The following is a 111376-nucleotide window of genomic DNA, read 5'->3' as shown; positions in this document are numbered from 1 at the left end:
TCGCATTTCCAGATCAGATCGGGCTTCATGCCGATGATGGAATAGCGCCCGCGCACCTCGCCGCCGGTGACGGATTCGAGGATGAAACTGTCGGTGCGGGCGCCCGCGAGTTTGAGCATGATCGACACCGGCGTGTCGAGATCGGCGGCCACCTTGGCGTAAACCAACTGGTTTTTGCCTTGGGCAAAGCCGGTTTCAAACTCGGAATAGGTCGGAATGAGCGTGGCCATGATCTTCTCTTATTGCATCTGGCTGTGAACGGCGGAGAGCGCCGTCTGGTTGATCGTTACCCCTTCGCGGGCCCGAAGCGCTTTTGTGAAGGCGTCGATCACATCGGTGGCAGCGCCCTGAGCGGCGGAGGTGATATAGCTCTCTGCGATGGTGGTGTTCTCATCGGTGCTTGCGGGCGGCTCGATTGTGTCGATTTTGGCGATGACAACGCGGTTGTCGCCCGGGATCAGCGTGGTGCCACCGGCCTGAAGACCCGGCGCAAAGACCGCATCCATGAAGCCCTCGGGCATGGCCGACAGAAAATCCTGACGCGTGATCGCGGAGAAGGTCTCGGACGGCAGGCCCAGATCGGTGATCAGCTTGCCGGTGGCGACCTCGGTCTCCAACGCTTCGGCGCGCTCGGTCAGGCGCTGTTGCAGCGCGTCGGCTTCCCAATCGGCGGTCACCTGATCACGCACCTCGTCCAGCGGCATCCGTGTCGCGGACACGATCTCGTCGAGGCGCAGCGCGAAAATGCCACCATCGGACAATTCGATGATCTCCGGGTAATCGTCCAAAGTCACCTCAGAGGCGGCCTGTTTGAAGGCGGTGTAGGCGGCAATTCCGCCTTCGCTCGACGGCGTCCAGTCCATCGTGCCAAGTTCCATTTTGGTCTCATTGGCGAGGTCTTCGAGCGTGTAGCCTTCGGCCAGATCGTTGTCGAACTCTTCCAGAAGACCGGAGATCAGACGTGCGGCGGCATCGGTGCCCATCACGGCGGCCAATTCCTCACGCGCCTCTTCAAAGGACACTTCAGACCCCGCCAGAGTGCCGTTGACGCGGTAAAGCGCAGGGCCGAGATCGGACATCACGGGGCCGACGACGCCGGTGCCGTCCAGCGCAAAGACCGCAGGGCCGGCCTCGGACGACAGATCCCCCTCGGAAATATCGCCCATATCGACGTCAATGAGATCGAGCCCACGCGCGGTGACCTCGTCTTCATAGCTCGTCTCGCCTGCCGCGATACGGTCAGCGGCGGCCTGGGCCTCGTCTTCGGAGCCATAGATCAGACGCTCGACCAGACGGCGCTCAGGCTGGATGTAGCTGTCGATGTTCTCGTCATAGAGTTTGCGCAGCGCATCTTCGTCGAGATCGACCTCGTCCATGATCATCGCGGGCGTGAGCCAGGTGTAGGTGATGCGACGGGCCTCGGGCGCGGTGTAGGCGTCGGGGTGGGCGTCATACCAAGCCTGAATGTCGCTGTCAGACGCAATCGGTGCGCCGGTCTCAAGCGCGTCGGCTTCGAGCGTGGCGACAGAGACGGTGCGGCGTTCGCCCAGCCAATCGACCACAACCTGGCCGTAAGAGGGCGGCATGGTTATGCCGGTGGCCAAAGCGCCGGTCAAAAGCGACCGCGCGGCCTCCTTGCGCAGATTGTCCTCAAAGCCCTTGTCGGTCATGTTGTTGCGCGACAAGGCCTGACGATAGGCCTCGGCATCGAACTTTCCGTCGAGGCCTTTGAAGGCGTCGATGTTCAACAACTCGCGGCGCACAGCATCATCGCCCACGGAGAGGCCGACGCGCGCGGTTTCCGCATCCAATGCAGCCTGAGACAAAAGCTGGTCGAGCACCTGTTGCGACAGGCCGAAATCCTGCGCCTGTGCCACGGAAAACGGCTGACCGGTCTGGGCTTCGATGGCGCGCATCTGGTTTTGCAACGCGGAGGCATAGGCATTGGTGGAGACATCTTCATCGCCCACGGAGGCGACACGCGTCACGCCACCGCCAAAATTTGCCGTGCCAAAACCGCCCAAACCGACGATCAGGAGGCCCATCAGGCCCCACACCACCATTTTCGTGCCAGAACCCTTGCTGCTCGCCATGTTTTTAGTCTCCTTCAAGGTTGGGAAACTGTGTAGGGGCAAGCGAAACCGAGGGCAAGGCAGATCAGGGTGCGATTTGGGCCAATCTGGTGAAAAGCTCCGTGATCCCGGCTTGATCGATATTGGCGAATGCGATGCGGAGCTGATGCTCGGCGCGCTTGTCGCCGTCTGGCATGAAGGTCGTGCCCGGCAACAAGAGCACACCGGCCTCGCGCACCAGCCATGGGGCCAGTTCTGATGACGGCATGTCGAACGGATGGCTGACATAGGTAAAAAACGCGCCACAGCCCAAGAGACGCCAGCCTTTGGCCTCCAGCCGCGGGAAACCATCTATAATGGCCTGACGCCGCGACAGAATTTCGGCGCGCTCACCGGCGACCCACGCGCTCAGGTTTTGCAGCCCCCAAAGCGCCGCCTTCTGGCCGATCTGATTGGGACAGATCGACACGGTGTCGAGATACTTCTCCACCTGTTCCAACCGCTCAGCGGAGGCAATCACGGCGCCGACGCGGTGGCCGGTGAGGCGAAAGGCTTTCGAGAAGGAATAGAGATGCACCAGCGTGTCCTGCCAGCCCTTTTGCCGGAACAGGTAATGCGGCACCTCATCGCGACTGTCGAAATCACGATAGGTTTCATCGAGGATCAACATGATGCCGCGATCACGGGCCAGCGCGTAGAATTTCGTCAAAAGCTCCGGCGGATATTCCACGCCACCCGGATTGTTCGGCGTGATCAACACCATGGCGCGGGTGCGTGGGCTGATCAGACGCGCGGCCTCTTCGAGATCGGGCAAAAGATCGTCGCCCGCGACCAAAGGCACGGCGGTGACGCCCGACATATCGCACCACATTTTATGGTTGAAATACCACGGCGCGACCAGAATGACCTCGTCCCCCGGGGCGGCAATCGTGCTCATCACCGAGGTAAACGCCTGATTGCAGCCGGCGGTGATGGCGACCTGATCGGCGGTGATGTCTGAATGATAGGCTGATGACCAATCCTTGGCGATCTGGCTGCGCAACTCCGGCAGGCCCAGAACCGGGCCGTAAAGATGCGCGCTTGTGTCCTCTACGGCCATGCGGGCGATCTCTTGGCGCAGGGGCAGCGGCGGCGCCTCCATCGGCGCGGCTTGGCTCACGTTGATCAAGGGACGTTCGGGCGGAAAGGTGACACCTTCGGCCCATTTACGAGAGGCCACGATAGGGGAGGCAAAGGTGCGGGCCATGGGGGCAGCAAGAGGTGTCAGCATCGGAGATCCTTGGTCTGGAAGTTGCGGTGAGAGTAGGCGGCGGCTGTCGGGGATGCAATCGCCTCTCGCGCAGGGCGCAGGGCGCCTGCAATCGGATGAAAACGCAGGCAAGGCGCTGAAAAAAAAGACATTCACGCTAGCTGTGCGGTTTCGAACAGGCGTCTTCAAGCTTTGTTTACCTCTTTTGTCTCACTCTTGGATGACTTTGAAGAAAAACGCCCCCATCTGCCTCTTCATAAGAGGCGTGTCCGATTTTGAAACGGGGCGTGCGCACGAGGGATAAAAGCAGACATGCTCCGGGGCTCAACCCGGGGACACAACAGGATAAATGAGGTTACAGATATGGCATATGGTTTCGCCGCACCTAACGGATATGACACATTGATTGACGCGCTCCGGGACGCTTTGACGGCGGCGCGCGAGGGCGATCAGGCCCGCGAAGAGGAAATGACGGAGGACATCCGCGATGCCTCTTATGACATGATGCCGCGACAGGCGGGCTATCTGGTGCGCTCGGCCTGTGGTGCGATTGATGCGGCAATGCGTGGGTTCGATCGCGAAAACAGTCTCGCGATTGCCGAACATGCGATTGAAAACGTTCAGGATATGCTCTGGCGCTCGCAAGGCACGGCCTCTGCGGCCTGAACCGTCTTACTTCGGACAGAGCCAGGCCTCGAGATAGCTCTCCAGCCGGCTCTCCAATGCCTGACGGCTGTTGAGCGCGCAGAAATTCAATGCGATGGCCTGAATGAAAAACGCGCTGATGCCTTCGCCAACCAATTCCGGCGCGATGTCGGGGCGGTAGGGAACCTCTTGGGCCCAACGCGCGAAGAGGGCGATCTGCACATCGAATTGTTCCGCGATGGGACCTATGTCCGAAATCGCTGCCGCGCCTGAGTGCCGGACGATCACATCGAAGACATAGCGCTCTGAGGTCATGAAATGGATCAACGGTAAGAGCAGCTCGACCATCGCCGGAATCTCCCTCGGCGTCGGCGCGTCTGCTGTTTCTACGATCAAATCGGCCATACGCGCGCCGATGATTTGCTCCATCAGTGCGTCTTTATCCTTGAAATGCGCGAAAAACGTGCCCTTGGCGACCCCCGCCGCGCGCACCACGTCCTCGACGCGCAGGGCCTCGAAACTTTCTTTTGAAATCAAATCTTTCGCCGCTGTGAGCAGCTTGTCCCGGGTCGCGAACGCGCGTTTCTGGATTGGTTTGGTCATAGCGGGATTTTGCATATTTTATGACCGCGGTCAAATTAAACATTGACCGTGGTCACTTTTGGTCGCTATGAATTTGACCGTGGTCATTTTTATCTGGGGGACCCGATGTCCAAAACACGCATTTACATCCTGAACGGTCATCCGGCCGCGACGTCTTTGTCGAAAACGCTCGCTGAAACCTACACGAAGGCCGCCAAATCCGCAGGGTTCGAGACGCGTTTTCAGCATTTGAACACTCTGAGGTTCGACATGGATTTCGAACGCGCGGGCTACAAAGACGTCAAGCCGCTGGAACCCGATCTCGAAGAGGTCATGGCGAATATCGCGTGGGCGGAGCATGTGGTGATCGTCGCGCCGATGTGGTGGGGGAGCCTGCCTGCCAAGCTTAAGGGGTTGTTTGATCGCGCGTTCTTGCCGGGACGGACATTTGACACCCGAAACCCGAACCGGTTCGGCATGCCCGCGCCGATGCTGACGGGGCGCAGCGCGCGGGTGGTGCTGACGTCAGATACGCCGACATGGTTCCTGTGGCTGGCTTATCGCAATCCGATTGCGTCGACGCTCAAAGGCCATATCTTGGGATTTGTCGGCATCAAACCGGTGCGGCTGACGCAATTCGCGGGCGCCACCGATGCGACGCCCAAAACCGTCACGCGCTGGCTCAAAAAGGTCGAGGCTCTGGGCGCGAAGGGCGCATGAAAAAGGGGCCGCTTGGCCCCTTAGTATGTGTCTTAGTCGCGACCGCGATAGGGTTTGACGTATTGCATCGCCATATCCCATGGAAAGAAAATCCACGTGTCCTGAGACACTTCGGTGATGTAGCTGTCGACTTGCGGCCGGCCTTTCGGCTTGGCGTAGACGGTGGCGAAATGCGCGTTGGGATACATCGAGCGGACCAGCTCAAGCGTCTTGCCGCTGTCCACCAGATCGTCGATCACCAGAATGCCGGTGCCGTCGCCCATCATCTCGTCATTCGGCGCGTTGAGCACCACGGCGTCGCTCTGGCTTTGGTGGTCGTAGGATTTCACCGAAATCGTATCGACCGTGCGGATGTCCAGCTCACGCGCAATGATCATCGCAGGCGCCATGCCGCCGCGGGTGATCGCCACGATGGCACGCCACGCGCCATCATCCGGCCCTTTGCCATCGAGCCGCCACGCCAGCGCCCGGCTGTCGCGGTGAATCTGATCCCAGCTGATGTGAAAGCCTTTTTCATGGGGCAGGCGGTCGGACATCTCTTTTGATCCTTTCAACGAGTTGGGCGGCTTATTGGGTTGCGATCCGGACCCCGAACAGGGCGATCATACCGCCAAGGGCGCGGTCGGTCCAAAGCTTGGCCCGGCCATAGGCTTGTCGTGCTTTTTGCCGTGAAAAAAGCCGCGCGACAATCACATACCACAGTGTTTCGTCAAAAAAGACGAAAAACAACAACAAGCCCTTAACGGCCAAAGAGGTCTCGGGCGGGATCAGCCCGGCAAAGACCGCGCCGAAAAACACCGCAGGCTTCGGGTTCGACAATTGCGTCATGAGGCCGAGGCGAAAGGCATTGGCGAGCGAACGCGGACTGGCGAGCAGTGTGGTTTCGGGCAGCGGATCATGTGCATGGCGGAAGGTCTTATAGCCGATCCAGATCAGGAAGATCCCGCCCGCGATTTTGAAGGCGAGATAGGCGCGGGGGAAAATTTCGAACAGGATCGAGAGGCCAGACATGGCGGCCAGCGCCCAGATCACCGCACCCAATCCAAAGGCCACGGCAAGCTCGAAGGCGGGGCGGAATCCTTCGGAGGCGGCAGTGCGCACGGAGACCACGAAAGAGGGGCCGGGCGACATCGCCGCGACCATGTGGAGGCTCAAAATGGACAGAAAAATCGCGAGGGTCATGTCTCCTCCCAAAGACATCTGTAAACCAAAACGGGAGCCGAAGCCCCCGTTTTCAAGCGTTTGTGGTGCAGATCAGCCCTTGGAGATGTCCGGGGCATCCACGGCCTTCATGCCGACGACATGGTAGCCGGCGTCAACGTGGTGGGTCTCGCCGGTCACGCCCGCGCCCAGATCGGACAGCAGGTAAAGCGCGGAATTGCCCACATCGTCGATGGTCACATTGCGACGCAGCGGCGAGTTGTATTCGTTCCACTTCATGATGTAGCGGAAGTCGCCGATGCCGGAGGCGGCGAGCGTCTTGATCGGACCGGCGGAGATCGAGTTGACGCGAATGCCGTCCTTGCCGAGATCTTCGGCGAGGTAGCGCACGGAGGCCTCCAGAGCGGCCTTGGCGACGCCCATCACATTGTAATGCGGCATCACGCGCTCGGCGCCGTAATAGGTCATGGTCAGCATCGAGCCGCCCTCGGTCATCAGCTTCGCGGCGCGCTGTGCGACTGCGGTGAAGGAGAAGACGGAGATGTCCATGGTCAGGTTGAAGTTGTCGCGGGTGGTGTCAACGTAGCGACCGCGCAGCTCGTTTTTGTCGGAGAAACCGATGGCGTGCACGATAAAGTCGAGCTTGCCCCATTTCGCTTCGATTTCGGCAAAAAGCGCATCCATCGAGGCTTCGTCGGAGACGTCGCATTCCAGAACGAAATCGGACCCCAGACGTTCGGCCAGCGGATCGACCCGTTTCTTAAGCTGTTCACCTTGATAAGAAAAACACAGCTCAGCGCCATGATCGGAGAGCGCTTTGGCAATGCCCCAGGCGATTGATTTGTCGTTGGCAAGGCCCATGATCAGCCCGCGTTTGCCGTCCATCAGTTTCGTCATGGCGTGTCTTGTTCCGCTTATTATTGGATGTTGAAACGTGCTTTAGGGGTTTTGCGCAAAGCGATCAAGTCTGGCCCCGGCAAATTCACGACGTAGGGTCATTTGGCCGCTGCAAACCGCTTGTGCGGACCTGTGACGGCGGGGTGTGCGCGGGGTTTGTCTTGTCGCTCGGGCGCAATAGGACTATCCCGAAAGCAACTAAGAACGCCGCCAGAGGAGAGCCGCCATGGTGTCAGCAGATGTCCCCCGCAAAGGCATTTTCGCCGGAGACGACCCGTTCGAAATTTCGCGACGTTGGTTGACCGAAGCCGAGGCCAAAGAGATCAACGATCCCAACGCCATCGCGATCGCCACGGTGGACCCGGACGGCCTGCCGAATGTGCGGATGGTGCTCTTGAAAGAGATCGCTGACGACGCCTTTGTGTTTTTCACCAACTATGAGAGTGCCAAGGGGCAAGAGATTGAAAGTGCAGGAAAAGCAGCGTTTGTCATGCATTGGAAATCGCTGCGCCGTCAGGTCCGTGTGCGCGGCCTGATTGCTCGTGAAACGCCGGAGGCCTCCGACGCCTATTACAAATCCCGCGCGCTCGGATCGCGTATCGGCGCCTGGGCCAGCCAGCAATCGCGACCGCTCTCGGCGAAGACTGCACTGATGGAAGCCGTGGCCAAAGAGGGCCTCAAACACGGCCCCAATCCGAAACGCCCGCCGTTCTGGGGCGGCTATCGGATCACGCCTTTGGAGATCGAGTTCTGGGCCGATGGTGAGTTCCGTTTGCACGACCGCTTCCGCTGGCGTCGCGAGAGCCCGGACGCGGCGTGGAACATTCTGCGCCTGAATCCTTGAGAGTGTGGTTTACGTAAGGTCAGCTTTGCAACTGATCAAAAAGACAGGGGGAAGGGGGCTTGCACCTTCCGCCCGATTGTCTCAGGTTCAGAGCGGGATGAGGGGTGCGTACCCCCTGTTATGGGCCAGTCGAAATGCGCATTGGCCCTTATTGAGTAAATGAGAGAATGAACGACACAGACTTGGGGAAGGTCGTTTCGGGCCATGTAAAATGGTTCGATCCGACTCGCGGCTTTGGTTTTGTGATCGCCGATGACGGCGGTCCGGATATTTTGTTGCATGCGAATGTTCTGCGTAACTTCGGGCAAAGCTCCGTAGCGGATGCCGCTATGGTGCGGCTCGTGGTGCAAAGCACGGATCGCGGTGTGCAGGCGGTCGAGGTGCTTGAAATTGCACCCCCGGCGCCGGGCACCGGGACGATGCTGGAAGACCTCGAGGAGATCGATGAGGAAAGCCTGTCCTTGCCGCTCGAGCCCGCGCGTGTGAAATGGTTCGACAAGGGCAAAGGCTTTGGTTTCGCCAATGTTTTTGGGCGCCCTGAGGATGTTTTCATCCATATCGAAGTGCTCCGTCGCTCCGGTCTGGCCGATTTGATGCCGGGCGAGGCCGTCGGGCTTCGCGTCATCGACGGGCGTCGGGGCCGGATGGCCGCGCATGTCACCGCCTGGGATGTGGCGCTGCGTGAGGCGCAAGAGGCGGAGGCCTGAGATGCGCCGCCTGTCGCGTGTCCCGAGACTTTTGACCGCGATCTTTTGCGTCGCCGCCATGCCTGCGCTGGCGCAAAACACCTGCCGCATGGATGAGGTTGTGATCTCGGGGCCGAAGACGCAGGCGCGTTTTTCGGTCGAGATTGCCGACGACGCCGGTGAACGGGCGCTTGGGCTGATGAACCGGCCCGAGATGCCGCGCTCGCATGGCATGTTGTTCGTCTATGAAAAGCCGCAGCCGGTGTCGTTTTGGATGGCCAACACCTTGATCCCGCTGGATATGATCTTTGTTGATCAACGTGGCGTGGTGACCCGTGTGCATGACGAGGCCGTGCCTTTGGACCGGACCCCTATTGCCGGGGGCGATGCCGTCTATGCGGTGCTCGAAATCAATGGTGGTCTGGCGCGTGCTTTGGGCATTCGTCCCGGCGATCATCTCCGCCATCCTGCCTTTGGGGCCGAGGCGGCGGATCCCTGTCTCACCGACTGAGACGCAAATAAGTGCTTTTCAACCGCGCGTTTGCACGGTAGGAGAGGCGCACGGTCGGGGCGTGGCGCAGTCTGGTAGCGCACCTGTTTTGGGTACAGGGGGTCGTGAGTTCGAATCTCGCCGCCCCGACCACTTTCTCCACTCAGCATGATGTCTGGCTCCGTGCCCGTCTTACGACGGTTCATTGCCCGCGTCCTGTTCATTGATGATGCCGGACTGACTGTCTCGGAGAGGGATGGCCTCGAGGACACTGTTCTGGTCGATCTGAAACCGGTGCCGCACGGGGCAACTTGTGATTGCGTCATAAAAATGATTCGAGCGTGGCTGCCTTGGTCGCATATATGTGCGATGGCGGTATAAATGCGCCTATTTGGCGGCTAACCCTGCCGGTTTTCAGGGTTTTTCCTGAGAAAACTGGCGTTTTTGAGCCATCATCCGCATCGGTTGGTCCACTAGATGTAGTATGCTGATGAATTGTGCAAACGTGCCACACAGGGGGCAGGTCGAGCGTTTTTTTGTCGCGGTCACTTATCCACATCTGCTTGTGCAAAGTCTTAACGAATTTTGCGAAACCCATAGGAAACAAAGAAAAAAGTATTAACGCGAGGGTCTTCGAATCGTAGGGGGCTGTGGGCAATTTTCGTCAAACGTTTTTTGCGTTTCAAAAGGGTAAATTTTGCGTTGACCACGAGGGCTCAGCCGCTGCACATTGTGGGAGCCGGATGAGGGACACACTACATTTAGTTGTTACTCGACGGCGAGAGACAAGGGTCTCGGGGGACATATCCGCGTAGGGATCGCACCGGCTTTCAGGTCGAAAGGCTTGAAAACAAAGGGTGCGGCCGGGGTGAGAACGGATATGCCACCGAGGATCAGCTTGAGGACCAAAGACGAATCTCTGTCGCATCCGGGGGCTATGGCCGCACCGGGATGACTTAGATTTGTCTGTGAGCCGGGCGTGTTTCTTGCCGAAGAGAAAACACAAGATGTGGAGGAGGTCGACGGGTCGCCGGTGACGGAAATTTGGCGGTAAAGCAAAACAACGCGAGAGTTGAGCAGATGAAAATCGAACGCAAATTCACGACGGCAGGCAAAGACGCATATGCGGAACTGGAGTTCACCAAGACCTCCTCGGAAATCCGCAACCCGGACGGCACGGTGGTGTTTCATCTCGACGATTGCGAAGTGCCCTCGAAGTGGTCGCAGGTCGCCTCCGACGTCATCGCGCAGAAATATTTCCGCAAGGCTGGCGTGCCAGCGGCACTGAAAAAAGTCCGTGAAAAAGGCGTTCCGTCTTTCCTCTGGCGTTCGATCCCCGACGAAGACAAGCTTGCAAAACTGCCCGAAGAGGCGCGGTTTGGTGGGGAAACGTCCGCGAAACAGGTGTTCGACCGTCTCGCAGGCGCCTGGGCCTATTGGGGCTGGAAGGGCGGCTATTTCTCCTCTGAAGACGACGCCAAAGCCTATTACGACGAGATGCGGTTCACGCTTGCGGCCCAGATGGGCGCGCCGAACAGCCCGCAGTGGTTCAACACCGGTCTGCATTGGGCCTACGGCATCGATGGTCCGGGGCAGGGGCATTATTATGTGGATTATCAATCCGGTGAGCTGACGCGCTCGTCTTCGGCCTATGAGCATCCGCAGCCGCACGCCTGTTTCATCCAATCCGTCGCCGACGATCTCGTGTCTGACGGTGGTATCATGGATCTCTGGGTGCGTGAGGCGCGTCTGTTCAAATATGGCTCCGGCACCGGCACCAACTTTTCCTCGCTGCGTGCGGCGAATGAGAGCCTTTCGGGCGGTGGCAAATCCTCTGGGCTTATGGGCTTCCTGAAAATCGGCGACCGGGCGGCGGGCGCGATCAAATCCGGCGGCACCACGCGCCGCGCGGCGAAAATGGTGATCTGCGACATGGATCACCCGGACATCGAAGATTTCATCAACTGGAAGGTGATCGAAGAGCAGAAAGTGGCGTCCATCGTCGCGGGCTCCAAGATGCACGAACGCCAGCTCAATGCGATTTTCGACGCGATTGGCACGTGGGACGGGGCCGAAGCCGATGCTTTCGATCCGTCGAAAAACCCGGCGCTGAAGGCGGCTGTGAAATCCGCAAAACAGGTCGCCATTCCTGAAACCTACGTCAAACGCGTGCTGGATTACGCGAAACAGGGCTATTCCTCGATCGAATTCCCGACCTACGACACGGATTGGGACTCTGAGGCCTATGCGTCGGTCTCCGGCCAGAACTCCAACAACTCCGTGCGGGTCACCGACGCGTTTCTGAAGGCTGTGAAAGACGATGCCGAATGGGAATTGCTGCGCCGCACCGATGCCAAGGTCGCTAAGACCGTGAAAGCCCGCGATCTCTGGGAACAGGTCGGCCATGCCGCTTGGGCCTGTGCCGATCCGGGCATCCAGTTCCACGATACGATCAACGCCTGGCACACCTGCCCGGAAGATGGCGACATTCGCGGCTCGAACCCGTGCTCCGAGTATATGTTCCTCGATGACACGGCCTGTAACCTTGCTTCGATGAACCTGCTGACCTTCTTGCACGACGGCGTGTTCGACGCGGAAAGCTACATGCATGCGACCCGCATCTGGACGCTGACGCTGGAAATCTCCGTGATGATGGCGCAGTTCCCGTCGCAAGAGATCGCGCAACGCTCGTATGACTTCCGCACGCTGGGTCTGGGCTATGCCAACATCGGCGGGCTTTTGATGAACATGGGCTTTGGCTATGACTCTGATGAGGGCCGGGCACTTGCAGGCGCTTTGACCGCGATCATGACCGGCGTGTCCTATGCGACCTCCGCCGAGATTGCGGGCGAATTGGGCGCCTTCAACAAGTTCGAGAAGAACCGCGCGCACATGCTCCGCGTCATTCGCAACCACCGCACCGCCGCCTATGGGAAATCCACCGGCTACGAGGGCCTTGAGGTCAAGCCGGTCGCTTTGGATCACGCCAACTGCCCCGACGCGCATCTGGTGGAACTCGCGAAATCTGCTTGGGATGAGGCGCTGAGCCTCGGCGAGAAAAACGGCTACCGCAACGCGCAGGTTTCCGTGATTGCGCCCACCGGCACCATCGGTCTGGTGATGGATTGCGACACGACGGGGATCGAGCCGGACTTTGCGCTGGTGAAGTTCAAGAAACTCGCGGGCGGTGGCTATTTCAAAATCATCAACCGCTCCGTGCCCGCAGCCCTTGAAAAGCTGGGCTATTCTTCATCCGAGATCGAAGAGATTGTGTCCTACGCCGTGGGTCATGGCACCATCGGCAATGCGCCGGGGATCAACCACACCGCGCTGATCGGCCACGGTTTTGGTCAGGCGCAGATCGACAAGATCGAGGCCGCTCTGCCCTCCGCCTTTGACATCCGCTTTGTGTTCAACCAATGGACCTTGGGCGAAGAGTTCTGCACCAAGACGCTCGGCATTCCGGCGGCGAAACTCAACGACCCAAGCTTCGATTTGCTGCGCAGCCTTGGCTTTACCGCCAAAGACATCGCGGCGGCCAATGATCACGTTTGTGGCACGATGACCCTCGAAGGCGCGCCTTTCCTCAAGGAAGAACATTACAACGTCTTCGATTGCGCCAACGCATGCGGCAAAAAAGGCAAGCGTTATCTGTCGGTCGAGAGCCACATCACCATGATGGCGGCGGCGCAGTCCTTTATCTCCGGCGCGATCTCCAAGACGATCAACATGCCGAATGACGCCACCATCGAGGACTGCCAGGCCGCCTACGAGCTGTCCTGGTCCTTGGGCACCAAAGCCAATGCGCTCTACCGCGACGGCTCGAAACTGTCGCAGCCGTTGGCCACTGCTCTGATCGAGGACGACGAAGAGGCCGAGGAAATTCTGGCTTCCGGCACCGCGCAGGAAAAAGCCGCCGTGCTGGCCGAGAAAATCGTCGAGAAGGTCATCATCAAAGAGGTCGCGCGCGGCCGCGAAAAGATGCCCGATCGTCGCAAAGGCTACACCCAGAAATCCATCGTCGGCGGGCATAAGGTCTACCTGCGCACCGGCGAATACGAAGACGGCTCTCTGGGCGAGATCTTCATCGACATGCACAAAGAGGGCGCCGGTTTCCGGGCGATGATGAACAACTTCGCCATCGCGGTCTCTGTCGGGCTGCAGTATGGCGTGCCTTTGGAAGAGTTCGTCGACGCCTTCACCTTCACCAAATTCGAACCGGCGGGCATGGTGCAGGGCAATGACTCGATCAAAAACGCCACCTCGATCCTCGACTATATCTTCCGCGAGTTGGCCGTCAGCTACCTCGACCGTACCGATCTGGCGCATGTGAAACCGCAGGGCGCGGCCTTTGACGATCTTGATAAGGACGCCGCCGAAGGCGTGTCCAACATCAAGACCCCGTCGGAAAGCGCCTCCGCCAAATCCATCGAGGTGCTGAAACAAATCTCCTCGACCGGCTATCTGCGTAAGCGCCTGCCGCAGGAACTCGTTGTTTTGCAAGGTGGAATGCAGTCGGGCGCCGTGGCGCTGGATGGCTCCATCGATCCGCAAGTCGCGCTTCAGACGCTGGTGCCTGAAACCAAAGCGACCTCTGAGACCGCGCTCTCCACCGGCACCGTGTCGATGACGGCGCGCGATAAGGCAAAGATGCAGGGCTACGAGGGCGAGGCTTGTGGCGAATGCGGCAACTACACGCTGGTGCGCAACGGCACCTGCATGAAATGCAACACCTGCGGCGGCACATCCGGCTGTAGCTGAGGAGCATGAGAATGGAATTGGTTTTCGACATCGCCGGTCAATTGTGCGCGGCAGATCGCGTGACGATGCGCGGCAACACTTTGGAGGCGGAGTTTGACCGCAATGTCGTGGGCGCGCTGGCCGATGCCTATGACGGCAGCCATGCGGTCTCTGTCCTGGGCGTGCCGTCCCTGTCGGTGACCTATTCGGTGCAAACCTACCGCACCGAGGGCGAACACGGATGCCGCGCGACGTTTTCGGTCAACAGCTCTGCGGGGCAGGTGCTGCATTAAAAGAATACGGTTCAGCCCCTCACGGCTGAACCCGCCGCAAGGGCACGAAAAGTGGGAACCGGTTTTCGTTTTTCGCCCTGAGGCAACGATGGGATACGGTTCAGCCCTTCACGGCTGAACTCGCCGCAAGGGCACGAAAAGTGGGAACCGGTTTTCGTTTTTCGCCCTGAGGCAACGATGGGATACGGTTCAGCCCCTCACGGCTGAACCGGGGTGGGGATGCTCTATCGACCATATGCGTCAGGAGCATCCAGAGTGAGGGGTTCTGATCAGAATTCCTTTTCCGGGGCGGATGCGTTCGCCCCTGACGCGGATCAGGCCGCAGGCAAAAAAACTTACCGGGCGGTATCAATGATGAGCCTGATCAGCGAACCTCAGGGGGGCCAGTTTGGTCCCCCTTTTTTCTTGTCTTTGTCGGATTTATGTCGATCTGTCGCGTGAAAGCGCTGTGTCTATCGACCTGTCAAAAGGGCTAGGCCGCAATCAGGGCTTGCCGCAAAGTCGCGCAAAGCCTGGGCCAGTTCGGGGGCCACATCGCGTTGAAGCGGGGCCAAATGGGTGCAGATGCGGACCCCGTTTGCCATGCGTGTTTTGAAAGAAACCATGGTCCCGGCCTCCGGCATGGCAAAAGAGCCAAGCATGGCATCTGCGCCGGACGCGTACACCAAATCGGCGTGGTCACTGCACCAAATCACGGCCTTATGCGTGTCAGGGTTGGACCAAATAACAATTCCATCCATCTGAATACTCTTCTGAATACGCTCAACACTCGACATATCGTCATTCTCTGTGAGCATTCACTTATAACACGAGCAGATATCGAGAAATATTCCGATTTATGTGTCACAACCGAACGCAAGATGACGCTAAACCGCGTCAAATAATAAGAGTTTTCGAGAAGTGAAACAAAACTGTATCAAAAAACGGCTCTAGGGCGCATAATCTCCCTATTCAATTGATGGAAAACCTTTGCAGGGGCCATGATCAGCCATCCTACCGGTTCCATTTTGGGGCGATGGACGATCCGTTTTACTGATCAATTGGAGTATAGAGGACGGGATGTCCGAAAAGACCCGACGTGTTTTGAGGGGGCTCAGAGGAGGGGGGACGCGTGCAGCAAGGAGAATTATCTCCCGCGCAGTTGCGCCATATTTTTGGAACGAATTTGCGGCAGCTCTCGAAACGGGCGGGCTCTATTTCTCAGCTGTGCCGCGATCTCGGCATCAATCGCACCCAGTTCAACCGCTACCTGAAAGGCGAGGCTTTCCCGCGCCCTGATGTGCTTTACAAGATTTGCACGCATTTCGACGTCGATGCGCGCATTTTGTTGGAGCCTTTGGACTGTCTGCGGGATCAGGCAATGAAAGAGCGCACCTCGCGTGTTCTGTCGTCGTTTCTCTTCGACGTCGACGCGCTTAAAATCGCGCCCGAGGCCTTTCCCGCCGGCTGTTACCTGCACCACCGCGTGTCCTATTTCGTGCCCGATCACATCAGCACGACGCTGTTAAAATTCTATTACGACGGCAACGGAAATCTGCGCATTCGGGGCTATATGCCCTATACCTCCGGCGCCCGGATCGGCCTGCCGCGCGCTGCGAAACCCCGCCTGTTTCGTGGGCTTGTGTTTCGTCAGCTGGTGGGCTTTGCCTTCATGGTGACGATGGATCAGGTGCCGCTCATGGTGCTGGGGGGCTTTGAACCCAATTACATCGGCAATCCGAAGTTCTATTTCGGCAGTTCGGTCTCGACGCAGGACGTCATCGCACCGTCGCCGATCCTTTTGGAACGCCTGGAGCCGAGCCTGTCCGCCCTCATCGCCTCGCGACACCAACTCGGCATTCGCGAGCGCAAAATCTACTCGCCTCTGGTGCGCGGTTTTTTCGACAAATTCGCGCCGCTCAGATAAGTCGCAGGGAGACGCAAAAGGGCCCGCGTGGGGCCCTTTGTTTTCGTCTTGGGGACTCGTCTTGGTGGCTTGAGCTCAGACGTGGCTGCCCCGCGCCAGAGCGGCGACACCCGTGCGGGCGGTTTCCACCAGACCCAGAGGCCGCATCAGCTCGGCAAAGGCGTCGATTTTCTCCGACGTGCCGGTCATCTCGAAGACAAAGCTTTCAAGCGTGCTGTCCACCACATTGGCGCGGAAAATCTCCGCCAGACGCAGCGCCTCGATGCGGTTGTTGCCAGTGCCTTCGACCTTAAAGAGCGCCAATTCGCGCTCGATCGAGGGGCCTTCGACGGTCAGATCGTGGACCTCGTGGACGGGTACGATACGGCCGACCTGAGCCTTGATCTGTTCGATCACATCGCGGGTGCCTGTGGTCACCACGGTGATGCGCGACAGATGGCTTTGATGGTTCACTTCGGCGACGGTCAGGCTTTCGATGTTATAGCCACGGCCAGAAAACAACCCGATGACACGGGCCAGAACGCCAGCTTCGTTGTCGACCAGAACGGCCAGCGTGTGTTTTTCGATCACCTCGGCGTGGTAATCGCGAAGGTCATAGGCGGAATGGCTGGTGGAGCCTTGTTGGATACGTAGGGCGGACATGGTTTTCTCCCTCAGGACGCACAGGTCAAAGTGGCGTCGAATGTGTTGATCTCACCGCGTTTCGCAAGCGTGCGCACGGCACAGCCGGAGGCGGTTTCAATGGCGGAGCGGGCGGCCTCTTCGAGTTCGGCGAAGTTGAGGCGACCCGTGTGATAATTGCGCGCGACGGCGGTGTCGCCCGTGATCTCGACCGCAAAGTCGAAGCCACCGGAGGACACTTCGACGGCATCCGGGGACATGCAGCCCGCAAGACCCCAGGTCGCGATCAACGCGACCAGAGCCGTGCGGAGTGCTTTCCCGACCCGTTTCATCAGACCAGCACCGCGCCGTCGGATTTGATCGCACCTTCGACGGAGGCATCGCCCAGAAGCATCTCATTGTGTGCCTTGCCCGAGGGGATCATCGGGAAACAGTTTTCGTGCTTCTCGACGAGGCAGTCAAAGATCACCGGACCGTCGTAGTTGATCATCTCCATGATCGCGTCGTCCAAATCTTTGGGATCAGAGCATTGAATGCCCTTGGCGCCAAAGGCTTCGGCCAATTTTACGAAATCCGGCAGGCTCTCCGACCAGCTCGACGAATAGCGCTCGCCGTGCAGCAGTTGCTGCCACTGACGCACCATGCCGAGGCGTTCGTTGTTCAGGATGAACTGTTTCACCGGCGCGCGGTACTGCATCGCCGTGCCCATTTCTTGCATGTTCATCAGCCACGAGGCCTCACCGGCGACGTTGATCACGAGGCTCTCCGGGTGCGCCAATTGCACGCCGATGGAGGCCGGGAAACCGTAGCCCATGGTGCCCAAGCCCCCGGAGGTCATCCAGCGGTTCGGGTCCTCGAAATTGAGGAACTGCGCCGCCCACATCTGGTGCTGGCCCACTTCGGTGGTGACATAGCGATCCATGCCCTTGGTCAGCGCTTCGAGACGCTCCAACGCATATTGCGGTTTGATCACTGTCTCGGAGGGCTTGTAGGTCAGGCAACGGACGTCGCGCCATTCCTCGATCTGTGTCCACCACGCGGAAGTGTCGGCGGTTTTGCGACCACGCGATTTCCAGACCTTGAGCACATCTTCCAACACATGGCCCACATCGCCGATCACCGGCAGGTCGACGCGGATGATCTTGTTGATCGACGAGGGGTCGATGTCGACATGCACCTTGGTGGAATTCGGCGAGAAGTCCTGAATCCGGCCGGTGATCCGGTCATCGAACCGCGCGCCGATGTTGATCATCAGATCGCAACCATGCATCGCCATATTGGCCTCATAGAGACCATGCATCCCGAGCATCCCGAGCCACGCCTTGCCCGACGCCGGGTAGGCGCCCAGACCCATCAAAGTAGACGTGATCGGGAAACCCGTGGCATCGACCAGCTCGCGCAAGAGTTGCGATGCGCCGGGGCCGGAGTTGATCACACCGCCGCCGGTGTAGAACACCGGGCGCTCGGCCTTTTCGATGAGAGCGACGAGGTTGTTAATGTCCTCGATGGAGGCCTTCACGCGCGGCTGGTAATGGCTCACCTTGGCTTTCGCGGGGGGCGTGTATTCGCCATCGGCGAATTGCACGTCTTTCGGCAGGTCGATCAGCACCGGGCCGGGACGGCCGGAGGTGGCGACATGGAACGCCTGATGAATGGTCTCCGACAGTTTGTCAGTGTCCTTCACCAGCCAGTTGTGTTTGGTGCAGGGCCGGGTGATGCCGATGGTGTCGGCCTCTTGGAACCCGTCCGTACCGATCATGAAAGTCGGCACCTGACCGGAGAAGACCACCAGCGGGATCGAATCCAACAGCGCGTCCGTCAGACCGGTCACCGCATTGGTCGCGCCGGGACCCGAGGTCACCAGAGCCACACCGGGTTTGCCGGTCGAACGCGCATAGCCTTCGGCGGCGTGGATTGCGGCCTGCTCATGGCGCACCAGAACGTGTTTGATGTCGTTCTGCTGGAAAATTTCGTCGTAGACCGGAAGGACAGCGCCCCCCGGGTAGCCAAATACCGTGTCCACACCCTGATCCTTTAGGGCTTGAACCACCATTTTTGCTCCGGTCATCTGACGTGTCATGTTTCTCTCCGTCTCACGCGTCACTTACGTTTTTGGCAATAAAAAAGCCCCCGGTTTCAATCGGGGGCGCATGGGTTCCATTCTGGTTAACCGTCACCGGCCCATGCGCGTTTTCCCTACGACTACAAGAATAATGCCTGACATGGCTTGGGGTCCTTCATTGCGTGCGGCGACATTATGTGCAGCCGCAGCAGGCGTCAACTGCAAAACCGCCGTTTCGTGAATAAAATGTCGTGGGGCGGGGTGCGCGCGAAATAATGTTAAAAGAGCTGACCTATTTCGCCAGCCCGTTTGGGGGCGTTATGGCTGGGCCTTATAGCTGAGCGAGGCGCGCAGATGTGCTGCGCGTCTCTGTGTGGCTGAGGGTTAGCGCGTGGCTTGCATCAGCCTGAGCGTGGCGGCGCCAAAGGCCGATTTCAGAACAGCACCGATCAGGAAGGGCAGGACACCTGCGGTCACGGCTTTTTGCACCCCGATCAAGGTCGAGAGCCAGGCGGCGCCGAGCGACAGGCACAGCACCGTCCCCAAAAGCATGGCTGCAAAGGCTCGGAACGGGCGATGTCCATTCCAGCCGCGTTCGGCCAACCAGCCGACCAGCATGGCGGACATAGGAAAGGCGAAAAGGTAACCGCCGGTGGCGCCAAGGAAGTGCTGAACCCCGGAGGCACCGCCTGCCAGAACCGGCAGACCCGCAGCGCCTTCGATCAGCCAGGTGAGAACCGTGAGGCCGCCAAGCTTCCAACCATAAAGCGCGCCCACAAGCATGATCGCATAGGTTTGCAGGGTGACCGGGACGGGGATCATCGGCACTTCGATATAGGAAGAGGTCGCCAGAAACAGGCTGCCCAAGAAAATCGCGGCAAGCTTGATCGGCAGGGAGCGGCTTTGCAGATCCAGCGGGCTAAAGCGGTCCGGCGTTCGCGTTTGGGTGGTTGGGGTGGCGGTCATGTGGTGGTCCTTTTGTAAATTATAGATTATTTTAAGAATCTATATCTAAAATTCGCCACATTTCGAGATAAAGCACAAGAGATCCCTGCGCGCGAGCCGCACGCAAAGGGGCAATCTGTTGTTTTTGAGGGAAAGAATTCTAACTCAGCGCGCGGCTTGAACGAGGCGCTTGGGCGACCCCGCGGGCTTTTTGCCGCTCCAGCGGATATGGTGCGACAGACGCTGTGCGGCCCCATCGACATCGCCCGCGCGCAGGGCAACCAGAATGGCGCGGTGATCACGGTCGGTGGGGCTTTCCCATTCGGCATGCCAGCCGCGAAACAGGAATCTTGCGCTGGCAATATGCAGTTCGTCGATGCTGCGCAACAGACGCGGCATGCCGCAGGGCGTCAGGATCAAGCGGTGAAAGCGACGGTTTTCCCGTTCCCACGTTGCGACATCGGGGGCGCGATCCCCGGCTTTTGTGGCCTCTTCGGCCTCATCGAGAATGGCTTTGGTCAAATGCGGTGCGGCATGGCGGAGCGCCAGCGCTTCGAGGACTGCGCGCATTTCGGCGATCTCTTGCGCCTCGTCGGGCCCGAGCCGCGTGACCCGGACGCCGCGCCGGGGTTCGCTTTCGACCAGCCCCTGCGCTTCGAGTTGACGGAAGGCTTCGCGCACCGGCACATGGCTGGCGCCGAATTCCTCGGCAATGTGATCTTGACGCAGCCGCTCCCCGGCGTCGATCCGGCCGGAGATGATGCGCTCGGCCAGAGCGCGGGCGATGCGGGTGGCGATAGGTTCGGATTTGGCTGTGCTCATATTTTATAGATAATTCGCAATCGGCCAGCCGTCGAGAGCGGAAAGTGCTGGTGCGTCAGTTTTTCGGCAACCCTGGTGCACATCCCTGTGCGCATCGCGTTGCGCACAGGGGCAGGGGCTATACTTACTCCTGAAGCACAAGCTCCACCCGACGGTTCTTGGCGCGTCCGGCGTCCGTGGCATTGCTCGTGACCGGCGCCACAGGCCCCGCGCCGTAGGGCGTCAGCCGCGCGCGGTCGATGCCATATTGTCCTGCGAGGGCGGCGCTGACCGCCTCGGCGCGCGCCTCGCTCAGATCGCGATTGTAGGCCAGAGCGCCTTGGCTGTCGGTGTGACCCACGACGTAAAAGCGCTTGTCGGTATGGTTGTCGAGATACTCCGCGATGATCTCAAGCGCCGGCGCGGACTCTTCGGTCAGGGTCGCTTTGTCGAAGTCGAAAAACAGCCCGTCGAGCACCACATGGCCGTCTTTTTCCATGTCGTCGGTCAGACCTTCGAGATTGATGCTGATCCGCTCGTCGTTCAACGCCTCTGTCTGGCTGATGTCGAGCACGATGCTGGCCGGGAAGGTCATTGCCGTTTGCTGGGCCACCAGAAGCGAGATGATATAAGTGCCCCCCTCGGCCTCGCCGGTGCCGGACCAGTAGAAATAGGTTTCGTCGTCGCCATGCCGGTTCGGTGCCCCCAGATAGGGGTTTTGACCCTGACGCTGCGGATCGCCGTACCAATAGAGTTGCCGCACAAAGCGATCACCGCATTCGGCGTCGGATTTACAGGTGAACTTCGGCTCGAACCCGGCCTGCTCAAAGGCTTTCTCGAAGTTGCGAAAGATCGCCAGCGCCGAGAGGGACTTTTCCTGCGCGCGGTAGGTCAGGGTGGTCGATGTGCCCTCGAACCGCTCCACCGGCGGGAGGTCTTCGCCCGGCGTGAGCCGCCCGGTGGCGATCATGAATTCCTGATACTCGGAGGTGTGATAGCCGACAATATCGGTGCCGGGCATGCGCGAAATCAACGGGTGGTCATGAGCGTCTTTGACGTCATTTTGTGCCAAAATGGGTTGTGCAAGGCAGAGGCAAAGAGCGGTGGCGAGAGAGAGGGGTTTCAACATGTGGGTCCTTGACGCGTGTGATCGTGAAGCGAAAAATATGTTTGGAAGCATGGCTTTAGGCTTTGCAAAAACGCGCGGACCCTAGGGGCGGGAGGCATGGGCGTCAATGGCCGGGGCGTCAGGATTAAGCAAGATTTTGCGCATGGAAAGTCGGCTGTGCCCGACGTGAGCTGCGATCATCGCGCTTGTGCAAGGCGACGCGGCGCGGCACAGTCCGTTTATGCAGGATAATCAAACACCGCCCGCCCCAGAAATGTCCCCTGATATGCCCCAAAAGTCGCCCCGATCCGCCGCCCCGATCCGCCTTCGGCTCAGGCTGCATTTCGGCGATCTCTTGATGCTTGGGCCGGGCAAGGCCGATCTGTTGGAGGGCATTCGCGACACCGGGTCCATCGCCGCGGCCGGACGTGGCATGTCGATGAGCTACAAACGCGCCTGGTCTCTGGTCGAAGAAATGAACACGGCATTTCGCGCGCCCTTGGTGCACTCAAGCCGTGGCGGTGCCCATGGCGGTGGAGCGTCTTTGACGGAGATGGGGGAGCTGGTGCTGGCGCATTACCGCCACCTTGAAGAGATCACCTTGCAGGCCGGACAAGACGACATCGCCGCGCTTGAGGCGCTTTTGGCGCCGTAGATTTTCGATATTTCCGGTCGGTAATATCGCTTGCCTTTGAGGGCCTGCTTTGCAATATGTTTGTGAAAACATATCGAAAAGACTGGACCTACCATGCTCACACGTTCCTTGACCGCCGTCTGTCTCGCGGCGCTCCTTGCTACGCCCGCCACGCTTTACGCCGATCAGATCACCGTCTTCGCCGCCGCCAGCATGACCAATGCTCTGGGCGAGATCGAAACCGCGTTTGAGGCCGAGACCGGCCATGATCTGGCAATCTCCTACGCGGGCTCCTCGGCGCTCGCGCGGCAGATCCAACAGGGCGCGCCCGCCGACATTTTCATCTCTGCCAATCCCGGCTGGATGGATGCGCTCGAAGAGGACGGTCTTTTGGCCGAAGGCACGCGGCGCGATCTGGTGACCAATGACCTCGTGCTCATCGCAACAGGTGACGCCGAAGCGATGGAGATCGAGGCGCTACCGGAGGCTTTAGGCGACGACCGCCTCGCCATGGCGCTGGTCGATGCGGTGCCTGCGGGCATCTATGGCAAGGCCTCCCTGACGCATCTCGGCCTATGGGACACGCTCGCGCCGCAGGTGGCCCAGGCCGACAACGTCCGTGCCGCACTGGCGCTCGTCGCCTTGGGCGAGGCGCCCTACGGCATCGTCTACGCCACGGATGCCGTCGCCGAAGAGCGCGTGAGCGTCGTAGCCACGTTCCCGGCCGACAGCCACCCGCCCATCGTCTACCCGATGGCCATGATCGCGGACCACAATACAGGTCGCAATACAGAGGCGGCTGCAGAGTTCATGCTCTATCTGGGGGGCGAGACCGCGCGAGAGGCTTTTGCAGCGCAGGGGTTTGGGACGCCTGCGGACAACTGAACGCAACGTCTTGCTTTTAAATGCCTAAATAAGAAAGGGCGCCCCGCTGAGGACGCCCTTTTGTGACATTCAAAGCCGCGTTTCGCTTATTCGAAATGCTCTTCTGCCTCTTCCAAAATCACCCGCCACCAATCGAAGGTGTCGTCCAGAGCGACCCGCGTGATGCCGCCTTTGAAGGCGAAGGAATAGTTGATCTCAAGATCGCCGTCGCTGTCGACAGAGGCTTTTCCGAAGCGGTAGCTGTTGTTGTAATCGTTGATCACAGCCGGGTCGGTGGAATAGTCGTCGCCGTCGAAATAGGCCACGAAGGTGCCGTTGTTGCAGTCGGTGTGGTTGTCGCAGCCGTAGAAATAGAGCGCGTAACGCGTGCCGCTCATGCGACCGCGGAACATCGGGTCGTCTTCGCCATCGGTGTCGGCCTCGACCGAGCCAAAACCGCTCAGCAGCTCTTCGAAGACATCGAGATCGTCAAAGGTCAAAATCTCCGGCTCGGCGGCGGCGGGCAGGGCGGTGAGGCCCAGAACGGCGGCAGTGGCCAGCGGGCGCAAGAAGGTGGTCACGGCATTTTTCGGCGACGACATCGGAAGATCCTTTTTTCGTTTCGGGGCGCCAAAGCCCCGGTAGTCATAATCGCTGGGACTGTGACCCGTGTCGTCCGGAGGCGAAAGGGGTAAAGAAAGAGAAATCTTCCCTGTTGTCAGATTTTTACCGAAAACAACCGCCGGGGCCATGGGGATGGCTCCGACGGTCTTGATTCTGGCGGGGTTCAGGCGGTCAGGATGATCTTCATCGCCTTCTCGCGTGCGGCGTTGCCGAAGATTTCATAGGCCTCCATGATCTCGTCCAGTTTGAGCCGGTGGGTCACAAGCCGCGCCGGATCGACCTTGCCAGACTTCAGCGTTTTCAACAGCATCGGCGTGGTGTTGGTGCTGACCAAGCCCATGGAAATATTGATATTCTTGATCCAGAGCTCTTCGATATGCAGCTCGACGGGTTTGCCATGGACGCCCACATTGGCGATGGAGCCGCCAGCGGAGACGATCTTTTGACAGGTGTCAAAGGTGGCGGGCACGCCGACCGCCTCGATGGCGACATCGACGCCAAGCCCGCCGGTCATTTTCATGATCTCCTCGACCACATCGACCGAACCGACCTCAAGCGTATCTGTGGCGCCGAATTGTTTCGCCAGTTCCAACCGCGCCGGGTCCATGTCGATCATCACGATGCGCCCGGGTGAATAGAATTGCGCGGTCAAAAGCACCGACATGCCCACGGGACCGGCGCCCACGATGGCCACCGTGTCACCCGGTTTGACGCGCCCGTATTGCACGCCGATCTCAAGCCCCGTCGGCATGATGTCGGAGAGCATCACAAGGGCCTCCTCATCGGCGCCTTCGGGGATCGGGTAGAGCGAATTGTCGCCATGCGGGATGCGGACGTACTCGGCCTGTGTTCCGTCGATCAGATGGCCCAAAATCCAGCCGCCGTCATCGCAATGGGCGTAGAGCTGACGCTTGCAATTCGGACATTTGCCACAGGACGTCACGCAAGAAATTAGCACCGGATCGCCCGGTTTGAAATTGGCGACCGCCTCGCCCACGGCCTCGACCACGCCGACACCTTCATGGCCCAGCGTCCGGCCCGGTGTGACGGCGGGCACGTCGCCCTTGAGGATGTGCAAATCCGTGCCGCAGATCGTCGTCTTGGTGACTTTGACGATCACGTCGGTGGGTTTCTCGATGCCGGGTTTGTCTTTCTCGACCCAGTCCTTTTGACCGGGGCCTTGGTATACGAGCGCTTTCATTGCGGGTCTCCTCCTCATGGGGTTGCGTGAGGCGAGGGCAGGGCCTCGCGTCAGGGGAGAGCCTAATCTTCTTGTTTCTTGAGGGTAGACCGCCGCATACCGTTGCCCGATCCAAATCGGAAATGTGCGTTCGATTGCGGAAGGAAAGCGTGCTGCGGTGCGGAGATAGGGTTGTAAGGATATGTGATGTTATATCATATATGGCGTTTGCCGAAATAACGCGTAACGGGTATGCGGACGCTTTGGCATAGCTTTGGTCCAAGTCGGGCATTTGGTGCGGTAAAGTCTACTGTGCGGACGAAGTTGCCGTTATCCACCTATCGGTCGATATGGGCCGCATACGCGAGCGGTTTTGCCAGAAGGCGGGAAGCCGGACTTCGCCGCGCAGACGACCAAAGGCATGCTGTCGCCATTAACTGCGAACACAGACAGCGCAAACTGACAAGGCAGATGTCTAGGAAACCAGGGGCACCTCAGATGCGGTTTATACGCCTCCAATTCGCCGTATAGTAAACTGATGGTGCAAACCCTCTAAGGATGAAAGCTGTGAAAATGGACAGAAAAAAGATTAAGGCTGCAGTCATTGTTTCAATTGTTGGTTGCTTGGCTCTCATAGTGATGACCTTAGTCTCCGTTTTTTTGCACCATTTAGTCGTACGTGGGAGCTTGCCCCTTGAGCTTGACGCCTTTGCTAAAGGCATTGGTGTCATTGCGATGCCGTTTGGCTTTTTAGGTGGCATTGCCTTCATTTATGGCGTCTTTTTGCCTTTAGGGGGAAGGTTTGTGTATCGAAATTTCTTTATTCAATACGAAGCCCACAAACAAAGATGTGCACAGTCGCCTTTGTGGCGTTTTCTACTGAATGCAGACACAAATGGAAATTTGAAAGAGTTATAAATGGATACTAATCGCGAGATTTATAATGGACATTTTCCGCCATTTGAGAAAACTGATTTTGACCCGTTGCGCAGCTATCCGGTAATTGGCCATGCTGCAGAAAGATGCAAATGACAGCCTCGGGGAAGCTACGGATTGCCCCCCCTACCGCCGAAGGGCAGGTTTGGGCCGCGATTACCAGCGCAACCTTTCTGCACCTGCGAAATGGTGCGCTAACGTCATCAAGCAAGAAAGGCTTTTACGGACCTTCGCCTGCGGATCGCATCACTCCCGGTGTCGAACCTCATAAAGCCCTCACCCTCAATGCCGTCCCCGCCGCAAAGTCTGCGCCGGGCTTTCACCGAACCTCTCCCGATAGCGCGCCGTCATCGCGCCCATGTTCACATAGCCGCGCGCTCGCGCGATGGCGGCGACGGTGTCCCCGGGGCGCGCCTGTTTCAACGCGCGGTGCAGGCCGTCGAGCCGTTCCTGAGTCAGGAATTCATGCGGGGTGAGGCCGCGAAACCGCCGAAAGCCTTCGGAGAGGCTGCGGGCGGTGATGCCCAGTTGCGTGGCGATCTCGGCAATCGTCGGCGCGTCTTCGGCGGTGCGGCGCATCAGCCGTTCGGCCTCGCGCACATAATGGGGGGCTGCGGCGCGCGCGCCGGTGTCCAAATTCAGCCCCGCGCTGTCGGCCCAGTTGCGCAGGAGATCGAGGCAGATCATCTCTTCGATCCGCTTTTCCGTCAAAGCATCGCTCACTCGGTCATGGCGCGCGTCAATCAAGCGGGTGGCATAGTCCAGAAGCGACAGCCAGGCCGATTGCCCCGCGCCAAAGATCAGGCGTTTCTTCCAAAGATCGTCCTCCGGCACAAAGCCGTACCACCGCGCGGCGGTCTCCTCCATCAGCTTATGCGGGATCGTCAGGTTGAGTTGTAGGTCATGCCCGTCGGCAAGGTTCCAATAGTCGGTGCGGCTGCAATCGACGACGTAGCTGTCGCCGGGGCGGGTGTCGATGGCGTCATTGCCGCCCAGAGGGTGCCGGACCGAGCCGCGCAGGGTGTTCACGACGATGATATTGCCGCTGTCCGGGTCAAACTCATCGGCCCGCGTCGGCGTGCCGAAACAGAAGCGGCTAAAGGTGATCCGACCGATGCCCAGCATGCGGATCGTGGCATTCGGATCGGTGCCCGCAACCAAGGGCCGGGTCGAGAGCGGCATATAGGCCCGGTGGCAGAAGTCATTCACCACGGACCATTCGCGCGTGCTGTTCAATTTGTCCTGCAATAAAGGCGTGCCTTGCCCGTCCTGCAAAAGTGCGGTTTCCAACATCGCGGGCCCTCCCAGTCCTCGCCATCGGTGTCTTTGTAACTGTGCCCAACTCCTGCCGTTACGGCAAGAGGGCGGGCATGCTGTGAGGAAATGCGTGGTGTCGTTTGAGGATGCGAAGGCCCTATGTGTTTTGCGCACAGGTGACTGATCCTAAAAGGTTTTCATAGGCGAAGATTGGCCCAAATGGCACGGCTTCACAGAGCTGTCATCTCGCGGTCACAGAACTGTTGCGCAGACTTGGCACTTGTCGCGGCGATGGATCGGCCCTTTTGCGGGGCGTACAACAAGAGATTTCAGCAACGCACAAAAGCGATGGAGCTAAAAATGAAAGATCAGGATATCACCGACCTGTCTTGGGATGATTTCGACGAGATGCGCGACCCGCGCCCGGACAACAACGGCTTTGACGCGGTCGTCGAGCGTGCGATTTCGCGCCGTGGGTTCCTGGGCGGCGCTTTGGCCTTTGGCTCCGGCGCTCTGGCCATGGGTGCCGCTGGTCTGATGTCTTCGACCACGGCGGCCCGCGCACAAAGCGCAGGCTTTAACTTCACGCCGATCGGCATTTCGACCGACCACGAGATCCACGTGCCGGAAGGCTACCAGTGGAAAGTCCTCGTCCGTTGGGGGGACGCGCTGTTCTCCGAAGCCGAAGGCGCCTATTCCTCCGAGACCGGCGTTCCGGTTGCGATGTCCGACAAGGTCTTCGGCGAGAACACCGACGGCATGGAGACCTTTGTCGATGGAGGCAAGACGATCCTCGCGATCAACTCCGAATATGTGAACCCGAAAATCAACCTGCCTGCCGCCTCTGAAGGCACGCCGCAGACCGCCGACGAAGTGATGCTTCTGAAGAACATGCAGGGCGTGACCGTGATGGAAGTCGCCGACATGGGCGAAGGCTATGAGGTTGTCGTCGACAGCCCCTACAACCGCCGCATCACCCATGAGACCCAGATGACCATGGACGGCCCGGCGGCTGGCTCCGATCTGGTGAAAACCAATGCCGACCCGGAAGGCATGTCGCCCAAAGGCACGATGAACAACTGTGGGTCCGGCAAGACGCTTTGGGGCACCTATCTGACCTGCGAAGAGAACTTCAACGGCTACTTTGGTGCGACCGGCGAATACACCGAGACCGAAGGCCACACCCGCTACGGCATCGGTGGCGAAGGCCGCTACGCCTACGAGAAATTCGATGCGCGTTACGACCTGAGCCAAGAGCCGAACGAGCCGAACCGTCACGGCTGGGTCACCGAGATCAACCCGCTTGATCCGTCTTCGACCCCGGTGAAACACACCGCTCTGGGTCGCTTCAAACACGAAAACGCCGAGATGGTGCAGGCCGCTGACGGTCGTGTCGTGGTCTATATGGGCGACGACGAGCGCGGCGAATTCATGTATAAATTCGTCTCCAACGGTGTCTACACCGAAGGCGGTTCGACCGAAGGTCTGCTGTCCGACGGGACGCTTTACGTTGCCAAGTTCAACGACGACATGACCGGCGAATGGCTGCCGCTCACGCCCGAAACCACCGGCATGGCGATGGAAGAGATCCTCGTGTTCTCCCGTATGGCTGGTTCCAAAGTGGGCGCGACCACCATGGATCGCCCGGAATGGATCGCCGCCAACCCGCTCAAGGCCGAGGCTTATTGCGCGCTGACCAATAACAAGAACCGTGGTGTGAAACCGAACGCCGGTGGCGATGCGACGCCGGCCTCTGGCCCGAACCCGCGTGACACCAACAACTTCGGCCAAATCGTGCGCTGGCGCCCGGAAAATGAGGATCACGCGGCAGACGCTTTCGCCTGGGATCTCTACGTCATGGCCGGCAACCCGACGGTCTACGACAACGCCTACGGCGGGTCGGAGAACGTCAACGAAGGCAACATGTTCAACTCGCCCGATGGCATGGCCTTCTCGTCCGACGGCTACCTCTGGATCCAGACCGACGGCGACGACAGCAACGAAGGCGAGTTCGAAGGCCAAGGCAACAACCAGATGCTGATCGGCAACACGGAAACCGGCGAAATCGGCCGCTTCCTAACCGCGCCGAACGGCGCTGAGGTCACGGGCCTCACCTGGTCTGCGGATAAGAAAGTCGCTTTTGTGGGCATCCAACACCCGGGCGGCTCCTGGCCGGACGGTGCGGGCAAACCGCGCTCGTCCGTGATTGCCGTGTGGCGTGAAGATGGCGCTCTGATCGGCTAAGCTGATCCCACCTTAGAATTTTATCAGGCACGAAAAGAACAGGGGGTGCGGTGAAAACCGCGCCCCTTATTTTTGTGGATGGGGTAATTGCCATAGTGATAATAAGAGTTTGGGTTGAGTTTTCGGTCAATTCAAGGATGATATATGGAGAAAAAATTAGGAGTATAAATTGGGTATAAAACTTCCCTACCTTACATCACCGGGGTCTGTCTCTAAGGTACTTACAAAAATTATAGAGGCTCGAACTCCGGAGCGGTTCACGCTTGACTTCCTAGGGACTAAGCTTGGTTTTAAAGGCGGAAGCGCAAGGCCGATCATTCCTTTGCTAAAACGCATTGGGTTTCTAACGGATGATGGTGTTCCTACCGAGCGCTACAAACTTTTTAGAAACGAAAGCACTCGTGGAAAAGCAATGGCTGATGCGCTCAAGCAGGGCTATTCAGATGTATTCTCAATTAATGAATATGCTCAGGAACTTGATAGGAAAAAGTTTGGCGACCTCGTAACGCAGGTTACTGGATCTGAGAAAGGAAACTCAGCGGATAATCTCACTGTGTCAACATTCTTCAATTTGAAGGAGTTCGCAGACTTTGATGCTGATGTGATTGATCAAGCCGATGAGGACGAGATTGTTTTGACTATGCCTTCCGAAAATAAAAAAACAAGCAGCCCACCTCCGCTGCATTCACACGAAGAAGCGGATAGTCTTGGCCTTAACTTATCTTATACAATTAACCTCAACCTTCCTGAGACGACCGATGTAAATGTTTACAACGCGATTTTTGAAGCCGTCAGAAAGAACCTGCTTGGGCGAAGCTGATGCATAATCATAATTACCGCTATTTCATGCTTAACAATCTTGCGATTGAGAGCGCCGTCCGTGCAGCGGAGAAGAAGACCGGCTTAGACTTTGGGCATAAGGAACCCGCGCCGAGTGATCAGGATGAGTCTTACTATCCGCAATTCTCCGCACAAGTTCGCGAGGAGGCTGAAAGGATGGCCAGAAACTATGTTCTTTTCTATAGTTTAGAAAACTCTATCCGCGATCTGATTGTCGATGTGCTGTCAGAGAAGCATGGAGAAGATTGGTGGAGTGTGACGGGCGTAGTACCTGATGTCGTTACTAAAAGTGCAGAAGGCAATCAGAAGAAAGAAAGTGGTACTGGTGTCACTGTGCGATCTGACCGTTTAATCGACTATACCAATTTTGGCGAACTCGGCGAAATCATAAAGAGCAACTGGGAAGATTTCGGGAGCATACTTCGTGATAAACGTGCAGTAGAAAGAATTCTTGCCAACCTAAACACTCTCAGGGCCTCCATAGCTCACTGCACTGCTTTGGCGACTGACGAGGAGGTAAGATTGCATCTGTCTTTGCGAGATTGGTTTCGTCAGCAAGCATGATACCTTCCCCTCCGCAATAAACCATCCCCCCCCTCTGCACCTCCGCGCAACATTCGCGCGAAATGTCGCGCTTTCCCCCCTTCAATCTTCCGCAGTCCCTCCCTATGGTGCGCGCGATTTGACGCGGGGGGCTCCCCTCGCGCGCTTTTTGGAGGATAGACCATGGATCGCCGTTCTTTTCTGAAAACTTCCGCGCTGGGGGGCTCCGCCGCTGCCGCCTCGACGCTTGCTGCGCCGATGTATGCGCAGGGCAACCGGACCCTGACCATGGTCTGTTCCTGGCCGCGTGGTCTGGCGGGCGTGTGGGACGCTGTCGAACGCTTTGTCGATGCCGTGAACACCATGTCCGACGGTCAGATCACCATCGAGGCCCGCGCGGCGGGCGAATTGGTCGGCGGCCTAGAGGTCTTTGACGCTGTGACCTCCGGTCAGGCCGACATCTATCACTCCGCCGATTACTATTTTACGGGTCAGCACCCGGCTTTGGCCTTCTTCACCACCTCGCCCTTCGGCATGACCGCACCGGAACTGATGGTGTGGTATTACGGCATGGGCGGTCAGCAGCTTCACCGCAACCTCGGTGAGATCTTTGGCCTGCACACCAACATCGGCGGTCAGACCGGCGCGCAGGGCGGCGGCTGGTATCGCAAGGAAATCACCTCTGTCTCCGACTTCCAAGGCCTCAAACTGCGGATGCCGGGTCTCGGCGGCGAAGTGGTCGGCAAGCTGGGCGCGTCTGTTCAGGTGATGCCGGCGGGCGACATCTATCAGGCGCTGTCCTCCGGCGCGCTCGATGGCACCGAATGGGTCGGCCCGTGGTCGGACGAACGTCTCGGCCTGCAAGAGGTCTGTGACTACTACTACCCGGCTGGCTTCCACGAGCCGGGTTCTGCGCTCACTGTCAACACCAACCTCGAGGTGTTCCAGTCGCTGACCCCTGCGCAACAGCGGATCATCGACACCGCCGCGGCGGAGTGCAACCAGTTCGATTACGCGCTCTTCCTCGCCAACAACGGCCCGGCGCTTCAGCGCCTGATCGCAGGCGGCACGCAGATCAAGCAATTCCCGGATGACGTCTGGGAGGCCTTCGGTCGCGCTTCGAAAGAGGTTCTGGACCAATATATGGACGACGATCTCTTTGTCGAAATTCGCAAATCCGTCGAAGACTCGATGAAAGCTACCTCCCAGTGGATGGGTCAATCCGACAGCTTCTACTCCGAACAGCGGAACCGCGTTCTGGCGATGATTTCCGAATAAGCGACGGATTTGTAAGGCGATTTGAAACGCGCGGGAGGCAGCTTCCGCGCGTTTTTCTATGCCGTCACCTGCGGGTGATTTTGCCCAGCCGGATGAAAAGCGCAGCACGGCCAAGAGGACTCTCGCGCTGCCACGATATGGCCCGAAACGGCCTCGCCCCAAAGCGCCTCTGCGCAAAAGGCCTCGTGCAAAAGGCCTCACACAGATATTTTCTTACCCGTCTTTTTGGGGGGCGTATCTTTTTCGTGGGTCAAATACTTCCGCCGGAGGCACGCGCCTGACAGGCGCACTGGAAGCGCACCGTTTAAAACCGACCTGTGCCCTGCAACACGCCATGCTCCATGGCATAGCGCGTGAGGCCCGCGGTCGAGGAAATCCCCAGCTTTCGTTTGATGTTCTTGCGGTGGGTTTCAACCGTGCGCACGGAAATATCCAGTGCCGCTGCGACTTCCTTGTTCGATTTGCCCTGCGCCAGTTCCAACAGGATGGTCTGTTCGCGTTCGGTCAAAGGTTCGCGCCCGTCGCGGATTTTCGGCCCGATCGCGGCCTGCGCCCCGTTGCAGAGGAACTGCTCGCCGCGCATCACCGCGTCAATCGCCTCTTTCACATCCTCTGTCGGCACGTCTTTCAACACATAGCCCATGGCGCCATGCGACAGAGCTGCGCCGATATATTCCGGGCTGTCATGCATCGAGAGGATCAGGATGCGGGTTTCAGGACGGCGCTCCAACAGCAATTCGGTGGCGGTCAGCCCGCCCATCTGCGGCATGTTCAAATCCAACAAAACCACATCGGGCGCCAGCTCTTCGATCTGATCGACAGCCTCGCGCCCGTTGCACAATGTGCCCACGACCTCGATGTCGTCGAAACTTTCCAACAGCGCGCGAATGCCCTCGGCCACCATCGGGTGGTCGTCCACGATCAGGACACGCGTCGGTTTCTGTGTCATCGGGCATTTCCTATCTCGGAGCGGGGGCGGTTGGAGCCTGCGGGCGGCAGGATATGCTTTAACGGCACTGTGGCGTCAATGGAGGTGCCGGGAGAACGTTGCGTGATCTTTAAAGTGCCGTCCAATTGTTCCATCCGCTCCGCCATATTGCGCAGCCCGATGCCATGCCCCGCCATGCCGCGCGCCGAGACGTCAAAGCCTCGCCCGTTGTCGCAAATCAAAAGCGTTGCCCCGGTGCGGTGGCCCGCGAGTTTGATCGATACTTCGGTGGCGCCCGCGTGGCGTTCGATGTTGGTCAGCGCCTCTTGCGCGATGCGGAACAAAGCGATCCGCGCCTCCTCATCAAGCCGGTTGCGGAACACCACGGTTTCGAGCTCCGTCTTGATCCCGGTGCGCTTCTCGAACTCTTCGGCCAATGCCTGAAGTGCCGGGCCCAGGCCCAAATCGTCCAACACCCCCGGCCGCAGATCGCGCGAAATGCGCCGCACCTCGGTCAAGGCGCCGCCCAGCATATCGAAACTGCGATCCAGACTGGCGGGGGCCTTCGGGTCCCCGGCTTTCAACTGCCGCCGGGCCAGTTCCATCGCGTAGCGCACGCCAACCAAGATCTGGCTGATCCCGTCGTGCAACTCGCGCGCGACGCGTCCGCGCTCTTCTTCTTGCGTGTCGAAAATCCGCTGGGTCAGATCCTTGAGCTTTGCGTCTGCGAGACGGCGTTCGCGGATGGTGATCGTCACCCCGGACATGAACACCAAAAGCACCGCCGCCATGGTGATCGCGCCGATATAGGCGAATGTCCGGTGCACGCGGGTCTGGACTTCGGCGCGGGCGGCGGCCACGGATCTCAGCACATCGTCGATGAACACGCCGGTGCCGATCGCCCATTGCCAGTCCTGCAAGCCGATCACATAGCTGATCATCTGTGCCTCCTCATTGGTGGAGGGTTTCGGCCAGAGAAAGTCGTGATAGCCGCCGCCCTGACGCGCCAGTCGGATCAGCTCATCGACGACAGGCGTACCCTCGCTGTCGGTGAGACCGGCCCAGTTGCGGGTGATCAGATCGGTCTGACGCGGGGCGACGAGATTGGTGCCGTCATACTCATAGACGAAAAAATAGCCCTCCGTGCCATAGGTCATCGCCGCGAGCGTTTGCGTCACCTTGAGCTTGGCCGCTTCGTCGTCGGGGGGCGCGGGGCTATAGTCGGCGGTGATCGAGTTGCGTGCCAGTTGCAGGTAATTCTGTAGCTCCTGACGCTTGGCGGTCAGGATTTGCTCCTCCAGCTCGGCGATCTCGCGGTCGGACATGCTGTTCGACTGGTGCGCCACCACAGCCGCGATGGCCGCGACCGAGAGGATCAGAGGCAGCGTGGCGAGCAGGAACAATTTGCGCGCGTAGGTCAACTCGGGTCGCAGTCGCATCATCGGGGCTGTGTCGGCTTTCGGGGCTTGAAGACTGAGGCGTGTCGGTATTTGACGCTACGAAGGATACCGGAGGCCGAGGCCGCGTCAATCGCAGGATATCTTGCGCAGAGCCTTACTGGTTCAGTAGTAAAGTTGCGATGTTGCCCGCTAACGGAACATAAAAAATGCGGGACTGCGTAGTGTTGGGTATTTCCTCGCGGGATCGTGAGCGGTAACGTTAACCCACGATCTGGTCCGGTTTTGGCCTGTCCTTTGACGTCTGCATGCTGATTTGCCCAAGTATTTCCAAGGGTTCTGTCTCTGCCGACGTCGTGTTCGTGTCGAAAAGCGCAAGATGCAGGAGGCGTCTTCAGCTTTTTAGATCGCGTGAGGGGGGAAGGGGCTGCGGGATCGGTATAAAAAAACCATAGACCATCTTGGGAGGAAATTATCTATGGATCGTCGTTCTTTTCTGAAAACGTCCGCTCTGGGCGGGGCTTCTGCCGCTGCTGCATCCACTTTGGCGGCGCCGATGTATGCACAGGGCAAACGGACCCTGACCATGGTCACCACCTGGCCGCGCGGTCTGGCGGGCGTTTGGGATTCCGTTGAGCGTTTTGCGGCCAATGTCGATGCGCTGACCGATGGCCAGCTGACCATCGACGCGAAAGCCGCGGGCGAGCTTGTCGGCGGGCTGGAAGTGTTTGACGCCGTGACCTCCGGTCAGGCTGATATTTATCACGGCTGCGAATACTACTTCACCGGACAACACCCGGCGCTGGCCTATTTCACCACCGTGCCCTTCGGCATGACCGCGCCTGAGATGATGGTGTGGTACTATTCCATGGGCGGCATGGAGCTTCACCACAAACTGGGCGAAATCTTTGGTCTCAAAGGCTTTATTGCCGGTCAGACCGGCGGTCAGGGCGGCGGTTGGTTCCGCAAGGAAATCGCGTCTCCCTCTGATTTCCAGGGCCTCAAATTCCGCATGCCGGGTCTCGGCGGCGAGACCGTGTCGAAACTCGGCGCCTCCGTGCAGGTGCTTCCGGGTGGCGAGATTTACCAAGCGCTGTCTTCCGGCGCGCTCGACGGCACCGAGTGGATCGGCCCGTGGTCGGATGAGAAACTCGGCCTGCAAGAGGTCTGTGACTTCTACTATCCGGCGGGCTTCCACGAACCGGGCGCGGCGCTCTGTGTGACCACCAACCTCGAGGTCTTCGAAAGCCTGAGCCCGATGCAGCAAAAAGCCATCGAGATTGCCGCGGGCGAGTGCCATCAGCACAACTACGCGCTTTTCGTGGCCAACAACGGCCCGGCTTTGCAGCGCCTGATCCAAGGCGGCACCCAGCTCAAGGAATTCTCCGACGATGTCTGGTCCGCCTTCGGCAATGCCGCCAAAGAGGTGCTCGACGGCTATATGGACGACGAGATTTTCGCGGAAATCCGGACCTCTTATGAGAGCGCAATGGCGCAGACCTCCGCCTGGATCGGTCGCTCCGACGGCAACTACACGCCGCAACGCGACCGCGTCCTGGCGGCTCAGTCCGAGTGATCTTTTTGCAAGATCGGTAAAACACGAAATGCGCGCGGATATCGCGCGCATTTTCGGCCTTAGCAAAGGGGTGTCCGGGGTTGTCGTCCGGGGCGCAGGGGCGTAAAGCAGCGCCACAACAAAATACACGAAAACAACACATTCTGGGAACGGGCCGCTGATCTCGCGGGCCGGGAAGGGGACAGACGAGATGGAAGAACAGACCGGCACGTCTTTCTTCGGGCTCATGGTGGACGCGGTGGTGAGCCTCGTCGTGAACCTCGGGCTCGGGTTCTGGCATATCATCTATGCGCTCACGCATCCGGGGCTTTGGCTCGATTGGTCGAATAAGGAAAGCCTGTTGCGCTTTGTCTATTACGGCGGCTCGAAGGAGCTTTTGTTCGTGTTCTTCGATCTGGTGATCGTGGTCACCGTGATCGGCTTTGTGCATCGGCCCTTCCTTTGGGCGCTGGTGCGCGGGCTTGAGAAAATCGCCAACACCATGGGGCGTGTCGCCGCCTGGGCCGGTCTCTTGATGGTGCTGCAACAGATCATGGTGGTGTTCTTGCAGTCGATCTTCCGTCAGGGCGAGATCACCATTTCGCCCTTTGGTGGCGGCTTTACCCAATCCGTCGGCTGGTTCTCCGAGAGCCTGAAATTCGAGAACGCCCTCGTCGTGGCGCTCTGCGTCTCCTACGCTTTCGTGCAGGGCAGCCACGTGCGCGTGGACCTCGTTTACGCGGGCGTCAAACACCGCACCAAACGCGCGATCGACATGTTCGGCGCGCTGTTTTTCATGCTGCCGGTGGCTTTGCTGACCTGGATGTACGCCTGGTTCTTCCTCTGGCGGCACCTGATCACGCCGAAGGTCTCGGCCTCCGATGCGCTCGACCGCATGCTGATGAAGGCCCGGATCGTGAAGTGGAACGTTGAAACCGTGTCCTTTTCGGCCAACGGGTTCAACGGCTATTTCCTCTTCAAAATCCTGCTGTTGTGCTTCCTCGTGCTGGTGATCCTCCAAGCGCTGGCCTTTTTCTACCGCTCCTTTTTGGAATTCGTCGAAGGCGAAGACAGCGCGGGCAAATATCTCGACAAAGACACGCTCGGCGAAGGTGAAGAAGCCTTTGAAGGCACGCATTAATTCGGGCGAAGGACCAGACACATGCTTTTCGGACTTGATGGCGTAGAAATCGGCCTCATCATCGTATTCCTGTGCCTCTTCGGCGGCATTCTCACCGGCTTTCCCGTGGCCTTCGCCATCGGTGGTGCGGGTCTCATGGCCTTTGGCATCATCGCCGCTTTGGACAGCGCGGGCATCCTCGTGCATGAGGCCATCGACACCGGCTCTCAGGCCTACCGCGACCTTGTGAATTCGGGCATCAACCCCGCCAATATATCGCATTTCAGGTATCCCGACTTGCCGGTCTACCCCGAAGCGCTCTTCCCCGGCGGCTGGGAACAGGCGGTGGATCGCAACCTTTCCTTCATCGTCAACCGGATGAACGAACGCGTCTTCGCGGGCGCCTCCATCGAGACGCTTCTGGCGGTTCTGATGTTCGTGATGATGGGGATCGTGTTGGAACGGTCTAAAATTGCGAACGACCTTTTGACCACCATGGCGCGTGTCTTTGGCCCGCTGCCGGGCGGTCTGGCCGTTTCCGTAGTGATCGTGGGCGCCTTCCTCGCGGCCTCCACCGGCATCGTTGGCGCGACCGTGGTGACCATGGGGCTTTTGTCCCTGCCGACCATGCTGCGCCACGGCTATTCGCCGCAGTTGGCCACCGGTGTGATCGCCGCCTCGGGCACTTTGGGCCAGATCATTCCGCCCTCTATCGTCATCGTGCTTTTGGGCACGCTGGCGGGCGACATCTATTCCGCCGCTCAGGAAGCCCGCGCGCAGGCCGCTGGTTGTACCGATGCGCTGACCTTCCTTGGCGAACCTGCCGTGGTCTCCGTCGGCACGTTGTTCCAGGCTGCGATGTTGCCGGGTGTGTTCCTCGCCGGTCTCTATGCGCTCTATGCCTTCGGCTACGCGATGTTCAACCCGTCGAAAGCCCCGCCCGTGCATCTGGAACACACCCACCACGAAACCATGACCCGTCGTGACGGTTTGTTGTGGATGCTGGCTGTGCCGGTGCTTTTGATCGGCGCTGCGGTCTTCTCCGGCCAGTTCGGTCTTGCCGGGTCTCAGGACATTGTCGTCTCCGAGTTCACCGAAGCGGGCGCGACCGCGAGCCTGCGCACCAATGTCTCCGATCAATGTCAGGCCGCGATGATCGAGCTGCATGGTCAACCCGCATGGGACACCGCCATAGCCGAGCAAACCGCGATCGAAGCCTCTGGCGGCGCGCAGGCCTCTGTTCAGCGCACGCCTGAACAGATCGAAGCGCTCACAATTGAAGCCATCGCCAATGCGCCTCTGCTGGGCTCCGGCCTTCTGACCGTGATGGTGCTTTTGGCGATCACGCTGGCCTTTGGTCGTGGCGTCGCGCCGCTGGCCAACCCGGCGCCGCTGTTGATCGGGGCAGGGGGCATTGCCGCTGTGTTGATCTTGGATGCGCTTCTGGTCGGGCCGATGACCTCATCTGGCACTGCCTTCGTGATCTATCTGATCCCCTTCCTCGCACTGGCCTACGGGATGAAATACGCGGCCCAGCATCTCGCCAAAAACGAGCTGTTCCGCGTCGTCTTCCCGCCCTTGGTGCTGATCGTCGCTGTGCTCGGTTCGATCCTGGGCGGCGTGACCAACCCGACGCCGGCCGCCGGTCTCGGCGCGGGCGGAGCGCTGCTCTTGGCGGCCTACCGCAAGCTCGCCGATCATCACAAAACCAGCAAGATCATCCTCGGCGCCGCTTTTGCCGTCATCGTGATGATCCTGATCGGATCGAATTTCGACCTGCGTCTGGGTCGGGGCGATGTGCCGTTCGAGGATTGGGTCGCCTATATCGTGGCCCTCGGCGCCTATTACTTTGCCATGTTCGGCATTCTCTATGCCTGCTGGGTGCTGTTCTCCGACGGCACATTGGGCATCGTGGTGCGCGAAACGGCCAAGGTCACCTCTATGGTCTTCACCATCCTCATCGGCTCTCAGCTTTTGAACCTCGTGGTGATTTCCTTCGGCGGCGAGCACTATATTCAAAGCTTCCTGCGCAGCTTCGACAATGAATTCACCGTCTTCCTTCTGGTGATGTTGGTGCTGTTCATTCTGGGCTTTGTGCTCGATTTCCTTGAGATCATCTACATCGTCGTGCCCATCGTCGGTCCGGTGATCTACGGTGGCACGATGGACCCGAAATGGGTGACGATCATGATCGCCGTGAACCTCCAGACGTCCTTCCTGACGCCGCCCTTCGGCTTTGCGCTCTTCTACCTGCGCGGTGTTGCGCCGCCGTCGGTCACCACCGGGCACATCTACAAGGGCATCATTCCCTTCGTGCTCATTCAGGTGATCGGGCTCGGTATCCTCTGGACCTTCCCGGATATCGTCACCATCGTGCCGAACCTTCTGGCGAAATAAAGCCTCTCAAAACCCCGCCCCATCGGCGGGGTTTTTCTTTGGCAAAAAAAGAATCTCTTGCGTCAAATGAAATGTCTTATAAAAAGACTAAGGTATTTAGCCATCGCCCCACTGTCGTCTCTTTGAGGAGCCCCCATGTCTTTCCAATCCGCCCGCGCCATCGACCAGATCACTGAAGACGCCGTTGAGGGCGCGCAGCCGGTGGGGAAGCTGTCGCAGTTGAATGAACAGGGCCGGGTGGTCGTCACCCTGTTTCGCAGCTCTGAGGCCATGCGGGGCAAGGGCGATCTGGGCAAGATTTTTTCGCAGATGATGCTGGTGTTCGAGCGCCACGCCCGCCGTCCGCTGGTGAGCCACGGCATGTCCTGCGATTGCTTGGGCGCCGATGAAGCGGTCTTGGCGCAATTCGTCCGCCTCGCCGCGCGCGGCAAACGCGAGGACGCGACGCTCATGTCGATGCTGATGCTGCGCGCCGATATTGCCCCCTTGGCCGTTTCCATGGCCGAACAACTGGGGCTGTTGATCGACGCCACACTCCGGACCGACCCGCGCGCGATGATGGGGACGGTGAAGGTGCATTAAGCCGATCCGGTGATCTCAAAAACAAACGCGGCCAGATCGGCCGCGTTTCTGTTTTAAAACTCCGTCGTCCCCCGTCCCGAGCCCGGCATATTGGGCCCCTGCATGTCCGGCAGATCGATCTTCGCCACCTGCTGAGCGATTGGCTCGCTCTCCAGCGGATGGGTGCCTTGGGCAAATTCTTCGGGGTCTTTCAGGTCGATCCATTGCCCACCCTGATAGACTTCAAGCGCCGAGAACCGCGCCTTGTAGCCCATTTTCGGCGATCCCGGCACCCAATAGCCGAGGTAGACATAGGGCAGACCCGCCTCGCGCGCGATCTCGATGTGGTCGAGGATCACATAGGTGCCAAGGCTGTCCTTGATCAGATCGGGTTTGTAGAAGGAATAGACCATCGACAGCCCATCATCCAACAAATCCGTCAGACAAGTCGCGGCCAGCTCACGCGGGCGGCCAGACTCGCCGGGGATGTAATATTCGATGACGCGGGTGCGGATCGGGGTTTCCTCGATCATCGCGGCGAATTCGAACACATCCATATCGGCCATGCCGCCATCGGCGTGTCGCGTTTCGAGATATTCGCGGAACAGATCATACTGCGCCTCGGTGGCCCAAGGCGAGGTGGCGCCGCGTTTCAGGTATTTGTTCTTGTTGATCGTCCGGCGTTGCGATTTCGAGGGTTTGAAATCCGCAACCCGAATGCGCGCAGAGAGGCACGCGCTGCAATCGGCACAGGTCGGGCGGTAGAGCACATTTTGCGACCGGCGAAACCCCTGTTTCGACAGGCTGTCATTCAACTGATTGGCATTCTCGCCCTGCAAGGAGGTGAACAGCTTTCGCTCCATCCGACCCTCGAGATAGGGGCAGGGCTGAGGGGCCGTCACGTAGAACTGCGGCGCTAAGGGGAGGGAGTGACGCATGGGATGGACTTACGATGAATTCACGAATGACGGGTTAACAGCTTGATCAAAAAGGTAGCAACTCAACCGCCGTTCGCCAAGGGGGACATGTGGAAAAGCCACATGGATGTGACAAAGGGGACCAAACGACCCCCATTTGCCTCAATTTTGAAACTCTTTGGGCGCTATCAGATGCGCTTTAGTAGCTCGACGGGCGGTTGATCGCCGCGGAACCAAGCACCAGATCCGACAGGCCCTGGCCGCGCGCCGTGGTGGCCATCAGGACGACGGCGACGACTTGCAAAATGCCGGTCGAACACCAGACGGTGAAGAGCAGGGTGTGCAAAACCGCCATGCCGAGATCGAAGCGTGCGCCATTGCGATCGCGGAACTCGATGCCCATGAGCCGCATCCCCCAAGTCGCCGATCCGTTGGCGATGGTGATCACGCGGTAGGCGAAATTCACCACGGCGACGAGGAAGGGGAAAAAGAAGATGCCGGTGAAGGCGGTGAACGGCACGATCAGCGCGGCGATGATCACGATCAGGATGAAATCGACCACAAAGGCCAAGGCGCGTTTGGTCGCCACCATGTCGTAAAAGGCGGGCTGGTGGTCGGGGTCGGGCAGGCCCCAATGGGCCTCGTCGCGGCTGTCGGTATATCTGTCGCTATATCTGTCTTCTGGCATCATCATACTCATTGTCCTGTCTCCTATGTGGGCCAGCCCCGCCTGCGTTGCAAGGGGGCTGGCCGGAGGATTGCCTGAGGATTACGCGTCCTCTTTTTTGTCCGAGGTGTCGTCTTCGACGCTGTCCTCGGCGGCACGTTTGGCGCGGTCGTCCATGAATTGGTCGAACTCGGCCTTGTCCTTCGCGGCGCGCAGACGCTCAAGGAAGCTTTCAAACTGATCCTGTTCCTCTTCAAGGCGGCGCAGGGTTTCTTCTTTGTAGGCGTCAAAGGCACTGTTGCCGGAGGACCGCGTCGCGGCATGCGCCGTGCGGAAGCGGTTGCGGGACATGTGGCGGCCACGCGGGCCGAATTCAGAACGGTGTTTGCAAGCGAACATTCTTTTGCTCCAGATCATATAAGCGAGAAGGGCGAAGCCGACGGGCCAGACAAAGACAAAGCCAAGGACCATAGCCGCGACCCAGGCGCCTTTGCCCTTGTCGTCGAGCCAGGCCTCGGCACGGCGAAACCAGCTTTGGCCAGTCCCGTCGGGGGCGTAAGTGGAGGCGACATGGGTCATTTGGGGTTCCCTTTCGAAGAAGTGAGGTTTGTGTTTCGGTTGATGTGAATGCTTTTCACATCACCAAGATGGGAGGGGTGCCCGCGTCACGCAAGGGTTAATGTGAATGTTTTTTACATTATTTTAAAATGCTATTTTTTATCAGTGACTTGAGGCGGTTTTTCTTATGGGGAACGGGAGCTCGAATTTCCCCCGGTTGCGAATCTGCAACGAAAAAAACGCTCTGAAAGTTTTCCCGGCCGGCGGTCTTGATCCCCACGACGTTTCCTCTATTCCTGACCGAACGTTAAAAACTACATATCGTTATCAGGAGTATGAGTATGTCCCGTGCAATCGCACTCGGCTTGGCCGTGACCTTTGTTGCAACCTCAGCCACCGCAGGGTCCTATGAACCCGCCCTCGCAACCCCCGCAGTCATCGCACCGGCGAAAGCTGCCGTCGACACATCCTGGGCCGGGTTTTACGGCGGTGTCTCCGCCAACATGATGAGCGGCGAATTTGACACCGATGCCCCCGTAACGGGTGGTCTGCCGGAAATGGATGACAGCACTGCCGCTGGCCTCTTCGTGGGTTACAACTGGCAGATCAACAACATCGTCTTCGGTGGCGAACTTGACTACATGGCGCTCGATTCTGGCTTTGATGCTTTTGCACCCGGGGTCAAGCAGGAGGCTGTTCTCGAGCTGCGCGGTCGTCTCGGCTACAGCTTCGGAAATATCCTGGCCTATGGTTTTGTCGGCTACGCGCAGTCCGAGATTTCCGGCCCCTCGCAGACCGGCTCGGTGTCTCTCGATGAAGACGGCATGGCCTACGGTCTTGGCGCCGATATGCTGATCCGTGACAATTTCCTCGTCGGTCTCGAATGGTCCCGTCGCGAGCTGACCTATGACGTGATCGGCTCGTCTTACGAAGCAGGTCCGGATGTGGATTCCATCTCCCTGCGTTTGGGTTACAAGTTCTGAGTTTTTTCTGGACCTAAGACAGGTGAACGGCCGCTCGAAAGAGGGGCCGTTTTCTTTTTCGGTCCACGCCTGTGACCTCTCAGACGAGCCGCTGGAGTGTCGGCGCGGCGCATGTCATATTGTGACAACATCTGTGAGGAGGGTGTCCTATGTCCTATGAAACTTCCACCCAAACCGGCACCTGCCGCTGCGGCGCTGTCGAGATTGAGGTATCAAAAGCTCCCGTGATGACCGCCGCCTGCCATTGCACGGGCTGTCAGAAAATGAGCGCCAGCGCCTTTTCCCTGACTGCGATGGTGCCCGCCGAAGGGGTGCGCGTTGCAAAGGGAGAAGTGGTCAAAGGCGGTGCCAAAGGGCCCGATCTCGACCACTATTGCTGTCCGAAGTGCATGACATGGATGTTCACTCGCATCACCGGTTTTGATGCGCTCGTTAATATTCGCCCGACGATGTTCGATCTGACGGACGCGGAGGTGTCGGGCTGGGCCACGCCCTTTATCGAGACCATGGTGGCGAACAAGCTGCCTTGGGCCGACACGCCCGCGTCGCATAAATTCGACGCCATGCCGGAGATGGACAGCTTTCCCGCTTTGCTTGCCGCCTTTGCTCAGCGGACCCTCTGACAGGGACAGGGGCGAGACGTTTCGGGATCAGCCCTCCGCCGCCAATCCCACCAGCTCAAGGCATAGCTTGGTCGCCAGCGCCATATCCTGCACCGAAATCCATTCCAGCGGCCCGTGGATGTTCTGCATCCCCGTGAAAAGGTTCGGCGTCGGCACGCCCATTTCGGTCAGACGCGAGCCATCCGTACCACCCCGGATCGGCACCGACAGAGGCTTGATCCCCAGCTTGCGACAGGCATCGCGGGCCAGATCGACCGGCGTCATGTCCTCCTCCAGCCAATAGCGCATGTTGCGATATTGCGGCGTGATGGTGCAGGTGATCTCCGCGCGCGGCTCGGTCAAAGCCACCGCCTCGCAAACTTTTCGGACGATCTCGCCTTTCTCGGCCAATCCTTCACGTTCGAAATCGCGCAGGATCAGTTTGATCTTCATCTCCGACGAGCCGCCCACCATATCGGTGGCGTGGATAAAGCCCTCTGTGCCGTCCGTGGTCTCAGGCACCATCACGCTCTGCGGCAGGGTCTGGATGATTTTGGACGCGAGGTGAATGGCATTCACCAGCTTGTCCTTGGCGTGTCCCGGGTGGATCGAAACACCTTTGACAATGATCTCTGCACCATCGGCGGAGAAGGTCTCATAGACGATCTCACCCACCTCGCCACCGTCGAAGGTATAGGCGAAATCGGCGGCCAGGTCTTTCGGCAGGGACGCATTCACGCCACGCCCGATCTCCTCGTCGGGGGTAAAGGCGACGCGCAGCGGCGGGTGTTTGATCTCGGGGTTGGTCAAAAGATGTTTGGCCGCCGTCATGATGATCGCCACGCCCGCCTTGTCGTCGCCGCCCAAAAGCGTGGTGCCGGAGGCGGTGATGATGTCATGGCCTTGTTTCTCCGCAAGGTAAGGAAAGTCGGCAGGTGACAGGACCAATTCCGCATTGTCGGGATAGGTGATGTCGCCGCCGTTATAGCCCTTGATCACGCGGGGTTTCACGCCCGTCGCGTTGAACTGCGGCGCTGTGTCGACATGGGCCAGAAGACCGACGGTCGGACCGGAGGCCGTGCCGGGAATGGTGGCCAGAACCGTGCCGTAGTCGGTGATCACGACATCCTCGGCGCCGATCTCTTTCAACTCCGCCTCCAACAGCCGCAGCATGTCATATTGCCGTTCTGTGCTCGGAGAGGTGGGGGAATTCGCATCGCTTTGACTGTCGATCGCGGCATAGCGCATCAGACGGGATTCAAGTTCCTGATCGAAGCGGGTTTTGCTGTCCTGTGGCATCAACTGTCCTTTGTCTTTGCGACCAGAGGGCGCCTCTCGCAGCAAAGAGTCAAGACACGCCCCAAGGACCAGCCCCTGTGCAGGTCCTTTGCGCTTGGGACAGCGGTCGAATGCGCTTGCACTTCGGGTGAAAAATCCGCTCTTTTAAGACAGTTGGAGGAGCCATTATGACGTTTGAATCCCGGATCACTCGAAGCCCGCGCCCCTATGAACCGGAGCGCGGCACCGAAGCCCGCGCGGGTTTGCCGGAACTGACCGGTGCCGTGGCAGAGGTGATCGAAGGCGCGGCCGGATCGGCGCCCTATCTGCATGGTTTGATCCTGAAAGAGACGGACTGGCTGCCCGGCGCGTTGGACGACCCGGAGGCGGCGCTCAAGGCGGAAATTTCTCGCATCGAGGCGTTGCCCTTCGATCAGATCGATGCAGGGCTGCGGCAGGCCAAACGCCGCATCGCACTTTTGTCGGCGCTTTGTGATCTCGGCGGCGTCTGGGGCCTGTTCGAGGTCACCGGTGCACTGTCTCTTCTGGCCGACCGTGCCACCCATGTGGCGATCCGGGCGCATGTGGCGCGCGAGATCACCCGCGGCAAAATCCCCGGCCAAACCGAAGACGACATCGAGAGCTGCGGTGGCATGTTCGCGCTTGCCATGGGCAAACATGGGGCAGGGGAATTGAATTATTCCTCTGACATTGACCTCATCTGTCTCTTTGACGAAAGCCGTTTCGACGGCGTGGATCAGATGGAGGCCCGCGCGGGGTTCATTCGCGCCACGCGCAAGGCGATGGCCTCTTTGTCGGACCTGACCGGCGAGGGCTATGTCTTTCGCACCGACCTGCGCCTGCGCCCCGACCCGTCGGTGACGCCGGTCTGTTTCGCCATGGAAGCCGCTGAGCGCTACTATGAGAGCGTCGGGCGTACATGGGAACGCGCGGCCTATATCAAGGCCCGCACCTGCGCCGGGGACATGGAGGCGGGTGCGCGGTTTCTCAAGGACATGACGCCCTTTGTCTGGCGCAAGCACCTCGATTTCAACGCCATTCGCGAGACCCACGACATGCGGCTGAAAATCCGCGCACACAAAGGACTTAGTGGCGCGCTTTGCCTCGAAGGTCACAACATGAAACTGGGGTATGGCGGCATTCGTGAGATCGAATTTTTCGCCCAGACCCGGCAGTTGATCGCAGGCGGGCGCGATCCCGATTTGCGGCTGCGTGAAACCGTGCCCGCGCTCAAAGTGCTGGCGGAAAAGGGCTGGGTGGAGGCCGAGGTTGCCGCGACTTTGGGCACCGATTACATCGCGCATCGTGAGGTCGAACACCGGCTCCAGATGCTGCGCGATCAACAAACCCACAGCCTGCCGACGGCGCCCGAAGAATTCGACCGCCTGGCCGCGCTCATGGGCACCACTGTGCCCGAGATGCGCGCCGAGATTGCCGAGCGCTGTGAACGCGTCAACGCGCTGACCGAGGATTTCTTTGCCCCAGGCGAGGCAGCCCCCGCGCCGGAGCTTTCGCCTGAAGAGGCCGAGATCACCGCGCGCTGGTCGACCTATCCCTGTCTGCGAACCACGCGGGCGCAGGATATTTTCACCCGCCTCAAACCCGAACTTTTGCGCCGCATCCAAAACCTCGACAAACCCTCCGAGGCGTTGTCGCATCTCGACGGCTTTCTAAAAGGTCTGCCGGCAGGCGTGCAGCTTTTCGCACTCTTTGAGGCCAATCCGCAGCTCATCGACCTGATCCTCGACATCGTCTCCACAGCCCCCCATCTGGCGCGCTACCTGTCGCGCAACGCGAGTGTTCTGGACGCGGTGATCGGCGGCGGGTTCTTTGCGCCTTGGCCGGGACGTGAGGCGCTGACCGAGGAGTTGGCGGATCATCTGGAGGCCGCAGGCGATTATGAGCGCCAGCTCGACGCCTGTCGTCGTTGGGCCAAGGAATGGCATTTCCGCGTTGGCGTCCATCAGCTGCGCGATCTGATCACCGCCGATCAGGCGGGCGCGCAATATTGCGATGTTGCGGCGGCCTGTGTGGCGGCGCTTTACCCGCCGGTGGTGGCGGAATTCGCCCGCAAACATGGCACCCCACCGGGGCGGGGCGCTATGGTTCTGGGCATGGGGTCTCTGGGCGCGGGGCGGCTCACGGCGGCCTCCGATCTCGATATGATCGTGATCTATGATGCGGGCGGTGTGGAGGCCTCGGAGGGGCGTAAGTCCTTGCCGTCGCGGACTTATTACGCGCGGCTCACACAGGCGCTGATCACCGCGATCACCGCCCAGACCGCCGAAGGACGGCTCTATGAGGTCGATATGCGGCTCCGCCCTTCGGGCAAACAGGGGCCTGTGGCGACCTCATTCGAGAGCTTCATGAGCTATCAGATGGGCGAGGCTTGGGTCTGGGAACATCTGGCGCTCACGCGGGGGCATCCGATTGCGGGCGATCCGGATCTGTGCCGCGCGGTGGATGATTTCCGCAGCGATTTGATCGCGGGGCCCAAAGACGAAACCCGCATCCGCCAAGAAACCCGCGACATGCGCGCGCGTCTGGCGACGGCGAAACCCGGCAGCGATTGGGACCCTAAAAACGGCCCCGGTCGGATGATGGACATCGAACTTCTGGCCGAAACCGCCGCGCTTTTGGCGGGCAGCGCGGAGCAGGACATCTATGCGCAACTCGGTGCGGCGCGCGCGACGGAGTGGCTGTCAGGCGATGAATATGCGCTTTTGGTGGAAACCTATCGGCTGATGTGGCGGGTGCAATCGGCGGGCCGGCTGTTGACCGGCGGAAAGCTCGACCCGGAGGCCATTGGTGCGGGCGGGCGCGAATTCCTGCGTCGCTCGAATGGGGCGGTGTCGATGGAGGCCTTGTCCGAAGAGCTGCGCAGTCGGTCGGAGGCCGCCGCCCGCGCGATTGCGGAGATTTTGGAGCGTCCGGTTTCGGGGGGTTGAGCGAGATGGCAGAGACAAATCCCTTTCCCCATGATTTTCCCTCAGTGGATGCCGCCATTGATCCGGGTGGCATGATCCTTGCCGCCTATCGCAAGGCTGACATGGGGATCGATGAGGCGCGGGCGATCTATCTCGACTGGGCGTTCCGGCTTGGGCCGCGCGTCTCGACGGGCACTGCGATCCGGCGGCTCTTGGCGCTCTATGCCTCGCAGGCCGTGCCGGAGCATCCGATGACCCATGTGCTGCGCGAAGGGTTGAAGCGCACGCAGCAGGCCGTGCCACGCGCCTGGGAAGGGTAAAAGACGGCGCGGATAAGCCGGGCTTTGATGAAATCACTCGCATCGCGTCGAATTTTGGGCTGAAAACCGTTTACATTCCCATTCAACTGGGTGGCGCCAGCGAGGCCGATCACGCCGCCTTTGCCCGCGCCATCGAGGAGATGCCGAAACCCATTCTGGCCTATTGCCGGTCGGGCACGCGCTCCGCGACGCTCTGGTCGCATTGGGAACAGGAGATGTCAGAGCATCAGGGTCAGGAGCGCCGGGTCTCTGCGATGAAGGCCGGAGGCTTGACCCCCGGCAATACCTCAATTGAGGGCAAGCGCGCTCTGAATCCGTCGCGCGGGAGTGCGCATCAGAGGCCGCATGAGGGCGAGGTTACCCAAATGCGCCGCCGGGCGTGACGGGGGGCTAAGCTGACTTAGCGGGGCAGGGCCGCCGCCTCGCGGGCCAGCTCCTCGATGGCTTTCCAATCGCCTTTTTCCACCAGATCGGCAGGCGCAACCCAGCTTCCGCCCACGCAAAGTGTGTTGGACAGCGACAGGTAATCATCGGCGTTTTTCAACGACACACCGCCCGTCGGGCAGAATTTCATCTGCGGCAGGGGCGCGCCGATGGCCTTGAGCGCGGGGGCACCGCCATTGGCCTCCGCCGGGAAGAATTTCGCGACCGTATAGCCACGCTCCAGCAGGCGCATGACGTCAGAGGCGGTCGAGGTTCCGGCCAAAAGCGGCAGATCGGCGGCTTCGCAGGCGTCCAAAAGCCGGTCCGTCGCGCCGGGGGAGACGCCAAAGGTCGCGCCCGCCGCGATGGCGTTTTTAACATCCTCGGGCGTCAAAAGCGTACCCGCGCCGACCACGCCGCCCTCGACCTTTGACATCTCGCGGATCACCTCCAAGGCGACCGGCGTGCGCAGCGTGACCTCGAGTGCAGGCAAGCCGCCCGCGACCAATGCCTCGGCCAAGGGACGGGCATGGGCCACGTCTTTCACGACGAGCACAGGGATGACGGGGGCGAGGCCACAGACCTCTGCGGATTTCAGGCTGGCGTCCTGCGGGGTCATGGGGGCTCCTGTCGGCTGTTTGCTGTGTTTACGTGTTAGCGCTAAATTCGTGCGGGGAAAAGCCCCGACATATCAGGTCTTGATGGGCAGCCTCTCAGCCTGAGCGATTTTGTCAAGCCACCCCCGCAGGGCTTGTCGCATGTTTGCGCCCGCTTACATCAGCGCGACACTCTATGCAGCATCACGCACAGAACAAACACCCCCTCCACAACGCTCAGGAGCGCAGATATGACTGCACCGAAGACGACACACCAAACAACGCCGGCTGAAACGCTCTTCCGTCCCTTCACTTATAAAGGTCTCACTCTCAAAAACCGCATCGTCATGGCGCCGATGACCCGGAGCATGACCGACGCGGGCATTCCGGGGCCGGAAAATGCCGCCTATTACGCCCGCCGCGCATCTCATGAGGTCGGGTTGATCCTGTCTGAGGGGACGGTGATCGACCGCCCGGCCTCGCGCAACGATCCGGGCATTCCGTTCTTTCACGGCCCCGAGGCCTTGTCGGGCTGGAACCGGGTGATCGAGGCGGTCCATGCCGAGGGTGGCAAGATGGGGCCGCAGATTTGGCACACTGGTTCGACCCGCGCGGGCAAATGGGAGCCAGAGGCACCGGTGGAGAGCCCCTCTGCTTTGGTTGGTCCCGGTGATCCGCGCGGTGTCGCGATGTCCGAGGCCGACATCGAGGTCGCGATTGCCGCCTATGCCGAGGCGGCTAAAGCGGCGAAAGAACTGGGCTTTGATGTGGCTGAGCTGCACGGCGCGCATGGCTATCTGATCGATCAGTTCTTTTGGGCGGGCACCAACCTGCGCGAGGATCACTGGGGTGGGGCCACCATTGAAGAGCGGTCTCGCTTTGCCGTCGCCGTTGTGAAAGCGGTGCGCGCCGCCGTGGGGCCGGATTTCCCGATTATCCTGCGCCTCAGCCAATGGAAACAACAGGATTACGGCGTGAAACTGGCCGCCGATCCGGCGGAGATGGAGCGTTGGCTTGTGCCTCTGGTCGAGGCCGGTGTCGACATCCTGCACTGTTCGCAACGCCGGTTCTGGGAGCCGGAATTCCCCGAGATCGACGGCGAAGAGGGGCTGAACTTTGCCGGTTGGGCCAAGAAAATCACCGGCGTGCCGACGATTTCCGTGGGGTCCGTGGGGCTGTCCGGGGAATTCCTCGCGGCCTTCGGTGGCGAAAGCTCAAAGGTGACGCCGCTCGACAATCTGGTGAAACGGATGGAGGCGGAGGAGTTCGATCTGATCGCCGTGGGCCGCGCGCTTTTGTCGGATTACGCCTGGGCCGAAAAGGTCAAACGCGGCGCGATGGATGAGCTGAGCGGGTTTAACCCGGCGGCTTTGGCGCAGTTGCTATAAACCCACGTTGTCCTAAGCCTCCCCGGTGCTGATGTCATCGGGGAGGCTTTTCTTTGCCGCAAATTCCTGCGACACACAACCTCTCAGGATAAGGAGATTTATGCGCAGAAAATCAGCACCGCCTTTCATGGCATGACGCGTGACCCACTTCACGAAACACAGTGGGTTGCATGGTTTTCTATGCGCATATGCGCTTTTTCTGAGAGTTTCTCATGACACAGTTTATCACACAGACCGACATCACCCTCCGCCCATTTGAGGCCGGAGACACCATGGCTTTGTCCGACATCTGGCGCAGAGCGTCTGAACAGGCTCATCCGTTTTTCACGTCCTCCCAGCTCGATGAACAACAGGTTCAGGTGGAGCACATCTACCTGCCCAAGGCCGAAACCTGGGTTGCGCTGCGTCGGGCGACGCCGCTTGGCTTTATTGGTCTGTTGCCCGACCCGGAGAGGACAGCGAAGGGCGCCATCATCGGCGGGCTGTTCGTCGCACCCGAGGCGCAGGGGCAGGGCATCGGGCGGTTGCTTGTCGACCATGCGCGCGGGCTGAAACATCACCTGAGCCTTGAGGTCTACGAGACCAATATGGCGGCGCGTGAGTTCTATGCCCGGCTCGGTTTTCACCAAGTCGGGCGGCGGGAGAGGGATGACAATGGTCTGCCTTTCCCGCTTTTGAAACTCGTACTGTAACGCGGGGTCGGGCGTGCGCTCAGAACAGGGAGCACGCCCCTTCGGTCGCGGGACCTGCATTGCGGCGGAAGGTTTCGAACAGCTCGCGGCCCATGCCGACGGTGTTGGCCGTCAGATCGACACTCACCGCCTCGCGCGTATCAAAGCCGTCTTCGAGCACTTCGAGTGTGCCAGTGGTGGCATCGACGCGGACCAGATCGCCGTCTTTGAGTTTTGCAATCGGACCGCCGGTGACGGCCTCCGGCGAGACGTGGATACAGGCGGGCACCTTGCCCGAAGCGCCGGACATGCGCCCGTCGGTCACCAGCGCCACTTTGAGCCCCCGGTCCTGCAACACCGCGAGCGTCGGCGTCAGCGAATGCAGCTCCGGCATGCCATTGGCGCGGGGGCCTTGAAAGCGGACGACGACCACGGTGTCCTCGGTGAACTCGCCCTTTTGAAAGGCGGTTTTGACGTCATGTTGATCGTGAAAAATCCGGGCTTTCGCCTCCACCACATGGTGTTCGGGTTTGACGGCGGAGACCTTCATCACGCCGCGGCCCAGATTGCCCTTGAGTTCCTTGAGGCCGCCCGATTTCTGGAACGGATCGGAAGCAGGGCGGACGATTTTGTCGTTCACCGTCTCATGTTCGGGCTGTTCAAACGTGAGCACACCCTCGCGCAATTTCGGCTCTTTGGTGTAAAGCGACAGGCCCTGACCCGCGACGGTTTTGACGTCTTCGTGCAACAGGCCTGCCGAGAGCAATTCACCCACCAGATAGCCAAGGCCGCCGGCGGCGTGGAAATGGTTCACATCGGCCAGACCGTTGGGGTAGACCTTGGCGAGCAGAGGCACGGCATCGGAAATCTCGGAGAAATCTTCGAGATCCAGAATAATCCCGGCGGCGCGGGCCATGGCAGGGAGGTGCAGCACGAGGTTCGTGGATCCCCCTGTCGCCATCAGCCCGACGATGCCGTTCACAAAGGCTTTCTCATCCAAAATGGCGCCCACGGGTGTGTATTCATTGCCGAATGCGGTGATCTGAAGCGCGCGTTTGGTGGCTTCACGCGTCAAGGCATCGCGCAGCTCTGTGCCCGGATTGACGAAAGACGCGCCGGGCAGGTGCAGCCCCATGATCTCCATCAGCATCTGGTTCGAATTCGCCGTGCCGTAGAAGGTACAGGTGCCTTGGCCGTGATAGGCCTTCATCTCGCTGTCCATCAATTCGCGCCGGGTGATCTCGCCGGTGGCGAATTTCTGGCGGACCTTGGCTTTCTCGTCATTGGTGATGCCCGAGGTCATCGGACCCGCCGGAATAAAGACGGTCGGCACATGGCCATAAGCGGCGGCGGCCATGATCAGCCCCGGCACGATCTTGTCGCAGACGCCCATGTAGAGGGCGGCGTCGAAACAGTTGTGCGACATGCCGATGGAGGCCGACAGCGCGATGGTGTCCCGCGAAAAGAGCGACAATTCCATACCCGTCTGGCCCTGAGTGACGCCGTCACACATGGCGGGAACCCCGCCTGCGACCTGCGCCGTGGCGCCCGACGCGCGGGCAACGTCGCGGACGATCTCAGGGTAGTGCTCATAGGGCTTATGCGCCGAGAGCATGTCGTTATAGGCGGTGATGATGCCGATATTGGGCGCGCGCCCGTCGGCCAGCATCGCTTTGTCATCGCCCATGGCGGCATAGGCGTGGGCCTGATTGCCGCAGGACAGATGCGCGCGCACCGGGCCCTGATCGGCGGCCTCATGGATGCGGGCGAGGTAGGCCTCGCGGGTGGGTTTCGACCGTTCGATGATACGTTGGGTGACGTCTGCGATCTGGGGGGCGATCTGGCTGTTCACGGGTCTGGCCTTTTGCTGGTTTGGCGGTCTGATCTGGGAAAATCTTTTGGAAAAATGACGTTTAAAGTCTGGCATCCTCTCCGCATTTTGTGCGGTGCGCCTGTGAGTATCTGTGTGAGTTAGCGCTAACCTATCCGGTCTCCCCGAAAATGTCCACCTTCGACACTCCAATCCGCGCGAAAGTTCCACTGCTCGGGGCTGATGTCATGCTGCACATGCATGGGGGTTGCTGCAAGCGCATAACGGGTCTTCCGCTTTGGCACTCGTCTGCGTCAGATGTTTTGACCTATATTCAGGTCATCGGGAGGATCAACGCAAACCGGCTTTGTCACGACAGGCCAAAAACAGAATGCGGCACTTAAAGCTGCTCAAAAGCCGACATGACAGGCAGACAACGCAAAGGTGATCCTATGACCAACACGACGATTTACACGACCGAAGGCTTTATCGACATGGCCGCTATTGAAAAAGAAGCTCGCCAAATGCGTGCAGAAGCCATGCGCTCTGTGGTGCGCAACGCTGGCCAATGGCTGCGCGCACGCTTTCACGGCCACCGTGCCGGTGAACTGGCCTGATCAGGCCTGTGATTGAGGTCCGCACCGCCGCGTGCCCTTACGCCACGGCAAGACATTGCGAATGCATGTGAAATCCCGGAAATGTTCCGGGATTTTCGCATTTTGGCCTCATTTGCATGGGATATTAACCATGAATTGAGGGGAAAATCCCCGGAGGCCGTCATGAAAAACATCGCTACAAAAAAGACACTTAAAATCGCAGCAGCCCTTCTGATCGCAGCCGCCACCAGTGCGTGCACGACAGAGACCATTTCCCGCGCCACGCCCTTGGGCGCCACGTTCGGCGGGGCCGCTCCTGTAGATGCGGTGATGATCGCGCCGGACTTTCGTGTGACCAAGGTGAACGTGGTGGTCCCCGGTTCGCTCACCGTCTCGGAAGACAATGGCATTAAGCCGCGTGCGGACATCGTTTGGCGCGAAGATCCCTTTGGCAACCGCTACGAACAGGTCAAAGCGGTGATGGAGGCCGGGCTGACGTCGGGCACCCGCGCACTCAAAGGTCACACGCCGGTCGTGCTCGACGTGCAAATGGTGCGTTTCCACGCGCAAACCGAACGCGTGCGCTATTCCAGCCTGCCGTCGAAACATGAGATCGAATTCCTGCTCACTGTGCGCGACGCCAACACCGGCGCTGTCCTCGTGCCGTCCCATATGGTCAACGCCACTTTCGATGCGCTTGGCGGCAATGCGGCCGTTGCGGCGGATCGCGCGGGCATCACCCAGAAACAGCGGATCGGCGAGCATCTCGCGGGCGTGATCGTTTCCGAACTGTCGAAACCGGTTGCTTTGTAATCCGCATCGCGATCCCTCTTTCTAAGAGGCCAGAACAACGCTAAGAGGGCTCTCATGACAGAGCCCTCTTTTTCTTTTCCGACCATTCGCCTCAAACCCAAAGCCAACGCCCGGGCCATTCGCCACGGCGCGCCTTGGGTCTATGACAACGAGCTGGTCACCGATCGCCGCACAAAATCCCTCGCGCCGGGCACCATCGCCCGGCTCGAAGACAATGAACGCAATTTCCTCGCCCTTGTGGCGGTCAATCCGAACTCGCGCATCTTTGCCCGTGTTTTGGACCGTGCCGAGGAGGCCGAGATCGACACCGAGTGGTTTGCGGCCCGGATCGCCACCGCCTTGGCGCATCGCGATACGCTGTTCGATCAGCCGTTCTACCGTCTGATTCATGCCGAGGCCGATGGCCTGCCGGGCGTGGTGATCGACCGTTTTGGCGACACCTGCGTGGTGCAACCCAACGCCGCCTGGGCCGATGTTCTGATCGAACCTTTGGCTGAGGCGCTGCGTCAGGTCACCGGCATCACCACCGTGGTGATGAACGGCACGGGGCGGGCGCGCGGCCTTGAAGGGCTTGACGAGAAAACCGAAATTCTTTGCGGCGCGGTCGAAGACCTAATCCCCGTGCCGATGAATGGCGCAACCTATATGGCGGACCTGATGGGTGGCCAGAAAACCGGGTTGTTCTATGATCAGCGTCCGAACCATGCTTTCACCCAGCGACTGGTGGCGGGCAAAAAGGTTTTGGACGTGTTTTCTCATGTGGGCGGTTTCGCTTTGGCGTCGCTTGCGGGCGGCGCGGCCTCGGCCTTGTCGGTCGACAGCTCTGCCGCCGCTTTGGAGCTGGCCGAAAAAGGCGCATTGGCCATGAGCAAATCCGACGTCTTCGCAACCCGTAAAGGCGACGCCTTCGATGTGCTGGCCGCGTTGGCGGAGGAAGGCGAAACCTTTGACGTGGTGATCTGCGATCCGCCTGCCTTTGCGCCCTCGAAACCGGCCTTGGAAAAGGGCCTGCGCGCCTATGAGCGCGTCGCCCGGATGGCGGCCCCTCTGGTGCGCGAGGGCGGTTACCTCGGGCTTTGTTCCTGTTCGCATGCCGCCGATCTTGATAGCTTCCGCACCGCCTGCAACCGCGGGATCGGGCGTGGCGTTGGTCATCTCGGCCGCTCGGCGCAGCTCATCCACACGGGCTTTGCAGGCGCCGACCATCCGCTCATGCCGCAGCTCGCGGAAAGCGGCTACCTCAAGGCGTTGTTCTACCGGGTCCTGCCGTGAAAGTTCTGTTAGATGCCTGCGTGCTTTACCCGACGGTGATGCGCGAGGTGCTTTTGGGCGCCGCCAAACGCGGGCTCTATACGCCTTTGTGGTCGGCGCGCATCCTGGAAGAATGGGCGCGCGCCGCGCGCAAACTTGGCCCCCAAGGCGAGGCGCAGGCTCGCGGTGAAGTGGCGCTCACGCGTGCGGCCTTCCCGAAAGCAGAAGTCAAAGAACACAAAGGCTTGGAGGCGCGTCTTTATCTAAAAGACGAGAATGACATTCACGTGCTCTCTGCCGCAATCGCAGGCGGCGCCGAGGCGATTGTCACGATGAATGCGCAGGATTTCCCGCGTCATGTTCTGGCCGAGGAAGGGCTTGAACGTTGGGACCCGGACGGATTTCTCTGGCGGCTCTGGTCGGATCATCCCGAGGCTGTGGCTGAGGTCGTCGAAGAGGTGCGCCAAGAGGCGGAGCGGCTGTCTGGTGAGGTTTGGGATGTGCGGCGTTTGATGAAAAAGGCGCGTCTGCCGAGGCTGGGCAAGGCGCTCAGCTGAGGGCGTGTTTGAGTATTTTAATCACGAAAAAGACGGGTGGTTTTACGACCATTTCGCTTCATTGGCCTCAATCGCTTTGATCCTCTCGTGGGTCTTTGGGTGGCTCATGAGCCAAGCAGGCGTCGAGGCGCCATGCGCGCCGGTCAGCTTGGGTAGTTTTTCAAATAGCGATTTCTGCGGTCCTGTGCCGATCCCGGCCTTGATCAAAAGCGCCGTGGCATAGGCGTCGGCCTCATATTCGTCGGAGCGCGAGAGTTTCGCGGCCAGCATCTGGGTCAACCACATTGCAATATAGCCGCCGATGACGGGGATAAAGCGCGACAGGATCATCGCAAGCGCGGTGCGCAGCGCGTTCTGGCCGGAAAAGTCGATCATCCGGCGTTTTGAATGCCCTAAGGCGACATGGCCCAGCTCATGCGCGATGACGGAGGCCATTTCCGTGTCGGTGATCTGTCCACTGCGGAATTTTTCGTAAAATCCGCGGGTGATGTAGACCTTGCCATCGGGGGCGGCGAGGCCGTTCACCGGGTCGATCTCGTAGAGAAACACCCGCACGCGGGGCAGATCGAGCGCGCGCGCCAGCTGCGCGAACACTTTGGACAGCGCCGGATCGGCCAGCTCGGAGGACTTCGCTTCCAGTTCCCGCACGGTGCGACGGGCGGAAAAATGGTACATCGCGAAGCCCAACAGTAGGGCGAGGAGAATGGGGGTGAATCTCAGCATGTTCTGAATATGGGGGCTGATGCGTGCTGCGCCAAGGCTTAACGGCCGAGGATTTTCATACCGCGATCGAGACCTTCGAGCGTCATCGGCACCATGCGATCCTCAAAAATCTCGCGGATCATGGCGATGGATTGCGTGTAGGTCCAGTGTGTCTCCGGCACCGGATTGAGCCAGAGGTGATCCGGCCAGGTCTCCCTCGCGCGTGTCAGCCAAGTCGCGCCCGCTTCCTCGTTCCAATGCTCGTTGGCGCCGCCGGGAATGGCAATTTCGTAAGGCGACATCGAAGCGTCGCCGACAAAAATCACTTTGTAATCCTTGCCATAGGTGTTCATCACCTCACGGGTCGGGATTTTCTCGCCCCAGCGCCGGATGTTGTCGCGCCACACGCCTTCGTACAGGCAATTGTGAAAATAGTAATATTCGAGGTGCTTGAATTCGCTGCGCGCGGCGGAAAACAGTTCCTCGACCACCTTGATGTGATCGTCCATCGAGCCGCCGACATCGAAGAACATCAGGACTTTCACCGCATTGTGCCGTTCGGGGCGGATTTTGACGTCGAGATAGCCATGCTCGGCGGTGGAGCGGATGGTGCCGTCGAGATCGAGTTCCACATGTGCGCTGGTGCGCGCCCATTTGCGCAGGCGCTTCATCGCCAGTTTGATGTTGCGCGTGCCGATCTCGACCGTGTCATCGAGATTTCGAAATTCTCTTTTGTCCCAGACTTTTACGGCGCGACGGTGACGTGACTCTTTTTGCCCGATCCGCACACCTTCGGGGTTGTAGCCATAGGCGCCGAAGGGCGAGGTGCCGCCGGTGCCGATCCATTTGTTGCCGCCTTGATGCCGGCCTTTCTGCTCTTCGAGCCGCTGTTTGAGCGTCTCCATCAACTTGTCAAAGCCGCCTAGGGCTTCGATCTCGGCCATCTCTTCGGGGGAGAGATGTTTCTCCATCTCCTTGCGCAGCCAGTCCTCTGGCAGGTCGAGCGCATTTAATACCTGGTCTGAGGAAATCTCATCAAGGCCTTGGAAAGACTTTGAAAAGGCGCGGTCAAAGCGGTCGAGGTGACGCTCATCCTTGACCATGGTGACCCGCGCGAGCAGGTAGAAGTCTTCGATGTCATAGGTCGCGAGACCCGCCTGCATCGCCTCCAAAAACGACAGGAACTCCCTCAAGGAGACCGGCACGCCTTCGCGGCGCAATGTCTCGAAGAAGGGCAGGAACATGGTTACACCATACGGTCGAACAGGACGCCGAAGAACAGGCCGATAATGCCGAAGATCAGTGCGTAAACCACCATATATTGTAGCTTGTCGGCGCGGTTGCCGCCGCGTTTGCTGGCCAGTCGCCAGCCCCAGATGCCCCCAAGAAGGGTTAATACCACCCCGATCATGTCTCGCTCCCTCGCGTTTCGGGGTCCGGTGCGCCGTTATTGCGCCAGAGAGGCGATTTCGGCGGCGCGGGTTCGGACCACGTCATCAGAGCCAAAGCCATAGCGTGCCCAGCCCAGACTGTCGAGCCGCACGCTACGGGCTTCGCTGACGCGGCCCAGTTTGTCGAGGGCTTCGGCCTCCGTCATCATGAGAGAAGCGAGGAGGGCGGCGTTTTCGGCGTCGCGGGCCGCCGAGATAGCCTTGGCGGAGATGTCATAGGCGGCCTCATAGCGGCCTTCGGAGAGGGCCAGCGCGGAGAGCTGCATGGCCACATGGGCGGAATGGAAACGGGTTTCCGGACGGGCGTCGTAAATGCGTTTGGCCTCTGTCAGGGCCAGTTGGGCGCTCGCGCGGTCCGTGGCAATCGAAAGGCGCCCCAAAAGGAACCACGAGAACCCGGCACGCGTGTCACTCCAGCCCTCTGAGCGCGCAATGGAGACAGCGGTTTTGGCGGCGTGCAGGCGCGACGTCAGAGAGCCGTCGCCCATCGCGCCCATCGCGGCCTCGGTCCAAGCGCGCGGCGTGATTTGCACAGGCGGCGTGGCCCCCGTGGCGCCAGCGGGATTGATCCGGGCGAGAATACCGGGCAGGGCGCGGGCCACTTCTGCGCGGCTCATGCCGGAGTGCAGCTCGGGCGCATAGGTGGCGCGCAGGATCAGCATGTCGAAAGGCGTCAGAACCGAATGGATGTTGTCGTCATTGTAAACGGAATCCGGCAGGCGATAGAGATCGTTCAGCGGCCCCAGTGCCTGCGCCAGTTCTTCGTGCAGGCAATCGCGGATTTCCTGCGGCGCAGTGTTGGTCGGGATGAAAATCGACAGGCGCTCGCGAGTCGTGACCTGCGTCCAACTCAGCGCTGCGCGGCGGGCATGTTTGAATTCATCCCAGCTGGAGACATTGGGCACGACGATACAGGCGGTGTTGGGGGCGCGACGCGACAGCTCCGCCTGGGTCAGCGTCTCGATGGTGATCGCGGCCGGTTGAGTGGCGGGCACGCGGGTGATCGATATTCCGGCCTCGCGGTCGAGCCGGGCCAGCAATCGCGACAGATCGTGTGTCAAGGAGACAGGCACAGAGTCGCCCGTGACGCGCAGCGTGATCGGGCCTTCGAACCGGGTGAAGCGATCCAGCGTGGCGCCGGTTTCAAGCGCAAAGCTCAAATCTAGAAAATCTCGTGAAATAGAGGTATTAGATCGTGATGTTGGCGTGGATTTACCGTCAGAAAACACCTTCATTGGTGGCAGGTCGAGCATGTCTGAGGCCGCGCGCGCAGAGGCGGGTGCTGCGCTTTGCGGCGGGCTCATGCAGGCGCTCAACACGGTCAGGCTGCACATCAGGGCGGCAAGCGGACGAAGATGGCCCTTGGTTTTCTTGCTTTGCAGAGCGATGGCGTGACGCGTCAACATCCTGACCCTTTTCATCTGTCTCAATCTGGCCTGAGTAACCTGTGAACTGTGGCAATTCTAAGGCAGCGCCCCGAGACCGCCAAGACCTTTCAAGGCGTAAATCAGCCGCGTTGATATTTGATGAAGGGCGTCAAATCCCCGATCCGGTCGTAGAGTTTGCGCGCCGTTTCGTTGAAATGCTGGGTCGTCCAATAGACACTCGGGGTGCCATTTTCATCGGCGACTTTATAGACGCCTTCGATCAGCGCCCGTCCCGCGCCAGTGCCGCGCGCGGCCTCGCTGACGTAGAGGTCCTGCAAATAACAGACGTCTTCGAGGCGCCAGTTGTGGGCATGGAAAATGTAATGCACCAGACCGATCAATTCCCCGTCTTTCTCCGCCACCAAAGCGCCGCGCTCCTTGGCTTCCGGGTCGATTAGGCGCGCGAATGTGGCGTCATAAATCTCCGGGCCCAGCTCGCTTTCGTAAAACGTCAGATAGGCGCGCCAAAGCACGTCCCATTGCGCGCGGTCTTCTGGGGTGAGGGGGCGGATGAGGGGCATGGTTAATCTCCTTGATGTTGATTGTGAGCTACGGCGAAGGGCGCATGTGTGCAAGGTGCGACGGCTCATGATGAAAAACGATTTGCCGATTTCCTGTCCGTTTGCCGTCTGGCGCGCTTAAATTTCAGGCGCGTGGCGGGGGAGGCTGTGACGCTTTGCCCCTCTGCGGGTGATTTCAGAAGACGCGGCAATTCATCAAACTGTTAGATTTGAAAGAGAAGATACGCGAACGACTGCAACGGAGTTCAAGATGACCCAAACCACCCCCAGTGACGCTCATATCAGCGAGGCGGCCTATTTCATTTGGCTCGAAGAGGGTATGCCCGAGGGGCGCGATGAAGCCCATTGGTTGAAAGCGATTGAGGTGCTGAGCCTGCCGGAAGCGGCCCCTGCGAAGGCGCCGCGCAAGCGAGCTGCCCCCAAAGCCGCCACCAAAACTGCCGCTACCAAGAAACCGGCCGCGAAAAAGCCCGCAGCCAAGGCCACCACAGCGGCAAAGAAATCGCGTGCAAAGGCGGCTCCCAAAGCGGAGTAAGTCTAGCGCCTCTGCCCGCGCGCCAGAAACGCCAGACGTTCGAACAGGGCGACGTCCTGTTCGTTCTTCAACAGCGCGCCGTGAAGTTTCGGCAGGGCATTCACCCCATCGCGTTTCAAATCCTCGGGCGACAGGTCTTCGGCCAGCAAAAGCTTGAGCCAGTCCAGCACCTCGGAGGTCGAGGGTTTCTTTTTCAGCCCCTGCGTGTCGCGGATCTCGTAAAATTGCGTGAGCGCCGCGCTCAAAAGTTCCGATTTCAGCCCCGGAAAATGCACCTCGACGATCTGTTTCATCGTCTCCTGGTCGGGGAAGCGAATGTAGTGAAAGAAACAGCGGCGCAGGAAGGCGTCCGGCAGTTCCTTTTCATTGTTCGAGGTGATGATCACCACGGGCCGCTGGCGGGCGGAGACCGTCTCATTGGTCTCGTAGACGTGAAACGCCATCTTATCGAGTTCCTGCAACAGATCGTTGGGAAACTCGATGTCGGCCTTGTCGATCTCGTCGATCAAAAGCACCACCTTCTGATCCGCTTCGAAGGCCTGCCAAAGCTTGCCCTTCTTGATGTAATGGCGCACGTCCTCGACGCGCGGATCACCCAATTGGCTGTCTCTGAGACGCGACACGGCGTCATATTCGTAAAGGCCTTGCTGGGCGCGGGTGGTGGATTTGATGTTCCACTCAATCATCTCAAGCCCCAAAGAGCTTGCGACCTGCCGCGCCAACTCGGTCTTGCCGGTGCCCGGCTCGCCTTTCACCAGCAAAGGCCGCTCAAGCGCGATGGCGGCATTGACCGCGACGGTCAGATCATTCGGGGCGACATAACTGTCAGTGGATGCGAATTTCATCGGGAAATAACCCCTGTTGTTCTGAGATTGAGCGAGATCATAACGCGAGGGGGGAAAGGTGCAATACGACAGAGATTGTGACGTGACATCCCGGATCAAAAGGGGTAAACGAACCCCGAATTGGAGGGCGCCTGATGGCTGACAATACTGAGACTGCGGCCGAAGGCACGACAGAGGTGAGCACGATGAAGGCTGAGGTTTTTCTGGCTGATGATTATCGTCCCGCAGAGGACGAACCGTTTATGAACGAGCGTCAGCTCGAATATTTCCGTCGCAAACTTTTGGCCTGGAGAACGGAGCTTTTGGACGAAAGCCGCCACACCATCGAAGGTCTGCAAGACAGCACCCGTAACATCCCGGACATCACCGACCGTGCGTCTGAGGAAACCGACCGGGCGCTTGAGCTGCGCACCCGGGACCGTCAACGCAAACTGGTGACGAAAATCGACGCCGCGCTGCGCCGGATCGACGAGGGCGAATATGGCTATTGCGAAGTGACCGGGGAGCCGATCTCTCTCAAACGCCTCGATGCGCGCCCGATTGCCACGATGACTCTGGAGGCGCAGGAGCGTCACGAGCGTCGTGAAAAGGTGCACAGGGATGATTGATCCCTCAGGGATCGTGTGACGATTGAGCGCTCTCGCGCTCGGGGGGGATGATTGATCCCTCCGGGATCGTGTAACGACTGAGGCGGGTTCGCCTCGCGGCAATTTGGCCCCGTGAACCTGATGCAGAAATGTGAGAAACACCGGGGGCAACTCTGGTGTTTTTTGTTTGTAAGAACTGCTGGTGAAGGGGAACACATCATGCTGATCGGTCAGGATATTGCGGTTTTGGGCGCCGGTGTGGCCGGTCTCGCGGTGGCGCAGGCACTGGCGCTGCGTGGCGCCTCTGTCACGCTCTATGAACAGGCCCCCGAGATCACCGAAGTGGGTGCGGGTCTCCAGATCAGCCCCAATGGCGCGCGGGTGCTCAAGGCTTTGGGATTGGACGCCCCGTCCCACGCGATGCGCGCCGAAGGTGTGCGGCTGATGGACGGCTATTCCGGTCGCGCGGTGCTGCACCTCGATTTCACCGCCACACGTCCCGATGCCGATTTTCTCCTGATGCACCGCGCCGATTTGATCGGGCTTTTGGAAGAGGGCGTCCGCGCGCTCGACATCGACATTCGCCTGTCTCACACCATCGATAGCATCCATGGCGATGCCGATGGCGTGACTCTGCAGTTTGCCGATGGCGCTGAGGCGCGGCACGCGATTGTGCTGGGCGCAGATGGGCTTCATTCAAAACTCCGTCCGATGCTCAACGGTCCCGCGAAACCGTTTTTCACCGGCCAGACCGCCTGGCGCGCCACGGTGCCGGCGCTTGGGCATGAAGAGCCCGTCGCGATGGTTCATATGGCGGCGGGGCGGCATGTGGTGAGCTATCCTTTGCGGGGTGGTAGCTTGGTAAATATCGTCGCCGTCGAGGAGCGCCCCGATTGGATGGACGAGGGCTGGCACCATGCGGGCGATCCGGCGGAGCTGATGCGCAATTTCGCCAATTTCGGCCCCGGTGTGAAAGGTCTTTTGAGCCGCGTCGAAGAGGTCTCGCGCTGGGGTCTGTTCCGGCACCCGGTTGCGCTGCACTGGCATTCGGAGCGCACGGCTTTGCTGGGCGATGCGGCCCATCCGACCCTGCCGTTTCTGGCGCAGGGGGCCAATATGGCGCTGGAAGATGCCTGGGTCCTGGCGGAGTGTCTCGCGACCCTGCCATTGGACGAGGCGCTGCCTGCCTATCAGGCGCTCCGCCGCCCGCGTGTCACCCGCGTGATCGAGGCCGCGAATGCCAATGCGAAGAACTATCATCTGAAAGGCCCGAAGCGGCTTTTGGGCCATGCTGCGTTGCGGGTGGCCGGGAAAGTCGCACCGAAACAGGCGGTGGAGCGGTTCTCCTGGCTCTATGATTTCGATGTGACCAAAGGCGTTTGAGCGCCTCCGGCGGGAGTATTTTTCGCAGCAAAGGAAACGAAAACGCCGCGCTCTTGAGGGGGCGCGGCGTTTTGAGTGTTGGGGGCTCAGGCCTCTTCCAGCGCTTTCACGATACCGGAAAAATCCGCGGCCTTGAGGGAAGCGCCGCCCACCAGCGCGCCGTCGACGTTGGAGGTGGCGAAAATCTCTGCCGCGTTGCCGGGTTTCACGGAGCCGCCGTACAAAAGCGGAATGCCGTTGGCGCCGTCGCCGTAGCGGGCCACAAGGGTGGCGCGCATGTCGTCATGCACTTCGGCGATCTGTTCAAGGGTGGGGATCTTGCCGGTGCCGATGGCCCAAACGGGTTCATAGGCGATCACCAGTTTGGCAAGGTCCACGGCGTCGGGCAGGGACCCCGAAAGCTGTTTGCGGATCACGGCGAGCGTTTCGCCCGCCTCGCGCTGCGCGAGCGTTTCGCCGACGCAGACCACGGGCGCGAGCCCGGCCATGGTGGCGGCGATGGTTTTCTCGGCGACCATGTGATCGGTCTCCGCGTGATCGGCGCGGCGCTCGGAATGGCCGAGGATGACGTAATCGGCGCCCGCATCCACCAGCATTTCTGCGGAAATGTCACCGGTGTGGGCGCCTGAGGTCTTCATGTGGCAATCCTGACCGCCGACATCGACTTTCGAGCCAAAGAGGGCTGTTGCCATGGGGGCCACGAGCGTGGCGGGCGGACAGAGGAGGATGTCGACTTTCGGCGCGGGGAACATCTCGGCCAGCGCGGTGGCCTCCGCGAGGCTGGCCTTGACGCCGTTCATTTTCCAATTGCCTGCCGCCAGTTTGCGTGCCTTTTGGGCGCTCATGCGGAATCCTCCTTATGCAAATTCCCCTGCATCATTGCAGCCTTACGGGTGCAGTCAAGCGCGGGTTGTCTGAGGAGGCAGGTGGTTGCGCAAAAGGTTGGGTCGGGCTGCTTTTAAAGTGCGTCCAACGCCCGACGCGCCCAAGTGCAGGCCTCTTGCGGATCATCCAACGCGGCGTCGGGCAGGGTCCAGTAGTGCATGCCGCGTCCGTTCTCCATCTCGAACTTCACGCTGCCCTCAGCGGCCAGCGTTTGAGCAAAATCGCCTGCGGCCTTGAGGTAAACCCGACCCTCCGCCGAGAGGATCGCAAAGATTTGTCCGTCGGAATAGATCGACAGCCCACCCATCATTTTGCGATGGCTGAGTCCGCCCAGAGAGCCGAAAAGATCATAGATAAAGGCGATGTCTTCTTTGGAGACCGCCATTATTTACTGGCGAGGCTTTCGTCGAATTTGATCGACTCGCCACAGCCGCATTCATCAACCACATTCGGGTTCTTGAACTTGAACCCGGATTCCAAAAGCGACACCTGATAGTCGATTTCCGTGCCAAACAGGAACATCTGCGCCATGGGGGCGATCATCACGCGCGCACCATCCTGTTCGATCGTCTCGTCCAGAGGGTCGATCTCTGACACGTAGTCCATGGTGTATTCCATGCCCGCACAGCCGCCTTTTTTGACGCCGATGCGCAGACCCATGGAGCCGTCTTTCTCCATCAATTTCGCGATTTGCGTGGCCGCGGCGGGGGTGATGGTCACCGCTTGTTTTCCGGGGATGCCGAACATATGCGCGCTTCCTTTCGCTGTCTTACACTTAACCTAGTCGTTCAGGGCCGAAATTCCAAGCGGGGGAAGCTGTGCGGCGATGAACAGCACCGCCAGCGTCACCGCGATGGCCCATCCGAAAGACGCCAGCGTGCCGATGATCACCCATTCGGCCTTTTTGCCCTCCTGTGCGGCCTCGAACCGCAGCACGGATTTCGCGGCGACCAGAAAGCCGATGCCGCCGGGCATCTGGCCGATCAGCAACAGAAAGATCAACCCGCGCTCCAGAAGACCGATCCAATAGCCGCCCTTGTCGAGGCTCGCGCCGATGGGGTTGGGGCCAAATTGCGCCATGAGCTTGCCGACGGCAAAGCCGCCCGCGCGGGTCGCGTAGATGGCGCCTGCGGTGATGAGCATGGCTTTCGGCAGCCACGTCAAGCTGGCATAGGCACCGGTTTGAAAGAGATCGGGGACCAGAAGCGCTGTGACCACGAGGGTCGCCAGATGCAGCGCCTGATCCGCGAGATGCGGCAGGATCGTATCGGAAAAGGCGCGGGTCTTGATTGTGTCGATCACGATGTGGGCGAGAGCGAGGGCATAGATCGCTGAGGAGGCGACTTGGCCGGTGGTCACCATCGCTGTGAGGATGACCGCGAGGAAATGCAGAAACAGGGTCTCGGGCCGGGATTTTTCCTCGACCATCCAGCCGGGCTGGAAGACATAATCGGCGAGGACATGGGCGAGGAAAAGGGCGGCGAGGGTTTCAGGCATTGGTTACCTCAATTTGATTATGTTCCAATGTCGATAGCGCTTCCAAAATTGCAGGGAAGTTAGCGCCTTCTAGAGACTTTGTTACGGCTTGCCTCGACTTTTGAAGTCGCTGAGAGATTTCTGTGTGTGTAACGCGACCTGTATCTATGAGAGCAAGAAAGATGGTTTCTGCCTGTTTCCATGTCCATCTTCTGGAAATGGCGTCTGCTAGTATGAACGCGGCACCAATGGCATCAAACTCGGCATGAAAAAAATGTGTGAACGTTCTTGATGATTTGCAGATTTCAAGCACATCGCCGGAATTTATAAATGGTTCCCATTGTTCCTTGTTTAAGTTTGGCCCAATTTTCCCCTCGACGCTTCCCTCAGCGATTCCAATATAGCTATCATACTCTTCGCTTATCGCCCGCAGTGCCGCCCGAAAACACAGCGCAGAGCGCAGCGCATATTTCGGCTCGGCCAAGGCCACCTGCCAGCCGTCACCACGGTGGCGCGTGAAGTGGAGGCTTTGGCCGCCCATCCACGCCGCCTGCATCTCGGCGCAGTCTTCCAGCGCCACAAAGGCGCGCTCCACTTTTTCGGGCCCAAGCCCGGTGGAATTGACCAGATCGCCGGTGAGAACGGCTATTTTGCGGGTTTCATCGCTCATGATGCAACCAATATAGGGTGCGAAGATTATTTCGCAACCATTTTAGGGTGCATAATGCATTTCGCACCCAAAATAGGTTGCGCTCAGCTGAACCGTGCCTCTGTCGTTAAAAGTCCCGCCAAGACCTCAAGTGCTGCGCGCACCGGTGGATCATGGCGGGCGTCGTGGTGGCTGACCAGCCATTCGTCATGGCTGAGCGCCTCGATCGCGGGGGAGACCTGCATCAGTCCCATGATCTCGCGCCCGGCAAAGCACGGCAGGATCGCGCGCCCGACACCCGCCACGGCCATGTCGGCGGCGGAGCGGGCGTCAGACGCGGTGGCGATGATCGCGTCTGGGAAGGTGGCGCGCAGCCAGCGTTCCGAGGGCGTGGTCGCTTGCCCCGCGTGCAGCGTGACATAGCCCGAGATGCGCGGATGGGCGGCGTATGCGGCGTAGGTGATCTGCGCCAGTTTGCGCCCGGCGAGCCAGCTTTGTTCAGGGCGACGGTTGCGGATGCCGATATCGGCCTCACGTCGCGCGATGTCGACGTTGGAATTCGAGGCCAAAAGTGCGGGGCGCCAAGGGCTGGCGGGTGTCCAAATCTCCGACAGGTGCCGCGCCACGTAGCGCGTGGTCCAACGCCCGGCGGTGATGCGCACTTCGGGGGCGTGGTCACGGTGCTGAAAGCGGAACAGTCGGGTGGCGGCCTCGCGCAGCGGCTCGGCTTCTTGCAAAAGCATCCGGCCTTCTGCGGTCAGCGTGTAGCCCCGGTTGCCACGTTCGAACAGACGTTTGTTGAGGTTGCGCTCCAGCTCCGCCATCCGCCGCGACAGGGTCGGCAGCGACACGCCGGTCACCTTTTCCGCCCCCGACAGCCCGCCCGCATCGGCCACGGCCAGAAACAGCGCATAGTCGTCGAGCTTTGGCGCGTCTTTCATTTTTGAAAACATCCTTGCGCGGTCGGTTAGTATTTCACACCGATTTCAAGGGCTATTCTGCTCTTGTTTTTCAATATTGCAAGAGGGGGCGTTGTGGTGCCGTTCTTTCCGATCAACCTGCCAAGGATCGATCCGCAGGCCAGAAGCCTCTATCGAGACGAGTGCGACCGCTATGAGGCAGCGTTGCAACGCCTCCGTGCAGAGCGTCCTCCATGGTGGCGCAGGTTGGGGCTTTGGCTCAGACCAGAGGAGGACGCCAAAAAGAAAAGCGGCCCGAAATGAGCCGCTTTCAACATCGTCTATTCAACATCGTCTATGAGGTGATCTTACATAAAGCCAAGCTCAAGCCGGGCTTCGTCCGACATCATCTCCATGCCCCAAGGCGGGTTCCATGTGAGTTCGACATCGACCTGTTTGACACCGGGCAGGGGCTCGATCGCATCGGCCAGCCAGCCGGGCATTTCGCCCGCCACCGGACAGCCCGGAGCGGTCAGGGTCAAAAGCACCAGAACCTCGTTTTCGTCATTGATCTCAATCGTGTAGACGAGGCCAAGATCATAGATGTTCACCGGAATTTCCGGGTCATAGACGGTGCGACAGGCCTCGACGACCGCTTCGTGCAGCGGGTGATCGGTGCTCGACGGTTTGATCAGCGGCGCCCCTTCGACAGGGCCATCCTGGGAGTGTGCTTCTTCGCTCATGCGCGCTTCCTCTATTTCTGAGGGAACATATAAGGAATGCGGCACAAAACGTCCAGTGCCTGACTTATAAACTCAGAGTTCCCCGCCACGACCGCAAAGGCGCAAGGCGTGCGGATTTCTTCGACATATGCCGATCCATCCGCCCGAGGATGCGCGACAGAAAGCGAATTGTGTCCAATACATAGGGTCCTTTGTTGAGCATCACGCAGTCGGCACGCTGTGCCATGGCGGCGTCGGTGGTCTCGGCACGTGTGGCAAGGCCTTGTTTCATCAGGCCTTCGAGCACCTGCGTGGCCCAAACCACCGGCGTATGCGCCGCTTCGCAGAGCCAAAGCACCTCTTCCTGAATTTCGCTCATCCGCTCCAGTCCGATCTCGACCGCCAGATCGCCGCGTGCGATCATCACGGCGGTCTCGGTCAGGGCGCCGGACTGTACGATCAAACGCGGCAGATTGCGCACGGCGAGGCCGGTTTCGATCTTGAGCACCAGAGCCGGGCGCGCGCTGTCAGGGGCTAAGCGTTTGTCCACTTCAGAGATCAAAAGCTGGATGTCTTCGGGCGTCTGGACAAAAGAATAGCCAATCATATCGGCGCGCCCGACCACGAAATCGAGCGCTACGCGGTCTTCTTCGGTCAGCGCCGGAATGTCGATTTCGACAGCGGGCAGGTTAAAGCCTTTCTCGGGCTTGACCTTCACCCCCTCCGGTCCCGCGCGGATGACGCGCAATTTCGCGCCTCTCTTTGTGATTTCAATCACCTCCGCGCCGATCTTGCCATCGTCGATAAAGACCTGCATGCCAGGGGTCAGCCGGTCGATCAGATCGGGATGGCTGAGCGTGGTGGCCACATGTTTGACCTTCGGGCCCGGGGCGTCGCGGCGAATGTCGAGGCGATCGCCGACGAAAACGCGCTGTTTGTTCGGGCCATGAACGGGCCCGGCGACTGGCCCGGTGCGCAGTTTCGGACCCGCGAGATCCATCAGCACCGGCACATACCGCCCGACCTCATCGCCCGCCGCCCGAATGCGGTCGATCATCGCCTGCCAAACCTCCGGCCCGTCATGGGCGCAGTTGATGCGCATGGCGTCGGCGCCCGCCCGGATCATGCCGGGGATGAGATCGGGATCTGTGGCGGCTTCGGTCGGCAGGGTCAGAAGAATGCGCGAGCGGGGCGCACCCGACGCGCCGGTGCCAAAGAGCGTGTCGCGCCGCGCGGCGAGGCGGGCGGGGCCTTCGGTAAAGGCCTTGGGGTCTGGATACTCTTCAGAGACCCTGCCGGACAGCCGGGACAGCGTCGCCATCACCGCATCGAGCGACGCGCGGGCGTGGGGTTCGGCGCGGCCCAAAGTCGAGAGGCCCAGCGCGGCAAGATCGGGCTGAATGGTGCTCAGGTCGGCGTGGCGCAGCGCCAGATAATTGGCCAGATTTTCGGCCGAAGGACGAAAGGCCGGGCGCATTTCGGCACTTTCGGCCCAAGCGGCGGTGATCGCCTCGGCCTCTTCTGTGATTTTCTCGCGCAGGAGGTTGAGTTCAATCGACAGGCGGGTCGGATCGGGGGGCAATGGGCAAAAGGACATGGGCGCACCTGAGCACTTGGGATGCCTTATCCTATCTACCGGATTTGTAACGCTGCCATGGCAGAGATCAAACCCGGCTCAAAATGCCACAGGTCCGCCGCAGAATGGAGGGCCGCAGCGGTTAGTGGTTGCGTTGTGAAAACAAAACCCTAAAGGCTCGATCCGTTCGTGTAAGACTGTGAGAGGTGAGATGTTTCGCGACAGCCAAGCCATTTTCGAATTTCGCGGCCCTTGGGGCGTGCCGGTCCGGATCGGGGCCAGCATTTTTTTGATGTTTCTCCTGTTCGTGTCCACCTCTGGCTCGGGGACGGACATTCTTTATGATCTGGGCTTTGTGGCGATGCTGATCGTTTCGGTGTTTTTGCATGAAATGGGCCATGCCTGGGGGGCTTTGATCCAAAAAATCCCTGTTCGCGGGGTCATGATCCACGGTTTTGGCGGCTATTGCCAACAGGCGCGCACCTCGACGCCACGCGAGAGCGAGTTGATCGTCGCCATGGGGCCGATTGTGACGCTTACGCTCTGGGCGGTCAGCCGTTTGATCGCCAATGCGATGTGGGACGCAGGGCATGAGTATAACACGGTGCTGTGGTTCTTCGAGACCATGGCTTGGCTCAACGGCTATCTGGCGATTTTCAACCTTTTGCCCGTCGCGCCGCTCGATGGGGGCAAGCTGTTCGAGCTGATCCTTCTGCGCTTCATGCGCGGCAAAAACGCGTCGATCGTGACGGGCTATATCGGTCTTGCGGTGCTGGCGCTTTTGATCCCATACCTCGTGTTTGGCATGCATATGTATATTTTCGTGCTGTTTTTCCTGCCCGCCGTGGTGGAAAACTGGAACCGGATGCGCGGGCAGACCTATTGATCTGCCCTGAATGCGTTAGGCTTTTGCGCGGGCTTTGCGCGCAGGCGCCGGGCGCACACGTTTTTCGATGGTGTCGAACAGAGCGCCCGCGAGGTCTTTGCCGGTCGCGGTTTCCGCGCCCTCAAACCCCGGTGAGGAGTTGACCTCCAAGACCTTCGGCCCGTCCTCGGCGCGCAACAGGTCCACGCCCGCCATCCGAAGCCCAAAGGCCTTGGCCGAGCGCAGCGCGGTTTCGCGTTCCGCCTTGGTGATCCGCACGGGGCTTGCGGTGCCGCCCAGATGCAGGTTCGACCGGAAATCGCCGCCCGAGGAGGTGCGCTTGATCGCCGCCACCACCTTGCCGTCGATCACCACACAGCGGATGTCGACACCGGCGGCTTCTTTGACGAAATGCTGGACGAGGAAATTGGCCTTCAGCCCGCGAAAGGCCGAAATCACCGATTGCGCGGCTTTCTTGGTCTCGGCCAAAACGACACCACGGCCTTGGGTCGACTCCAAAAGCTTGACGATCAAAGGCGCCTGACCGGCGAGTGCGATCAGGTTGTCGGTGTCCTTGGGCGAGGAGGCAAAGGCGGTCGTCGGCATGCCGATGCGGTGACGCGCCAGCACCTGGTGCGCCTGCAATTTGTCGCGCGATTTGGTGATGCCCTCTGAGCCGTTGACGCAAAAGGTGCCGATGGTCTCGAACTGGCGGATCACGGCGGTGCCGTAGGAGGTCACGGAGGCACCGATCCGGGGGATCACGGCATCATAACGGGGCAGGCGCTTGCCGTCATAATAGATCTCCGGCGCCATGGCATTGATCGCCATATAGCACCGCGTGGTGTCGATCACTTCGACCACATGGCCACGCGCTTCGCCTTCGTCGATCAGGCGACGGGTGGAGTAATTGTCGGGCTCGCGCGACAGAACCGCGACGCGCAGGGGGCGCGCTGGTGTGGCGGAGCGGATGGCCGTGGTGAAATAGACCGTCTCGTCGCGCTCCGGCTGGCAAAAGCTCTCCGTCGGCTGCACGATCATGTCGTCCTGAATGGCCTGACGCCCCAAGAGCATCCGGTAAGCCATATTGGTGCGGTTCGTGAGTGTGATCTCGATGGGCCAGCTGCGTTCGCCGATCTCGATCTCGGTCGCGATCACATAGCGCAGCTCGGTCTCGCCATTCGACGAGGTCACCTCGCGCCGGTCCACCACATCGGCGGAGCAGGAGATTGTGATGTCCTCACGCCCCGGCACGGGGTTGATATTGAACCGCACCTTGGGCGCGTCCGCCTTGCCGAAAGGTTCGATGTCAAAGGCATGCAGCGCCGAGGTCTTGGCGCCAGTGTCCACCTTGACCTTGAGCGCAGGCAAGCCCAGCGCCGGCAGCGCCGCCCATTCTTCCCAGCCCAGTGCGAAGCCAAAATTCTGGCCAGAAGCCATACCGCCGTTCGTGCCCGTCATATCCGTGCCCGTCCTCTTTTGTCGTCTCTTATGTTGGAGGAAAAGGCGGCGCGAAGAAACGCTTAACTCCGCCTTTGCGCGCCCAATGTCATTGTTGCGTGAGTCTCGCAAGGGGATTTGTGGGTTTTATGACAAGCGGCAAGATGTCTCCCGGTTTCGACCCTCATTTCGCCTCTCTATGTCGCGCAATTGGTTATTTCCTGTCCTCTCCCGGGCGAAGCCGGGAAAACTGCATGTTTCTTGGGCGTTTTGCGCCCTCTGCGTGCGGCGGGCGCGACAGGACACCGAGGTAAAGCTTTCGTTACAGGACGCGCCGCCGCAGGCTTGGGGCAGGGACACAAGACCCGGACAAGACATCGACCCGGGCCATCATTTCAGGGGAAGATAGAATGAGCCAAGAAGAGTTTATGCCACTGGTTTATAAATTGGACGATGTGCCACCGCCGCCCAAGGCCGCGCTGGCCGCGATCCAGCACGTGTTGGCCTCCATCGTCGGCATCGCCACGCCCTCGCTGATCATCGGCGGCGCTTTGGGGTTAGGGGCCTATATCCCCTACCTCATCGCCATGGCGTTTTTCGTCTCAGGCGTCGCGACCTTTATCCAATGTAAAACCATCGGCCCCGTGGGGTCGGGGCTTTTGTCGCTGCAAGGCACGTCTTTTGCCTTCCTCGGCGCTATTCTCGCGGCAGGGTTCGCGGTCAAGGGCCGGGGCGGCAGCGAAGAGGACATTCTGGCGATGATCTTCGGGCTCTGCCTCGTCGGCTCGCTGGTGGAAATCATCCTGTCGCAATTCCTCGACAAGCTGAAACGCATCATCACGCCCACGGTGACGGGCATCGTGATCACCGTCATCGGCTTGTCGCTGATCAAGGCGGGGTTCACCGATTTCGCAGGGGGCGCTATGGCGGGCGAAGATCTCGGCAAGCCGCTTTATCTGTTGCTGGGCACTTTGGTGGTGGCGATCATTCTGGTGATGACCTTCATCGGCAAACCGATGCTGCGTATTTCCGCCATCATGATCGGCCTCATCGTCGGCACCATCGTGGCCAGTTTCTTTGGTCTGGTGAATTTCGGCATGCTCAGCTCGGCGCAGCTTTTTGCCCTGCCGGTGCCGTTCAAATACGGCTTTGATTTCGATTTCGGCCTCTTCATCCCGCTGGCCTTTCTCTACCTCGTCACAGCCATCGAGACCTCGGGCGATTTGACCGCCAATTCGGTGATCTCCGGCGAGCCGGTCGAAGGCCCGCTCTACATGAAGCGCATCAAGGGCGGGGTTCTGGGCGATGGCGTCAATTCGGCGCTGGCCGCCGTGTTCAACACCTTCCCCAACACCACGTTTTCGCAAAACAACGGTGTGATCCAGATGACCGGCGTCGCCTCGCGCCACGTTGGAATGTATATGGGCGGGTTTCTGGTGCTCTTGGGGCTGTTTCCAGTGATCGGCACCTTCTTTTTGATCATCCCGAAACCTGTTCTGGGGGGGGCGACTTTGGTGCTCTTTTCGACCATCGCGGTGGCGGGCATTCGCATCCTGTCGTCCGAGGACATGACCCTGCGCCGGGTCTATATCATGGCGGTGTCCTTTGGTTTGGCGCTTGGCGTGACACTGGTGCCCGACGCGACGCAGAACCTGCCGACCTTTCTGAAACAGGTCTTCGCCGCGCCGATCACCCTCGCGGGGCTTTCGGCGATCATCCTGTCGCTGGCGATCCCCGAAGACGCCAAGGCGACCATCGAAGCGGCGGAGTAATCTCAAAGCCGGGCGCGAAGAGGGGCAGAGGCAAACTCTTGCCCCTTGAGCACCCAGCCCGTTCCGCCTTTCTCGTAGCTCAGGGGCGGGCCGGGCAGAAATCCATCCCCTTCGGTCGCGCTCCAGACCGTCACAGTCAGCGTACCGTCCGGTTTCAGGTCAATCTGATTGAACGTATTGGGTGTACCGCGTGTGCGGGTCGATAGCGCTGTGCCTGCCTGCACAAACAAGACTCCAGGCACCTGCGTAAAGGGCACGGCCTGCGCATTGTGCAAATGACCAGACAGCACAAGATCGGCGCCCGCCGCCGAGAGCGCGGTGAGCGCGGCCTTTGCGCCACGGGTTTTCGGTTTGTCCAAGGTGGGCGGTTGCTGCAACGGGTGGTGCAACACAGCGACGCGCAGGCGCCCGTCATCTTCGCCGAAATGCTCCATCGCGCGGGTGATGTGGCGGGCGGAGAGCTTGCCGCTTTGCCAGGCAAAGGGATTGACGGTGTTGATGCCCACGACGCGCAAATCCGGCGTCTCGAACGTGGGTTCCAGATCGCGAGAAATCGCCCGTTTGTAGCGCGCATAGGGCATGAGCCAGCGCATGAAGAGGTTATAGAGCGGCGTGTCGTGATTGCCGGGGACCGACAGCACAGGGATCTCAGTCGCCTCGATGGCTTCGACAAAGGCCTTGGCTTTCTCGAACTGACCGGGCCGCGCGCGCTGGGTGAAATCGCCGGAAATCACCACTAAGGTTGGCTCTTGCCGCGAAATGGTGCGCAACAATGGCCCCGCCAGCGCCGGGTCGGTGCGGCCGAAATGCAGATCGGAGAGATGGATCAGTCGGGTCATGCGGCGATGTGGTCCTCCGTCGCTTTTGGAGTGAGAATGCGCAGCGGCGCCTCGCTCATCGACAGGCGCAGCGGTGCCGACAGCCGCGCCTTTTCGCCGTCGAAGGCGGTCAAAAACGGTGGCTGCGCCTTGCCTTGATGTTCGATCACCAAGTCATGCGCACGGATGAGGGTAAAATCCTGACGCGGCGGCATTTTACGTGCGGCAAGCGTGACGGCGAGGCGCAACAGGTCCATGCGAGACCGCGCGTGAATGACAAAGGTCGCAAATCCGTCCTCTGAGATGGTCTCTGCGCCATCGAGGCCGAAGACCTCGAGCTGATAGGCCGAGCGCGCGATGAAGACCAAAGGCGTTTTCACCTCATGAGTCGTGCCATCCGCCGTGATCGACAACTTCATCCGGTGCTGGGTCTGCAGAATGGTTTTGATCACCGACCAATAGGCCACAACGCGATGCCGCCCCCAGCGATCATAGATTGCCTCGCGTTTCTTCAAGATCGCGGGGTAGACGCCCAGAGACGCATTGTTGAGAAAGGCGCGGCCATTGACCTGTCCGATGCGAATGTCGTGGGTCTCGCCGTCGCGCAGCTGTGCGGCGGCTTCTTCTGGCACCTCGGAGAGGCCCAGCCCACGGGTGAAATAGTTGAAGGTGCCCATCGGCAGAACCCCCATCGGCACCTCGCGGCCCAGCATGGCATTGGCAATCGCCATGGCCGTCCCGTCGCCGCCCGCAGAAATCACCGCCTCGGCGCCCTCGCTGATTTTATGGTCGATCAGGTCGCTCAGATCGGTGTCGGGGTCGAGCGTGATCACCTCACAACCCTCGCCAAACGCGGCACAAGCCCGTTCAAGCGCCTCCGCGTCTTGGCGGTTGGTGCCGGACTGGCGATTGGCAAGGATGACAGCGCGCATGGGACCTCCAAAGCAACAGATGCACCGTTTAACGCCCGAGGCCCAGAATGGTTGCATCATGGTTGCATCTGGCCTGAAAGCGCGTTTGGCGCTAAAGCCTCCGCCATGACCCAGAACACCACGCCCGAACGATTCTCATTCTCCCTCAACGCCACCGACGGTAAGGCACGCACCGGCGTGATCTCGACGCCGCGGGGCGAGATCCGCACGCCCGCCTTTATGCCGGTGGGGACGGCCGCGACCGTCAAGGCGATGATGCCCGAAAGCGTGCGCGCGACCGGCGCCGACATCCTTTTGGGCAACACCTATCACCTGATGCTGCGCCCGACGGCGGAACGGATCGCGCGGCTTGGGGGCCTGCACAAATTCATGAATTGGGAGCGGCCCATTCTGACGGACAGCGGCGGGTTTCAGGTCATGAGCCTCGCCGATCTGCGCAAGCTGACGGAAAAGGGCGTGACTTTTCGCTCGCATGTCGATGGCTCGAAACATGAGCTGACGCCGGAGCGCTCGATGGAGATCCAAAAGCTCCTCGGCTCCGACATTGTGATGTGTTTCGACGAATGCCCCGCGCTTCCGGCGGATCGCGACCGGATCGCGGAGTCGATGCGCCTGTCGATGCGGTGGGCGGCGCGGTCCAAGGACGCGTTCGGCGACCGTCCGGGGCATGCGCTGTTCGGTATTCAGCAAGGTGGGCTGGAACAGGATTTCCGCGAAGAAAGCGCCGAGGCTTTGAAAGAGATCGGGTTCGATGGCTACGCATTGGGCGGTCTGGCCGTGGGCGAGGGGCAGGAGGCGATGTTCCAAACGCTCGACTTCGCGCCCGATATGTTGCCCACCGACAAGCCGCGTTACCTGATGGGCGTGGGCAAACCGGATGACATCGTCGGCGCCGTGAAACGTGGCATCGACATGATGGATTGCGTGCTGCCCTCGCGCTCGGGTCGCACCGGCCAGGCCTGGACCCGGCGCGGGCAGGTCAACATCAAGAACGCGCGCCACGCCGATGACCCGCGTCCGCTGGATGAACAATGCACCTGTCCGGCGTGTTCGAACTATTCGCGCGCCTATCTGCACCATGTCTTCCGCAGCCACGAGATGATCTCCGGCATGCTTTTGACCTGGCACAACCTGCATTATTTTCAGGAAATCATGCAGGGTATGCGCGACGCGATTGCGGGCGGCACATTTGAGGTCTGGGAAGCTGACTTCCACGCCAAGCGCGCCGAGGGCGATATTGAGCCGATTTGAGGGAATCAACCCTAGGTTGTTTTTGGGGCCTGCGGGGGTGTCCACAGCATCTTGATCACCTGTGATCCGTGTTGTGATCTGTCTTGCGGGAAAAACAGGCAGGAAAACGGTTAAGGATAACCCCTCAATTTTCTTGCGTTTTCTGTAAAACAACGGCTTTTCAACCCATTTTTGCGCATTTTGATGCGAAAAACCCGCGCTTTGGGGGCAATTCTGCCCTTGCGAGAGGCGCAGATGAGGGGCAAACTCGATATCAGCCGCAACTTGACTTGGTTGAAATCCCGGGGACAGGCCCCCAGATATAGTCACCAAGACAGGAAAGAGCCAATGGCTGCCACTTTGGGGCCCGGCTCTTTTGCCAAGATAAGGAATGACAATGCACGAGCAACTCCAATCCTATCCCGTCCTGCCGCTGCGCGACATTGTGGTGTTTCCGCATATGGTCGTGCCGCTCTTTGTGGGACGCGAAAAATCCGTGAAAGCGCTCGAAGAGGTCATGGCGCAGGACAAGCAAATTCTCTTGTCCGCCCAGATCGACCCGGCCGTGGACGACCCGGACACCGACGGCATCTACCGCGTCGGCGTGCTGGCCAATGTGCTGCAACTTCTGAAGCTGCCCGATGGCACCGTCAAAGTGCTGGTCGAGGGCGAGCGCCGGGTGAAATTGACCCGCTTTCTCGACAATGAGAACCATTTCGAGGCCGAGATTTCGCCGCTGGACGAAAGCGAAGGCGATGCGGAAGCCGTGGCGGCGCTCTTGCGCTCCGTGCGCGAAGAATTCGAACATTACGCCAAGGTGAAAAAGAACGTCCCCGAAGAAGCTCTGGTCGCCGTCTCCGAGACGCGCGAACCGGCGAAGCTGGCCGATCTCGTGGCCGGTCATCTGGGCGTTGAGGTCGAACAGAAACAAAAGCTTCTGGAAACGCTGGCGGTTGATGAGCGTCTTGAGGCGGTCTATGGCCTGATGCAGGGCGAAATGTCCGTGTTGCAGGTCGAGAAAAAGATCAAGACCCGCGTCAAATCACAGATGGAGCGCACCCAGCGCGAGTACTATCTGAATGAGCAAATGAAGGCCATTCAGAAGGAGTTGGGCGATGGCGACGATGGGGCCGGCGAGATCGCCGAGCTCGAAGAGAAAATCGCTGCGACCAAACTGTCGAAAGAAGCCGCCGAGAAGGCTGAGGCGGAGCTTAAAAAGCTCAAGAACATGTCGCCGATGTCGGCGGAGGCCACGGTGGTGCGCAACTATCTCGACTGGATGTTGTCGATCCCGTGGGGCACGAAATCGCGTGTGAAAAAGGATCTTGGCCGCGCCGAGGAAATCCTCGATGCCGATCACTACGGGCTTGAGAAAGTCAAGGAGCGCATCGTCGAATATCTCGCGGTGCAGCAGCGTTCGAAAAAGCTGAAAGGCCCGATCATGTGCCTCGTCGGCCCGCCGGGCGTGGGTAAGACCTCTTTGGGCAAATCGGTCGCCAAGGCCACGGGGCGCGAGTTCATTCGCATCTCTCTGGGCGGCGTGCGCGACGAGTCAGAGATCCGCGGTCACCGTCGGACCTATATTGGCTCCATGCCGGGCAAGATCATCCAGGCCTTGAAAAAGGCGAAGACGACGAACCCGCTCATCTTGCTCGATGAGATCGACAAGATGGGGCAGGACTTCCGTGGTGACCCGGCGTCGGCGATGCTCGAAGTGCTTGATCCGGAACAGAATTCCACCTTTGTGGATCACTATATGGAGGTCGAATACGATCTCTCGAACGTGATGTTCCTGACCACGTCGAACAGCTACAACATGCCGGGGCCGCTTCTCGACCGGATGGAGATCATCCCGCTCTCGGGCTACACCGAAGAGGAAAAGGCCGAGATCGCGAAACAGCATTTGCTGCCGAAACAGGTGAAAAACCATGGCCTCAAAGCCAAGGAATTCTCTGTCACGGACGGTGCGATCATGGATGTGATCCGCTACTACACCCGTGAGGCTGGCGTGCGGAATCTGGAGCGTGAATTCGCCAAGATCGCCCGCAAGGCGGTGACGAAGATCATCAAGAAAGAGGTCGACAGCGTGCAGGTCACGCCGGAGAACCTTGAAGATTACCTTGGTGTGAAAAAGTTCCGCTACGGTCTGGCCGAGAAAGAGGATCAGATCGGCGTTGTGACCGGGCTGGCCTATACGTCTGTGGGCGGCGATCTGTTGCAGATCGAGGCGCTGAAACTGCCGGGTAAAGGCCGGATGAAGACCACCGGGAAACTGGGCGATGTGATGAAGGAATCCATCGACGCGGCCAGCTCCTATGTGCGCTCGATTGCGCCCTCGATCGGGGTGAAACCGCCGCTGTTCGATACGATGGACATCCACGTCCACGTGCCCGATGGCGCGACACCGAAGGACGGGCCCTCTGCGGGTCTGGCGATGGTCACCACCATCGTCTCCGTTCTGACGCAAATCCCGGTGCGCAAAGACATCGCCATGACCGGCGAGGTGAGCTTGCGCGGCAATGCAACGGCCATCGGAGGGCTCAAGGAGAAACTCCTCGCGGCGCTGCGGGGCGGGATCAAAACCGTGCTCATCCCGGAGGAAAACGTCAAGGATCTGGCGGACATCCCGGACAACGTTAAAGAGGGGCTGGAGATTATCCCTGTGACCCATGTGTCCGAGGTGCTCAAACACGCGCTTGTGCGTCAGCCTGAGCCGATCGAATGGGACGATGCCGCAGATGAAGCGGCGCGTCTTGCGAAAATTTCTTCGACCGGAGAGGGGCAGGGCGCCGTCGCGCACTGATCCCGATCTGGAAACAATGACTTTGCGAAAGCCGGCCTTCGGGTCGGCTTTTGTCGTTTTGAGATGTATGAATTTTCTTTTTGATGGCTTAGGTTTAAGCATCTTTTCCGACGGCCTGTCTTCGGCGCGCCAAAGATGTATTTGCCCGTTGCGCGCCATGTGGTTCGAGCGCTAAGGTTTCCGTAAGTGCAATAATGTCGACGAGCAAGACAACAAGGACAACTCCTGTGACAACGACCACCAAAAAGACTGCCTCTGCGAAAAAGACCGTGCCAGCAACGACCGAACCCGCCCCGGTCGAGGCGCCCGAAACCACTCTGGTGACCGCCATGAAGAAAAAGGACCTCTTCGCAAAGGTGGTAGAGGCCTCGGGCGTGAAACGCTCTGATGTCAAGAAGGTGGTCGAAGCGACGCTGAAAGAGCTGGGCGATGCGCTCCAGCGCGAGGAGGAACTGAACCTGCCGCCTCTGGGTAAAATGAGCGTGAACCGCGTGCGTGAGGCTTCGGGCGCGCATATCATCGTCGCCAAACTGCGTCGTCCGAAAGCGATGTTGGAAGAGAAGGCCAGCGAAGATATGGCCGCAGAAAACGACAGCGACGACGCGTCCTGACAGACATTCGCGGTCAGAGGAATTTTCTCGGAAAAACCTCTTGCATCGGGATGGGGCAGAGGCTAAACACCGCGCCACGGCGGGTGATTAGCTCAGTGGTAGAGCGCTTCGTTCACATCGAAGATGTCAGGAGTTCAAATCTCTTATCACCCACCATTCTATCCCTTTGTAATTAAAGAAAAGCCTTGCAAATAAGGGCTTATGTCCGTTTCAAGGTTACAACTTCGGTTACAAACGGGATTTAAAAATGGCCGGAAAAGTTCGTCATTTAGTGAATCGGTCGGGGCGTTATCATGCACGGGTGGTTGTGCCGCAACACCTTCGGGGTTTCTTTAATAATAAGTGGGAGCTGCGAACCCCTCTCGGTGGTGACTACCGCCAAGCGCTCAAACTTTTGCCGGGTGCCGTGGCGAACCATCAACGCGAGATCGCGGACGCCGAACGAATGTATACGCAACAGACCGGGCGGAACATCACGCCTGATCCTCGCTACATCCTGACGCCGCAACAGATCGCGCACAGCCACTACACGCAGCGCCTCGCCTTTGATGACGAACTTCGGAATGATCGCCGATATGCAAACGTTGGTATTGATGATGACCTAGTTTCGCGGCTTCGCAATGCGGTTGCTGGACGTGCCGACGATGCAGAGTTGTCGGAATTTGTCGGCTATCAGGTCGAACGGTTCCGGGCGGCTGGCAACCTCGCTGCGGAGATCGGAAGCGATGAATGGCGTGTGATTGCCCGTGCGCTGTGTAGTGCCGAGCTAGAGGCGCTAGAACGGGTTGCAGAGCGCGACGAAGGCGATTTTACCGGCACACCAAGCACACCGATTATTCGAGACGCACAGCCGCCGCAAGACACGCCAGAGCCGGTGAGCATTAAGCGCCTTTGGTCTGATTATGTGGCGATGCGCAAACAGGCCGGTTCAATGAAGGATGGCGGTAAGCGTCTGACCACCGTAATCGAGAACCTTCGCAAGTTCCTTAAACATGACGACGCGGCCAAAATCACCCGTAAGGACGTGATTGCATGGCGTGACGATCTTCTGAAAAGTAAGTCGGCGACAACCGTGAGCACGGTTTACCTGTCAACGGTGCGCTCGCTGTTGCAGTGGGCGTTTGAGAATGAGCGCCTTTCCGAGAATGTCGCGGCGACAGTGAAGCAAAGCAAACAGAAACGGGTTGTGACCCGTGAGAAGGGCTACACCGACACGGAAGCGGTGAAGGTGCTCAAAGTTTCTCGGTCATATAAGCCAAACGAAGACGCATGGGGCAGGGTTCGTGAAAAGCCGCAGCTGGTCGCCGCAAAGCGTTGGGTTCCTATCATCTGTGCTTTCACCGGCGCACGGGTCACAGAGATCACACAGCTTCGGAAAGAGGATGTGCGGCAAGAGGGTGATGTCTGGGTGATCCGTATCACGCCAGAGGCGGGCACTGTGAAGGCTGGCGGCTATCGTGACGTGCCTTTGCACCCTCAGATCGTCCAAGAGGGTTTCCCGGCGTTTGTTGAAGCCTCGGGCAATGGTCCCTTGTTCCACAATGGGACCGATCCGGCGAAGTATTTGCAAAAGGCGGTTCGTATCTCGAACCAGCTTTCAGAATGGCTTCGCGCTGAAAAGCTGACGCCTGATGATCTTGCGCAACCAAACCACGCATGGCGGCACCGGCTGAAAACGCAATGCCGTGAGCTTGGTATCTCTGACCGTGTGGCTGATGCAATTCAGGGCCATGCCGGGAAGACTGCGGGCGACAACTACGGCGACGTGACGCTTGCGACGAAGGTTAACGCGATCAACCAAGTGCCGGCATACGATCTCACCTAAATCTCCTGAAACTTTCTTTCGGGTAGGGATTCACATTGCGCGCCAAATGGGGTATTATGATACCGTTAGTTGGTTCAAGTGTTTTCAGTTCGTGTTTAAAAAGTCTTTTCAGTATTCACTAAGAAGGCGGTGGGCGTTTCGACGTCCGCCGCTTTCCCTATTTTCAACATTACGCCTTCAATCACAGGTCAGACCGTTACGGCAGATACCGCCATGCGCGTTCCCGCCGTGGCCTGTGCTGTCTCTCTGATCGCTGAGACGGTCGGCAGCTTGCCAGCTAAGCTCTATGAGCGCGAGGGCAGGGCGTCTGTCACCGATCACCCCGCGTATAAGCTCATGCACGACGAAGCGAACCCGTGGACGTCTGCGCAGTCCTTGCGCGAGGAATTGACGACCGACGCGCTTCTTTACGGTCGTGGCTTTGCGTTGGTTGTTCGCAATGGCGTGGGCGATTCTGTTGAGCTTCACCGGCTCGAACCGTCCGCCGTGCAGATCGAAACCGACGACTTCGGCGAACCGACTTACATCGTGCAACACTCTGACGGGCCGCGCCGCTACACCTTCACTGACATTCTGCACGTTGAAGCCTTTGGTGGTGTCTCGCCGATCCTTCTCGGTCGTGAAGCTATCGGTCTCGCACTGGCCTTTGAGGCTCATATCGCGCGCCTCTTCGCCAACGGCGGCAAACCCGGCGGCATTATCAAATCCGAGAAAGCCCTCGGTGACGAAGCCAAACGCAATCTGGCGACAAGTTGGACCGCTGCGCATGGTTCCGGCAATTCCGGCGGCACGGCCATTCTTGACGAAGGAATGAGCTATGAGGCGGTGACGATGACGCTCACCGACGCACAGTTCGCCGAGAACCGCCTCGAACAAATCCGCGAAATCGCCCGCGTGTTCCGGGTGCCGCCCACGATGCTTTTCGAGCTGACACGCGGCACATGGTCGAACACCGAAGAAATGGCGCGCCAGTTCCTACAGGTCACACTCAAACCGTGGCTGACCAATTGGGCATGGGCTTATGCGCGCTGTCTCCTGACACCGGAAGAGCGCAGCGAGCTCTATGCAGAGTTCGTGACCGACGATCTCACAACGACCGACACCGCCGCCCGTGCCGCCGCTTACGGTCAATATCGCAGCATGGGTGTTATGACCGCGAACGAAGTGCGGGCAGGGCTGAATTTGCAGCCCCACGCCAACGGCAACGAATTGCAGAACCCTTACACGACAACTGGCGCGGATTCCGCGCCTCAGAAAGAAGACATTTCCAATGAATGAACAGATTACCTACACCGGCTTTTTTGGTGATCGCGACCACGCTTTTTGCCTGACCGATCCCATGCTTGCCGAACTTGAACGGATTACCGGCCTTGGCGTTGGTGCGCTGTATTTCCAGTTCGTGAACGGTGCCTATCCGGCGAACCTTCTCACCGAAGTCATTCGTCTCGGTCTGATCGGTGGCGGTGCTGACCCGGAAGACGCGAAACGTCTCTGTGACGCCTACGCCGCAAACCGTCCGCTGTCCGAGACCTTCCCGCTCGCGTTCGAGATCATGGAAGCCCGTTGGAGCGGTGTGAGCGCCAAAGATGAAGAGACCGAAGCCGCTACCGGCGATCTGGGGGCTTCCCTGAGTGTCGCGGCATGACCGACCGTCTCGAAATCAAGGCCGACCTGAGCGTCACGGACTCGGGCGAGATCACCGGCATTGCGTGGCCGTTCGGCACTGCCGACCGGGTGGGCGACGTGATCGAAAAGGGCGCGTTCTCAGGCCCGAAAACCCTTCCCATGCTCTTTGCCCACGACCAAGCGCAGGTGGTGGGCGTCTGGGACGAAATGACCGAAACCGATGCAGGTTTGACCGTGAAAGGGCGTCTTCTGATCGAAGATGTTGAGCGCGCTCGCGAAGTGCGCGCGATGGTGAAATCGGGTGCGATCTCAGGGCTTTCCATTGGGTTCCTCACAAAAAACGCAAAGCGTGAGGGCAAGGGTCGCAAGATTACCGCGCTTGAGCTTCACGAAATCAGCATTGTTGCCGTTCCGGCTCATCCGGGCGCGCAGATCACCTCTTTAAAATCTTTAAATTTGAACAAGGAAATTTTCATGGAAAACGAAGACATCGAAACCAATGAGCCGGAAGCCAAAGCGGCACCGGCAAACGCTCTGCAAATGGACACCAAAGCTTTCGACCGCGTGAACGCGCGTCTTGATGCTCTGGAAGCCAAGGGCAACCGCCCGACCGGCGCACCGGCAATCGTGAACGGTCAGAAGCCCGAACAGAAAGCGTTCGTTTCTTACCTGCAAGGCAACGAAGCCGAAAAGAAATCGCTGACCATTGCGAACGACAACCCGAACTATGTGCTCGCCCCGGAAGACACGTCTAGCGAGTTCATTCGCAACCTTGTCGAGTTCTCGCCGATCCGTGGCATCGCCGATGTGCGTTCCACTGCGTCCCATACCGTTCTTTTGCCGAAACGGACCTCTGTGACCAACGCCCTCTGGGTGGGGGAAACCGACACCCGCACCGGCAGCGAGCCGACCTTTGATCAAGGCGAGGTCGCAATCAAAGAAATCGCGACTTATGTGGACCTGTCGCTTCAACTCGCCGAAGACAGTGCGAACGTGCTTTCTGAGGTCAATCTCGCCCTGTCCGAAGACTTCGGTCAGAAAGAGGCGCTGTCTTTCGTGAACGGCAGCACCGCTGTTGAACCCTCGGGTTTTATGCAAGACGCCAATATCGTCGCCACCTCGAACGGTAGCGCGACTGTGCTCGATGCTGACGCCCTTATCGCGATGATGTATGCGCTTCCCGCGACCTACCGGAACGCCGGGACGTTTGTCATGAACGGCGCGACCCTCGCCACGATCCGCACCCTGAAAGACGGGAACGGCAATTACCTGTGGCAGCCGTCCTATCAAGCCGGTCAACCTGAGACGATCCTCGGTCGCCCGGTGGTCGAAGCCGTGGACATGCCTGACGTGGCAGACGGTGCGGAACCGATCATCTTCGGTGACTTCAAACGCGGCTACCGCATTTATGACCGCCTGTCGCTTGCTGTCATGGCCGCCCCCTACACGGTGCGCACGTCCGGTCTGATGCGCTACCACGCTCGCCGCCGTGTTGGTGCCGGTGTGGTCCGTCCGACTGCGTTCCGTAAGTTGCTCATGGCTGCATAAGCCATGACGCCGCTCGCTCGCTTGGAAGAGGTCACAGTTCGTCACGGTGGTCATGTCGTGACGCTGAGACCGACCTTGCGGGCGGCGATGACCCTTGAGCGCTTGTATAACGGTTGGTCGGGCTTTCTCCTTCACTTCGACCAATTCCACTTGAGCACGGTGCAAACGCTCATTCGAGCCTCAGCGGTGTCCCACGTTGCCGCTGAGGCTCTTCTGTCTTCTCTGGAAGGCAAACCCCTCAAACAGATCAAAGCGACTCTGGAAGGCCCCTGTGTGGCTCTCCTGAGCATGTTCTTGAACCCGACCGGCGAAGAACAAGGGCAGGGCGCACAGAACCCCAAACAGACAGGTAAAGCGCTCTCATGGTCTGACGCCTATGCAGAACTTTACCAGATCGGGACGGGTTGGCTTGGTTGGACGCCGCAAGACGCTTGGAACGCGACCCCGACCGAGATCGCCGCAGCCTTCACCGGCAAGCTCGCCATGTTGAAAGTCATTCACGGCAGCGCAGAGGAAGAGGCTTCGAAGTCCGCAGCAGATTACACGCCGGAACGCCTGAATGAGATCGAAGAGCTTGGTCACGATCCGGCGTTTGATCGAAACGGGCTGCAAGGTCTGAAAGCGAAGCTCAATGCCTAAGCCGCCGCATGTATGCTCTTGCGGGCGTGTGGTGCCGCATGGCGAGCGCTGTGCGTGTCAGATCGCCCGCACCCGCGCCCGGAACAAGCGCCACGACCAAAGACGCCCTACCGCTGCACAGCGTGGATACAACCATGCTTGGCGCAAAGCCCGCATTGAATTCCTGAATTACCACCCGGTTTGCGCCCGATGTGGGGCGCCCGCGACCGTGGTGGATCACATCATTCCGCACAAGGGCGACGACCGTCTATTCTGGGATAAGAGCAACTGGCAAGCGCTGTGTAAGCCGTGCCACGACCGACAGAAGCAACGGGAAGAGCGCGCCCATGTCTGAGCGCGATCTCTGGACCGCTGTGCTCTTGCTTGCCGTGGAAGACGCCACATTCGGCATTGGTGGCGAGAGTGGTTCCTCACGAAAAACAAAGCTGCGGATGATCGAAGAGACACGCACATTCCTGACGACTGAGAACGAAGACTTACAAATCGTCTGTGATGGTGCTAATCTGGATATGATGCAGGTGATCGAGCACATGCGGAAGCGGATCGCAGAGGCACCGACCGCAGAAGAACTTTTGGACGGTGTGCAGAAGCGAAAGATTGAGTTCAACGCCAGCCAGCGGAAAGAGCAAGAGAAGCGATCAATCCCGACCTATACGCACAACGGCGAAACCCTGACGCTTGCGGAGTGGTCAGAACGCACCGGCCTCAAGGTGAGCACCATTCATGCGCGTCTTGGTCGTGGCTGGCCTTTGGCTAAAGCTCTATCGGTGAGCGTCGAAGAGGCACAGGAAGAGGCGCGCCAAGAGGTGCAAAGTCGAGCTTATCGCGAAGCTCAAAAGAAGACGTGGCGGCGTGGACCGCCAGAATTGACGATTACCCACAATGGCGAGACATTGACCGTTAAAGAATGGTCATGGCGCACAGGTATCAACGCCGCGACGATTAAGACGCGCCTTCGGAAAGGTATGCCGACTGAGAAGGTGCTGACGGTGGGTGATTTGCGAAGTCACTAGAGGCGTGGGACAGATGCGATTATGCCGCGTAGAACGCTTTTCCCGTCAACATCTATGCGGCATACCCCATCCACTCTTTCACCGGGCCGATTTCCTAATTCTCGTAAGATTTGTTCATTTTCTTCTGGCGTGGGTGCTTCGCAGAACGACCATGCTTTTTCTAAGTAGAATGGAACTTCAACTGAGTGTCCGAAATATTTCCTGTCGATAACATCAAGCTCTTGGTTCAACACAATTGCTCTGAAACCGCTCTTGAATTTCATTGAAAATGAGCCTTCGGGAATGTCAGGTCTGGTGTGATAGCCGCGCGAAAAATAGTAGTAGCCGCCGTAGCCAATTGCAGCAAGAAGCAACAGGCCAAGTATCTTTTTCAACATTCTAATTCTCAGTTTTCAAGCTTGTCGAGGTTTGCGTAACAGTGACTATGAAACGGTTCAATTTTCAATGATTTTTGACGCAGCTTTTTTCTTACGAGCGATGCGCTTCCTGTAAGGCTTGTCACGGTCGGAGCAATAAACCTCTATAACTACGGTTCCATCTTCGAAGTGTTCAAAAAGCTGCCCGTTTCGGCGAATAAACCCTTGCCATTGTGTGCCGGGTTCCAACACATATGGGATGGTCGTTGCGCTACCGGGAAAGTCAGGCTTAGGAACAACGTAGTGTTGCCCTCTTTTACGCGTCCAGCGATAGAAGCGGCTCTCGTATTTCACCATTGCTAAGTTTGTGAGCGTTGTGGGTGCTGAACCTCGATTGCGAACGGTAGCAACTACAAATGAATCACTCGAGTTTAAGCCCGCGCCAACTGTGATCATATCTGGCTGAATGCGTAGTGAAATCCTTGGGCCACTTTCAAACCACCGACGAACCTCAAGGGCAAGTGCTCCAGTCGCCACTATCGCAGCATAAACGGCAATCCATTCAGTAGTATCCATTCTGCACGTTCCTCATATGTTCTTTGTCTGTTTCATAGTGGTGGGAGGCGTGAGGGTGCAATAGTTAACAGTGCCGGGATGGTATGCTATTAGGCCGAACGTTAGAGCCAATGGCAGTGGCGGCGTAAGATATCTTCGAGAGTTTCCAGTTTAAATCGGTCTTCTACAAAAAGTCTCTCAATGAGTGGCCCGAGGGAATAGTCTGGAGCTTCAAAGCTCACACCATTCATTAGAAGGAAGTTATTTGCGCACGCGAAACCAGTGCGCTTATTGCCGTCAATGTAACCGTGGCTGGTTGATATTCCGTGCCAGTAATAGGCTGCGACCCTAACTAGGTCACAGCCTTCTTCATAGTAGAGCGCATGTTGTGGCCTACCAATTGCTCCCAGAAGATCATCTAGGCATTTGTATCCGCGAAGTTGTTCGGGTTCGAGAATTTCCTCATGGAAATAATCCACGTCTTCTTGCGTAAGGAAAGTGGTATCCTCTGGGGCTGGCAGAGGCTCAAACCGAAGCATTACTTCAAGTATTCAAGGGTCTCTTTATACCGAGCCTTGGTGCGTGCCATAGCTTCGCGAGCAGACATGCGCTTGCGTGTCACTGGTTTGTCTTCTTTCCGGAAGTCAGTGTTCGCAGCGATCAGCGACGAGAAACATACCGCATTCGCCAGCTCATGCGGAATAGAGCCGTGGAAACGACCGCATTTAGGGCATGTGGGCATATGGAACGACATTGTTTCTCTCGTGATTCATCGGCTGTATAGATAGCACAACGTAAGTTGTTATCCAATGAATAGCAAGAACGCTGCTATTTAAGGCTAACGGTCAATGACTTGTGCCGCATTTCCGCTGTTTCTTATGTTGTGTTTTAGACCTTGTCTACAGGAGGCCGGGGTAGTCCTGAACTTTCCCCTAAGTTAGGGGACCGGCGGGGGGAGGTTCGCACACGATTTGCGCTAAATAACTTTTTGTGAACTGATTAAATTTTTCAGTAATCAAAAAAACAAAAGCCCCGCCGAAGCGGGGCAATGTCTGAAAGTGTAACCGGGTCCCAGTTTTCATTTAACAGCACGAGCCATTAAATCCGGTATCTCTTCGATCTTGCGACCTACTTTACCGCTTTCGCGGTGTGTGAGGCGGGTGTTCTCACCTTACACTTCCAAATTCCAGAGAGTTTCTACTTTAATGTGAAACTAGAGTCAAGTTTTAGCCGGCTTCGTAATCTTCAAAATCCCTTTTTCTCGTTTCTTATCGAGTTCTGATTGAGTGATGAAGTAACTTGAACAGATATGATAATATCCATCTTTTTCGTTTTTCTCAATCGTGAGTGCGATTAGCGCAGCGCTTTGTTCACCTGGGATTCTGCTAACAAATTCGATTTTTCCGGGGTTCTTAAAATCATCGCCAATATAGTGTGGGTTGGATATGATTTGCGATAGGTGAGGTATGATTTTGGGGACATCTTCTGGATGATTTTGTTTCGCGTGCCTTTGCGCTTGAGACGAGAATTTTACCTCACCCGGGTCGATTTCAATTTTTAGGGTTCTATAAATTGCTTCATCGGGTAAAGAGCCGGGGAAAATGTGAAATAACTTGTCTTTTTTCCCATAATACTGCCGACGAATTGTTTGGATTATCGGCTGTATCTAACCGCCATTACTTGTCTTTTCAATCTTCGTTTTTAGTGTTCTCTTATCTGATGATGGTGTTATAATATAACATATACATTTCAAACCGATTGATTTTTCATGTCCGTTACCCCTGTGGCTTTGCTCAAAGCCCATTTGAATCTTGAGCACGATCTCGACGACGATCTGTTGCAGCTCTATCTCAACGCCGCCGAGGCCTATGTGGCTAAATATATCGGCGGTGAAATCCCCGAAATTCCAGAACCGGTGGTGGATGCTGACGGTTTCTTGCTGGTTAAGGCTGACCCTGATCCTGTTCCAGATATTCGGTTGGCTGTGTTGATGCTTGCGGGCTTCTGGTATGAGAACCGCGAAGCTGCACAATCAAGCGGGAAAACCGCTATGGTGCCGTTCGGTGTCCACGATCTCTTGGACAGTCATCGCCGGTGGGTGGTGTGACATGGCAAAAGACCTCAAAGCACAGTCAAAGCGCCTCGCAGCACGTCTTGAAGCTATTCCGTCCGAGATCGTGGCAGAGATCAAGCCCGCGCTGATCGCTTCGGCAAATGATCTCGCCAACGTCGCCAAAGCCCTCGCACCGGAAGACAGTGGCGACCTGATCGCGTCTATCGAAGTGACGCCGCCCGGTGGTGTGACGCCCGCCTATGCGCAGGGTGGTGGACGTCGCCAAGCGACTGAGAACCAAGCCCTCGTGACGGTCGGTAATCCCGATCAACGCCACGGGCATCTTGTCGAATTCGGCACCGATCCGCACAAGAACGGCGGGCAGTTCGAAGGCACGGATCACCCCGGCACAGAGGCACAGCCGTTCCTCTTGCCCGCAATCCGGTTGACGCAGGATCGGAACAAGCGGCGGATCGGTCGCGCCATTGGGAAGGCCGTGCGGAGCGCTGCGAAGAGCGGGGGCGGTGATGCTTGATCCTGTTCTTGGTTTCCAGACTGCTATTCGCCAGACCTTGATTGCATCGCCGGATGTGACTGCGCTTGTCGAGCCGAAGAACATTCGCGCCGGTGGTGGTCGCCCTGACAAGCTTCCTTCGGTGCTCTTCTCGAACGCGCAAACCGAATACCTCGGACGCACTGCCGGTTCGCAACGTGCCGCGCGTGTCTTCCTGACCCTGCACATGTGGGCGCAAGAGGATGGTGCGGACACCGCGCGCCAGATCGGTGCGGCGGTGTCCGATGCACTGGAATTTGGCCCGCTCAAGAATGGCGAAATTTTCGTGGATGAATGGCACAAACCGAGTGTGGTTTGGGTGCGTGACCCGCAACCGAACCTGACGCTCACGCATGGCGCTATGAGCCTTGAAGCCGTCATTCGGTGGAAGGTGTGACCATGAAAGCGAGTAAACTTGACCGGCATGTGAGCTTTGAACGCAAGGCCGAAGAGATCACAGAGACGGGCGCGACCCTTGAGACGTGGGCGACCTTCCTGACCGTGCGTGCCGAAGTGCGTGACCTCATGACCGATCAGGTCACGCTTGATCTCGGTGAAGGCGAGAAGGCGACACGGGTCTTTGTGATCCGGTGGACGCCTGAGACGATCACGACCGAAGACCGAGTGAGCTACAACGGGCAGAGCTATGACATTCGCCAGATTGTCGAACTTGGTCGCCGTGGTGGTCTACAAATCACAGGGGCAGCGGTATGAGCGCCATGCACATGCGCGGCATTAAGCCCGCCCTGACACCCGACACAGACGCTTTGACGAAGGCACCGCCGGTTCCGAAATTCATGAGCGCCCACGCCAAAGCCGAATGGAAGCGGATCATGCCGCAACTGATCGCGCGGCGGACGATCACGAAAGCCGATCTTGCGGGCGTGGAAGCTTACTGCATCTCGGTCGGTATGGTGCGCCAGATCGAAGAGGAACGCGCCGCCGCCGGCGGATTGATCGACGTGAAGCTCTTCGGTGTGATGAACCGCGCGGCACAGACCGCACGGCAGTTCGCCAGTGAATACGGCCTGACGCCCACGTCACGCGCCCGGATCGGCTCAAACGCGCCAGAGGATGCGGACGACGACGACCCGCTTGCAGTGTAAGCCATGACGAAACAGAGCACCTATCCGACGTGGGTGACGGACAATTCACCTATTCCTGATCCGATGGGCTTCGGTGAGCGCGCTGTGAAGTTCTTGCGGCGTCTGCGGCATCCTGCCAGCACTGCACCAAAACGCGCCTTTCAGCTCGCGCCGTGGCAAGAGCGGATCGTTCGGCGGATTTACGGCCCGCGCAATGCGGACGGGTCGCGGATCGTCAAACAGGTGTTTCTCATGATCCCGCGCGGCAACCGCAAGACCTCGCTCGCCGCTGCACTCGCACTTCTGCACCTTCTCGGACCTGAGCGGGTCGCGGCGGGGCAGATTATCTTTGCCGCGTCAGACCGTGAACAGGCGGGCATTGGCTTCCGTGAGGCTGCGGAGATCGTGCGGCAAGACAAGCGTCTTGAGGGCGTGACAAAGGTCTATGACGCCCACAACGCGCCGAAGACGATCAAGAGCACGTTGGATGGGTCTTCGCTCAAATCTGTGTCCTCAGATGGGCGCGCACAGCACGGCACGACGCCAACTTTTGTGCTCGCTGACGAAATCCACACATGGCGCGGAAATGACCTCTGGGAAGCGCTGCAATCGGGCATGGTGAAGCGGGCAGGTGGCCTGACGGTCATTGCCACAACTGCCGGACGTGGAAACGAAGGGCTTGCCGCCGATCTTTACAACTATGCGCGCGGTGTTGCGCTTGGTCAGATCGAAAACGAAGAGGTGTTGCCGATCCTGTTTGAGCCGGAAGAGGGCGACCAATGGGACGACGAAGAGGTTTGGCACAAGGTCAACCCCGGCTTGCCTTACGGCTTCCCCGATCTGGACGGGCTGCGGTCTGTGGCGAAGAAAGCGGTGGACAGTCCGAGCGAGCGCTATTCGTTCGAGCAATACAACTTGAACCGATGGTTCGCGAATAGCCGCGACCCGCTCTTTGACTTCGCGACCTATGACGCGCGCCAGTTTGATGACGACCCGGCAGACCTCGAAGCCCTGCCGTGTTGGCTTGGTGTTGACCTGTCGCGCTCTGGCGACCTGACCGCCGTTGTCGCGGCGTTCCAACACCCTGACGGGCAGGTGACGGTGAGGCCGACGTTCTTTGTGCCAGGGGAAGACCTGAAAGCCCGATCTGATCGTGACGGGGTGCCTTATCAGGACTGGGCCGATAAAGGGCTCATTCGTCTCTGTGCTGGTCCGATCATCTCGGAAGAGGATGTGGAAGACGAAATTCGCGAGCTTTGCGCGACCTATGACGTGCGTGAGATCGGCTTTGACCCGCACCTTGCGCAACGGATCATGCAGCGGCTTTACGATGATGGTTTGCCGGTCGTGGAAGTGCGGCAAGGTCCGCTGACGATGGGCGCAGCCGGTGCCGATCTTGAGCGGATCGTGAACGGCAAGCTCATTCGCCACGATGGACACCCGATCTTGCGGCACCACCTCGCGAGCGTGGTCGCTGTGCGCACCGATAGCGGCTTGGTCAAGATGCGCAAAGGCAAGAAGACCGACCGCATTGACGGGGCAGTCGCGGCTGCAATGGCGGTCTACCGCCTGACCCTCGGTCAATCGAATTTGAGTGCCTACAACTCGCCGGAAGCGAGCGGGCTTTTTGTATTTTAGAGAGTGAGATTTTGAACAATGACGAATGAACTTCCCGGCCTAATTGTCCCAATTGAGGGCCGTATCGATCGACTTGAAAAAGCGCTGGCGAAAGCGAACAAGGCACAGCAAAGATTTGCCCGCGACGCTGAGAGTCGATCCAAACGCACAGCTGGCAAAATGAACAAGGCGTTCGGCGGTGTGAAATTCTCAGGCGCTGGCGTTGCCGCTGGCGTGACTTTGATCGCCGGGGCAGCGGCAACCGCGATTGCACAGACCCGTGTGCTTGCGCGGGAAGTGGCAACCGTTGGCAATGAGGCCCGCCGTGCCGGTGTGAGCGCCGAAGACTTCCAAATCTGGGCGCACGTCGCAGAGCAAAACCGAATTCCGGTTGATAGCCTGATCGATGGCTTGAAAGAACTCAATCTTCGCGCCGACGAATTCGTCATGACCGGCAAGGGCAGCGGGGCGGATGCTTTCCAACGCCTCGGATACACTGCCGAAGAATTGGCGCGGAAGCTCAAAGACCCGTCTGCGTTGATGTCCGAAATCCTCGAACGCTTGGAGCAGATGGATAAGGCGGCTCAAATTCGGATCGCTGACGAATTGTTCGGCGGCACGGGTGGCGAGCGGTTTGTTGAGCTTCTGGGGCAGGGCGCGCGCAAGATCGAAGAGACCAAACGCGAGGCGGTGAACCTCGGGCTGGTCATGAGTGACGACCTGATTGCAAAGGCTGACATTCTCGACCGGCAATTCACGACCGTCGCGAACACGGTCGGCACGACTTTGAAGTCTGCGATCATCTCAGCCGCATACAGCCTGTCAGAATTCCTCGACGGGTTCCGGGCGTTCGAAGCGCAGCGCACCGCCACACTTGAAAGCCGCCAAGCCGAAATCATGGCAGAGAAAGCCGGTCTCTATGCGACCGATCAAGAGCAATCGGGTTGGTCTGATCGCAAGCGCTCACGCAGTGGGACACCTTCGGAAATTCTTCAGGAACGCATTGCCGCGCTTGATGAGGAAGAAAACAAGATCATCGGCATTTTAAGCCAGCGCAACACCCCGGCTTGGTCGCCCTCGGGTGACGCTTGGACGCCACCAGAGACGCCCGTAGGAGGCGACACAGGCGCGGGCGCGGGTGGAAGCTCACAAAGTGGCTATGAAGCCGCTGTGGCGGCTCTGGAGCGGCAGCGCATGGCCTATGAAGCGCAAGCCTCGACGATGCAAAAGGCGGCGACACAGGCGCAGAGCTATGGCGATGCGGTTGAGTATGCCCGCGTGCGTGCGCAGCTTCTGGCTGCTGCACAGGCGGAAGGTCGTGCAATCACGCCGGAACTGAGTGCCGAGATTGATCGGCTTGCAAAGGCGTATGTCACGGCAGGCATGAGTGCCGAACAGGCCGCGCGAAAACTTGAACAGGTCGAAGGTGCGGGCCAAAGGGGCGCAGAGGCTTTGAGCGGTATGTTCATGAGCGTCTTCTCTGGCGCAAAATCTGCCGAACAAGCGGTTCTTGATTTGCTGGCGCAGCTCGCACAGGCCGCCATGAACAAGCTCTTGATGCAACTCTTTTCTGGGGCTTTTGGTGGTGTGTCGTCTGCGGTTGGTGGTCTCCTGCCGTTCGCCTCGGGTGGCTACACTGGCGACGGTGGCACGTTCGAGCCAAAGGGCGTTGTGCATGGCGGTGAATTCGTCATGTCGAAGCGGGCGACCGAGCGCCTCGGAGTCGCGAACCTTGATGCGCTGCACAAAAGCGCCTTGCGTGGCTATGCGTCTGGCGGGTTCGTCGGTGCGGCGAAGGCAAACAACCTGTCACAGCCGACCATGAGCGCCGCACCTTCGATCACCATTGCGCCGAATATCAGCGTGAACGCTTCGGGCGGATCGCCGGAACAGAACCGTGACCTTGCCGCCAAGATCGCCAGTGAGACCGAACGCAGCATGAAGGCGTTGGTGCAATTCGAAATCACGAAAATGATGCGCCCCGGTGGTGTGTTGCGGCGGGCTGCGGCCTGATTTTCAAAATCGCGCAGAGAGGCACCTTAGAGCGCCTGTAGCGTCTTTCCGGTGGATGTGGACTCGGAAGACCGCAACGGGCGTCTGGTGACTCTCTGTGAGTCTGTGCGGGCGCGCTACCGGGTGGGGAAGGGGGTGCAGAACCGGAGCGGCGGGTTTTGGTGTCGTGTGGGGCTGCGCCTGACATAGCCGGGAGAGGTGTTTGTAATGGGATATGAGACCTTAACCGGAGGAGGGAATAAATAGATTCGTGTCGTTTTGGACGTAACGTATATATTTCTTAATTACTAAATACATAAGTAGATAAGTAATATGTATATAAATACGTCCAAAACGACACGCTTTTTCTCGGTTAATCGAAGTGGTTGCGTTACGTCCAAAACGACACGCGTATTTTCGATTGACCATTAAACAGTTAACTGTTAACCTAATGTGGAATTCAGGTAATAAGGAATACCCCATGAGTAACCACATTCGTCTTCCCGGTGAGCGCGTCGAACAACTTCGTATGATCGCGGAAGCCAAGAGCAAAACCATTTCTGAGGTGATCGGCGATTACGTCCGCAGTGAGATCGAAGCGGGAACAATCCCAGCCAGCATTCCGGGCGTGGACGTCTCCAAGTCTGAGGATGGTGTCAAGATCGTCGCGGGCGATATGGAAGCGTTTATTCCGTTGGGTGAGGGTCCGACCGTCGCCGAGGTCTTGGCGTCTGCCGGTTCGTTCACTGCAAAGGATGCTGAGCGTAAAAAACTCTGGATCGAAGGTGCTGCGGCTTTGAGTGGTATCAAAGTGAAGCGGGCAGGGAATGGCCTCAAGTTGGTCTCACTATTCACCGGGAAAGAATACCCGCTTAACCTCGACGTGGCGACCGATCTGGCAAATGTGATCGAAGAGGCGGCAAAATAAGAAAAGAGGCGAGCGCGGGAACGCTCACCTCTTCGGTAACTTGGTGTGAGAAATGAATAGCAAAATTAGCGACCCGTCACAAGTCGAAGTTGATGAATTTAGCGCTCTTGAGGCCGAACTTGCGGCTATTGGAGCAACCGAACCCGAAGTCAAAGAGAAGCGCGGTTTCGCCGGTTCGGCCTTTCAAGACCCTGATCCCGACGACGAAGACGTAATTTTCGAGCCAGTGAAGCTGACGCGCTATGACAAGGCACTGATTAGGCTTCGTGAACGGGAAGCAAAGCGCGACGCAATTCTTTCAAAAGGCGAGTTGAGTGTTGAAGACCAGCGGCGTCTCTTGGTGACAAACGAAACTATTGCGAGCGCACAGAGGGAACTTGAGAAGGCATCCGAGCGGGCCAAAGATGACAATGCCCGCAGACAGGAAAGCATTGATGAATGGCGCAAGACCGACGAGGGCAAGTTGATCCGTAACGCCAAGCGTCGAAAGGTCCGCGATCAGCCGAACAATGATCTCTCGCACCTGAAAGACGATCCTGAGAAGCTGGCCCAATACAATCGGGACAAACGTTCGGATGCGAATTGGCTCAAGCGCAAACGGGATAAAGGTATCCCTGAGCATGTTATTCGCGCTGCATATGCTTTGCGCCTCGAAGAGCGTCAAAAGGAACGGGGTTTGGGTGAACTTCCTGGCTATGGCCTCTTCTGAAACAGGGTAGGCGACAGTTTGAAGTGACTAAGTGCTTACTTATTTTAATAAATAAAAACATATGGTTAGACTATTTTTCGTCTTGCACTCGGATTCCTCGCAGGTTTAGAATCCATCCATATCGAAACCGATTTGGAGCAAATGAAAATGCAGAACACCTACCTCCCCGACACCGCTTGGTTTGAGCTTGCGGCGAACCTCACGAATGCAGCAACGCACCCGATTGACCCGGAAACCGCGATTAAAGAGGCGCTGGCGAATGCTGGCATCATGCCGGAAATGTGCCGTGAAGATTGCGAGGTTTCGGAGGCGGCTTAACGAAAATCCAAAGAAATCTCTTTTGTCTATTGAAAGCGTCACTGTCATCGTTATATCAGAAATGACGATGATGGTGACAGGTGGATGTTATGGCAAAATCTTCTGCTGAGCGGCAACGCGAATACATGGAGCGAAAGCGGCAACGCGAGGTAGAAGCGAACGCTTCTATTAAAGGTGTGTATGCTGTCCCGTTCTTTGAATACTTCAATGAGGACCGGCGCGGTTATCTGAGCGAATTGAACATGGCTCTCGATATTGCCGGTATTGAAATGCCTGAATTTGAGAATGATCTCGGGCCGAAACACTTTGCTTTAAACGATGTATTGGACGGCGTAGATGCGCCTGAATACAGCGACGATGTTGGCTCGCTCGGTCGTGCAGAAGTCATGATCGGCTCACTGATTGATGCGGCGCGGGTTTTTGCTGACATGGTGAACGACAACAAGCGCACAGAGATCAAAGCTCGTCTCGCTGAAATCGAAGCCGCTGACCTTTCGGACCCTGAGACAAGAAAGGCCGCGCTGAAAGATGTGGCGCGCCTGAACAAGATGCTTGACCAGCTTGATAAGCAGGTCCGCTGGACATTCCCGCAGTGGAAGGTGACGGGCTGAAATAGCCCTGTAAGACAACAGAGGGCGTGCATCGCCGCTACCAAACATAGACGCTCGCCCTCTGTCTCCCAATTCAAACCTAGAGAAAGAATGAACTGTGAAAGACTTTAACACACACTCCGACAATGGAACAACTCCGACCGAAGCCGATCAAGAACTCACTCTTGTTATTAATCTTCACGACGCCATTGAGAGCTTTGTCGATTTTGAAGGCAGCGAAGCGACTTCGCGCAAACTTCAAACGGCTGCGGGTATGATTGCGCATGTTGAGCAAGAAATGCCTAAACTGGCTGATAAGCATGTCAAATCCGTTCTTGGTGACGCCGGTTTCAAACAGTGGCTTGATGAAGGTCGCACCTATGCCAGCTTCGCGCGGCTGTTTCTTGGCCGTGGTGAAGGCGACGTGAACGGGGAGGCGGTATAATGGCTATGAACCCCTTGCTTAAAGAACTGGTTCGGAAGAGCGCAGATAAATACGGAACCGCCGCGGATAGAATTGCTGAAATCAAAGCGGAGCTGGCAACGGAAATGGACATGAGCTGGGATGCGGAAAAGGAGGGGCGCATATACGCCCTTTTCGAAGAGCAGGCACTAATGGTTTCTGATTTCTTTGAAGCCGCCAGAAAGATCGAACGCTTGGAGCGCGGACAGCAACGGTTGCGCAATCATATCATCCAAGTCGAGGTTGGGCTCAGAGAGTTGGGTGTAACAGGTGAGGGCGCGGGTTTCCTGTCTTGCTCTGATGATGTGGCAGAAGAGGAAGCCGCCTAATCCTATGCGACACTCTCGGGTTTCGGGTGTATATGTAAACAGGAACGGCACCACCTGACGCTTGCCAAGAGTGTAAACGGTGCTGCGATTAGTCGATGAGTGCGCGGGCCATATTCCCAAAACCCCGACACGGCACAGCGGTTTCACCCTTCGCTGCGTGGTGCCTAGAACGATTACCAGTCGTCACAGGCGAGGTGCTTCGGTGCCTCGCCTTTCATTTTGCCTATGATTGACGCAACGTCATTTGGTCCGTTTTGTGGGCGGTAACATGGTTACAAAGTGCCTTGTAAGTCATTGAAATCGTTAACTAGGGGCAAAATTCAAATCTCTTATCACCCACCATCCAGTTTCCAAGGGCGTCTCTCCAGAGGCGCCCTTTTTCTATGGTGATCGGGCGACTGGTCTCAGGTGCCGGCTAGCATGACATCCGAAATGCGCTGTGCATACAAACTGTTGGCCTCGGCCACCGGCATGGGGCGGGCGTGTAGAAAACCTTGATGCAAGGTGAGCCCAGGGCTCAACAGCATGTCGCGTTGTGCGGGCGTCTTGACACCTTCGGCGATGATTTCAAATTCCAGCGCCTCGGCCAGATGGATGATCGAGCGCAGAGCCTCGCGCGATCTCCGATCCGTCCCGATCCGGTCGATCAGGGATTTGTCGATCTTCACGATGTCGATCGGCAGATGGGGGAGCCGGTTGAGGTTCGAGGCCTCCTTGCCGAAATCATCCAATGCGATCCGAATGCCATGGCTGCGCAGGATCGCGATCTCCATCATGGCCTGGTCCATATCGATCCGCTCGGTTATCGCATCCTCGCAGATCTCGATGACGATGTCGTGATGATGCACCGTCAGTGCCCCGAAACTGTGCAGTAATTTCAACGCGGCGCCGGGAAATTCCAAGGTTTCCAAACGCGTGTTGAAACTCACGAAGGCGCCGGGGCAGGCGGTCAGGCCAGACAACAAGGCCGCGCACATTTGCTGTGGGACGCTGGCGTATTCTGCGCTCAAGAGGACATTTTGAAGCTGGGGCAGGAACTGGCGCGGCGCCATGATTTGCCCACCGTCCCGTTCCCAACGCATAAAGGCCAATCCCCCGGTGCTGTGCAGCGTCAAAAATCGGCTGCACATATTTCTCGATTTGGTTCTTCTCCAAAGCCTGCACGATGTCTTGGTGGCTTGTGAGTTTGCCCTGAAGATGCAGGTTTTCGGAGAACCGTTCATTGGCCACGACCAGTGTGTTGCGGCCGTTTTCCTTGGCTTCACGCAGAGCCCAATCGGCCCATTTGGCCGCCGTTTCAAGCCGGTCAATTCGTCATGCGCCACCAGATGTTCAAGTTTCTGACGCGCCAAAGAGAACTCGGTGATATCGACAACCATGATGATGTTGAGCCAGCGATCTTCGGTGTGCTCGATCACACTGCGCATCCATCGTGACCAGCATCGCCGGGCTGTTCTCCAAAAGCTCATGGAGCAAGAGCCGGTCCTGGCTGTGTTGATGTTTATAGATGCCCGCCACGGTGATGAGATTGGAGGCCAGAAGCACGAGGACGAGGGTTTCGCTATATGTCTGTGGTGCGCAGTGGCGCATCTGAGGGCCATGCAAGGTGATTGTGAGCAGTCTCGACGCGAGTTCGGACATGACAAAGGCGCTGACTCCCTTCCCAAGCGTGGGCAAAAATGCCGAAGGCCAGGGCATGCCGAGAAGAAGGCGGAACAGGATCAGCGCTATACCTCCCGCGACCAGAATGATTTTTCGGCCATGATCACGGTGCAAAATCAGCAGATAACACCAGATCACAGTGCCGGTTCAAATGACCGGGAAATCAGGGGAGATCTGTGAAAAAAGGCTTTGAAATAAGAGAGTTTATCCAAGGAGAAACAGCCCTGCCAAGAGGCTGTGTTGCTTTAACGTGGCGTGAAATGTCGCTCAATAATGTCGGCGAAGACCCCGCGGGCCCCGCCAGGCGAAGTCGTCCGAGTATCGGCACCAGAGACAAAAGCAAAATGTCATGAGGCTGATCGAAAGTGTGACCCCTCTGGCATCCACCAGAGTGAGGGCTTGACCAATCGGTTTCCCATGGGTTTCGGCCAGCCGCAGAATGATGAAAGCAACGACCAGAGGCGTGCCTTAGGCGAGATATGACGTATTGCGGAGTCGTTCGTTTTCAAGTTCAGGAGCTGTTTCAAAAGATCAATCGCGATCGCGGCCGTGACGATCAACACGATCGGATGAACCCGCCCGAATCTCGGAGGTGGCGCAGGAAAATTTGGCACAAAGGACAGGGTCAAGAGTAGCAAAAGCATCTCCATCAGGGCAATATTCCCCCAGAGAGCTTGCTGTGCTTTGGTCTTCCATCTCATGCATGTCACGCCGTTTTTTGACCGTTTTAATTTGAATGCCTGCCTCTTTTACGTGCCAAATTTTATGTCAGACCGGTTATTTTTTGCGGTCCGTGAAGGCGGAGTCATAGGCTCATGAAAATGCTTAATGTCTTTAAGAATGGTTAACGCCACAGAGAAACGGTTCATAATTCGGGGCAAAATGCGAAAATTTGCGCGTTTTGTCCGACATAACAACATCCATCCGGGGGCGAGCAGGGAAAGAACAACGGCGGGATGGAGGCCCTTGGCACGATTTGCGCAAGGTATGGCTCAAATTTTAGCTATCCGAAGCCTCAACCTGAGACCATTTCGAACCGACTTAAACGAATCTTCATTCCTTGGCGGCATGGATCAATGCGTACTGGGTTTTCACCCGAATGCTGATCATCGCCCGGAGCCGCGTTTCCAGGCCGCGACTTGACCGAGAGGCCAGGAGAGAAAAATGAACTTTTTTAGCAGGATTAAGCTGGCAAAGAAACTGCCCGTGATCATGATCGGTTTGACGATCGTCACCATCGCGATTGCAAACCTTGTTTCTTACCGAAATGCGTCGCAATCATTGCTGGTCGAGGCGGAAGAGGCCTTGATGACTGTCGCTGAAGCGCGGTCGCTTGAGCTTGAGGGCTGGCTTGAAGGTGTAGACATCGATCTGCGCAGTCAGGCGGAAAACCCGACGGTGATTTCTGCTCTTCGTGGTTTTGGCGAAGCCTGGGAGATGATCAACACCGACAAGACCCGCTATCTGAAAAAGTGGTATATCGACGACAATCCCAATGAGTTGGGCAGCAAGCACGATCTCGATTATGCGCTCGATGGCTCAGCTTACAGTCAGGTTCACAAACTCTACCATAGCTATTTCCGCAAACTTGTGGAGGAAAAGGGCTATTACGATGTATTTGTGTTCTCCCTCGAAGGCGATCTGATCTACTCCGTGTTCAAGGAACAGGATTACGCCACCAATTTCCTTGAGGGCGAATATGCCCAAACCGGTCTGGGACAAGTTCTGCGCCACTCTTTGGAAGCCACACAAAGCGGCGAGGTTTCTTTCGCGGACTTCGAAACTTATGCGCCGTCTCACGGAGCGCCCGCCGCCTTTATCGGTGCGCCAGTTTTTGATCGCAGCGGCACGTTGCGCGGCGTGATTGCGTTCCAGATGCCCATCGGCAAAATCGACGCGATCACGACCCGGGGGACAGGACTTGGTCGAACCGGGGATTCCTATCTTGTCGGTCAGGACCTGAAACTGCGCTCTGATCGTATTCACGGCACGGATGATGAGGTGCTGCAGGTCGAAATCACGACTGAATCCGCAAAAAGAGCCATCGCCGGCGAAAGCGGTTTTCTGCGAGAAACGGAGTCCGAAGAGGGCACCGGCCATATGCACGAACACCTCGCAGCCTATTCCCCGATCCATTATCACGGTGCGCAGTGGGGTCTCATTGCAGAGCAGAGCATCGAGGAAATTCTCGAACCTGCGACAGAATTGGCCAACACGATGCTGTGGCAAGGCGCTGTCATGACCGCACTCGTCGCTCTGATTGCGTTCCTGATTGCACGTGCAATCTCTCGCCCGCTGACGCGGGTGGAAGGGGCGATGCGGACGGTTTCCGACGGCAATTATGCTGCGAATGTCCCTGGCACGGAACGCGGGGACGAAATCGGTCAGATTGCGCAAGCTCTGGACGATTTCCGCCATGCTTTGGGACGTGCAGAACAAGCAACACGCGATGGCCTGTTCAAAGGTGCTGCCTTCGAGGGCTCCTCGGCGGCCTTGATGATGATCGACCAGGATTTCAACATCACTTATATGAACTCTGCCGTCTATCACCTCTTGAAAGGTCACGAAAAAGATTTTCGTGAAATGTTTGGCAGCTTCAGTGCAGATGAAATTGTCGGCAAAAATATCGATATCTTCCATCATGATCCGGGACGCATCCGGGCTATTCTGTCCGACACCAGCAAGATGCCGTTCTCGACCGATATGAAAGTGGGCAGCGTGCATTTTGCGCTGGACGTCAATGCAGTGGCGGATCTCGACGGGACTCAAATCGGTTGCGTCATGGAATGGAAAGACGTGACGAGTATTCGCACCAACGAAGCCGTCATTGAGGCATTGGACAGCCATCAGGCTAAGGTTGAATTCGATGTGAACGGTCATTTGCTCAAGGCCAATACCAACTTCTCCAATATGCTCGGTGTGGACAAGGCGGAACTTATCGGCAAGCGGTATGACAAACTCTTTGTTTTCGACCCGCAACTCGCTCAGGAACGCGGCGCAATTTGGGATCGCCTTGGCCGCGGTGAAAGTGTTCTTGGCCGGTTCAAGCTCCTGGACAAAGAAGGCAACACGTCGCTTCTCGAAGGCACGTTTAGCCCCGTCAAAGATGCCTCGGGTCGCCCCTTCCGGATCATTCTGCTTGGCACCGACATCACCGAAAATCAGGCAGCACTCGTTGCCGCTGAGGCTGAGCGAGAACGGATGAAGGCTGCACAGGACCGCGTGGTCGAAGGGCTTCGCGTGGGTCTCAAGAAACTTGCGTCTGGCGATCTCACCTCGCGTCTGGACGTTGCTTTCTCTGACGAATACGAAACCCTCCGTGGGGACTTCAACCAGGCGATCGACAACTTGCTGTCTGCAATGCGCAACGTGGTCGAGAATGCGGATATGATCCGTGGCGAAGCCTCTGAAATCTCCAATGCGGCAGATGATTTGTCCCGCCGCACGGAAAAACAGGCCGCCACGCTTGAGGAAACCGCAACGGCTTTGGATCAATTGACTTCCTCGGTCCGCTCTGCGGCAGATGGGGCCAATCAAGCGTCCGATATGGTGGAAACTGCAAAGGCCAACGCCGAAGCTTCTGGTAAAGTTGTGCAAGAAGCCGTCGAAGCCATGAGCCAGATTGAAACCTCTTCGAACCAGATCTCCAAGATCACTTCTGTCATTGATGACATCGCCTTCCAGACCAATTTGCTGGCTTTGAACGCCGGGGTGGAAGCCGCACGTGCGGGCGAAGCGGGGCGGGGTTTTGCTGTCGTGGCCTCTGAAGTGCGTGCCTTGGCACAGCGTTCTTCGGAGGCGGCTCGTGAGATCAATGATCTGATCTCGAAATCGGGCACTCTGGTGAAGCGGGGCGTGAGTCTGGTTGGGGAAACGGGCGAGGCTCTGCGTGGCATCGTGGGCTCTGTGTCAGAGATTTCTCACAATGTCTCCGAAATTGCCGTGTCGGCGCGTGAGCAGTCCTCGGGCCTCGCCGAGATCAACGCAGCGGTCAATCAGCTGGATCAAGTCACACAGCAAAACGCCGCCATGTTCGAACAGACCACGGCAGCCAGCCACGCCCTGACACGCGAAGCGGAAAACCTGAATGTCACGACCTCAAGGTTCTCGATCGGTGCTGTTCAGTCTGCAAAAGCGCCCGCATCCGTTGCGCCGGTCGATTTCAAAGAGGCGCGCAAAGCACCCGCAGCCGCGCCCAAGGCGCCCATCAAAACCAGTCCTCCCAAACCTGAGCCCCAAGCGCCGGTCAAAAAGGTTGTGAATGCTCCACTGCCTGTTTCGAGTGCAGCTGAAGATGATTGGGAAGATTTCTGAAGTGAGCATGGCAACGCGACCAAGACTTCGGAAGGGAATTTTTAGGAAAGGGAGCTCGGTGTGAACCCGTTACGTGTTTTGATTGTTGACGACTCCGCCACGATGCGACGACTTATCCGGTCCATTCTCGATGCCGATCGCCGTCTGGAAGTGGTGGCCGAAGCTGGCACCGCACGCGAAGCCCGCGATGCTGTGAATACCCATCGTCCGGATGTGATGACGCTCGATGTGGAAATGCCCAATATGAGCGGTCTGGAATTTCTGAAAAGGCTCATGAAACATCGTCCGATGCCTGTGGTGATGGTGTCGACACTGACCCAAAAAGGAAGTGATGTGGCGGTCGAGGCCATGGCGCTTGGTGCCGTGGATTGTGTCGAAAAACCAAAACTGGGCGGCGGAACCGACAATTTCGCCAAATTGGCCGATACGGTTGCTTTGGCGGCGCGCGCGCGCGTCACTGTCGCCCGCCCCGTGCGAAGCAGCGTTGCCCCGCAACAGAACAGAAGGTTCCGCCGTATTTGTTTGATCGGGGGGTCGACAGGAGCCGTGGATGCGATCGAACGCATATTGCAGAGCTTTCCGGCCGATTGCCCGCCCACTTTGATCACACAGCATATGCCGGAACCTTTCCTGGTCAGCTTCGCGGCCCGTCTGGATCCCTTGGTGCAGCCGAAAGTGTGTCTGGCTCAAGACGGTGCGGTTTTGCGCCCGGGTCTTGTGATGATCGCACCTGGAGGGGAGTATCATCTCAACGTGACGGGCAAAACCGAGCTCAGGGCCAAGTTGCACAAAGGGCCTCTCGTCTCCGGGCATCGCCCCTCAGTGGATTCGATGTTTCTCTCCGCCGTGGAGCATGCTCCCAAGATTGTGGCCGGAATTTTGACCGGGATGGGCGGCGACGGCGCGGCTGGCATGAAGGCCCTCCGGGATGCCGGTGCGAAAACACTGGGTCAGAGTCAACAAACCTGCGTTGTTTTCGGCATGCCGCGTGTGGCTGCCGAGATGGGCGGAGTCGAGCAATGGGCGGATTTGGATAAGGTCGGCGAAGAGTTGCTGCGCCTCTGTGAAGCTCCTGTACAAATGAGGGTCACATGACAGCCATGCTTCAACAACGCAGCGGCGGACTGCGCACCTATATCGCTCAGGGAGAATATGCGATTGCCAATGTGGAAGAGGCCGTGATCTCGACCATCCTCGGGTCATGTGTGGCAACTTGCCTTTGGGATCCCGTGGCGAAAATTGGTGGTATGAACCATTTCCTCTTGCCGGAGGGGCCGCCATCTCGAAGCGATGTGAGTTCTTTCGGGGCCAATGCTATGGAGCTTTTGATCAATGCGCTCATTCGATCGGGAGCCGTTCGGGAACGTTTGCGGGCCAAAGTTTTTGGCGGTGCGGAAATGTACAAAGGGCTGACCAACGCCGGCAATCAAAACGGTTTGTTCGTGCTGTCCTATCTCGAGCGCGAGAATATTCCTTGCGATGGTCAAAGTCTTGGCGGCGGTCAGGCGCGGCGGGTTGAGTTTTTTCCGGCGCAAGGCAAAGCGCGTCAGAAACTTGTGGAGGATCCGCATATCGTTGAAAAACGGCCGGTTCCGGAAAAGACCAGCGATCTCGAGCTGTTTTAGTCCGTTGTGATCATTCCGGCGTGCGATCCTGCGGCAGGCTCTGGGCTTTTTCCAAAGTGCCATTCAGGGTTGGCAAAGCGGTAGGCATATGCGGCCGAAGTCATACCAACCTTTGGCGCCTCTCTCGTTTCGATGCGGGCGCCTCTGAGGGTTAAATCTCTGGATGAAATCCAGTGGTCTCACCTGGTGGAAAAAGAAAGGCACTCAGTGATTTGATCAGTCGAAAAGGTCTCATGAAAAGCCCCGTGCGAGACCGCACGGGGCATCAAAATTCTGAAAAATCGGAACTCAGGTTTTAGAGACCGCATCCAAAATGCGGGCCCAGGAGCGGATGCCTTTGTGGAAATTCTTGAGGCCGTATTTCTCATTGGGCGAATGAATGCGGTCATCGTCCTCGGCATAACCGACCAGCATGGAATCCAGCCCCAAGATGGTGGTGAAGAACCCGGCAATCGGGATCGAGCCGCCCATGCCGGCAAACACCGCCTCACGGTCCCATTCGGCAGAGAGCGCCTGACGCGCGGCTTCGAATTCCGGGCGCGCGGTGTTCATCACGGCGGCGGGGGAGCCGTCCAGGTCCTGGTTCCAGGTGACTTTCGCATCCACCGGCAGACGGCTTTCGACATGGGAGCGCAGGTTTTCGCGGATCGCATCTGGGTCTTGCGTGCCGACCAGACGACAGGTGATTTTGCAATGCGCCTCCGACGGGATCACGGTTTTCGTGCCCGGTCCCTGATAGCCGCCCCACATGCCGTTGATCTCCAAGGTCGGGCGGGACCATTGCTGTTCCAGGGTGGAATAGCCCGCTTCGCCGTGGGACTCCGTCATGCCGACGCCGGACAGATAGTCCTCCTCGTCAAAGCCGCAGCCCTTCCATTGGTCGAGGATGTCGGCAGGCACGTCTTGGACACCGTCGTAAAAATCCTTGACCGTGACGCGGCCTTGATCGTCGTGAAAACTCGCGACAATTTTAGAGATTTCGCGCAAGGGATTAAGCGCCGGGCCCCCGTAATGACCGGAGTGCAGGTCCATCACCGGGCCTGTCAGGGTAAACTCATCCTTCAACATGCCGCGCAGTTGCGAACAGATCGACGGCACGCCGGGCGCCACCATGGAGGTGTCGCAGATCAGCGCCAGATCGGCGGAGAGCTTGTCCTTATTGGCCTCCATGAAGGGGATGAGCGAGGGCGAGCCGCTTTCCTCTTCGCCCTCGAAGAAGAACGTGATGGTGCAGGGCAGGGTGCCATGCTCGGCAATCCAGGCGCGACAGGCCTCGACAAAGGTCATGAGCTGGCCCTTGTCGTCGGAGGCGCCGCGGCCACGGATCACCTTGCCGGTCTCGCGCTCTTCAATGAAAGGCGCAAAAGGGTCGTGATCCCACAGCGACAGCGGATCGACCGGCTGCACATCGTAATGCCCGTAGAACAACAGATGCGGACTGCCGGTGCCGATCTTGCCATAGACCATTGGATGCCCAGGCGTTTCGCAAAGCTCGGCCTCGGCGCCCAGAGATTTGAGATCCTCCACAAGCCACTCGGCGGCCTTGAGACAATCGGCCTTATGCGCCGGGTCGGTGGAGATCGACGGAATGCGCAGCAAATCCATCAAACGGTCGAGTGTGGCGTCAAGGTCGGAATCGATGCGGGACAGCACCGGGTCGAGGCGGGAGTTCATTATAGGAAACCTTTGATCGTAGAGGGATGTTTTGTCGCAGCTTACGCCGATCACATCTGGTGTCCAGAGCCTGTTGGCGGGTTGACATAGATCATACTGAAAGGGTTTTTAGTCATTCTAAAAGGGCAGGGCATAATGCTCGCGATCACAGATGTGGTCACCCCCGGGCTCTTGCGAAAGGTGGTCTAGCCAAAAGGTATTATCTTGCGAATTGTGAATATGAGTCGCAATTTTCGTTTGATGCCGCTAAAACAGGCAGACCTGAGACGCGCGAAAGGACAAAAAGTGGACTACACGGCGAAGCTTGACGAGGCGATCCAACGTTTGCATGACGAAGGCCGCTACCGCACCTTCATCGACATCGAGCGTAAGCGCGGGCAATTTCCCCACGCCACATGGACGCGCCCGGACGGCACAGAGCAACCCGTGACGGTCTGGTGTGGCAACGATTATCTCGGCATGGGGCAGAACCCGGTTGTTCTGGCTGCCATGAAAGAGGCTGTCGATGCTACGGGGGCCGGTTCGGGCGGGACGCGCAACATCTCAGGCACGACCGTGTACCACAAACGTCTCGAAGCGGAGCTGGCCGATCTGCACGGCAAAGAAGGCGCGCTGGTGTTCTCCTCGGCCTATATCGCCAATGACGCCACGCTTTCGACCCTGCCGACGCTGTTTCCGGGGCTGATCATCTACTCCGACGAGTTGAATCACGCCTCCATGATCGAAGGCATCCGTCGCAATGGCGGCTCCAAACGCATCTTCCGCCACAACGATCTCGATCACCTGCGCGAGCTTTTGGCCGCCGACGATCCTGAGGCGCCAAAGCTGATCGCCTTTGAATCCGTCTATTCGATGGACGGCGATTTCGGCCCGATCAAGGAATTGTGTGACCTTGCCGAGGAATTCAACGCGCTGACCTATCTCGACGAGGTGCACGCGGTCGGCATGTACGGCCCGCGCGGCGGCGGTGTGGCAGAGCGTGACGGTTTGATGGGCCGGATCGACATCATCAACGGCACTTTGGGCAAAGCCTTCGGCGTGTTCGGCGGCTATATCGCAGCAAGCGCGAAAATGTGTGACGCCGTGCGCTCTTATGCGCCGGGCTTCATCTTTACGACCTCGATTCCGCCGGCGGTGGCCGCGGGCGCTGCGGCCTCCATCGCTTTCCTGAAAGGCGAGGGCGGTGTGACGTTGCGCGAACAGCATCAGACTCAGGCGAAAATCCTCAAAACCCGGCTCAAAGGTCTCGGCCTGCCGATCACCGACAACGGCTCGCACATCGTGCCGCTGATCGTGGGCGATCCGAAACACACGAAATTGATGTCGGACATGATGCTGGAGCACTATGGTATCTACGTGCAGCCGGTGAATTTCCCGACCGTGCCACGTGGCACCGAGCGTTTGCGGTTTACACCGTCGCCGGTGCACGGGCCCAATGAAATGGACCACCTGATCAAGGCGCTGGACGCGCTCTGGAGCCATTGTGCGCTGAATCGTGCCGAAATGGCCGGATGACGCGCATAACCCCTGTGCGCCCGGTTTGAGCATGTGGTAACACTGTTTCCAAGAGCTTAAGACGAATCGTCTATAAGCTCATGGGGACAGGACCAACTTAGGGCGGCACACAGGCATGATCAGGCGGTGGAGCAAACCACCCGTCGAGGAACAGGAACAACCTCGCGGGTTTGATGACTTTGAGTTGCGGCTCGGAGATGTCATGCGTGGTGAACGTGCGACCATCGGCAAATCCCTTTTGGATGTCCAGCGCGAGCTGAAGATCAAGGCGACCTACATCGCCGCGATCGAGAATGCCGATCCTGCCGTGTTCGAAACCCAAGGTTTTATCGCCGGTTATGTGCGCTCCTATGCGCGCTACCTCGATCTCGATCCCGATTGGGCGTTTTCGCGCTTTTGTCAGGAAAGCGGCTTTGCCGTGGCTCACGGCATGTCGCCGCAGGCCTCGACCAAACGCAGCCCCGCGACCGCGCAAAAACAATCGCCCGTCAAAGACCCCTTTGCCGATCCAAACGCCACTTTTGTGCCGCGCGGCCAAGGTTTTATGACTCGCATCGAACCCGGTGCTCTGGGCTCGACGGCGGTGCTTCTCGCGCTTTTGGGCGTGATCGGCTATGGCGGCTGGTCGGTGCTGCAAGAGGTGCAAAAGGTCAAACTGGCGCCGATCGATCAGGCCCCTGGCATGATCTCCGAAGTGTCGCCGCTTGAGAGCGAGACCACCACGATGGCCGCCTTGGACGAGAGCGTCGGCCTTGCCACGCCCTCCGCCGAAGCTCTGGACCGTCTCTATCGCCCGCAGGCCCTCGATGTGCCTGTACTCGTGCCGCGCGATGGTCCGATTGCGACCCTCGATCCGCGCACGGTCGGCGCCTTGACGGCGGAAAGCCAGGCCGAGGATCGCGAAGATATTCTCAACGATATGTCCAACCTGATCGCCCAGGCTGCACTCTCCGAGGATGGCGACTCGCCTATTCAGGTGACCGCAGAGGGCGCGCCGGAACTGGCCGTCGTCGCCGTGCTGCCGTCCTGGGTCCGGGTGCAGGCCGCCGATGGCTCCGTTTTGTTCGAGAAAATTCTCGACGCGGGCGAACGCTATATCGTGCCCGCGATGGACAAGGCCCCCGTGCTGCGCACCGGCAATGCGGGCGGCGTGTATTTCGCCGTGAACGGTCAGGCCTATGGTCCGGTCGGGTCTTCCGGCTCTGTGGTGAAAAACGTGGCGCTGTCCGTGGCCGATGTCTCTGACGTCTTCGCGCCGGTTGATCTGGCCGCGAACACCTCGGTGGCGGAATTGTTCCGCGTGGCGCAAAACACCGAATAATTCGGTTGAGAAGATCGAGCGTGATCTTGTCACAGGCTTCTTTTGGCGCAAGCGGGCCTCTTTTGGCGCACGCGGGCTTCGTTTGACGCAAGCGGGGTCTGACCGCTTGCCCCGCGCGCACCATAGGCCTATCTAGGGCAGGACCGCGTATCGCACCAAAGAGGCTCCCATGTCCCACAATCCCATCCGTCCCTGGCGCAACATCGACCGTCGTGTGAGCCGCAAGATTTGGGTCGGGAATGTGCCCGTGGGCGGCGACGCACCCATCTCCGTCCAAACCATGACCAACACGCTGACCCATGACGTCAAGGCGACGCTGGATCAGATCATCCGCGCCGCCGAAGCCGGCGCCGACATCGTGCGGGTCTCCGTGCCGGAT

The 111376-nt window shown here is 58.7% G+C and carries 112 protein-coding genes, 2 tRNA genes and 1 pseudogene (2 of these 115 only partly in view); 67 read left to right on the top strand and 48 right to left on the bottom strand.

Features of this window, described 5'->3' with window-relative positions; all coding sequences use genetic code 11:
- From trpE to ACN0X0_RS06405, 3 genes are all read right to left on the bottom strand, one after another.
- Positions 1-230, bottom strand: the beginning of a protein-coding gene (trpE, locus tag ACN0X0_RS06415) for an anthranilate synthase component I (RefSeq protein ID WP_417278476.1). 1297 nt of this gene lie to the left of the window's left edge; only the first 230 of its 1527 coding nucleotides appear in the window; it begins with the start codon at positions 228-230; its stop codon lies off the left edge, out of view.
- Between the two features lie 9 nt (positions 231-239).
- Entirely contained in the window at positions 240-2093 is a 1854-nt protein-coding gene (locus ACN0X0_RS06410; RefSeq protein WP_417278475.1) for a SurA N-terminal domain-containing protein, read from the bottom strand.
- Between the two features lie 64 nt (positions 2094-2157).
- Positions 2158-3342 (bottom strand): aminotransferase, encoded by a 1185-nt coding sequence (locus ACN0X0_RS06405; RefSeq protein WP_417278474.1) that lies wholly within the window; start codon positions 3340-3342, stop codon positions 2158-2160.
- Positions 3343-3684: 342 nt separating this feature from the next.
- Between ACN0X0_RS06405 and ACN0X0_RS06400 the strand changes: the two genes are divergently transcribed.
- Positions 3685-3987, top strand: a complete 303-nt coding sequence (locus ACN0X0_RS06400) for a hypothetical protein (RefSeq protein ID WP_417278473.1) — start codon at positions 3685-3687, stop codon at positions 3985-3987.
- A gap of 6 nt (positions 3988-3993) precedes the next feature.
- Here the strand turns inward: ACN0X0_RS06400 and ACN0X0_RS06395 are convergent, their stop codons facing one another.
- Positions 3994-4569 (bottom strand): TetR/AcrR family transcriptional regulator, encoded by a 576-nt coding sequence (locus ACN0X0_RS06395; protein WP_417278472.1) that lies wholly within the window; start codon positions 4567-4569, stop codon positions 3994-3996.
- Between the two features lie 105 nt (positions 4570-4674).
- Here ACN0X0_RS06395 and ACN0X0_RS06390 point away from each other — a divergent pair, with 105 nt between their 5' ends.
- A complete protein-coding gene (locus ACN0X0_RS06390) occupies positions 4675-5268 on the top strand; it encodes an NAD(P)H-dependent oxidoreductase (RefSeq protein ID WP_417278471.1) in 594 nt (197 codons plus the stop codon).
- A 32-nt stretch (positions 5269-5300) separates the two neighbouring features.
- Here ACN0X0_RS06390 and gpt read toward each other — a convergent pair whose 3' ends face one another.
- From gpt to fabI, 3 genes are all read right to left on the bottom strand, one after another.
- Positions 5301-5804 carry a xanthine phosphoribosyltransferase gene (gpt, locus tag ACN0X0_RS06385; RefSeq protein WP_417261383.1) on the bottom strand — a complete coding sequence of 168 codons (504 nt, stop codon included), beginning with the start codon at positions 5802-5804 and terminating at the stop codon, positions 5301-5303.
- 31 nt (positions 5805-5835) lie between these two features.
- On the bottom strand, positions 5836-6450 hold the full coding sequence (locus tag ACN0X0_RS06380; protein WP_417278470.1) for a LysE family translocator: 615 nt from the start codon (positions 6448-6450) through the stop codon (positions 5836-5838).
- Between the two features lie 72 nt (positions 6451-6522).
- Positions 6523-7326, bottom strand: coding sequence for an enoyl-ACP reductase FabI (gene fabI / locus ACN0X0_RS06375; protein ID WP_417261385.1), 804 nt, complete (start codon positions 7324-7326; stop codon positions 6523-6525).
- A gap of 226 nt (positions 7327-7552) precedes the next feature.
- On the opposite strand from fabI, the gene pdxH reads away from it, so the two are divergent.
- The 6 genes from pdxH to ACN0X0_RS06345 all read left to right on the top strand — a co-directional run bounded on the left by pdxH (position 7553) and on the right by ACN0X0_RS06345 (position 14379).
- A complete protein-coding gene (gene pdxH, locus ACN0X0_RS06370; RefSeq protein WP_417278469.1) occupies positions 7553-8170 on the top strand; it encodes a pyridoxamine 5'-phosphate oxidase in 618 nt (205 codons plus the stop codon).
- Between the two features lie 167 nt (positions 8171-8337).
- Positions 8338-8877, top strand: coding sequence for a cold-shock protein (locus ACN0X0_RS06365; RefSeq protein ID WP_226553344.1), 540 nt, complete (start codon positions 8338-8340; stop codon positions 8875-8877).
- 1 nt (position 8878) lies between these two features.
- A complete protein-coding gene (locus ACN0X0_RS06360) occupies positions 8879-9367 on the top strand; it encodes a DUF192 domain-containing protein (RefSeq protein ID WP_417261387.1) in 489 nt (162 codons plus the stop codon).
- 55 nt (positions 9368-9422) lie between these two features.
- A tRNA-Pro gene (locus ACN0X0_RS06355) sits at positions 9423-9499 on the top strand.
- 927 nt (positions 9500-10426) lie between these two features.
- The gene (locus tag ACN0X0_RS06350) at positions 10427-14107 is read left to right on the top strand and encodes a vitamin B12-dependent ribonucleotide reductase (protein ID WP_417278468.1); all 3681 of its coding nucleotides are present in this window, start codon (positions 10427-10429) and stop codon (positions 14105-14107) included.
- Positions 14108-14118: 11 nt separating this feature from the next.
- Positions 14119-14379 carry a hypothetical protein gene (locus ACN0X0_RS06345; RefSeq protein WP_226553346.1) on the top strand — a complete coding sequence of 87 codons (261 nt, stop codon included), beginning with the start codon at positions 14119-14121 and terminating at the stop codon, positions 14377-14379.
- A gap of 452 nt (positions 14380-14831) precedes the next feature.
- On the opposite strand, the gene ACN0X0_RS06340 is transcribed toward ACN0X0_RS06345, so the two are convergent.
- Complete coding sequence (locus ACN0X0_RS06340) at positions 14832-15119, bottom strand: hypothetical protein (protein ID WP_417264322.1); 288 nt, start codon at positions 15117-15119, stop codon at positions 14832-14834.
- A gap of 425 nt (positions 15120-15544) precedes the next feature.
- On the opposite strand from ACN0X0_RS06340, the gene ACN0X0_RS06335 reads away from it, so the two are divergent.
- Entirely contained in the window at positions 15545-16285 is a 741-nt protein-coding gene (locus ACN0X0_RS06335; protein WP_417278467.1) for a helix-turn-helix domain-containing protein, read from the top strand.
- A 75-nt stretch (positions 16286-16360) separates the two neighbouring features.
- Here the strand turns inward: ACN0X0_RS06335 and ilvN are convergent, their stop codons facing one another.
- The 6 genes from ilvN to ACN0X0_RS06305 form a co-directional block, all read right to left on the bottom strand.
- Positions 16361-16927: an acetolactate synthase small subunit gene (ilvN, locus tag ACN0X0_RS06330; RefSeq protein ID WP_417264320.1), complete on the bottom strand. Its 567-nt coding sequence runs from the start codon at positions 16925-16927 to the stop codon at positions 16361-16363.
- An 11-nt stretch (positions 16928-16938) separates the two neighbouring features.
- Positions 16939-17238: a hypothetical protein gene (locus ACN0X0_RS06325; RefSeq protein ID WP_417278466.1), complete on the bottom strand. Its 300-nt coding sequence runs from the start codon at positions 17236-17238 to the stop codon at positions 16939-16941.
- Positions 17238-18986 carry an acetolactate synthase 3 large subunit gene (locus tag ACN0X0_RS06320; RefSeq protein ID WP_417278465.1) on the bottom strand — a complete coding sequence of 583 codons (1749 nt, stop codon included), beginning with the start codon at positions 18984-18986 and terminating at the stop codon, positions 17238-17240. Before ACN0X0_RS06320 ends, ACN0X0_RS06325 begins: the two co-directional genes overlap by 1 nt.
- 366 nt (positions 18987-19352) lie before the next feature.
- Positions 19353-19934 (bottom strand): biotin transporter BioY, encoded by a 582-nt coding sequence (locus ACN0X0_RS06315; protein WP_417278464.1) that lies wholly within the window; start codon positions 19932-19934, stop codon positions 19353-19355.
- 144 nt (positions 19935-20078) lie between these two features.
- Positions 20079-20735: a GntR family transcriptional regulator gene (locus ACN0X0_RS06310; protein ID WP_417278463.1), complete on the bottom strand. Its 657-nt coding sequence runs from the start codon at positions 20733-20735 to the stop codon at positions 20079-20081.
- Between the two features lie 124 nt (positions 20736-20859).
- Positions 20860-21843, bottom strand: a complete 984-nt coding sequence (locus tag ACN0X0_RS06305) for an OmpA family protein (protein WP_417278462.1) — start codon at positions 21841-21843, stop codon at positions 20860-20862.
- 265 nt (positions 21844-22108) lie between these two features.
- Between ACN0X0_RS06305 and ACN0X0_RS06300 the strand changes: the two genes are divergently transcribed.
- Together ACN0X0_RS06300 and modA are read left to right on the top strand one after the other, a co-directional pair.
- Positions 22109-22477 (top strand): winged helix-turn-helix domain-containing protein, encoded by a 369-nt coding sequence (locus ACN0X0_RS06300; RefSeq protein ID WP_417278461.1) that lies wholly within the window; start codon positions 22109-22111, stop codon positions 22475-22477.
- Between the two features lie 93 nt (positions 22478-22570).
- On the top strand, positions 22571-23341 hold the full coding sequence (gene modA, locus ACN0X0_RS06295; RefSeq protein WP_417278460.1) for a molybdate ABC transporter substrate-binding protein: 771 nt from the start codon (positions 22571-22573) through the stop codon (positions 23339-23341).
- Positions 23342-23427: 86 nt separating this feature from the next.
- Here modA and ACN0X0_RS06290 read toward each other — a convergent pair whose 3' ends face one another.
- Both ACN0X0_RS06290 and ACN0X0_RS06285 read right to left on the bottom strand, forming a co-directional pair.
- Complete coding sequence (locus ACN0X0_RS06290) at positions 23428-23922, bottom strand: YbjN domain-containing protein (RefSeq protein WP_417264311.1); 495 nt, start codon at positions 23920-23922, stop codon at positions 23428-23430.
- 185 nt (positions 23923-24107) lie between these two features.
- Positions 24108-25145, bottom strand: a complete 1038-nt coding sequence (locus tag ACN0X0_RS06285; RefSeq protein WP_417264310.1) for a zinc-dependent alcohol dehydrogenase family protein — start codon at positions 25143-25145, stop codon at positions 24108-24110.
- 546 nt (positions 25146-25691) lie between these two features.
- Between ACN0X0_RS06285 and ACN0X0_RS06280 the strand changes: the two genes are divergently transcribed.
- Positions 25692-26042 (top strand): hypothetical protein, encoded by a 351-nt coding sequence (locus ACN0X0_RS06280; RefSeq protein WP_417278459.1) that lies wholly within the window; start codon positions 25692-25694, stop codon positions 26040-26042.
- 300 nt (positions 26043-26342) lie between these two features.
- Here the strand turns inward: ACN0X0_RS06280 and ACN0X0_RS06275 are convergent, their stop codons facing one another.
- A complete protein-coding gene (locus tag ACN0X0_RS06275) occupies positions 26343-27353 on the bottom strand; it encodes a helix-turn-helix domain-containing protein (RefSeq protein WP_417278458.1) in 1011 nt (336 codons plus the stop codon).
- Positions 27354-27677: 324 nt separating this feature from the next.
- Here ACN0X0_RS06275 and ACN0X0_RS06270 point away from each other — a divergent pair, with 324 nt between their 5' ends.
- The 4 genes from ACN0X0_RS06270 (at position 27678) to ACN0X0_RS06255 (ending at position 32222) form a co-directional block, all read left to right on the top strand.
- A complete protein-coding gene (locus ACN0X0_RS06270; RefSeq protein WP_417278457.1) occupies positions 27678-29561 on the top strand; it encodes a PhoX family protein in 1884 nt (627 codons plus the stop codon).
- A gap of 169 nt (positions 29562-29730) precedes the next feature.
- The gene (locus ACN0X0_RS06265) at positions 29731-30381 is read left to right on the top strand and encodes a DUF5343 domain-containing protein (RefSeq protein WP_417278456.1); all 651 of its coding nucleotides are present in this window, start codon (positions 29731-29733) and stop codon (positions 30379-30381) included.
- On the top strand, positions 30381-30965 hold the full coding sequence (locus tag ACN0X0_RS06260; RefSeq protein WP_417278455.1) for a Swt1 family HEPN domain-containing protein: 585 nt from the start codon (positions 30381-30383) through the stop codon (positions 30963-30965). The genes ACN0X0_RS06265 and ACN0X0_RS06260 overlap by 1 nt, the downstream gene beginning before the upstream one ends.
- A 162-nt stretch (positions 30966-31127) precedes the next feature.
- Entirely contained in the window at positions 31128-32222 is a 1095-nt protein-coding gene (locus tag ACN0X0_RS06255; RefSeq protein WP_417278454.1) for a TRAP transporter substrate-binding protein, read from the top strand.
- Between the two features lie 304 nt (positions 32223-32526).
- Here ACN0X0_RS06255 and ACN0X0_RS06250 read toward each other — a convergent pair whose 3' ends face one another.
- Positions 32527-33171, bottom strand: a complete 645-nt coding sequence (locus ACN0X0_RS06250) for a response regulator transcription factor (protein WP_417260910.1) — start codon at positions 33169-33171, stop codon at positions 32527-32529.
- Complete coding sequence (locus ACN0X0_RS06245) at positions 33168-34592, bottom strand: cache domain-containing protein (RefSeq protein WP_417278453.1); 1425 nt, start codon at positions 34590-34592, stop codon at positions 33168-33170. Before ACN0X0_RS06245 ends, ACN0X0_RS06250 begins: the two co-directional genes overlap by 4 nt.
- 433 nt (positions 34593-35025) lie before the next feature.
- On the opposite strand from ACN0X0_RS06245, the gene ACN0X0_RS06240 reads away from it, so the two are divergent.
- The 4 genes from ACN0X0_RS06240 to ACN0X0_RS06225 all read left to right on the top strand — a co-directional run bounded on the left by ACN0X0_RS06240 (position 35026) and on the right by ACN0X0_RS06225 (position 40201).
- The gene (locus tag ACN0X0_RS06240) at positions 35026-36123 is read left to right on the top strand and encodes a TRAP transporter substrate-binding protein (RefSeq protein ID WP_417278452.1); all 1098 of its coding nucleotides are present in this window, start codon (positions 35026-35028) and stop codon (positions 36121-36123) included.
- 190 nt (positions 36124-36313) lie between these two features.
- Entirely contained in the window at positions 36314-37243 is a 930-nt protein-coding gene (locus ACN0X0_RS06235; protein WP_417278451.1) for a TRAP transporter small permease subunit, read from the top strand.
- Between the two features lie 21 nt (positions 37244-37264).
- The gene (locus ACN0X0_RS06230) at positions 37265-39619 is read left to right on the top strand and encodes a TRAP transporter large permease (protein ID WP_417278450.1); all 2355 of its coding nucleotides are present in this window, start codon (positions 37265-37267) and stop codon (positions 39617-39619) included.
- Positions 39620-39754: 135 nt separating this feature from the next.
- On the top strand, positions 39755-40201 hold the full coding sequence (locus tag ACN0X0_RS06225) for a hypothetical protein (RefSeq protein WP_417278449.1): 447 nt from the start codon (positions 39755-39757) through the stop codon (positions 40199-40201).
- Positions 40202-40254: 53 nt separating this feature from the next.
- Here the strand turns inward: ACN0X0_RS06225 and ACN0X0_RS06220 are convergent, their stop codons facing one another.
- From ACN0X0_RS06220 to ACN0X0_RS06210, 3 genes are all read right to left on the bottom strand, one after another.
- Positions 40255-41118, bottom strand: coding sequence for an arginyltransferase (locus tag ACN0X0_RS06220; RefSeq protein WP_417278448.1), 864 nt, complete (start codon positions 41116-41118; stop codon positions 40255-40257).
- A 178-nt stretch (positions 41119-41296) separates the two neighbouring features.
- Positions 41297-41797: an RDD family protein gene (locus ACN0X0_RS06215; protein WP_417278447.1), complete on the bottom strand. Its 501-nt coding sequence runs from the start codon at positions 41795-41797 to the stop codon at positions 41297-41299.
- A gap of 69 nt (positions 41798-41866) precedes the next feature.
- Complete coding sequence (locus ACN0X0_RS06210) at positions 41867-42343, bottom strand: DUF2852 domain-containing protein (protein ID WP_417278446.1); 477 nt, start codon at positions 42341-42343, stop codon at positions 41867-41869.
- Between the two features lie 320 nt (positions 42344-42663).
- On the opposite strand from ACN0X0_RS06210, the gene ACN0X0_RS06205 reads away from it, so the two are divergent.
- Positions 42664-43305 carry an outer membrane protein gene (locus ACN0X0_RS06205; RefSeq protein ID WP_417278445.1) on the top strand — a complete coding sequence of 214 codons (642 nt, stop codon included), beginning with the start codon at positions 42664-42666 and terminating at the stop codon, positions 43303-43305.
- Positions 43306-43454: 149 nt separating this feature from the next.
- Complete coding sequence (locus ACN0X0_RS06200; protein ID WP_417278444.1) at positions 43455-43928, top strand: GFA family protein; 474 nt, start codon at positions 43455-43457, stop codon at positions 43926-43928.
- A gap of 27 nt (positions 43929-43955) precedes the next feature.
- On the opposite strand, the gene pepT is transcribed toward ACN0X0_RS06200, so the two are convergent.
- On the bottom strand, positions 43956-45206 hold the full coding sequence (gene pepT / locus ACN0X0_RS06195) for a peptidase T (RefSeq protein ID WP_417278443.1): 1251 nt from the start codon (positions 45204-45206) through the stop codon (positions 43956-43958).
- Between the two features lie 167 nt (positions 45207-45373).
- Between pepT and ACN0X0_RS06190 the strand changes: the two genes are divergently transcribed.
- Genes ACN0X0_RS06190 through ACN0X0_RS06180 form a run of 3 tightly spaced genes read left to right on the top strand, consistent with a single transcriptional unit; the run spans position 45374 to position 48836 of the window.
- Positions 45374-48154, top strand: coding sequence for a glutamine-synthetase adenylyltransferase (locus tag ACN0X0_RS06190; protein WP_417278442.1), 2781 nt, complete (start codon positions 45374-45376; stop codon positions 48152-48154).
- A gap of 5 nt (positions 48155-48159) precedes the next feature.
- Positions 48160-48453: a hypothetical protein gene (locus ACN0X0_RS06185; protein WP_417278441.1), complete on the top strand. Its 294-nt coding sequence runs from the start codon at positions 48160-48162 to the stop codon at positions 48451-48453.
- Positions 48441-48836 (top strand): beta-lactamase hydrolase domain-containing protein, encoded by a 396-nt coding sequence (locus tag ACN0X0_RS06180; RefSeq protein WP_417278506.1) that lies wholly within the window; start codon positions 48441-48443, stop codon positions 48834-48836. Before ACN0X0_RS06185 ends, ACN0X0_RS06180 begins: the two co-directional genes overlap by 13 nt.
- A gap of 17 nt (positions 48837-48853) precedes the next feature.
- Here ACN0X0_RS06180 and eda read toward each other — a convergent pair whose 3' ends face one another.
- On the bottom strand, positions 48854-49495 hold the full coding sequence (gene eda / locus ACN0X0_RS06175; protein WP_417278440.1) for a bifunctional 4-hydroxy-2-oxoglutarate aldolase/2-dehydro-3-deoxy-phosphogluconate aldolase: 642 nt from the start codon (positions 49493-49495) through the stop codon (positions 48854-48856).
- A 228-nt stretch (positions 49496-49723) separates the two neighbouring features.
- On the opposite strand from eda, the gene ACN0X0_RS06170 reads away from it, so the two are divergent.
- Positions 49724-50860, top strand: a complete 1137-nt coding sequence (locus tag ACN0X0_RS06170; RefSeq protein ID WP_417278439.1) for an NADH:flavin oxidoreductase — start codon at positions 49724-49726, stop codon at positions 50858-50860.
- 212 nt (positions 50861-51072) lie between these two features.
- The gene (locus ACN0X0_RS06165; RefSeq protein ID WP_417278438.1) at positions 51073-51552 is read left to right on the top strand and encodes a GNAT family N-acetyltransferase; all 480 of its coding nucleotides are present in this window, start codon (positions 51073-51075) and stop codon (positions 51550-51552) included.
- Between the two features lie 19 nt (positions 51553-51571).
- Here the strand turns inward: ACN0X0_RS06165 and edd are convergent, their stop codons facing one another.
- The gene (gene edd, locus ACN0X0_RS06160; protein WP_417278437.1) at positions 51572-53383 is read right to left on the bottom strand and encodes a phosphogluconate dehydratase; all 1812 of its coding nucleotides are present in this window, start codon (positions 53381-53383) and stop codon (positions 51572-51574) included.
- A gap of 410 nt (positions 53384-53793) precedes the next feature.
- On the opposite strand from edd, the gene ACN0X0_RS06155 reads away from it, so the two are divergent.
- From ACN0X0_RS06155 to ACN0X0_RS06140, 4 genes are all read left to right on the top strand, one after another.
- Entirely contained in the window at positions 53794-53958 is a 165-nt protein-coding gene (locus ACN0X0_RS06155; RefSeq protein WP_417260927.1) for an RSP_7527 family protein, read from the top strand.
- Between the two features lie 162 nt (positions 53959-54120).
- Entirely contained in the window at positions 54121-54750 is a 630-nt protein-coding gene (locus ACN0X0_RS06150; RefSeq protein ID WP_417260928.1) for a DUF6778 family protein, read from the top strand.
- A 54-nt stretch (positions 54751-54804) separates the two neighbouring features.
- Positions 54805-56022 carry an RSP_2647 family RNA methyltransferase gene (locus tag ACN0X0_RS06145; RefSeq protein ID WP_417278436.1) on the top strand — a complete coding sequence of 406 codons (1218 nt, stop codon included), beginning with the start codon at positions 54805-54807 and terminating at the stop codon, positions 56020-56022.
- Positions 56019-56558 (top strand): RSP_2648 family PIN domain-containing protein, encoded by a 540-nt coding sequence (locus ACN0X0_RS06140; RefSeq protein ID WP_417278435.1) that lies wholly within the window; start codon positions 56019-56021, stop codon positions 56556-56558. Before ACN0X0_RS06145 ends, ACN0X0_RS06140 begins: the two co-directional genes overlap by 4 nt.
- Before the next feature lie 42 nt (positions 56559-56600).
- Here the strand turns inward: ACN0X0_RS06140 and ACN0X0_RS06135 are convergent, their stop codons facing one another.
- The 5 genes from ACN0X0_RS06135 to ACN0X0_RS06115 form a co-directional block, all read right to left on the bottom strand.
- Complete coding sequence (locus ACN0X0_RS06135) at positions 56601-57281, bottom strand: M48 family metallopeptidase (protein ID WP_417278434.1); 681 nt, start codon at positions 57279-57281, stop codon at positions 56601-56603.
- A gap of 38 nt (positions 57282-57319) precedes the next feature.
- Positions 57320-58504, bottom strand: a complete 1185-nt coding sequence (locus ACN0X0_RS06130; protein WP_417278433.1) for a vWA domain-containing protein — start codon at positions 58502-58504, stop codon at positions 57320-57322.
- A 2-nt stretch (positions 58505-58506) separates the two neighbouring features.
- Positions 58507-58671, bottom strand: coding sequence for an apolipoprotein acyltransferase (locus ACN0X0_RS06125; RefSeq protein ID WP_417278432.1), 165 nt, complete (start codon positions 58669-58671; stop codon positions 58507-58509).
- Between the two features lie 36 nt (positions 58672-58707).
- Positions 58708-60045, bottom strand: coding sequence for a DUF2927 domain-containing protein (locus ACN0X0_RS06120; RefSeq protein WP_417278505.1), 1338 nt, complete (start codon positions 60043-60045; stop codon positions 58708-58710).
- Between the two features lie 173 nt (positions 60046-60218).
- On the bottom strand, positions 60219-60659 hold the full coding sequence (locus tag ACN0X0_RS06115) for a GNAT family N-acetyltransferase (protein ID WP_417278431.1): 441 nt from the start codon (positions 60657-60659) through the stop codon (positions 60219-60221).
- Between the two features lie 250 nt (positions 60660-60909).
- Between ACN0X0_RS06115 and ACN0X0_RS06110 the strand changes: the two genes are divergently transcribed.
- The gene (locus tag ACN0X0_RS06110) at positions 60910-61194 is read left to right on the top strand and encodes a DUF2934 domain-containing protein (RefSeq protein ID WP_417278430.1); all 285 of its coding nucleotides are present in this window, start codon (positions 60910-60912) and stop codon (positions 61192-61194) included.
- 2 nt (positions 61195-61196) lie between these two features.
- Here ACN0X0_RS06110 and ACN0X0_RS06105 read toward each other — a convergent pair whose 3' ends face one another.
- Positions 61197-62039, bottom strand: coding sequence for an AAA family ATPase (locus ACN0X0_RS06105; RefSeq protein ID WP_417278429.1), 843 nt, complete (start codon positions 62037-62039; stop codon positions 61197-61199).
- Positions 62040-62224: 185 nt separating this feature from the next.
- Here ACN0X0_RS06105 and dksA point away from each other — a divergent pair, with 185 nt between their 5' ends.
- Together dksA and ACN0X0_RS06095 are read left to right on the top strand one after the other, a co-directional pair.
- The gene (gene dksA, locus ACN0X0_RS06100) at positions 62225-62647 is read left to right on the top strand and encodes an RNA polymerase-binding protein DksA (protein WP_321365748.1); all 423 of its coding nucleotides are present in this window, start codon (positions 62225-62227) and stop codon (positions 62645-62647) included.
- 198 nt (positions 62648-62845) lie between these two features.
- The gene (locus tag ACN0X0_RS06095) at positions 62846-64009 is read left to right on the top strand and encodes an FAD-dependent oxidoreductase (protein ID WP_417278428.1); all 1164 of its coding nucleotides are present in this window, start codon (positions 62846-62848) and stop codon (positions 64007-64009) included.
- 86 nt (positions 64010-64095) lie between these two features.
- On the opposite strand, the gene tpiA is transcribed toward ACN0X0_RS06095, so the two are convergent.
- From tpiA to ACN0X0_RS06055, 8 genes are all read right to left on the bottom strand, one after another.
- A complete protein-coding gene (tpiA, locus tag ACN0X0_RS06090) occupies positions 64096-64854 on the bottom strand; it encodes a triose-phosphate isomerase (protein WP_417278427.1) in 759 nt (252 codons plus the stop codon).
- Positions 64855-64967: 113 nt separating this feature from the next.
- Positions 64968-65279 carry a TfoX/Sxy family protein gene (locus ACN0X0_RS06085; protein WP_417278426.1) on the bottom strand — a complete coding sequence of 104 codons (312 nt, stop codon included), beginning with the start codon at positions 65277-65279 and terminating at the stop codon, positions 64968-64970.
- A complete protein-coding gene (locus tag ACN0X0_RS06080; protein WP_417278425.1) occupies positions 65279-65641 on the bottom strand; it encodes a HesB/IscA family protein in 363 nt (120 codons plus the stop codon). Before ACN0X0_RS06080 ends, ACN0X0_RS06085 begins: the two co-directional genes overlap by 1 nt.
- Positions 65642-65674: 33 nt before the next feature.
- Positions 65675-66391 (bottom strand): DUF3307 domain-containing protein, encoded by a 717-nt coding sequence (locus tag ACN0X0_RS06075; RefSeq protein ID WP_417278424.1) that lies wholly within the window; start codon positions 66389-66391, stop codon positions 65675-65677.
- Positions 66384-67040 (bottom strand): hypothetical protein, encoded by a 657-nt coding sequence (locus ACN0X0_RS06070; RefSeq protein WP_417278423.1) that lies wholly within the window; start codon positions 67038-67040, stop codon positions 66384-66386. The genes ACN0X0_RS06075 and ACN0X0_RS06070 overlap by 8 nt, the downstream gene beginning before the upstream one ends.
- Before the next feature lie 83 nt (positions 67041-67123).
- Positions 67124-67960 (bottom strand): LysR family transcriptional regulator, encoded by an 837-nt coding sequence (locus tag ACN0X0_RS06065; protein WP_417278422.1) that lies wholly within the window; start codon positions 67958-67960, stop codon positions 67124-67126.
- Between the two features lie 326 nt (positions 67961-68286).
- Positions 68287-68661, bottom strand: coding sequence for an SUF system Fe-S cluster assembly protein (locus ACN0X0_RS06060; RefSeq protein ID WP_167602904.1), 375 nt, complete (start codon positions 68659-68661; stop codon positions 68287-68289).
- Between the two features lie 64 nt (positions 68662-68725).
- Positions 68726-70237 carry a pyruvate kinase gene (locus ACN0X0_RS06055; RefSeq protein ID WP_417278421.1) on the bottom strand — a complete coding sequence of 504 codons (1512 nt, stop codon included), beginning with the start codon at positions 70235-70237 and terminating at the stop codon, positions 68726-68728.
- Positions 70238-70427: 190 nt separating this feature from the next.
- Here ACN0X0_RS06055 and ACN0X0_RS06050 point away from each other — a divergent pair, with 190 nt between their 5' ends.
- On the top strand, positions 70428-71102 hold the full coding sequence (locus ACN0X0_RS06050) for a site-2 protease family protein (RefSeq protein WP_417278420.1): 675 nt from the start codon (positions 70428-70430) through the stop codon (positions 71100-71102).
- A 15-nt stretch (positions 71103-71117) separates the two neighbouring features.
- Here ACN0X0_RS06050 and rimK read toward each other — a convergent pair whose 3' ends face one another.
- Positions 71118-72542, bottom strand: coding sequence for a 30S ribosomal protein S6--L-glutamate ligase (gene rimK / locus ACN0X0_RS06045; protein ID WP_417278419.1), 1425 nt, complete (start codon positions 72540-72542; stop codon positions 71118-71120).
- A 389-nt stretch (positions 72543-72931) separates the two neighbouring features.
- Between rimK and ACN0X0_RS06040 the strand changes: the two genes are divergently transcribed.
- Positions 72932-74293: a nucleobase:cation symporter-2 family protein gene (locus ACN0X0_RS06040; protein WP_417278418.1), complete on the top strand. Its 1362-nt coding sequence runs from the start codon at positions 72932-72934 to the stop codon at positions 74291-74293.
- Between the two features lie 2 nt (positions 74294-74295).
- Here ACN0X0_RS06040 and ACN0X0_RS06035 read toward each other — a convergent pair whose 3' ends face one another.
- Entirely contained in the window at positions 74296-75132 is an 837-nt protein-coding gene (locus ACN0X0_RS06035; RefSeq protein ID WP_417278417.1) for a metallophosphoesterase family protein, read from the bottom strand.
- A complete protein-coding gene (locus tag ACN0X0_RS06030; protein WP_417260947.1) occupies positions 75129-76043 on the bottom strand; it encodes a diacylglycerol/lipid kinase family protein in 915 nt (304 codons plus the stop codon). Before ACN0X0_RS06030 ends, ACN0X0_RS06035 begins: the two co-directional genes overlap by 4 nt.
- 105 nt (positions 76044-76148) lie before the next feature.
- On the opposite strand from ACN0X0_RS06030, the gene tgt reads away from it, so the two are divergent.
- The 11 genes from tgt to ACN0X0_RS05975 all read left to right on the top strand — a co-directional run bounded on the left by tgt (position 76149) and on the right by ACN0X0_RS05975 (position 87338).
- The gene (tgt, locus tag ACN0X0_RS06025; protein ID WP_417278416.1) at positions 76149-77294 is read left to right on the top strand and encodes a tRNA guanosine(34) transglycosylase Tgt; all 1146 of its coding nucleotides are present in this window, start codon (positions 76149-76151) and stop codon (positions 77292-77294) included.
- 376 nt (positions 77295-77670) lie between these two features.
- On the top strand, positions 77671-80076 hold the full coding sequence (gene lon, locus ACN0X0_RS06020; RefSeq protein ID WP_417278415.1) for an endopeptidase La: 2406 nt from the start codon (positions 77671-77673) through the stop codon (positions 80074-80076).
- 227 nt (positions 80077-80303) lie between these two features.
- Positions 80304-80687: an HU family DNA-binding protein gene (locus ACN0X0_RS06015; protein WP_417278414.1), complete on the top strand. Its 384-nt coding sequence runs from the start codon at positions 80304-80306 to the stop codon at positions 80685-80687.
- An 81-nt stretch (positions 80688-80768) separates the two neighbouring features.
- Positions 80769-80843, top strand: a tRNA-Val gene (locus ACN0X0_RS06010).
- A gap of 91 nt (positions 80844-80934) precedes the next feature.
- Entirely contained in the window at positions 80935-82512 is a 1578-nt protein-coding gene (locus ACN0X0_RS06005; RefSeq protein WP_417278413.1) for a DUF6538 domain-containing protein, read from the top strand.
- Positions 82513-82641: 129 nt separating this feature from the next.
- Positions 82642-83790 (top strand): phage portal protein, encoded by a 1149-nt coding sequence (locus ACN0X0_RS06000; RefSeq protein WP_417278412.1) that lies wholly within the window; start codon positions 82642-82644, stop codon positions 83788-83790.
- Positions 83783-84157: a gene transfer agent family protein gene (locus tag ACN0X0_RS05995; protein WP_417264226.1), complete on the top strand. Its 375-nt coding sequence runs from the start codon at positions 83783-83785 to the stop codon at positions 84155-84157. Before ACN0X0_RS06000 ends, ACN0X0_RS05995 begins: the two co-directional genes overlap by 8 nt.
- Positions 84154-85686, top strand: a complete 1533-nt coding sequence (locus ACN0X0_RS05990; protein ID WP_417278411.1) for a phage major capsid protein — start codon at positions 84154-84156, stop codon at positions 85684-85686. The genes ACN0X0_RS05995 and ACN0X0_RS05990 overlap by 4 nt, the downstream gene beginning before the upstream one ends.
- Before the next feature lie 3 nt (positions 85687-85689).
- The gene (locus ACN0X0_RS05985; protein WP_417278410.1) at positions 85690-86325 is read left to right on the top strand and encodes a hypothetical protein; all 636 of its coding nucleotides are present in this window, start codon (positions 85690-85692) and stop codon (positions 86323-86325) included.
- On the top strand, positions 86318-86659 hold the full coding sequence (locus ACN0X0_RS05980) for an HNH endonuclease (protein ID WP_417278409.1): 342 nt from the start codon (positions 86318-86320) through the stop codon (positions 86657-86659). The genes ACN0X0_RS05985 and ACN0X0_RS05980 overlap by 8 nt, the downstream gene beginning before the upstream one ends.
- Positions 86652-87338, top strand: coding sequence for a hypothetical protein (locus ACN0X0_RS05975; protein ID WP_417278408.1), 687 nt, complete (start codon positions 86652-86654; stop codon positions 87336-87338). Before ACN0X0_RS05980 ends, ACN0X0_RS05975 begins: the two co-directional genes overlap by 8 nt.
- On the opposite strand, the gene ACN0X0_RS05970 is transcribed toward ACN0X0_RS05975, so the two are convergent.
- From ACN0X0_RS05970 to ACN0X0_RS05955, 4 genes are all read right to left on the bottom strand, one after another.
- Positions 87335-87715 carry a hypothetical protein gene (locus tag ACN0X0_RS05970; protein WP_417278407.1) on the bottom strand — a complete coding sequence of 127 codons (381 nt, stop codon included), beginning with the start codon at positions 87713-87715 and terminating at the stop codon, positions 87335-87337. The genes ACN0X0_RS05975 and ACN0X0_RS05970 overlap by 4 nt on opposite strands.
- A 57-nt stretch (positions 87716-87772) precedes the next feature.
- Positions 87773-88270 carry a hypothetical protein gene (locus tag ACN0X0_RS05965; RefSeq protein WP_417278406.1) on the bottom strand — a complete coding sequence of 166 codons (498 nt, stop codon included), beginning with the start codon at positions 88268-88270 and terminating at the stop codon, positions 87773-87775.
- 101 nt (positions 88271-88371) lie between these two features.
- Positions 88372-88788: a type II toxin-antitoxin system death-on-curing family toxin gene (locus ACN0X0_RS05960; protein ID WP_417278405.1), complete on the bottom strand. Its 417-nt coding sequence runs from the start codon at positions 88786-88788 to the stop codon at positions 88372-88374.
- 680 nt (positions 88789-89468) lie between these two features.
- Positions 89469-89822, bottom strand: coding sequence for a hypothetical protein (locus ACN0X0_RS05955; RefSeq protein ID WP_417278504.1), 354 nt, complete (start codon positions 89820-89822; stop codon positions 89469-89471).
- Positions 89823-90017: 195 nt separating this feature from the next.
- On the opposite strand from ACN0X0_RS05955, the gene ACN0X0_RS05950 reads away from it, so the two are divergent.
- The 13 genes from ACN0X0_RS05950 (at position 90018) to ACN0X0_RS05890 (ending at position 98886) form a co-directional block, all read left to right on the top strand.
- Positions 90018-90356, top strand: coding sequence for a head-tail connector protein (locus tag ACN0X0_RS05950; protein ID WP_417278404.1), 339 nt, complete (start codon positions 90018-90020; stop codon positions 90354-90356).
- A gap of 1 nt (position 90357) precedes the next feature.
- Positions 90358-90837 carry an HK97 gp10 family phage protein gene (locus ACN0X0_RS05945; protein WP_417278403.1) on the top strand — a complete coding sequence of 160 codons (480 nt, stop codon included), beginning with the start codon at positions 90358-90360 and terminating at the stop codon, positions 90835-90837.
- Complete coding sequence (locus ACN0X0_RS05940; protein ID WP_417278402.1) at positions 90830-91252, top strand: DUF3168 domain-containing protein; 423 nt, start codon at positions 90830-90832, stop codon at positions 91250-91252. The genes ACN0X0_RS05945 and ACN0X0_RS05940 overlap by 8 nt, the downstream gene beginning before the upstream one ends.
- Before the next feature lie 2 nt (positions 91253-91254).
- Entirely contained in the window at positions 91255-91569 is a 315-nt protein-coding gene (locus ACN0X0_RS05935; RefSeq protein ID WP_417278401.1) for a phage head closure protein, read from the top strand.
- Complete coding sequence (locus ACN0X0_RS05930) at positions 91566-91961, top strand: phage terminase small subunit P27 family (protein ID WP_417264237.1); 396 nt, start codon at positions 91566-91568, stop codon at positions 91959-91961. The genes ACN0X0_RS05935 and ACN0X0_RS05930 overlap by 4 nt, the downstream gene beginning before the upstream one ends.
- A 3-nt stretch (positions 91962-91964) precedes the next feature.
- Positions 91965-93578: a terminase large subunit gene (locus ACN0X0_RS05925; protein WP_417278400.1), complete on the top strand. Its 1614-nt coding sequence runs from the start codon at positions 91965-91967 to the stop codon at positions 93576-93578.
- Between the two features lie 18 nt (positions 93579-93596).
- A complete protein-coding gene (locus ACN0X0_RS05920) occupies positions 93597-95570 on the top strand; it encodes a phage tail tape measure protein (protein WP_417278399.1) in 1974 nt (657 codons plus the stop codon).
- A gap of 460 nt (positions 95571-96030) precedes the next feature.
- Entirely contained in the window at positions 96031-96477 is a 447-nt protein-coding gene (locus ACN0X0_RS05915; protein ID WP_417278398.1) for a hypothetical protein, read from the top strand.
- A gap of 52 nt (positions 96478-96529) precedes the next feature.
- The gene (locus ACN0X0_RS05910) at positions 96530-97186 is read left to right on the top strand and encodes a hypothetical protein (protein ID WP_417278397.1); all 657 of its coding nucleotides are present in this window, start codon (positions 96530-96532) and stop codon (positions 97184-97186) included.
- Positions 97187-97333: 147 nt separating this feature from the next.
- On the top strand, positions 97334-97504 hold the full coding sequence (locus ACN0X0_RS05905) for a hypothetical protein (RefSeq protein WP_417278396.1): 171 nt from the start codon (positions 97334-97336) through the stop codon (positions 97502-97504).
- 89 nt (positions 97505-97593) lie between these two features.
- Entirely contained in the window at positions 97594-98115 is a 522-nt protein-coding gene (locus tag ACN0X0_RS05900) for a hypothetical protein (RefSeq protein WP_417278395.1), read from the top strand.
- A gap of 97 nt (positions 98116-98212) precedes the next feature.
- The gene (locus ACN0X0_RS05895) at positions 98213-98539 is read left to right on the top strand and encodes a hypothetical protein (RefSeq protein ID WP_417278394.1); all 327 of its coding nucleotides are present in this window, start codon (positions 98213-98215) and stop codon (positions 98537-98539) included.
- Positions 98539-98886: a hypothetical protein gene (locus tag ACN0X0_RS05890; RefSeq protein ID WP_417278393.1), complete on the top strand. Its 348-nt coding sequence runs from the start codon at positions 98539-98541 to the stop codon at positions 98884-98886. The genes ACN0X0_RS05895 and ACN0X0_RS05890 overlap by 1 nt, the downstream gene beginning before the upstream one ends.
- A 404-nt stretch (positions 98887-99290) precedes the next feature.
- On the opposite strand, the gene ACN0X0_RS05885 is transcribed toward ACN0X0_RS05890, so the two are convergent.
- Complete coding sequence (locus ACN0X0_RS05885; protein ID WP_417278392.1) at positions 99291-100304, bottom strand: EAL domain-containing protein; 1014 nt, start codon at positions 100302-100304, stop codon at positions 99291-99293.
- A 1408-nt stretch (positions 100305-101712) separates the two neighbouring features.
- On the opposite strand from ACN0X0_RS05885, the gene ACN0X0_RS05880 reads away from it, so the two are divergent.
- The 3 genes from ACN0X0_RS05880 to ACN0X0_RS05870 are packed head-to-tail and all read left to right on the top strand — an operon-like array spanning position 101713 to position 106487.
- Complete coding sequence (locus tag ACN0X0_RS05880; RefSeq protein ID WP_417278391.1) at positions 101713-104862, top strand: methyl-accepting chemotaxis protein; 3150 nt, start codon at positions 101713-101715, stop codon at positions 104860-104862.
- Positions 104863-104922: 60 nt separating this feature from the next.
- Entirely contained in the window at positions 104923-105957 is a 1035-nt protein-coding gene (locus tag ACN0X0_RS05875; RefSeq protein ID WP_417278390.1) for a protein-glutamate methylesterase/protein-glutamine glutaminase, read from the top strand.
- Positions 105954-106487, top strand: coding sequence for a chemotaxis protein CheD (locus ACN0X0_RS05870; RefSeq protein WP_226553418.1), 534 nt, complete (start codon positions 105954-105956; stop codon positions 106485-106487). Before ACN0X0_RS05875 ends, ACN0X0_RS05870 begins: the two co-directional genes overlap by 4 nt.
- A gap of 288 nt (positions 106488-106775) precedes the next feature.
- Here the strand turns inward: ACN0X0_RS05870 and ACN0X0_RS05865 are convergent, their stop codons facing one another.
- Entirely contained in the window at positions 106776-108161 is a 1386-nt protein-coding gene (locus tag ACN0X0_RS05865) for a dipeptidase (protein ID WP_417278389.1), read from the bottom strand.
- A 285-nt stretch (positions 108162-108446) separates the two neighbouring features.
- Between ACN0X0_RS05865 and hemA the strand changes: the two genes are divergently transcribed.
- The 4 genes and pseudogenes from hemA to ispG form a co-directional block, all read left to right on the top strand.
- Entirely contained in the window at positions 108447-109676 is a 1230-nt protein-coding gene (gene hemA, locus ACN0X0_RS05860; RefSeq protein ID WP_226553420.1) for a 5-aminolevulinate synthase, read from the top strand.
- Positions 109677-109791: 115 nt separating this feature from the next.
- Positions 109792-110043: pseudogene (locus ACN0X0_RS05855) on the top strand (helix-turn-helix domain-containing protein); the annotation flags it as partial.
- A 63-nt stretch (positions 110044-110106) separates the two neighbouring features.
- Complete coding sequence (locus tag ACN0X0_RS05850; protein WP_417278503.1) at positions 110107-110997, top strand: DUF4115 domain-containing protein; 891 nt, start codon at positions 110107-110109, stop codon at positions 110995-110997.
- Positions 110998-111166: 169 nt separating this feature from the next.
- Positions 111167-111376, top strand: the start of a protein-coding gene (ispG, locus tag ACN0X0_RS05845; RefSeq protein ID WP_417278388.1) for a flavodoxin-dependent (E)-4-hydroxy-3-methylbut-2-enyl-diphosphate synthase. It continues 918 nt past the right edge of the window; the window shows 210 of its 1128 coding nt (coding positions 1-210); its start codon is at positions 111167-111169; the stop codon falls past the right edge of the window.

Origin of the sequence: Celeribacter sp. (assembly GCF_048270365.1) — a bacterium.
Lineage (GTDB): Bacteria > Pseudomonadota > Alphaproteobacteria > Rhodobacterales > Rhodobacteraceae > Celeribacter.
The sequence above is the reverse complement of the archived record's forward strand: the minus strand, read 5'-3'. Positions and strand labels throughout refer to the sequence as shown.

Excerpts from the sequence above, each read along its gene's own strand:
- ACN0X0_RS06035 (WP_417278417.1), bottom strand. The coding sequence starts at position 75,132 with ATGACCCGACTGATCCATCTCTCCGATCTGCATTTCGGCCGCACCGAC.
- ACN0X0_RS06285 (WP_417264310.1), bottom strand. The coding sequence starts at position 25,145 with ATGAAAGCGCTCGTATACCAAGGCCCCGGTCAAAAGGACTGGGTCGAG.
- ACN0X0_RS06245 (WP_417278453.1), bottom strand. The coding sequence starts at position 34,592 with ATGATGCGACTGCGACCCGAGTTGACCTACGCGCGCAAATTGTTCCTG.
- ACN0X0_RS06050 (WP_417278420.1), top strand. The coding sequence starts at position 70,428 with ATGTTTCGCGACAGCCAAGCCATTTTCGAATTTCGCGGCCCTTGGGGC.
- ACN0X0_RS05870 (WP_226553418.1), top strand. The coding sequence starts at position 105,954 with ATGACAGCCATGCTTCAACAACGCAGCGGCGGACTGCGCACCTATATC.
- ACN0X0_RS06410 (WP_417278475.1), bottom strand. The coding sequence starts at position 2,093 with ATGGCGAGCAGCAAGGGTTCTGGCACGAAAATGGTGGTGTGGGGCCTG.
- ACN0X0_RS05980 (WP_417278409.1), top strand. The coding sequence starts at position 86,318 with ATGCCTAAGCCGCCGCATGTATGCTCTTGCGGGCGTGTGGTGCCGCAT.
- ACN0X0_RS05995 (WP_417264226.1), top strand. The coding sequence starts at position 83,783 with ATGAATGAACAGATTACCTACACCGGCTTTTTTGGTGATCGCGACCAC.
- ACN0X0_RS06105 (WP_417278429.1), bottom strand. The coding sequence starts at position 62,039 with ATGAAATTCGCATCCACTGACAGTTATGTCGCCCCGAATGATCTGACC.
- ACN0X0_RS05905 (WP_417278396.1), top strand. The coding sequence starts at position 97,334 with ATGCAGAACACCTACCTCCCCGACACCGCTTGGTTTGAGCTTGCGGCG.
- ACN0X0_RS06190 (WP_417278442.1), top strand. The coding sequence starts at position 45,374 with ATGACGTTTGAATCCCGGATCACTCGAAGCCCGCGCCCCTATGAACCG.
- ACN0X0_RS05865 (WP_417278389.1), bottom strand. The coding sequence starts at position 108,161 with ATGAACTCCCGCCTCGACCCGGTGCTGTCCCGCATCGATTCCGACCTT.
- ACN0X0_RS06080 (WP_417278425.1), bottom strand. The coding sequence starts at position 65,641 with ATGTTCGGCATCCCCGGAAAACAAGCGGTGACCATCACCCCCGCCGCG.
- ACN0X0_RS05915 (WP_417278398.1), top strand. The coding sequence starts at position 96,031 with ATGAGTAACCACATTCGTCTTCCCGGTGAGCGCGTCGAACAACTTCGT.
- gpt (WP_417261383.1), bottom strand. The coding sequence starts at position 5,804 with ATGTCCGACCGCCTGCCCCATGAAAAAGGCTTTCACATCAGCTGGGAT.
- ACN0X0_RS05880 (WP_417278391.1), top strand. The coding sequence starts at position 101,713 with ATGAACTTTTTTAGCAGGATTAAGCTGGCAAAGAAACTGCCCGTGATC.
- ACN0X0_RS06205 (WP_417278445.1), top strand. The coding sequence starts at position 42,664 with ATGTCCCGTGCAATCGCACTCGGCTTGGCCGTGACCTTTGTTGCAACC.
- ACN0X0_RS05920 (WP_417278399.1), top strand. The coding sequence starts at position 93,597 with ATGACGAATGAACTTCCCGGCCTAATTGTCCCAATTGAGGGCCGTATC.
- ACN0X0_RS06225 (WP_417278449.1), top strand. The coding sequence starts at position 39,755 with ATGTCTTTCCAATCCGCCCGCGCCATCGACCAGATCACTGAAGACGCC.
- ACN0X0_RS06095 (WP_417278428.1), top strand. The coding sequence starts at position 62,846 with ATGCTGATCGGTCAGGATATTGCGGTTTTGGGCGCCGGTGTGGCCGGT.
- tgt (WP_417278416.1), top strand. The coding sequence starts at position 76,149 with ATGACCCAGAACACCACGCCCGAACGATTCTCATTCTCCCTCAACGCC.
- ACN0X0_RS06135 (WP_417278434.1), bottom strand. The coding sequence starts at position 57,281 with ATGCTGAGATTCACCCCCATTCTCCTCGCCCTACTGTTGGGCTTCGCG.
- modA (WP_417278460.1), top strand. The coding sequence starts at position 22,571 with ATGCTCACACGTTCCTTGACCGCCGTCTGTCTCGCGGCGCTCCTTGCT.
- ACN0X0_RS05990 (WP_417278411.1), top strand. The coding sequence starts at position 84,154 with ATGACCGACCGTCTCGAAATCAAGGCCGACCTGAGCGTCACGGACTCG.
- ACN0X0_RS06130 (WP_417278433.1), bottom strand. The coding sequence starts at position 58,504 with ATGTTCCTGCCCTTCTTCGAGACATTGCGCCGCGAAGGCGTGCCGGTC.
- ACN0X0_RS06220 (WP_417278448.1), bottom strand. The coding sequence starts at position 41,118 with ATGCGTCACTCCCTCCCCTTAGCGCCGCAGTTCTACGTGACGGCCCCT.
- tpiA (WP_417278427.1), bottom strand. The coding sequence starts at position 64,854 with ATGAGCGCCCAAAAGGCACGCAAACTGGCGGCAGGCAATTGGAAAATG.
- ACN0X0_RS06085 (WP_417278426.1), bottom strand. The coding sequence starts at position 65,279 with ATGGCGGTCTCCAAAGAAGACATCGCCTTTATCTATGATCTTTTCGGC.
- ACN0X0_RS06305 (WP_417278462.1), bottom strand. The coding sequence starts at position 21,843 with ATGTTGAAACCCCTCTCTCTCGCCACCGCTCTTTGCCTCTGCCTTGCA.
- eda (WP_417278440.1), bottom strand. The coding sequence starts at position 49,495 with ATGACCCCGCAGGACGCCAGCCTGAAATCCGCAGAGGTCTGTGGCCTC.
- ACN0X0_RS05890 (WP_417278393.1), top strand. The coding sequence starts at position 98,539 with ATGGCTATGAACCCCTTGCTTAAAGAACTGGTTCGGAAGAGCGCAGAT.
- ACN0X0_RS06290 (WP_417264311.1), bottom strand. The coding sequence starts at position 23,922 with ATGTCGTCGCCGAAAAATGCCGTGACCACCTTCTTGCGCCCGCTGGCC.
- ACN0X0_RS06115 (WP_417278431.1), bottom strand. The coding sequence starts at position 60,659 with ATGCCCCTCATCCGCCCCCTCACCCCAGAAGACCGCGCGCAATGGGAC.
- ACN0X0_RS06300 (WP_417278461.1), top strand. The coding sequence starts at position 22,109 with ATGCCCCAAAAGTCGCCCCGATCCGCCGCCCCGATCCGCCTTCGGCTC.
- ACN0X0_RS06325 (WP_417278466.1), bottom strand. The coding sequence starts at position 17,238 with ATGAAACGGGTCGGGAAAGCACTCCGCACGGCTCTGGTCGCGTTGATC.
- ACN0X0_RS06350 (WP_417278468.1), top strand. The coding sequence starts at position 10,427 with ATGAAAATCGAACGCAAATTCACGACGGCAGGCAAAGACGCATATGCG.
- ACN0X0_RS06200 (WP_417278444.1), top strand. The coding sequence starts at position 43,455 with ATGTCCTATGAAACTTCCACCCAAACCGGCACCTGCCGCTGCGGCGCT.
- ACN0X0_RS06185 (WP_417278441.1), top strand. The coding sequence starts at position 48,160 with ATGGCAGAGACAAATCCCTTTCCCCATGATTTTCCCTCAGTGGATGCC.
- lon (WP_417278415.1), top strand. The coding sequence starts at position 77,671 with ATGCACGAGCAACTCCAATCCTATCCCGTCCTGCCGCTGCGCGACATT.
- ACN0X0_RS06255 (WP_417278454.1), top strand. The coding sequence starts at position 31,128 with ATGGATCGCCGTTCTTTTCTGAAAACTTCCGCGCTGGGGGGCTCCGCC.
- ACN0X0_RS06275 (WP_417278458.1), bottom strand. The coding sequence starts at position 27,353 with ATGTTGGAAACCGCACTTTTGCAGGACGGGCAAGGCACGCCTTTATTG.
- ACN0X0_RS06310 (WP_417278463.1), bottom strand. The coding sequence starts at position 20,735 with ATGAGCACAGCCAAATCCGAACCTATCGCCACCCGCATCGCCCGCGCT.
- ACN0X0_RS06400 (WP_417278473.1), top strand. The coding sequence starts at position 3,685 with ATGGCATATGGTTTCGCCGCACCTAACGGATATGACACATTGATTGAC.
- rimK (WP_417278419.1), bottom strand. The coding sequence starts at position 72,542 with ATGACGGGCACGAACGGCGGTATGGCTTCTGGCCAGAATTTTGGCTTC.
- ACN0X0_RS05960 (WP_417278405.1), bottom strand. The coding sequence starts at position 88,788 with ATGCTTCGGTTTGAGCCTCTGCCAGCCCCAGAGGATACCACTTTCCTT.
- ACN0X0_RS05950 (WP_417278404.1), top strand. The coding sequence starts at position 90,018 with ATGTCCGTTACCCCTGTGGCTTTGCTCAAAGCCCATTTGAATCTTGAG.
- ACN0X0_RS05970 (WP_417278407.1), bottom strand. The coding sequence starts at position 87,715 with ATGTTGAAAAAGATACTTGGCCTGTTGCTTCTTGCTGCAATTGGCTAC.
- ACN0X0_RS06110 (WP_417278430.1), top strand. The coding sequence starts at position 60,910 with ATGACCCAAACCACCCCCAGTGACGCTCATATCAGCGAGGCGGCCTAT.
- ACN0X0_RS05935 (WP_417278401.1), top strand. The coding sequence starts at position 91,255 with ATGAAAGCGAGTAAACTTGACCGGCATGTGAGCTTTGAACGCAAGGCC.
- ACN0X0_RS06395 (WP_417278472.1), bottom strand. The coding sequence starts at position 4,569 with ATGACCAAACCAATCCAGAAACGCGCGTTCGCGACCCGGGACAAGCTG.
- ACN0X0_RS06260 (WP_417278455.1), top strand. The coding sequence starts at position 30,381 with ATGCATAATCATAATTACCGCTATTTCATGCTTAACAATCTTGCGATT.
- ACN0X0_RS06065 (WP_417278422.1), bottom strand. The coding sequence starts at position 67,960 with ATGAAAGACGCGCCAAAGCTCGACGACTATGCGCTGTTTCTGGCCGTG.
- ACN0X0_RS06165 (WP_417278438.1), top strand. The coding sequence starts at position 51,073 with ATGACACAGTTTATCACACAGACCGACATCACCCTCCGCCCATTTGAG.
- pdxH (WP_417278469.1), top strand. The coding sequence starts at position 7,553 with ATGGTGTCAGCAGATGTCCCCCGCAAAGGCATTTTCGCCGGAGACGAC.
- ACN0X0_RS06005 (WP_417278413.1), top strand. The coding sequence starts at position 80,935 with ATGGCCGGAAAAGTTCGTCATTTAGTGAATCGGTCGGGGCGTTATCAT.
- ACN0X0_RS06210 (WP_417278446.1), bottom strand. The coding sequence starts at position 42,343 with ATGACCCATGTCGCCTCCACTTACGCCCCCGACGGGACTGGCCAAAGC.
- ACN0X0_RS06345 (WP_226553346.1), top strand. The coding sequence starts at position 14,119 with ATGGAATTGGTTTTCGACATCGCCGGTCAATTGTGCGCGGCAGATCGC.
- ACN0X0_RS05910 (WP_417278397.1), top strand. The coding sequence starts at position 96,530 with ATGAATAGCAAAATTAGCGACCCGTCACAAGTCGAAGTTGATGAATTT.
- ACN0X0_RS06155 (WP_417260927.1), top strand. The coding sequence starts at position 53,794 with ATGACCAACACGACGATTTACACGACCGAAGGCTTTATCGACATGGCC.
- ACN0X0_RS05975 (WP_417278408.1), top strand. The coding sequence starts at position 86,652 with ATGTCTGAGCGCGATCTCTGGACCGCTGTGCTCTTGCTTGCCGTGGAA.
- ACN0X0_RS06405 (WP_417278474.1), bottom strand. The coding sequence starts at position 3,342 with ATGCTGACACCTCTTGCTGCCCCCATGGCCCGCACCTTTGCCTCCCCT.
- ACN0X0_RS06315 (WP_417278464.1), bottom strand. The coding sequence starts at position 19,934 with ATGACCGCCACCCCAACCACCCAAACGCGAACGCCGGACCGCTTTAGC.
- ACN0X0_RS06125 (WP_417278432.1), bottom strand. The coding sequence starts at position 58,671 with ATGATCGGGGTGGTATTAACCCTTCTTGGGGGCATCTGGGGCTGGCGA.
- ACN0X0_RS05940 (WP_417278402.1), top strand. The coding sequence starts at position 90,830 with ATGCTTGATCCTGTTCTTGGTTTCCAGACTGCTATTCGCCAGACCTTG.
- ACN0X0_RS05965 (WP_417278406.1), bottom strand. The coding sequence starts at position 88,270 with ATGGATACTACTGAATGGATTGCCGTTTATGCTGCGATAGTGGCGACT.
- ACN0X0_RS06040 (WP_417278418.1), top strand. The coding sequence starts at position 72,932 with ATGAGCCAAGAAGAGTTTATGCCACTGGTTTATAAATTGGACGATGTG.
- ACN0X0_RS06070 (WP_417278423.1), bottom strand. The coding sequence starts at position 67,040 with ATGAGCGATGAAACCCGCAAAATAGCCGTTCTCACCGGCGATCTGGTC.
- ACN0X0_RS06230 (WP_417278450.1), top strand. The coding sequence starts at position 37,265 with ATGCTTTTCGGACTTGATGGCGTAGAAATCGGCCTCATCATCGTATTC.
- ACN0X0_RS06380 (WP_417278470.1), bottom strand. The coding sequence starts at position 6,450 with ATGACCCTCGCGATTTTTCTGTCCATTTTGAGCCTCCACATGGTCGCG.
- ACN0X0_RS06270 (WP_417278457.1), top strand. The coding sequence starts at position 27,678 with ATGAAAGATCAGGATATCACCGACCTGTCTTGGGATGATTTCGACGAG.
- ACN0X0_RS05930 (WP_417264237.1), top strand. The coding sequence starts at position 91,566 with ATGAGCGCCATGCACATGCGCGGCATTAAGCCCGCCCTGACACCCGAC.
- pepT (WP_417278443.1), bottom strand. The coding sequence starts at position 45,206 with ATGCCACAGGACAGCAAAACCCGCTTCGATCAGGAACTTGAATCCCGT.
- ACN0X0_RS06120 (WP_417278505.1), bottom strand. The coding sequence starts at position 60,045 with ATGTGCAGCCTGACCGTGTTGAGCGCCTGCATGAGCCCGCCGCAAAGC.
- ACN0X0_RS05945 (WP_417278403.1), top strand. The coding sequence starts at position 90,358 with ATGGCAAAAGACCTCAAAGCACAGTCAAAGCGCCTCGCAGCACGTCTT.
- ACN0X0_RS06145 (WP_417278436.1), top strand. The coding sequence starts at position 54,805 with ATGACAGAGCCCTCTTTTTCTTTTCCGACCATTCGCCTCAAACCCAAA.
- ACN0X0_RS06215 (WP_417278447.1), bottom strand. The coding sequence starts at position 41,797 with ATGAGTATGATGATGCCAGAAGACAGATATAGCGACAGATATACCGAC.
- ACN0X0_RS06060 (WP_167602904.1), bottom strand. The coding sequence starts at position 68,661 with ATGAGCGAAGAAGCACACTCCCAGGATGGCCCTGTCGAAGGGGCGCCG.
- ACN0X0_RS05850 (WP_417278503.1), top strand. The coding sequence starts at position 110,107 with ATGTCGCCGCAGGCCTCGACCAAACGCAGCCCCGCGACCGCGCAAAAA.
- ACN0X0_RS06150 (WP_417260928.1), top strand. The coding sequence starts at position 54,121 with ATGAAAAACATCGCTACAAAAAAGACACTTAAAATCGCAGCAGCCCTT.
- ACN0X0_RS05925 (WP_417278400.1), top strand. The coding sequence starts at position 91,965 with ATGACGAAACAGAGCACCTATCCGACGTGGGTGACGGACAATTCACCT.
- ACN0X0_RS06320 (WP_417278465.1), bottom strand. The coding sequence starts at position 18,986 with ATGACACGTCAGATGACCGGAGCAAAAATGGTGGTTCAAGCCCTAAAG.
- ACN0X0_RS06235 (WP_417278451.1), top strand. The coding sequence starts at position 36,314 with ATGGAAGAACAGACCGGCACGTCTTTCTTCGGGCTCATGGTGGACGCG.
- ACN0X0_RS06240 (WP_417278452.1), top strand. The coding sequence starts at position 35,026 with ATGGATCGTCGTTCTTTTCTGAAAACGTCCGCTCTGGGCGGGGCTTCT.
- ACN0X0_RS06360 (WP_417261387.1), top strand. The coding sequence starts at position 8,879 with ATGCGCCGCCTGTCGCGTGTCCCGAGACTTTTGACCGCGATCTTTTGC.
- ACN0X0_RS06365 (WP_226553344.1), top strand. The coding sequence starts at position 8,338 with ATGAACGACACAGACTTGGGGAAGGTCGTTTCGGGCCATGTAAAATGG.
- dksA (WP_321365748.1), top strand. The coding sequence starts at position 62,225 with ATGAAGGCTGAGGTTTTTCTGGCTGATGATTATCGTCCCGCAGAGGAC.
- ACN0X0_RS06250 (WP_417260910.1), bottom strand. The coding sequence starts at position 33,171 with ATGACACAGAAACCGACGCGTGTCCTGATCGTGGACGACCACCCGATG.
- ACN0X0_RS06390 (WP_417278471.1), top strand. The coding sequence starts at position 4,675 with ATGTCCAAAACACGCATTTACATCCTGAACGGTCATCCGGCCGCGACG.
- ACN0X0_RS06075 (WP_417278424.1), bottom strand. The coding sequence starts at position 66,391 with ATGCCTGAAACCCTCGCCGCCCTTTTCCTCGCCCATGTCCTCGCCGAT.
- ilvN (WP_417264320.1), bottom strand. The coding sequence starts at position 16,927 with ATGTCCGCCCTACGTATCCAACAAGGCTCCACCAGCCATTCCGCCTAT.
- ACN0X0_RS05985 (WP_417278410.1), top strand. The coding sequence starts at position 85,690 with ATGACGCCGCTCGCTCGCTTGGAAGAGGTCACAGTTCGTCACGGTGGT.
- ACN0X0_RS06340 (WP_417264322.1), bottom strand. The coding sequence starts at position 15,119 with ATGGATGGAATTGTTATTTGGTCCAACCCTGACACGCATAAGGCCGTG.
- ACN0X0_RS06055 (WP_417278421.1), bottom strand. The coding sequence starts at position 70,237 with ATGTCCTTTTGCCCATTGCCCCCCGATCCGACCCGCCTGTCGATTGAA.
- ACN0X0_RS06170 (WP_417278439.1), top strand. The coding sequence starts at position 49,724 with ATGACTGCACCGAAGACGACACACCAAACAACGCCGGCTGAAACGCTC.
- ACN0X0_RS05900 (WP_417278395.1), top strand. The coding sequence starts at position 97,594 with ATGGCAAAATCTTCTGCTGAGCGGCAACGCGAATACATGGAGCGAAAG.
- fabI (WP_417261385.1), bottom strand. The coding sequence starts at position 7,326 with ATGACGAAACTGATGGACGGCAAACGCGGGCTGATCATGGGCCTTGCC.
- ACN0X0_RS06030 (WP_417260947.1), bottom strand. The coding sequence starts at position 76,043 with ATGCGCGCTGTCATCCTTGCCAATCGCCAGTCCGGCACCAACCGCCAA.